Source organism: Deinococcus aestuarii (assembly GCF_018863415.1).
GTDB lineage: Bacteria > Deinococcota > Deinococci > Deinococcales > Deinococcaceae > Deinococcus > Deinococcus aestuarii.
Genome location: NZ_JAHKSN010000001.1, coordinates 54,996 through 168,396, shown reverse-complemented (window position 1 = coordinate 168,396; position 113,401 = coordinate 54,996). Strand labels below are relative to the sequence as shown.

Below are 113,401 nucleotides of genomic sequence, written 5' to 3'. Positions count from 1 at the left end.
GTGGCCCCGTGGTTGCGGCCCAGCAGCCCCAGCCGCTTCTCCACGCTGATCTCGACCGGCAGGCCGTGGGTGTCCCAGCCCCCCTTGCGGGTGACGTGGTACCCCCGCATCACCTTGTAGCGCGGAAAGAGGTCCTTGAACGACCGCGCGAGGACGTGGTGCAGCGCCGGGCGCCCGTTCGCGGTGGGCGGCCCCTCGTAGAAGACGTACTCGGGTTGGCCTTCCCTCCGCTCCTGGGTGCGCTCGAAGATGTGCTGGCTCTGCCAGAAGTCGAGCACGCCCCGCTCCAGCTCGGCAAAACGCGGCTGGGAGTTCACGGGTTCGAATGGGGGAACAGTCGGTCTGGATTCGGTCGTCGTCATGGTCTCTCCTTGAACAAAAACAAACGGCGCGTCCCAGCGTTCCTGCCGCTGCTGGGACGCGCCGCCCATAGGCTGATCGCGTGGTACCACCCAACTTCACCCCCGAAACGGGAGCCTCTTGCCAGGCCCTCTGTCGGGGGGCGTCCGGACGGGTCTAGTCGGCCCAACAGGAGAGCCTTTCTTCCGTCGGCGCGGGAGGGGATCTTCGGCGGGGGCCACGCCGTCCGGCTCGCACCGTCCCGGACTCGCTCCTGGCTGCCGACTCCGCGTACTCGTCTCACGGTCGCCTTGAGGGTTGTCTCCCCGTTCCCGGGGCTGCGCTCATGCTAGGCCCCCGGGGCGGGCGGGGTCAATCGGTCATTCGTCCTGGTCGGGGAGGCGCGAAGGTGCGATCATAAAAGACTTCCAGGGACGCTCAAGGCCGGGTTGACCGTCCGGATATGGCGCTTCACAGCCTGGGCGCCTACCATACCCCGCAGGCCCATAGAATAGACGAAAGGGGGCAAACGCATGGAATTTTTCATCGACACGGCGATCATCGACGAGGTGCGCGAGATCAACTCTTGGGGCGTGCTGTCCGGCGTCACCACCAACCCCAGCCTGGTCGCCTCGTCGGGGCGCGACTTCCGGGAGGTGATCCAGGAGATCGCGGGCCTTGTCGGCGGCGCGATCAGCGCGGAGGTCACGGCCCTCGACGCCGAGGGCATGATCCGCGAGGGCCGCGAGGTCGCGCAGTGGAGCGAGCACGTCGTCGTCAAGCTGCCGCTGACCCCCGCCGGGCTCCAGGCGTGCAAGACGCTCACCGAGGGGGGCATCAAGACCAACGTGACCCTGTGCTTCAGCGTGCCGCAGGCGCTCCTCGCGGCGCGGGCGGGCGCGACCTACATCTCGCCCTTCGCGGGCCGGGTGGACGACATCGGCTGGGACGGCGTGGAGCTGATCCGCCAGATCAAGGAGGCGTACGTCCTCGGAAACGTTTCCACCCGGGTGCTCGCCGCCTCGATCCGGCACCCCACCCATGTCGTGCAGGCCGCGCTCGCGGGGGCCGACGTGGCGACCATCCCCTACAAGGTCTTCACCCAGATGGTCAAGCACCCGCTCACCCAGGCGGGCCTCGACGGCTTCCTCAAGGACTGGGCGAAGCGTGCGGGGGCGAGCCCCGAGACGCCGCCCAGCGAGGCCGGGACGAACCCGCAGCCCGCGCCCGGGGCCCAGGTGCCCGAGCCCGCCGCCAAATAATCCCCAGGAGGACCCCCCCCAGTGACCGATCCCCAGACCCAAGGGCCGCTGCCCTTCCACGAACTCCAGCAGAAAATCTTGCCCGAACTCCACCTGATCGCCGCCAGCCACGGCATCGAGAACTACCGCAAGCTCAAAAAAGACTCGCTCGCCCTCGCCATCATGGAGCGGCAGGCGGGCGCCGAGGGTCAGAACCTCGCGCGGGGCTTCCTCGACATCAGCCCCGACGGCTACGGCTTCCTGCAAGCCGACCTCCTCGACCCCACCTCGCGCTCGACCCTCGTCACGGCGGGGGTGATCAAGCAGTTTCACCTGCGCACCGGCGACGAGGTGATCGGTCGCGCCCGCCGCCCGCGCGAGAACGAGCGCTACGGCACCCTCGTGCAGGTCGAGGCGGTCAACGGGCTCGACCCCGAGAGCGCCCGCCTGCGTCCCCGCTTCGACGACCTCACCCCCACCTTCCCCGACGCGCAGCTCGTCCTGGAAGACCCGGGGATGGACGACGGCCTCTCCCTGCGGGTGGTCGACCTCCTCGTCCCCATCGGGCGGGGGCAGCGGGCATTGATCGTCGCGCCCCCCAAGGCGGGCAAGACGACCCTGCTCAAAAAGATCGCCAACTCCATCGTCAAGAACTACCCCGACGTGACGGTGATGGTCCTGCTGGTCGACGAGCGCCCGGAGGAGGTCACCGACTTCCGCGAGAGCGTGCAGGGCGCTCAGGTCATCGCCTCGACCTTCGACGAGCCCCCGCAGCACCACGTCCGGGTGGCCGAGTTCGTCCACGAGCGCGCCCGGCGCATCGTGGAGGACGGCGGGCACGTCGTGATCCTGCTCGACTCGATCACCCGCCTCGCCCGCGCGAACAACCTCGTCACCCCGCCCACGGGCCGCACCTTATCGGGCGGTCTGGATTCCAACGCGCTGCACTGGCCCAAGCGGTTTCTCGGCGCGGCGCGCAACATCCGGGACGGCGGCAGCCTCACCATCCTGGCGACCGCGCTGGTGGAGACGGGCTCGCGGATGGACGACGTGATCTTCGAGGAGTTCAAGGGCACCGGCAACGCCGAACTCGTGCTCTCGCGCCGATTGGAAGAACGCCGCATCTTCCCCGCGCTCGACATCCTCAAGTCGGGCACCCGCCGCGAGGAGCTGCTGCTCCAGCCGGAAGTCCTCAAGAAGATGTGGCTGCTGCGCAAGGTGATCAGCGACATGGACCCCGCCGACGCGATGGAGATGCTGCTCACCCGCATGGGCAAGACCCGCAACAACGTCGAGTTCCTGCAATCGCTCGCCGGAGGCTGACACGGCCCCCTCGCCCGTGTCCCCGTCCCTGTTCGTCACCTTCCGCACGCCCCCGGGCGCCGCTGCCCCCCACCCGGCAGCGACCCCCTCGCGGCGCCCTTCTCCCGGAGGCCCGGTGCCCGAGTCCCCTCCCACCCTCCTCCGCCGCGGCGCCCCGGAGCGTCGCCCGTGAGGCGCGCACCCCCGGGGGCAGGGGAGACCCCACCCGGACTGCGCCTCCTCGTCGTGGACGACGAGCGGCAGATTCTCGAACTCCTGGGCCTCACGCTCGGCCTCCACGGCTTCCGGGTCGAGACCGCCCGCAGCGGCCCCGAGGCCCTGAGCGCCGCGTGCGCGCAAAGCTTCGACGTCATCATCATGGACGTGCTGATGACCCCCTGGGACGGCTTCGAGACCGTCCGCCGCCTCCACGCCGCCCTCGGCCCGGCTCTGCCCCCCGTCGTGTTCCTCTCCGGCCTCGACCGCCAGGAGCGCGTCCCCGAACTCGGCCCCGACCTCATCTCCGCCTACCTCGTCAAGCCCTTTCGCCCCTCCCAGCTCGTCGAGAGCATCCGCGAGGTCGCCGCCCGCGCCTCCGGCTGAACTGACCCCAGAACGGCCCCCGAACTGGCCCTCCCCGTGGGGCCAGTTTTGCGTCAGAGTGGCGGGCATGACCCTCTCTCCCGAGACCGGAACGCCCGCGATCAAGCGGGGCTTTGCCGAGATGTTCAAGGGCGGCGTGATCATGGACGTGGTGACGGCCGACCAGGCGCGAATTGCTGAGGCCGCCGGGGCGACCGCCGTGATGGCGCTGGAACGCGTGCCCGCCGACATCCGCCGCGACGGGGGCGTCGCCCGCATGAGCGATCCCCGGATGATCAAGGAGATCGTCGCCGCCGTGTCGATTCCCGTGATGGCGAAGGTCCGCATCGGCCACCTCGTCGAGGCGCAGATTCTCCAGGCCCTCGGGGTGGACTTCATCGACGAGTCGGAGGTGCTGACCCCGGCGGACGACCAATTCCACATCGACAAGACCGGCTTCACCGTCCCCTTCGTCTGTGGCGCCCGCAACCTCGGCGAGGCCCTGCGCCGCGTGGGCGAGGGGGCGTCCATGATCCGCACCAAGGGCGAGGCGGGCACCGGCAACATCGTCGAGGCCGTGCGCCACGCCCGAACCGTCCTGGGCGAAATCCGCGCGATCCAGGCCCGCCCGGTGGACGAACTCATGACCGCCGCCCGTGACCTCGGCGCCCCCTACGACCTCGTCCGCCACGTCCACGAGCACGGTGCCCTCCCCGTCGTCAACTTCGCCGCTGGCGGCGTCGCCACCCCCGCCGACGCCGCCCTGATGATGCATCTCGGCCTCGACGGCGTGTTCGTCGGCAGCGGCATCTTCAAGAGTGACCAGCCCGAGCGCCGCGCCCGCGCCATCGTCCAGGCCGTCACCCACTTCCAAAACCCCGACCTCCTCGCCCGGCTCAGCGAGGACCTCGGCCCCCCCATGACCGGCATCGACATCGACACCCTCCTCCCCGAACAGCGCCTCGCGGGCCGGGGCTGGTAGGCGGGAACTCACGCGGCCCCCGCCTGGGTCCATAAATTAATACAAATTAGGCTCTAGCCTCAGCCTGACGCCAGAGCAGCCCCTCTGCGCCGCCCCTGGCAATCGGGCGTCCAGCCCTCCCGGAGAAACCCCCAGGCCGGTCGCCCGCCCCCACCCCCGCCCCGGAGCCCCCGTCATGCCTCAGCCACACCTCGGCGTCCTCGCCCTCCAGGGGGCCTTCCGCGAACACCGCCTGCGCCTCGAAGCCCTCGGGGCACGGGTCCGCGAGGTCCGCCTCCCCGCCGACCTGATGGACCTGGGCGGTCTGGTCCTGCCCGGCGGCGAGAGCACCACCATCGCCCGGCTGATGACGGCGGCGGGGCTGTGGGAGCCCGTCCGCGCCTTTCACGCCTCGGGCGGCGCCCTGTGGGGCAGTTGCGCGGGGCTGATCCTGCTCGCGCGCGAAGTGAAGGGAGCCCCGCCCCAGTTCGGCCACCAGGAGAGCCTGGGGCTGCTCGACGCCGCCGCCCGGCGCAACGCCTTCGGGCGGCAGGCCGACTCCTTCCGGGTGCCGCTGGACGTCCGCGGCCTGGACACCCCCTTTCCCGCCGTCTTCATCCGCGCGCCCGTGATCGAGCGCCCCGGACCGGGGGTGGAGGTCCTCGCCGAGTACGGCGGGCGGGCCGTCCTCGCGCGCCAGGGCCGCGTGCTCGCCTCCGCCTTCCACCCGGAACTCACGCCCGACGACCGGCTGCACCGGCTCTTCCTGCGCTCGGTGAAGGAGACGGCCCCCCACTGACCTCGGCCCGGGCGCTATGCTCGGGCGCGTGCAAGCGCAGGAATACCGGGCCGGACCCTCGCGCCTCTCCTACCACGTGACCGGCGAGGGCGACCCCATCGTCCTCGTCCACGGCCTGAGCGGGTCGGGCCGGTGGTGGCGGCGCAACGTCCCCGCGCTCGCCGCGTCATACCGGGTCTACGTGATCGACCTCGTCGGCTACGGCCGGGCCTACCGCCAGCGGGCCCTGGGCGTGCAGGGCGCCGCCGCATTGATCGCCCGGTGGCTCGACGACCTCGGCCTGGAGCGGGTCACTCTGATCGGCCACTCGATGGGCGGCCACATCTGCACCCACGTCGCCGCCCAGAGAAGTGGCCGGGTCCGCAACCTCGTCCTCGCCTGCGCGAGCGGGCTGCTCACCGGCAACATCTACCGGGTGGCGCTGAAACTTCCCCGCGCCGCGATCACGGGCCGCCTCACCTTCGTGCCGCGCGTCCTCGCCGACGCCGCCCGCGCCGGGCCGGTCAACGTCTGGCGGTCCACCACCGACCTCCTCGGCGACAACGTGTCCGACCTCCTGCCGCGCCTCACCGCCCGCACCCTGGTCGTCTGGGGAGCGCGCGACGCCCTCGTGCCCCCCCGCACCGGCCGGGCGCTCGCCGCCGCCATCCCCGGCGCCCGCTACGAGGAGATTCCCCGCGCCGGGCACGTCGTTATGGTGGACGCCCCGGCGCGGTTCAACGCCCTGGTCCTCGAGTTCCTCGCCGGGGACGAACCGGCGGGCGGGCGGGCAGACAGGGCAGGGGAGGCTTGAAGGCGCGGCGACTGTTCACCCGCGTCCACGGCCTGCGGACCCATGCCCGGGTGCGCGGCGAAGGGCCCCCCCTCGTCATCGTCCCCGGCCTGGGCTGCGCCTCGTGGATGTACGCCCGCGTCTCGCGCCAGCTCGCCCCCGAGCGCACCGTCTACGCCTACGACCCGCCCGGCCACGGCCTGAGCCAGGGCGCCCCGGGCTACCCGGCCCGGATCGAGGACCTCACGGGGCACCTCGCCGCCTGGCTGGACGAAAGCGGCCTGTGGGGCGCGCCCCTCCTGGGCCACTCGGTCGGCGGCGAGGTGATCTTCGACCTCGCCGCCCGCTTCCCCGGTCTCCCGGGTGCCCTGATCGCCTGCGCCCCCACCGGCATCCCCGAGAACCCCAGCGTGCCCCTCCAACTCCTGCGGCTCGCGCGCGACTTGCCCCGCGAGCGCCCCGGGCTGATCCTCCCCGGCCTCGCCGCCTACTTGCGCAGCGGCCCCGCCTTGATGACCCGCCTCGCCGCCGACCAGCGCGAGCACGAAACCGGCCCCCTCCTGCCCCACGTGCGGGTGCCCACCCTGCTCCTCGACGGCACCGCCGATCCCGTCGTCCGCTCCTGGACCGTCCGCGCCATCCGCCGCGCCATTCCCCACGCCGCCGTGCGCGTGGTCCCCGGCGGGACGCACGCCCTCACCGACTCCCACCCCCGCGCCGTCGCCCGCCTCACCCTCGCCTTCCTGCACCGGGTGAACCGCTGACCCCCCGCTGCCGCAATCGCGTTGCGTCCCGTCCCCCTGTCCAGCCCACCTGAGCAACCGCGTTGCTCAACCTCCGCGGCGGGCGGTAGACTCCGTGTCATGTTCGAGGAGAGCCACGACGGCCACATCCTGCTGACGCCCGGTCCCACGCCGATCCACCCCCGGGCGCAGCGGGCGCTGCTGCGCGGGATGCTGGGGCACATGGACCCCGAGGTCTTCGCGCTCAACCGCGAGATTCAGGGGGACCTGCGGGTGATGTACGGCACCGGGCCGCAGACCTTCACCGCCCTGCTCGCGGGCACCGGCAGCCTGGGGATGGAGGCGGGTTTCGCCAACCTCGTCGAGGCCGGGGACGAGGTGCTGGTGTGCGCCAACGGCTCCTTCGGGCACCGGATGGCGGAGATGGCCGCCCGCTACGGGGCGCGGGTGCGGCTCGTGACCGCCCCCCTCGGCGAGGCCATCGACCCCGCCGACGTGGCCGCGCACCTGGACGGGGTGGGGATGGTCGCGGTCGTGCACGGCGAGACGAGCACGGGGGTGCTCAACCCGGTGCCCGAGATCGCCCGGCTGGTGCGGGAGAGCGGGGCGCTCCTGACCGTGGACGCGGTGACCACCGCCGGGATGGAGCCCTTCCACATGGCCCGGTGGGGGGTGGACTACGCCTACACCGGCGCGCAGAAGTGCCTCTCGGCCCCCCCCGGCCTCGCCCCCGTCGCCATCAGCGAACGCGCCTTCGCCCGCTTCCACGCCCGCCGCACCCCCGCGCCGCTGTGGTACTGCGACTTCGAGGGCCTGCGCGACTACTGGGACCGCCACACCTACCACCACACCGTCCCCGTCAACCTCCACTACGCCTTCCACGCCGCCCTCGGGGCCGCCCTGGAGGAGGGCCTCGAAGCCCGCCAGACCCGCGTGCGCCTCCTGGGCCAGGCGGTCGCCCTCGCCCTCGCCCCCCTGGGCTTCACCCACTACGTCGGGGACCCTGCCGCCCGGCTCCCCACCGTCCTCGCCCTGCGGCTGCCGCCCGGCCTCGACGACGCGGACGTGCGCGCGGCCCTGAGGACACGCGAGATCAGCGTCACCGGCGGACTGGGCCCCACGGCGGGCCAGATCTGGAGACTCGGCCTGATGGGCGAGGCCGCCCGCCCCGCCCCCTACCGCGCCCTGATGCTCGCCCTGGAGAGCCTGCTGGGCGAACGGGGCCTCGCGGACCGCTTCGAGGAGGCGCTGGGGGCCGTTCCGGCTTAGGCGCGTGTGGCGTGGAGAGGGTCTGCTCCACACGCCACACGCCCGTCACCCCATCCGCCCCGTCCGGATCACGTCCGCGATCACCGGCGGCAGGTTCCAGGCCATGATGTCGAAGGCGGACGAGGCGAAGTCGTAGGGCACCTTGTGCAAAGTCACGGCGGGGCGGCGGCCCGAGACGTCCACGAGCGCCACGTCGGCCCCGGGCTCGTGGTTGAGGCTCAGGCCCACGCTGCCGGGGTCCACGAAGGTCGTCTCGCCCACCACCCGCACGAAGGGCACGTGTGAGCCCCCCACCACGAGCAGGCGCGCCCGCAGCGAGTCGGCCAGCGCCTCCAGCTCGCGCTCGGGCGCCATCAGGTCGACCCTCCCCGCCGGGTCGTGCGGCCCGCCGTGGAAAAAGCGCACCCGCCCCGCCGGGGTCGTGAGGCGCCCGCCCGGCGGCAACCTTCGCAGGAATTCGAGCTGCCCCGGCGAGAGCACCCGCCGCGTCCACGACAGCACCTGCTCGGCCACCCCGCCGCGCCCGCTGCTCTCGCCGAGTTCGAGCGCCACCCGCATGTCGCTGCCCCCCAGCCCCACCTGCCAGCCCTCCCGCCGCACGAGGTCGATCACCGGCCCCGGGCTCGCCCCGTACCCCACCAGGTCCCCCACCACGATCACCTCGTGGACGGGATGGTCGGCCAGAAAGCGCTTCACCGCCGTCAGCGCGTGGATGTTGCCGTGCAGGTCACTGAGAAAAGCCAGTCGCAAAGTGCCCCCATCCTAGGGCAAAGCCCCGGCCCCGTGCGCGAACTTTTCCGCGTGCCCCGGCCCCTATCATGGCCCGGTGCCGCCCCTCCCCGCCCCCCTGCTCGGCCTCCTCGCGGGCGCCCTCCTCGCCGCCTGTGCCCTGCCCCTCCCGTGGAGCTTTCTCTCGTACCTCCCCCTCGCCCTCCTCCTCGTCTTCGTGACGGGGGAGGACGCCCCCCGCCGCCTCGCGGGGAGGATGTGGTGGGCGGGCGCGGCCTACAGCGCCGTGCACCTGTGGTGGCTCACCGCCTTCCTCGCCAAGCTCTTCGGCACCCCGGTCCTGGGCGTCCTCGCCTTTTTGCTCTTCGCCCTGGAGGGAGCCTTCCTCGCCGTCATGGCGTTCCTCGCCGCCCGGCTGGTCCGCACCCGCGAGGCGCGGGTCTGGGCCCTCGCGGGCGGCTGGGTCCTGCTCGAATGGCTGCGCTTCCTCGGGCCGCTCGCCTTTCCCTGGCCGACCCTCGGGTACAGCCTGCTTCCCACCCCCGCCATCCAGATCGCCGACCTCGGGGGGGTCTTGCTCGGCAGCGTGCTCGTCGCCGCCACCGCCGCCGCCCTCGTCTCCTTCTGGTGGGGGAGACGGCCCCCCCTCGTCCTGATGTCGGCCCTGTGGGTCGCGGCCCTGGCGTACGGGGTCACGCGGGTGCCGGGCCCGGGGCCCACGCAGCCCACGCTGCTGCTGCGGACCGAGTTCGACTCCTTCGGGCGGGCCACCCGGCAGCTCAGCCCGCAGGCGCAGGTCGAGGTGCAGCGGGACCTGAGCACGGCGCGGCGGCCCGGCGAGATCGTCGTCTGGAGCGAGACCGCGCTCACCCGCCCCGGGGTGCCCGAGCGGCTCCCGGAGTTCCCCGGCCCCGGCATCAGCGGCCTGGGCACCTTCCAGCCCCGGCAAAACGCGGTGGTCAGCACCGACGCTGCCGGGCGGGTGCTCAGCCTGGGCCGCAAGGCCCGCCTGGTGCCGTTCGGAGAGTATTTCCCCCTCTACGGGGCCCTCAGACCCGCCTACCGGGTGATCGAGCAGGCGGTCGGCTTCGAGCTGGGCGGGTTCACCCCCGCCCGGACCCTCACCCCCCTGCGGCTGAACGGGGCCCTGTACGGCGCCTACGTGTGCTACGACAGCGTCTTCCCCTGGGTCTCCAGACAGCTCACCGCCCGGGGCGCCGCGCTCCTCGTCAACGTCAGCAACGACGGCTGGTACGACGGCTGGGGCGTCGAGCAGCACTTCCAGATGGGCCGCGTCCGCGCCATCGAGACCCGCCGCTGGCTCGTCCGCAGCGTCAACCAGGGCGTCGCCGCCTCCGTCGACGACCTCGGCCAGCCCGTCCAGCTCCTCACCCGGGGGGAGGGTGTCCTGCACGCCCGCCCCCGCCTGCTGACCGGGGAGACCCCCTACGTCCGCCTCGGCGACCTCCCCGCCCTCCTCCTCGCCGCCCTGATGCTGGTCTTTGCCCGGCGGCTCGACCGGGCCGAGTAGCCACACAAAGAGGGTGCGGCGGCCACCGTGGACCCCGCACCCTCCCGCAACGGCTGGCCTACCCGACCCCCCTCACTCCTTGACGCCGCCCGCCACGGCCCCGCCCACGAAGTAGCGCTGGAAGCCGTAGAACAGGGCGATGATCGGCAGCGCCCCCAGGGTCGCGGCGGCGGCGAAGATGCCCCACTTCGTCGCGAACTGCGCGCTCGTGAAGCTCAGCAGCATCACGCCCACCGTCCACTTCTCCACCCCGGTCAGCAGCACGTTCGCCAGGATGAACTCCGCGTACGTGCCGATGAACTGGTTGAGGAAGATAAACACCAGAATCCCCCCGGAGAGCGGCAGCACCACCCGCAGGAAGGTCTGCCAGCGGGTCGCCCCGTCCACCATCGCCGCCTCCTCCAGCGACTCGGGCAGCGACTCCACGTACCCCTTGAAAATCCAGGTGTTGAAGGCGATGGCGCCCCCCGAGTACGCCAGGATCAGCCCCGTGAAGGTGTTGTTCAGCCCCAGCAGCACCATCAGGGTATACACGGCCACCAGCGCGAGGAAGACCGGGAACATCTGGATGAAGATGAAAAACAACAGCGTCTGGAAGCGCCCGGGAAAGCGCAGCCGCGCCATCGCGTACCCGGCGGAGGTCGAGAGCAAGATCGCCAGCACCCCGGTGATCCCCGACACCAGCAGGGTGTTGCGGACCGACAGCAAGAACTTGCTCTCGTTGCCCGGCCCGGTGAACTGCGCGGGCGTCATGAAGATCACCAGCACGGCCAGCGCCACGATCAGCACCCGCATCATCCAGGTGCGGCCCCGGTCCAGGGCAGGCGAGTCCCCCGCCGTGCGCCCCGCCAGCGTCAGCCCCAGCAGCGCCGCCAGCGCCGCCCCGCCGATCACGAACAGCACCAGTTGCCACCCCGGAATGACCACCCCGTCGAAAAGCCGCCGGAAGTTCTCCAGGCTCAGGACACCCAGGTTGGGCAACAGCCCCGTTCGGTAAAAGAGATTGGGGTTGCTGAAATCCGGAAAGGCGAAGAGGCTGTTGCGCGGGTCGAAGGCCGCCAGCAGCACGTAGAAGATCGGGTAAACCGCGATGAGAACGATCAGCATCAAAAAGAGGTGCGTGAGCTGGTCACCCAGCACCGCCGCGTAGCTGACCTTCCTCCCCGTCCGCGCCATCCCGATCCGCTGCCCGACCAGGCTGGTCAGCGCCAGCAGCCCGCTCGCCGCGAGCAGGAACAGCAGGAAGCTTCGCCAGCCCCCCTCCACGAAGTAGATCGTGAAGCTGCGGGGGCGCCCCTGCATATTTCGCGCCAGGAAATACCCCAGGACCCCCAGGCCGACCACGATGGCGGCGGCGACCAGCCACGGCAGCGCCCGCCTCAGCGGCCCCGGCTCGTGGTGAACGTACCCGCCGGGGGGCAGGGCGGCCTGGGATGAACGGCCCGGCCCGGCGCCGGGTGTCGGAGTGGCGGTCATGGGCACACCTCCTGGGAGAACGGGAACGTGGGGAAGCGGCCCAGACCGACTTGCCCGGGTGCCAGAACATCCACGGCCAGCCGGTCTTTGGCGCCTCCCGTTTCGCCCGGGTTCGTCCTCGGCGCACCGCACGGACGGGTCACTTGCGGGCCTCCTGGAACACGCCTGCGGCGCGGAAGTTCACGACCGAGATCGCCAGCGTCAGGAAAAAGATGATCAGCGCAATCGCGCTGGCCAGCGCGTAATTCTGCCCCCCCGAGGACGCGAACGCCGTGTTGTACCCCCACGACAGCAAGATGTCGGTGCTCTGCGCCGTGCTCTCGCGCCCCTCCTCCGGGGGCCCACCCTGGGTGAGCAGATAGATGATCCCGAAGTTGTTGAAGTTGAAAGCGAAGGCCGACAGCAAGATCGGCGTGAACGACGTCCGCAAGAGCGGCAGCGTGATGTTCGTGACCTGCTGCCAGCGGCTCGCCCCGTCGATGCTCGCCGCCTCGTACAGGTCCTCGTTGATGGTCGACAGCGCGCTGATCGTCGCCGTCATCATGTAGGGAAACCCCAGCCACAGGTTTACCAGCAGCACGCTGATCTTCGCCCACAGCGGATCGCCCAGCCACGGCACCGCCGTCAGCCCCAGCAGCCCCAGCGTCTTGTTCACGATCCCGAACTGCTGATTAAAAAGGGCCACCCACATCTGCACGCTGATCACCGTCGGGATCGCCCACGGCAAGAAGAGCAGCGTCCGGTAGATGTTCCGGCCCTTGAGCCGCTTGTTGTACAGCAGGATGCCCAGGATCAGCCCGGCGACGGCATTGAGCACCACCGTGGAAAACGCGAACACCACCGTCCACACGAAGACTGGAATCAGCGCCGTGCTCGCCTTGGCAAAAATCTCCTGAAAATTCGCCAGCCCCACGTACTCGTAGCGGTTGAGCCGGGTCGCGTTCGCCACGTCCAGGCCCGCGGGTGCCGCGGCAGAGAGCGTCACCGTCTTCCCCTGGACTCCCGCCACCAACGCCCGCACCGGCACCGAGGCCGTCTCGTCAAACAGCACGATGGTGTCGCCCGCGCAGCTCGGCGTGCGGCACCGCAGGTACTCTGCCACCGAATCCGCCTCGGGTGTCTCGGCCAGCGTGACCACCCGGCGGTCCGGGCTCAGCCGCGCCTGGGTCCGCACCGCCGAGTCGGGGTTGCCGCTGTTCTCGCCGCTGTAGTTCGTAAAGGCGTAATTCACCGTCAGCACGACCGGCAGCACCGTGAAGGCCGCCAGAAAGACCAGCGCCGGAAAGAGGTAAAACCAGTTGGTGATCCAGGGCAGCGCGCGGGCCAGGAGCGGCATCCCAATCACGAGCGCCGCCAGGGTGTACACCAGGATCAGGTAGGGGGGTGCGCCGGGCACCACGCGGGCGGTCAGGGTGGACAGCCCCCAGCCGACCAGCGCCGCACCTCCCAGCAGCAGGGCGAGGACCAGCACCGCCAGCAGCACGCCGCCCGTCCCGTCCGGGGGGGTGCTGCTGCGGCGCGCGGGGGCCGACTTCAGGGTCACGGTCATGGTCTTGCTCCTTCAGGACAGGAAGGAAAGCAGCGGACGGGAGACACCCGTTTCCCGTCCGCTCTGCTCAGGCCGCTTCGCCCCTTACTTGTTGATGTTCGACTCGATCTCGGCCACGGCCTTCTGGAGCAGCCCGGCGTAGTTCTGCCCCGGCTTTTGCACCGCCTGCGCCGTCGCCGCCGTCCAGGGACCCCACACCGCGCCCATCTCCGAGATGTTCGGCATGGCGCTGCCCGCGCTGATCGCCCGGCCGAAGCCCGTGACCACCGGGTCGCTCTTCAGGCGGCCTCTCGCCGAGAGACTTGCCGGAATCGCCCCGCCCGCCTTGTTGTAGGCGAGCTGCGCGTCGGGGCTGGTGAGCTGCCGCGCGAGCGCCACCGCCGCCGTCTTGTTCTTGCTGTACGCGTTGACGAGCACCGCCCGCACCCCCACGAAGGGGCTCCACTTGCCGGCCGCACCCGGAGGCGTGGGGAAGTTGGCGATCCCGTAGTCGATCCCCGCCTTCTTGATGTCCCCCATGTCCCACGGCCCGGTGTAGAACATCGCCGAGCGGCCGTCCACAAAGGCGCTCTTCGCCGCGTCCTGGCTCACGCCCTCCGGCACGAGGTTGTACTTGTAGCGCAGGTCGTTGAGGAACCCCAGCGCCTTGGCCGTTCCAGCATTGTCCAGCCCGATATCCTTGAGGTTCAGCGTTCCGCCGTTGTTCTTGAAGACGTACCCGCCGTACGCGCTCACGAAGCCGTAGCTCTTGTACGGCTCGGCGATGTCAAACAGCAGCCCGAACTTGCCGTTCCCGGTATTCGCCTGCGCGGCCTTGAGCAGTTCCGCCCAGGTGGCCGGCGCCTTGGACACCAGCTTCTTGTTGTACACCAGCGCGACCGCCTCTGCATTCAGCGGCAGCCCGAACAGCTTGCCCCGGTAGGTAAAGGCGTTCAGCGCCGTCTTGTCGTAATCGGTCTTCGAGGTGACGTAGCGGTCGAGCGGCTCGATCACGCCCGAGGCCGCGTAGCGCCCCAACCGGTCATGCGGCTCGGTGGCAATCAGGTCCGGGCCCTGCCCCTTGGGCGCGCTCTGGATAAACTTGTCCTGCGTCTGCGCGAAGGGAACGTTCACCACCGTGACCTTGTTCCCGCTCTGCTTCTCGTACGCGGCCGCCTGCGACCGGATCCAGCTCAACTCCCCCGGCGACTCGAAGGAAGTCCACAGCGTCAGGGTCGCGGCGGAAGCGCTCCCACACAAGGCCAACGTCAACACCGGTAACAGCATTTTTTTCATAGGACTCCTTGATACCACGCCGGAGCAGGCCCCGGGCGGCGAACTCGGGACCCCCTCGGTTGGTCCCGGATAGAACGGATCTTCAGCTCATCCTTTCATCTCCGCACCCCGCAAAAGGCGGCACATCCGACCATCGCCTTGAGCAAGTCTTGAATTTTGGCCCAACCGGGTGACCTACCGAGAGGGATGACCGCGTTCAGTGATATATAATTAATACGCTCAGGTTGTCTTCCTGGTGAGTTGTCGAGCACACGACCGCTCCATGTCGTCATCCGGGGCACAGCAGCCTGAGCCCGGCCACGACAGAGCAGCTTTCCAACCCAAGCCAGCACTCACTCAGGCCCAGCTTGCTGTGGCATAAGCCCATCCACTGTCCATTGGCAGGACGCGACCGGAGGCCAAAGCTCCGGCCTCAGCCCTGGTGCTGCTCGGTGTGGCGAGTCGAGAGGTTGAGGCTGCTCCATCGGTGCTACCTGGCGCTAGAGAGTACGCTCCTGATGCCCGTTCCTTGATTGCGGAAGCGCTGCTAGCCGGGGATGAACGATGGACTTCATTTACTGCCGCTTACTGTTCTAAACGGCAATAGGGTAACCTGGGGCACATGAGCACCGACATCGTTTTGAGTTCGCGGTGGAGTGCGCCGGAGAACCGTCGGCGGGAGGCGCTGCGGGCGGCACACGGGCAGGACGCCCAGATGCTGGGCGAGTTGCTCGAGTATTACCTGCGCCTCAAGAGCCGCAAGGCCGGGGTGGTGAGTGCGGCCACGCTGCGGGGGTACCGGCTGGCCGTGCGCGACTTCCTGGGGTTCGTCGGGCCACCCGAGGCGCCGAGGCACGCGCTGAACCAGCTTGACGCCGAGGTGATCGAACGCTACCTGATCGGGTTGCGCGGGCGCGGACTGGAGGTGGGAAGCGTACGCACCTACCTGTACGGGGTGCGGGCCCTGTTCCGGGCCCTGGTGTGGGCGGGGGCGCTGGCGCAGGACCCGGCCCAGGGCGTCAGGGCGCCCCATGAGGCGACGCCCGCCCACGCGAAAAAACGGGCCGTGGGGACCCCGCAACTGAGGCGCCTGTTCGCCCTGCCCGGCGAGCTGCACGGGGATGATGAGGTCGGGCGGCGGGACAGCGTCATTCTGACCCTTGGGGCCACGCTGGGGCTGCGGGCGAGCGAGATCGTGGGGCTCGACGTCTCCGACGTGGACCTCGGGCTGGGCGAGGTGCATGTGCGGCACGGCAAGGGCGGTCGGGCCAGGCGGGTCCCGGTCACCCGTTCGGCCGCGCAGGTGTTCGCCCACTGGTTGCGGGCGCGCGAGGCGCTGCGCGTCCGGGGCGAGCTGCGGGACGACGAACCCAGCCTGCTCGTGTCCTTCCGGCCCTCCCGCTTCGGGCGCCGCCTCAGCGTGCGGGGCCTGCGGGAAATTGTCAACGGCTACCTGGCGGTGGCTGGCCTGCCCCCGGACATGTTCGGCGTGCACACGCTCCGGCGCACGGCGGGCACGCGGCTGTACCGCGCCACCCGCGACCTGCACGTCGTGTCGGACATCCTGGGCCACGCCAATGTCACGACCAGCGCCATCTACGCCAAGATGGACCAGGACATCCGGCGCGAGGCCCTCGAGAAGGTCGAGGAGGACGAGCGGTGAGGAGGCAGGTCCCGGCTCAGGTGTCGAGGTCCTTGCGGCGGGCGGGGGTCAGGAAGCGGACGGCGCCGGGCAGGATGCGGGCGGTGAAGGGGGTGGTCTCGACGTGCAGCTCGCCGTCGTACTGGAGGGGAAAGGGGTCATCGGCCTCGACGGAGACCTGCTTGGCCTCCAGGGTTTCGAGGTTGCCGCTGAACACCGGGTCACCCAGGTTGAGCTTGACCCGGACGGAGTCGAGCAGGTTGGGCAAGAGCCGCAGGATGTTTCCGGCCTTCATCAGGACCACCGTGAATTTGCCGTCCGAGGGGCTGATGTCGCTGGTGATGGGCAGGCGGTAGTTCGCCATGCCAAAGTTGGCGACCATCACGCCGATGCCCTCAAAGGAGCGCTCGGTGCCGTCGATGACGAGCCTGAAGGTGGTCTTCTTGGGATTGATCTGCCGCATGGCGCTCAGGACGTAGGCCATCGCGCCGTACTTCTCCTTGAGTTCTTCCGAGTCGCGGATCATCGCGGCGTCGGCGCCCGCTCCCGCCAGCATGGCAAACCCGCTCTTCTCGCCCTGCACCTCCACCTCGCCGAGGTCCACCCGCACGGCGTTCCCACCCGCGACGACGGCGGCGAGCGCGGCAGGGTCGCGGGGCAGGTCGAGGTTTTGCGCGATCAGGTTCGCCGTGCCCGCCGGGTACGCGAGCACCGGCACGTCCCTGTACCGCGCGGCGTAGGCGAGCGCACTGACCGTGCCGTCACCGCCCGCCGCAACGAGGACATCGAAGTCGGTGAGGTCGGTGATGGCTTCGGCGAGGGGCGTGCCCTGGGTGAGTTCGCGGGCGGTGACCAGGGCGCCCCCCTCCCCCAGCCGGGTGATGAAGTCGGGGAGGGTGCTCTCGCCCTGGCCGCTCCTGGGGTTGAAGACAAGCAGGACCCGCTTGCCGGCCAGGGCAGCGAGAGGGGCCGAACCGGGCTCGGCACTGGGGGGGGTGGTTTGACCCGTCATTTGGGGCTCATTAGACTGCCCCCACGGAGGCCAGGCTATGGTGCGTTTCTTCTTTGCTTCTTTACTGTTCGCGGGTGCGCTGGCATCGTGCGCGCCGCGCTCCTCGGTGGCCGTGGGTGTGACGGTCACACCCGTCCTCATCAAGCTCTCCGAGCCCGCTGCACGGGGGGGCACCCTCACCGTGCAGGGCCGGTACCTCGGGGGCCCCGCCAGCGGCCGGGTCCGCTTGGGCGCCGACGCCTCAGGGCAGGGCGGCTACCTCTTCCCTGCTTCCGCTGTGCGGTCGTGGACCGACGGCGAGATCGTGCTGACCATCCCGGCAGACGCGCCAGTCGGCGGCTCGTGGCTGTTCGTGGAGGTCAGTGGAAAGCAATCGACCGGGTTGCCGTACAGCGTAAGACAGTAGAGCACCGCCAGCACAGGAGCACTGCCCCGGCCTTCGCTGGGGCAGTGCTCCTGTGTTGGCGGCTGGAAGCTGGTCGCCGGCTGCTACACTCCCGGGGTTATGGCGCTCCAACGCCCCAAAGGCACCCAGGACCACCTCCCGGAGGGTTCTCCCAAACTCAGCCTCGACGTCAAGGCCTCGGCCTTTGCATTCGTGCAGGACACGGCCCGGCGCGTGATGGAGCGGGCGGGGGCAGAATTCATCGCGACGCCCCTCTTCGAGGAGGCCGAACTCGTGCGGCGGGGGGTGGGAGGCTCGACCGATATCGTCCGCAAGGAGATGTTCACCGTGTACTACTTTGGGGATCACGGCGGATACGTCCTGCGGCCCGAGGGGACGGCGAGCATCGTGCGGGCGTACCTGCAAAACGGACTGAGGCAGCTTCCGGCGCCCCTCAAGCTCTGGACCCACGGGCCGATGTTCCGCGCCGAGAACGTGCAGAAGGGCAGGCTCCGCCAGTTCCACCAGGTCGATTACGAGGTGCTGGGATCAAAGGACCCGCTCATAGACGCGGAGTCGATCTGGCTGATGTGGGAGGTCGTGCGGGAGCTGGGACTCTCGGGCGTGCGGGTCAAGCTCGGCTCCATCGGCGACCCGGCGGACAGAGAGACGTATAACACCTACCTGCAAGAACTCCTTGCCGCACACGTGGACAGGCTCTCGGACGACAGCAAGGACCGCCTGGGCCGCAATCCGATGCGGATTCTGGATTCCAAGAGCGCGGGGGATCAGGCCCTCATCGCCGAACTCGGGGTGCGGCCGATGCTCGACTTCCTGGGCGAGGAGGCGCGGGCGCACTTCGGGGCGGTGCAGGGGTACCTCTCGGACTGGGGAGTGCCCTTCGACCTCGACCCGTCCATCGTGCGCGGGCTCGACTACTACCGCCGCACCGCCTGGGAGCTGCACCACGAGGGCGTCGGGGCGAAGTCGGCGCTGGGCGGGGGCGGGCGCTACGACGGGCTCGCGGCGCAGCTCGGGGGCGCGGAGGTGCCGGGGATCGGCTGGGCCTTTGGGATCGAGCGGCTGCTCCTCGCGCTGGAGGCGGAGGGGGTCCAGCTTCCCGCACCGGAGGGCCCCGCGCTCTTCCTGGCCGCGCTGGACGAGGAGAACGTGGGGCTGGCGGCGAGGATCGCGCTGGAGGCCCGCTCTGCCGCCCGGGTGGAGTTCGCCTACCGGGCGCTGAAGCCGGGCAATGCCTTCCGGGAGGCCGACCGCCGCCGCGCCCGGTATGCTGCCGTGATCGGCAGCGAGGAGGCCGCGGGGGGCGTGCTGAACGTCAAGAGCCTGGCGACCGGAGCGCAGCGCGCGGTGTCGGTGTCGGAATTACGGACCTTTCTTCTGGAGCAAGCATGAAACGCACCTGTTACGTCGGCGAGCTCAGCGAGGGGAATCTGGGACAGACGGTCACCTTGCAGGGGTGGGTGAGTCGGGTCAGGGATTTCCCGCAGCAGTATTTCGTCATCTTGCGGGACCGCAGCGGGATCGCCCAGCTCACCGTCGAGTCGGACAACCCCACGTATGAAACGGCGGGTGAACTGCGGAGCGAGTACGTCATCGAGGTGACCGGGCTCGTCCGCGCGCGGGGCGAGGGCCAGCGGACGGACGCCTACCCGACCGGCAGGATTGAAGTCGTTCCCTCGGACCTTCGCATCCTGAGCCGGGCGGCCACGCCTCCCTTTCCGGTGGAAGGCTCACAGGTGCCCGTCGCCGAGGACCTGCGCCTGAGGTACCGCTACCTCGACCTCCGCCGCCCGGAGATGCAGCGCCACCTGCGGCTGCGCTCGGACGCGGTGGCGGCGGTGACCCGCTTCCTGCACGCCGAGGGCTTCGTGCAGGTGGAGACGCCGATGCTGACCCGCTCGACGCCGGAGGGGGCCCGCGACTTCCTGGTGCCCTCGCGGCAGAACCCGGGCGAGTTCTACGCGCTGCCTCAATCACCGCAACTGTTCAAGCAACTGCTGATGATTTCGGGAATAGACCGGTACTACCAGCTCGCCCGCTGCTTCCGCGACGAGGACCTGCGCGCCGACCGTCAGCCCGACTTCACCCAGCTCGATATGGAGCTGAGTTTCGTCACCCAGGAGGACGTGCTGGAATTGCAGGAGCGCCTGATGGCCTCGGTCTTCCGCGACGTGCTGGGGGTGGAGCTGCCGCTCCCCTTCCCCCGCCTGTCGTACCGGGAGGCGATGGACCGCTACGGCTCGGACAAGCCGGACCTGCGCTTCGGCCTGGAGTTCGTGGACGTGACCGACCTCTTCCGGGGGGGGGAGTTCGGGGCCTTTGCGGGCGCGGGGAGCGTGAAGGTTCTGGCCGCGCCCGCACTCACCCGCAGGCAGCTCGACGAGCTGGAGCGGGTGGCGCGGCAGAACGGGGCCGGGGGGCTGGCGTGGGTGCGCCGGGAAGGGGACGGCTTCACGGGGGGGATCAGCCGCTTCGTGGGGGAGCGGGCGGGCGAGTTGCTGGCCCGGACCGGGGTGGAGCCCGGCGGCACCCTCCTCTTCGCGGCGGGCGAGTGGAAGCGGGCGGTGACGGCGCTGGGGGCGGTGCGGCTGGCGCTGGGGGAGCTGTTCGATCTGGCGGCTTCGGGGCCGCCGTTCCACGTCTCGTGGGTGCTCGACTTTCCGCAGCTTGAATGGGACGAGGAGCGCGGGAGTTGGACCTACATGCACCACCCCTTCACGGCGCCCCACCCGGAGGACCTGGACCTCTTCGGCACCGGGCGGCAGAGCGAGATCCGGGCGCAGGCGTACGACCTCGTGCTCAACGGGTACGAGGTGGGCGGGGGTTCCATTCGGATCCACGACCCGGCGGTGCAGTCGAGGATGTTCGCGGCCATCGGCCTCTCCCGGGAAGAAGCCCGCGAGAAGTTCGGGTTTTTCCTCGACGCGCTCGGGTACGGCACGCCCCCCCACGGCGGCATCGCCTGGGGTTTCGACCGCCTCGTGATGGTGATGGCCGGGGCCACGAGCATCCGCGAGGTCATCGCCTTTCCCAAGAACAACCGCGGCGCCGACCTGATGGCCCTCGCCCCCTCCCCCGTCGATCCGCGCCAGCTCGCCGAGGTGGGCGTCGAGGTCGTCCCTGGCGCGGAGTGAGCAGGGCCGGGAGGGTGCGCGGGCTCGGCAGGAGTGAAACGGTTCATGAAGGGATCGCTTGTGAAGAGCCTGACCCCTGGATGTGGCCGCGGCGGGGGGCGGGCCCGTACAATCGCGGGATGAGGCGAGGGGGCGCGGTGTCGGGGGGTGGGGGTTGACGCCGCCCGCTTTCCTGATCGACGGGCACCTCGACCTGGCGATGAATGCGGAGGCGGGGCGGGACCTGACGCTGGGCCTGGAGACGCTGCGGGGGCGGGACCCGGTGGCGGGGCAGACGGCGACGGTGACCTTCGGGGAGTTGAGGGCGGCGGGAGTGCGGGTGTGCTTCGGGACGCTCTTCGCGCGGCCGCACGGTTCGGGGAGTCCGGGGGGGTACACGGACCACGCGGGGGCCCGCGCGCAGGCCCTGGCGCAACTGGATCGGTACCGGCGCTGGGAGGACGCGGGGTGCGTGCGGCTGCTGCGGGCGGGGCGCGAGGTGGAGGACCATCTCGCCGGAGGGTCGGAGGCGCTCGGGGTGGTGTTGCTGATGGAGGGGGCCGATCCGGTGCGGGACGCGGACGACCTGGCCTTCTGGGTGGGCGCGGGGGTGCGGGTGGTGGGTCCGGCGTGGGGGCGCACGCGCTACGCGGGGGGAACGGACGCGCCGGGGCCCCTGACGGGGGCGGGGCGCGAGCTGGTGACGGCGATGCGCGAGCTGGGGGTGGCGCTCGACGCCTCGCACCTCGACGACGCGGCGTTCTGGGAGGCGGCCGAGCTGGGGCCCCGCCTGCTCGCCACCCACGCGAACAGCCGCGCTGTCGTGCCCGGCAACCGGCACCTCACGGACGAGATGGCGCGGGCGGTGGCCGCGTCCGGGGGCGTGATCGGGCTGGTGTTCCTGAGCACCTTCCTGCGGGCGGGGTGGGACCTCGGGCAGGCGCGGGTGCCGCTCTCCGAGCTGGCCGGGCACGCGCGGCACTACGCCGAGCTGGTCGGCTGGGAGCAGGTGGGGCTGGGCACCGATCTCGACGGGGGCTTCGGGCAGGAAAAGGCCCCGTTGGAGATCGAACGCTACCGGGACGTGCCGCGCTTCCTCGACCTCCTGCCGCCGGAGCACCGTGCGGGGGTGGCCGGGGAGAACTGGCGGCGCTGGCTGACGCGCTTCCTTGGGGCACGATGAGCACCCCGCCCGTGATCCCCGGCCTCGACCCGCGCCTGCACGCCTTCGACCCGGCAAGGCGGCTCGCCGAGGAGGCGCTGCGCGGGCGGCTGACGGGCGAGGGCTGGCGCTACCTCACGCCGAGGGCCGGCTGGGTGGGGCGGGCCCGGCTGAGCCTGCGGGCCCGCCCGGGGGCGGACGCCCCGCAGGTCACCGAGGCGCTGCCCGGCGAGGTGTTGGAGGTCGTCGAGGTGCGGGAAGGCGGCTGGGCGTGGGTCCGCACCCGGCACGACGGGTACCTGGGCTGGGCGCAGGTGGCGGGGCTGACCTTCACCCCGCCGCCCGGGGAGGCGCTGACCGTCGCGGCGCTGCGGGGACACGCCTTCGCGGGGCCGCGGGTGAGCCGGGCGGTGGTCGCGGAACTCTGCCTCGGGGCACGGCTGGGGCGCAGGCCGGGGGAGGTCGTGACCGAGGGGGGGCGGCGCTGGGTGCCGGTGTGGCTGCCGGACGGGGGGGAGGCCTGGGTGGGGGAGGGGGTGCTCTCCCCTGCCCCTGTGGCGGACGCGGCGGATTTCGCGCTGCGGTTGCTGGAGACGCCCTACGTCTGGGGCGGGCGCAGCGCGTGGGGGCTGGACTGCTCGGGGCTGACGCAACTGACGTACGCGGCGCTGGGCCGGGCCCTGCCGCGTGACGCCGACCAGCAGCAGGCGGCGCTGGAGGCGGTCGGGGTGCCGGAGCGGGGCGACCTCGCCTTTTTCCCGGGGCACGTGGGGGTGATGCTTGACAGTCGCCGGATGGTCCACGCGAACGCGACCCGGATGCGGGTGAGCGTGGAGACGCTTCAGGAGGGCGAGTACGGGGAGCGGCTGGCGCGGGAGGTCACGGGCTTCGGGCGGTGGGGGCCGTGAGCGTCCGCCGGGAGACGCTGGAGCTGCACACGGCGCGGCCTTTCGGGATCGCGCGCTGGACGCACTCTACGTACCCGCGCACCTTCGTGACCTTCGAATCGGGGGGGGTGACGGGCCGGGGGGAGGCGGCGCCGAACGCGTACTACGGCGAGACGGTCGCGACGGTGGCGGCGGTGCTGCCGCTGCTGGCCGGCGCACTGACGGACGGCTGGGACTGGGACGGGCTGCAAGAAAGGCTGGGCGCGCGGATGCCGGGAGGGCACCCCAGCGTGAAGTGTGCGCTGGAGACGGCGGCCGTGGAGTGGGCGGCGTCTTCGGCGGGGGTGCCGGTGTGGCGGCGGCTGGGGCTCTCGCCCGCGCCGATTCTGGAAAGCAGCTTCACGGTGGGCCTCGGCCCGCTGGAGGACATGCGCCGGGAGGCCCGCGAGGCGGTAGCGCGCGGGCACGGTGTCCTGAAGGTGAAGCTGGGGACGAACGAGGACGAGGCGATCTTGGAGGCGCTGCGGGAGGAGGCGCCCGGGGTGGCCCTGCGGGTGGACGCGAACGCGGCGTGGACCCGGCCCCAGGTGCGACGGATGCTGGGGGTGCTGGACGCCGCGCGGGTGGAGCTGCTTGAGCAGCCCCTGGCGGCGGGGGACCTGGAGGGGCACGCGGAGTTGCGGCGCCTGAGCTCCCTTCCCCTCGCGGCGGACGAGAGCTTGCACCGCGTCCCCGACGTGCCCCGGCTGGCGGGGGCCTTTGACGGGGTGAACCTCAAGCTCGCCAAGCTGGGGGGGGCCGCTGCGGGCGCTGGAGGCCGTGCGGCTGGCCCGGGCGCGATGATGGGCTGCATGATCGAGAGCAGCCGCGGGATCGCGGCGGCGCATCTGGCTGGCCTGTGCGACGGGGCGGACCTCGACGGGGCGCTGCTGCTGGGGGACGATCCCTTCACGGGGCTGGAATGGCAGGCGGGGCGACTGGCACGGCCCACGGGCGTCGGCTGGGGGGTGGAGTGGCGGTGAGCGTGACCTTCGCCGTCCTGGGCTGCGGCAACCGCGGCGCGGACGTGTATGCCCGGCACCTGGCGGCGCAGGGGGCGCGGGTGACCCACCTCGTCGACCCCCGGCCGGCCCGGCTCGTGGAGGTCGCCGCGCGGCACGGGCTGGGGCCGGAGGCGTGTTTTCAGAGTGTGGAGGCTTTCTTCGCCCTCGGCCGGGTGGCGGATGCCGTCGTGATCGCCACGCCGGACGACGCGCACGTGGGGCCGTGTCTGCGCGCCCTCGCCCTCGGGTACGACGTGCTGCTCGAAAAGCCGGTGTGCCTGGAGGAGCGTGACCTGGACGTGCTCCTCGCGGCGGAGGCGGCCTCGCGGGGCCGGGTCACCGTCTGCCACGTGTTGCGGGCGACTCCCTTTTTCCGGGGGGTCCGGGCGGTGCTCGACTCGGGACGGCTGGGGCGGCTGGTGGGGATCACGCACGCGGAGAATGTGGCGTACTGGCACTACGCGCACTCGTACGTGCGGGGGAACTGGCGCGCCAGCCCACCCGCCGCGCCCTTCGTGCTCGCCAAGGCGTGCCACGACCTCGACCTGCTGCGGTGGTTCGCGGGGGCCCCGCCCGTGCGGGTGAGCAGCGAGGGGGCCCTCGTCCACTTTCGCCCGGAGGAGGCGCCGCCGGGGGCCCAGGGCCGCTGCGTGACCTGCCCGGTGGTGGACTGCCCCTACGACGCGCGGGTGATCTACGGGACGAGGGATCCGGCCCGCTGGCCCGTCACCGTGCTGACGGCGGGGGGCGTGTCGCTCTCCGAGGCGCTGTCGGCGGGTCCCTACGGGCGCTGCGTGTATCACGCGGACAACGACGTGGTGAGCCACCAGACGGTGACCGCCGTGTTCGGAAACGGGGTGACCGCGGGGCTGACGGTGAGTGCCTTTACCCACAACAACACCCGGACGCTGCGGCTGCTGGGCACCCACGGCGAGCTGCGGGCGCAGATGGAGCGCGGCGAGATCGAGGTCCACAGCTTCCGCACGGGCGAGGTGGAGCGGATCACGGTGGACGTGGGCGGCAACCACGGGGGCGGCGACACGGCGCTGGTCGCGGGGTGGCTGGCGTCCCTGCGCGGGGAGGCGGGGGTGCCCACGCCACTCGCGGAGTCGCTCGACTCGCACCGGCTGGCCTTTGCGGCGGAGCGGGCGCGGCTGGGAGGGACGGTGGAGGGGGTGGGGACGTGACTGGAAACGTCGGTGGGTTGAACGGGCCGGGCGGCTTGCGGTGGGGGCCGGGCGAGAGGGGTCGGCGGAGTCTTGAGATAAGCCTAAAGATGAGCCTAAATTCGTATTAATTTATTTCGGGGAGCGTCTTCTCCATCCCATTCAGGTGGGCCGCGTCGGCCAGGCGCACGGGGTGCCAGTCCTCTCCCCCTCGTTCGAGTTCGGTGAGGGCGGCGTTGGGGTGGGCGAAGCGGGGCTGGGCCCAGGCGTCGGCGATGGGAAGGCCGAGGAGGCTGGCGAGAACGGCGGTCAGCGCCCCGCCGTGGGAGACGACGATGGGGGTCTCGCCTGGGGGTAAGCGGTTCAGGGCGCGGCGGAAGCGCTCACCGACCTCCTCCAGGCTCTCGCCGCCGGGGAAGCCCAGGGTGCCGTCCTCCCTTCGCAGGGTGTGGGCGTGGGTGCGGAGGTCGGCGTAGGGGCGGCCCACCCACTCGCCGGGGTCGATCTCGTGGACGCCTTCGAGGACGGTGACGGGGACGCCGAGGGCGTCGGCGATAGGCTGGGCGGTCTGGCGGGCGCGGCGGTAGGGGCTGGCGTAGACGCGCGGGGTGGGCAGGTGCAGGGCGGCGAGGTGGGCGGCGACGAGGCGGGCCTGGGTCTCCCCCAGCGGGTCGAGGGGGTCATCTGCGCCGGTGGGACCCCGCAGGATGCAGGAGACGTTCGCGGCGGTCCGGGCGTGGCGGACGAGGAAGAGACGGGCGGGGGGCATGGGGGCAGGCTAGCGCGGTGAGCGAACATCCGGTGCCGGAGGGCGTTGCGGCCTATCCTGGGGCGTGCATTTTGACGATCTGCCCGTGTTGCCCACTTCCCCTGGCGTGTACATCTTCCGCAAGGGGGGCACGCCGATCTATATCGGCAAGGCGGTGAACCTCCGGTCACGGGTGGGGCAGCATTTCAAGGCGGGGGGCAAGAGCGGGAAGTTCACGGCGCTCGCCGACGCGCTGGAGTTCATCACCGCGCGCAACGAGGTCGAGGCCCTGGTGCTGGAGGCCAACCTGATCAAGCAGCACCGCCCGCACTACAACGTGCTGCTCAAGGACGACAAGCACTATCCCTTCCTCAAGCTCACGAACGAGGAGTTCCCGATGCTGGTCGTCACCCGGCGGGTTCAAGGTGACGGGGCGAGCTACTACGGCCCCTACCCCGACGCCTCGGCGGTGCGGCGGGTCAAGCACCTGATCGACACGATGTTCCCGCTGCGCAAGAACTCGGGGCTGCCCCTCCAGAAAAAGCCCCGCCCCTGCCTGAACTACCACATGGGCCGCTGCCTGGGGCCGTGCATCGACGCCGCCGACCCCGGGGCGTACCGCCGGGTGGTGGAGGACGTGCGGGGGCTGCTGGAGGGCCGGGCCGCGCACGTCGTCGCCCGGCTGAAGGAGGACATGAGGGTCGCCGCGCGGGGGCAGGACTTCGAGCAGGCGGCCCGGGTGCGCGACCGGGTGGGGGCGGTGGAGAAGCTCTTCGGGACCGAGCAGCACGCCTACGTCAGCGGGGAGACGGACCTCGACTTCCTGGGGGTGGCGCAGGCGGGCGAGTACGCGATGGTGCAGCTCTTCCGGATGCGGGGGGGCCGGGTGGTGGGCCGCGACAAGCGCTTCCTGACGGACGCGGAGGGGGGCGGGGACGCGGGCGAGATCATCGAGGCCTTCGTGGGGGACTACTACACCCAGGCGACCCACGTGCCGCCGCTGATCCTGCTCCCCGCCGAGTTCGAGGACGCCCCGGTGTGGAGTGAGTTCCTCAGCGAGCGGGCCGGGCACCGGGTGGAGATGCGCACGCCCAAGCGCGGGGACAAGGCCGACCTCGTGGAGATGGCGCAGCGCAACGCCTCGGTGGGGCTGGAGTCCGAACTCGCGCTGCTCGAGCGTCGGGGCGACCACCCGGGGCTCGACGCGCTGCGCGAGGTGCTCTCGCTCCCCGAGCGGCCCTGGCGGATCGAGGGGTATGACAACTCGAACCTCTTCGGGACGAACATCGTCTCGGGGATGGTGGTGTTCGAGGGGGGACGGGCGCGGCGCGGGGAGCACCGCCGCTTCAAGGTCAGGGGGCTCGACCACCCCGACGACTACACGGCGATGCGGCAGACGATCTTTCGGCGGTTCACCGGGAGTCTGAGCGACAAGCTGCCGCTGCCCGACCTGATCCTGATCGACGGCGGGCGGGGGCAGGTGAACGCGGCGCTCGACGCGCTGCGGGAGGCGGGGGTGCGGGTGCCGGTGGTGGGGCTCGCCAAGCGCGAGGAGCGGATCATCCTGCCGGGTCGGTTCGGGGCGCAGTGGTGGCTGGAGTCGGGGACCGAGGTGGGGGTGGAGCGGGACCTGCTCCTGCCGCACACCCACCCGGCGCTGCGGGTGCTCATCGGGGTGCGCGACGAGGTGCACCACTATGCGGTGAGCTATCACCGCAAGCTGCGCGGGGAGGGGATGCTGCGCAGCGTGTTCGACGACCTGCCGGGGATCGGGCAAAAGCGCAAGGACGCGCTGCTGGAGCACTTCACGAGTCTGGAAGACCTCGCCTCGGCGCCGGTGGAGCAGATCGCGGGGGTGCCGGGGATGAATCTCCGGGCGGCGCAGAGTGTAAAGGACTTCCTGGCGCGGCGGGCGGAGAATTCCACGCCGGTCTAGGCCACACGTGCGGCGCCCCCTCAGGGTCAGAGGGGGCGCGGCTTCGTGGGGGGGAGGGTCATGCGGGGCGGGCGCGCAGGTGCAGCCGGGTGAGGAGGTCTTGGAGGCGGGGGCGGCTCTGCGGCGCGGGGCGGGCTTCGCGGGCCTGGCGGTCGCGGCGGGCCTGGGCGTGAAGGGCCTGGAGATGGTCGCGGTGGAGGGCGAGTTGCAGGTCGGGATTCATCTGGGGGCTTTCCTTTCGGCCGTGGGGGCTGGCTTCCCGGCTGTGCTCATGGTGCGCCGTCTCCCCTCCTGCGGGCATCGGCGGGGTGGCGCAGGGGGGGATGGGCGAAATGGCGGAGGGGCGCCGGGCGCCTGCCTGAACGTTTTCCATGCGGGGCTTTGGGTCCACGCGACCTAGAGTGGCGGGGTGCGCCAACGTCTTCCGGCCCTGCTCGCCCGGCACTGGCGGCAGCTCGCGCTGCTTTTCGTGGGGGTGCTGCTGCCGCTGTGGCTGTTCGCCGATCTGGTGGACGACCTCTTCCGGGAGGGGGGCTTTGCCTGGGACCGGACGGTGCTGGCGTGGTACGCCGCGCGCCGGACCCCGGCGCTGACGGGGGTGGCGTACGCGCTGGCGTGGCTGGGCGGGGTGTGGGGGCTGCCGGTGCTCGTGGCGGTGGTGTTCGGCTTCCTGCTGCGGGCGGGGGCGCGGGCGCAGGCCTTTTTCCTGATCTACGCGGTGGCGGGGGCGGTGGCCCTCAACGGGCTGGCCAAGGGGCTGTTTCAGCGGCCGCGGCCGACCGGCTTGGGGGCGCTGGTGCAGGAACCGGGCTTTTCGTTTCCCAGCGGGCACGCGATGAGCAACATGGCCTTTGGCTTCGCGCTGGTGCTGATCTTCCGGTACTCGCGGGTCGCGTGGCCGCTGGCGGTGCTCGGCGGGCTGTGGGGGGTGGCGGTGGGGGCCAGCCGCAACTACCTGGGGGTGCATTACCCATCGGACGTCATCGCGGGCTTCGCGGCGTCGGTCGCGTGGGTCACGGGGCTCTACCTGATCCTGGTGCGGCGCTGGCCGGTGCTGCGCCGCGCCCCGGAGGAGAGCGCGCCCGCGCGCGGGGAGTGAGGCAGGAGCCTGCTGCGGCTCTCAGTCGGCGGCGGTCGCCCGCTCCCCGAGGGCAAAGGCGGCGTGGACGGCGCGGGTGGCGCTCTCGACCTGGGGTTCCTCGATGGCGACGCTGATGTTGAGCTCCGAGGAGCCCTGGCTGATCATCAGGATGTTGATGTCGTGTTGCGCCAGCGCCCCGAAGAGCCGCGCGGCGACGCCCTTCTGGCCGCGCATCCCGGCGCCGACGATGGCGAGGACGGCCACGCCGCCTTTGTCCTCGACCTGGAGTTCGCCGGTGACCGAGCCCCGCAGGGCCGCCAGGGTGCGCCTGGCGTCCACCCCCTGCACGGCGAGGGAGACGTTGCTCATCGAACTCGACTGGGAGACCATCAGCAGGGTGATGTTCTCGCGGGCGATGGCGCTAAAGAGGCTGGCGACGACCTCGGGCACGCCGAGGGCCCCCGCGCCCGACACGTTGATCAGGCTGACCCCGCGAATGGCGGTGACCGCCTTGACGGGGTGGCCGGGCTCGTTGTGGGACTCTTCTTGCACCAGGGTGCCGGGGAAGCCGGGGTCGGCGGCGCTCTTGACCCGCAGGGGGATGCCGCTTTCCCGCAGGGGCGTCACGGCGAGGGGATGCAAGACCTTGGCGCCGAAGTAGGCGAGTTCCATCACCTCGCCGTAGCTCAGGACCTCGATGTTGCGGGCCTCCCGCACGACGCGGGGGTCGGCGCTCATCACGCCGTCCACGTCCTTCCAGGCCCACACCTCGTCGGCGCCGAGGGCCTTGCCGATGATGGTGGCGGAGAAGTCGGTGCCGCCCCGGCCCAGGGTGGTGATCGCGCCGCTCTCGGTCTCGCCCATGAAGCCCGCCACAACCGGGGTCACCCCCGCGCCGAGCAGGCCTCCCAGGCGGTCGTGGATGCGCTCGTAGCTGCCGGGCAGGGGCCGGGCGTTGCCGAAGTGGCTGTCGGTGACGATGCCCGCCTGGCCGCCGCTGAGGTGGTGGGCGCGCACGCCCTGGCCCTCCAGCGCGACTTGCATCAGGGGCGCGCTGAGCCGCTCGCCGAAGGCGACGATCAGGTCGCGGGAGCGGGCGGTGAGTTCGCGCAGGAGGTAGACGCCGTAGACGGCCTGCCGCAGGGTCTCGTGCAGCTCGCGGATTTCGCGCACGGTCTCACGGTCGGGGGCGGCGCCGAGGTCCTGGGCGGCCGCGAAGTGGCGGGTGCGCAGGGCGGCGATCTCGTCGTTGGCGGCGGCGATGTCGCCCTTCTCGGCGGCGTCGGCGAGGCGCAGGAGTTGGTTGGTCACGCCCGCCATCGCGGAGACGACGACCACCACCCTCACCCCCTCGCGGATGGACCGGGCCGCCAAGCTGGCGCTGTGGCGGACCGCGCCCGCGTCCTGCATGTTGGTGCCGCCGAACTTCATCACGAGGAGCGAGTGCGCCATGCCGGGCATGATAAGGCCCGCCTCACGCGGGGCGCGGGCGGGCGTCTGGGCAGGCGGAGGAGCTCAGCGGGAGGGTGGCGCGGTCGTGCCCAGGGCCGCCGTCACCGCGAGGACCCCCAGGAGCAGCCCGGCCTCCAGGGCGAGGGCCGCGCGGGGAGGTCCCCGGCCGGCGAAGGCGCCCCGGACGAGCCCGGCGGCGAGGAGAGCAGCGGCGAAGACGGCGAGCTTGAGCAGCAGGGTGCGCCCGTAGCCGCTCTCCGGGAGGCCCGGGGGGGGTCCGGCGTGGGTGAGGGTGAGGGCCGCGCCGCTGAGGGCGAGCAGGCCCACGCAGGCCAGGGCCACGGGCGTGAAGCGCCGGGCCAGGGCGGCGGTGGGGGCCGGGTGGGTGAGGAGGGCGAACACGCCGCCCAGCCACACGCTCATCGCGCCCGCGTGCAGGGCGGTGAGCAGCCGGACGCCGGGGCCGTGGGTGGCGCCGTGCCCGGTCCCCGCCAGCCCCCACAGCAGCGCGGCGGCGGGCAGGAGGAGCGGCGCGGGCCAGGCAAGCCGCTCGGCGGCGAGGAGCAGGGCCCCGCCGACCACCCCGGTCAGGGCGGCGCGACCGGGCGCGGTGCCCGTGAGGTAGGCGAGGGCGTCCCCGGTCAGGAACCCCAGGCCCGCGAGGGTCCAGCCGACCTCCAGCGCGGCCCCCAGGCCGAGCAGGGCGAGGCCGAGGGCGGGCCAGCGGCGGCGCGGGTGCCCCGGGGTGAGCGAGTGGCGGGCGAGGACGCCCCCGAGGAGGAGCAGCGTGCCCAGGAACCCCAGCAGGGCGGCGGCGGCGAGGGGGGGAATCAAGCCCGCCTCACCGGACGTGAAAGACCGAGTGACCGCTGACGGGGTGGCCGTCCTCCGAGAGAAGGCGCCACGCGATCAGGTAGGCGCCGGGTTTCAGGCCGGGGCGCAGTGGGAGGGTCACCCGGGCCGCCATCCCGTTCAGGGCGGGAGCGGTGTCGGCCCGGGAGGGGGCGTCGTCCCGGCGGGTGAGGGCGGCGGCGGCCGTCTGGGTAGGGTCTGCCCCGGTGGGCAGGGGCACGACCTTGAGGGTCGAGAACCTGAGATGGATGGGTTCGCTAAAGGTCAGCGTGACCGTCTTCGGCGCCGCCACCCGGGCGTTCGCGGCGGGCGTGACCGAGGTGACCTCGGTGTGGGCGAGGGCCGAGCCCAGGGTCAGGGCGGCGAACAGGGGGAGCAGGAAACGCATGGGGTCCTTTCGGTGGGGGGAGGGCGTGGTCTTCCCTCCCCCGCGGGTTCATTTGACGGTGGTCTTGCTCGCGGGCGTCTGCTCGGGGTCGGAGTCGTCCCAGAGGACGACCGAGCCGTCGGCGTAGGTCTGGTAGACCTTCCAGCTCAGGGTTGCGGCCTGCTCCGGGTTGCGGGCCTGGAAGAAGAAGCGGGCGTACTCCTGCGGGGCGATGGTGCCGCGCCAGGTCACCTCGGTCACCACACCGTCGGCGTTCGTCTTCACCGTTCGCACAAAGCCGGGCGTGACCTGAAAGCGCGTGATCGCCACCCCCGCTGGAACGACGAGGCGAACCTGGGTCGTGTTCACGGCCTTCTCGGTGGGCACGTTCAGGCGGTAGGTCTCGGAGGCGCCGACCCGGCTCTCGGTCAGGCCCGTCTCGGTGCGGACGGTGGCGTGGGCGGCGGCGACGCAAAGGCCGAGGGCGAGCAGCAGGGCAAGGATCCGGGTGGACACAGGGTCTCCAGGCGGGAGGCCCACCCTCCGGGGCCGGAAGGTGGAGAGGACTTCATGGGGTTCGCGGAGCCCTGGGACCCCCTCACGCGGGGCCCCCCGGGACCGCGGGCTACAGGAGGAAGGAAAGCGGCGGCGCGCGGGCCCGGACCCTGGACGGCGGACCGTGGGGCTCCCGTACGGCCGCCGACCGTCCCGCCGTGGGCGCGGGCCCAGTGGGGTAAAGGCCCACCCCGGGCTCGGGGGCCAGGGCGAAGGCGCCCGTGAGGCAGAACAGACAGTGGGCGGCGTGGTGTGAGGTGGGGAGCGCCGGGTGGTGCGTCTCCCCCGCCCGCGGGTGGTCTGGGCCGTGGCCGGGGGACTCCGCCGCCCGGGTGGGCAGCTCTCCCCCACCCGCGCCCGGACTCAAGCGCAGGGGGTACGCGAACGCGGCGATGAGGACCAGCAGGGCCGCCAGCGTGTGCGCGAGGGGGTGGGGCCTCGGGCGGGGCACGAGACGCAGTGTAGAGGGTGGTGAGGACCGGGCCGGGGACAGGGAACCCTGCTTGTATTAATTAAAGGCGTGGCCGGGGTCAGCCTGGGCGCCCTGTTCATCCTTTCTTGCCGTTCACGCTTTCTTTGGTGTCCAGAGCACACGAAGGCGGGGGCGTGGGGTGTGGGTTACACTCGCCCATGCGAGGTGCGTCCGCGAGGGGCGGGCGGCCCGAAATTCGAGGAGGGACACCATGAAGGTAGGCATCAACGGGTTTGGCCGCATCGGGCGTCTGGTCTTCCGCATCCTGGTCGAGCGGGGGGTGGAGGTCGTGGCGATCAACGACCTGACCGACAACAAGACGCTGGCGACCCTCCTGAAGTACGACTCGACCGCCGGGCGCTTTGGCGGGACGGTGGAGTACGACGAGGACGCGCTCACCGTGAACGGCCAGCGCATCGCCGCCCTCGCCGAGCGTGACCCCGCCGCGATTCCCTGGGGCGAGCTGGGGGCGGACATCGTGATCGAGTCGACCGGCATCTTCACCGACCGCGAGGGGGCGGGCAAGCACCTCCAGGGTGGGGCGAAGAAGGTCATCATCACCGCGCCCGCCAAGAACGAGGACTTCGCGGTCGTGCTGGGCGTGAACGAACAGGATTACGATCCCCAGAACCACAACATCATCTCCAACGCGAGCTGCACGACGAACTCGCTGGGCGCCCCGATGAGGGTGCTGGACGAGGCCTTCGGCATCGAGAAGGCGATCATGACGACCGTCCACTCGTATACGAACGATCAGCGGGTGCTCGACCTGCCGCACAAGGACCTGCGCCGTGCCCGCGCCGCCGCCGTGAACATCATTCCGACCTCGACGGGCGCGGCGAAGGCCGTGTCGCAGGTGTACCCCAAGCTCAAGGGCAAGTTCGACGGGACCTCGCTGCGGGTGCCCACCCCGGTCGGCTCGATCAGCGACGTGACGGTGATCCTGGGCCGCGACGTGACCGCGCAGGAGGTCAACGACGTGTTCCGGCAGGCCGCCGAGGGCCAATACAAGAACATCATCCGCTACACGGAAGACCCCATCGTCTTGCAAGACATCGTGGGCGACCCGCACTCGGCGATCATCGACGGCGGCCTGACGATGGCGATGGGCAACCTGGTGAAGTTCTTCTCCTGGTACGACAACGAGTGGGGCTACTCCAACCGGATCGCCGACCTCGTGGAGCTGGTGCAGGAAAAGGGCGCTTAAGAAGCTGTCAGCGATCAGCCGTCAGCTTTCAGCGCTTTTGGCTGACCGCTGATGGCTGATTGCTGAAGGCTCAAGGAGGAACCATGCAAACCCTCGACCAACTGGATCCCCGGGGCAAGCGCGTCCTCGTGCGGGTGGACTACAACGTGCCCGTCAAAGGCGGGGTGGTGCAGGACGACACGCGCGTCACGGCGAGCCTGCCGACGCTGCAAAGGCTGCTCGCGGGCGGCGCGTCGGTGGTGCTGATGAGTCATTTCGGGCGGCCGAAGGGGGGGCCGGAGGAGAAGTACAGCCTGCGGCCGGTCGCACCCGTGCTGGAGAAGGCTCTCAAACGGGACGTGCGCTTTCTCGGCTCGCTGCCGTCGAGCGAGGAGACCTTGGAGGACGTGCAGGCCCTTGAGCCCGGCGAGGTCGCGCTGCTGGAGAACGTGCGCTTCGAGGCGGGGGAGGAGAAGAACGACCCCGAGCTGAGCCGCAAGCTCGCGCGCCTGGGCGACGCCTTCGTGCTCGACGCCTTCGGGAGCGCGCACCGGGCGCACGCGTCGGTGAGCGGGGTGGCCGAGTATCTGCCGCACGCGGCGGGGCTGCTGCTTCAGCGTGAAGTGGAGGCGCTCTCTCGTCTGCTGGAGAATCCGGCGCGGCCCTACGTCGTCATCATCGGCGGGGCGAAGGTCAGCGACAAGATCAAGGTGATCGAGAACCTGCTGCCGCGGGTGGACCGGATGTTGATCGGCGGCGGGATGGCGTACACCTTCATCAAGGCGCAGGGCGGGAAGATCGGCGAGTCTATCCACGAGGACGACCAGTCGGGGCTCGCCCGGAGATTGCTGGACGAGTACGGCGCGAAGCTGATGCTGCCCGTGGACGTGATCGCCGCCGACAAGTTCGCAGAGGACGCGCAGACGCAAATGGTCCCCAGCAACGCGATTCCCGACGGCTGGCAGGGGCTGGACGCCGGGCCGGAGACGGTGCGGGCGTACACGGAAGCCTTGCAGGGTGCGAAGACCGTCTTCTGGAACGGGCCGCTGGGCGTCTTCGAGTTCCCGGCCTTCGCGGGGGGCACGAACGCGATTGCAAAAGCCGTAGCGGAACTCGGCGAGGGCGCCTACACGGTGATCGGTGGCGGCGACTCGGTGAGTGCGATCAACAAGAGCGGGCAGGCTGAGCGGGTGAGCCACATCAGCACGGGCGGCGGGGCGAGCCTGGAGCTGCTCGAAGGCCGCACGCTGCCGGGCGTGGAAGCGATGAAGTGAGAGCGGTCAGCGATCAGCTTTCAGCCATCAGCAACACGAAGCGAAGGCGTTCGCCTGCTGAAAGCTGACGGCTGAGAGCTGACCGTTTCCCAGGAGGAACCATGACCAGACCCAGAACCCTGCTCGCCCTGAATTGGAAGATGAACAAGACGCCCTCGGAGGCGAAAGACTGGGCGCGCGAGCTGGCGGGGCAGTTCACGCGGGGGAGCGCCGAACTCGCGGTGATGGCCCCGGCGATCAGCCTGCCCGGCCTCAAGGAGACGCTGCCCGGTGGGGTGGATGTGGGCGGCCAGGACGTGTCGCCGCACGAGTCGGGGGCGTACACGGGCGAGATCAGCGCGGCGATGCTGCGGGACGTGAACGCGACCTACGTGGTCGTCGGCCACTCCGAGCGCCGGGAGTACCACGGGGAGACGGACGCGCTGGTCGCCGCCAAGGCGCGGCAGGCGCAATCGAACGGGCTGACCCCCATCGTGTGCGTCGGCGAGGGGCTGGAGGTGCGTGAGCGCGGGGAGCATGTGAGCTATACCCTCGCCCAGCTTCGCGCCAGCCTGGAGGGCGTGGGCGAGAACGTGGTGGTCGCCTACGAGCCCGTCTGGGCCATCGGCACGGGCAAGACGGCGACAGCCCAGGATGCCGAGGAACTCGCCGCCGCGATCCGGGACGCGCTGCGGGAGCTGTACGGCGAGACGGCGGACAGCCTGCGGGTGCTGTACGGCGGGAGCGTGAAGCCCGACAACATCGCCTCCATCTGCGCGCAGCCCAATGTGAACGGGGCGCTCGTGGGCGGCGCGAGCTTGAAGGTCGCGGACGTGCTCGGGATGAACGACGCGCTGAGATAAGCGCGGGCGGCCTCTCCCCCACCTCACTCCGGGTGGGGGATGCAATGACCACAGGTCGTGAAATTCTTCTTGGGTTCCTCTATTCGTGAGAAATAAAACTTGCTCGGCGTTAGTCCTTTCCCTTACATGTAGAGGCGGGGTTTGGGCCTGCAAGGTGATCTGCCGACGGGCACCCTCCCCGTATACTTCCGCTCATGTCATCCCACAGCACCATCCGCGACCTCCGGGCCCACGTGGGCGAGACGGTGACCGTCCACGCGTGGCTCACCGACAAGAGCGGCAAGGGCAAGATTCAATTTCTGAAGCTGCGCGACGGTACGGGCTTCGTGCAGGCGACCGTGTTCAAAAACGACGTTTCGGAGGACGTGTTCGCGGCGGCCAGACGGCTCTCGCAGGAGCAGGCGGTCACGGTGACGGGTGAGGTGCGGGCGGACGAGCGGGCGCCGGGCGGGGTCGAGCTGGGCGTGCGGGACCTCAGCGTGATCAGCGAGAACCCGGCGGAGTACCCCATCACGCCGAAGGAGCACGGGATCGAGTTCCTGCTCGACCACCGGCACCTGTGGCTGCGGCACCGCCGTCCCTGGGCCGTGCTGCGGGTGCGCGACTGCGTGCAGCGGGCGATTGTGGACTTTTTCCACGGCGAGGGCTTCGTGCGCTTCGACGCGCCCTTTTTCACGCCGAACGCGGCGGAGGGGACGACCGAACTCTTCGAGATCGACCTCTTCGGGGAGGACAAGGCGTACCTCTCGCAGACGGGGCAACTGCACGCCGAGGCGGGGGCCCTCGCCTTCGGGAAGGTGTACACCTTCGGGCCGACCTTCCGGGCGGAGAAGAGCAAGACGCGGCGGCACCTGCTGGAATTCTGGATGGTGGAGCCGGAGGTGGCGCCGAGCAGCCACGTGGAGAACATGGCCTTGCAGGAGCGCTTCGTCTCGTTCCTGGTGCGCCGCGCGCTGGAGGAGTGCGCGGATGAACTGGAGACGCTGGGGCGTGACCTGGAGAAGCTGCGCCCCGCCGCTTCAGGGAACTACCCGCGCGTCACGTACACGGGGGCGCTGGAGATCATCCGGCAGCACATCGAGGCGGGGGACCTGCCGCCGAACGTGCAGGCCGACGTGCAGCCCGTGGAGTGGGGGGACGACCTGGGCGCCCCGCACGAGACGATCCTGGGCTCTCACTTCGACCGCCCCGTGATCGTCGAGCGGTACCCGGCGGCGATCAAGGCCTTTTACATGCAGCCCGACCCCCAGGACCCGCGGCTGGCGCTGTGCGACGACATGATCGCCCCGGAAGGGTACGGCGAGATCATCGGCGGGTCCGAGCGCATCCACGACTACGAGCTGCTCAGATCCCGCATCGAGCACGAGGGGCTGCCGCTGGAGGCGTTCGGGTGGTATCTGGACCTGCGGCGGTTCGGGAGCGTACCGCACGCGGGCTTCGGGATGGGGCTGGAGCGGGCGGTCGCGTGGATCACCGGGATCGACCACATCCGCGAGGCGATTCCCTTTCCCCGGATGCTGACGCGGATGGTGCCGTGAGGGGCCGCCACGGCTGCGCTAGATTGACCGCATGATCGCCTACAGCGAGGTGAGTGCCTTCACCGACACGCCGGGGCAGGGCAACCGGGCGGGGGTCGTCCTGGGGGCGGAGGCGCTGAGCGAGGCCGAGATGCAGGCGCTGGCCGCCTTCCTGGAGGCGCCCGAGACGGTGTTCGTGACGCGGATGGGGGGCGGGCGGGTGCGGGTGCGCTACTTCACGCCGACCCAGGAGATCGAGTTTTGCGGGCACGCGACGGTGGCGCTGGGGCTGACGCTTGCCCAGCGGGGGCACTGGCAGGAGGGCGAGCTGGTGCTGGAGACGCTGGTGGGCCGGATTCCGCTGACCCTCGACACCGAGGCGGGCGTGCCGTTGCGGGTGTGGATGGCGCAGCGGGGCCTGGAGACGCGGCCCGCCGCGCGCGAAGTCCGGGGCGAGCTGGCCGAGGCCCTGGGGGTGGACGAGCGGATGATCCACCGGGGGCTGCCCCTGGCGGCGGCGAGCACGGGGCTGTGGAGCGTGTTCGTGCCGCTGCTCGACCCCCTGATCCTCGACGGGCTGGAGCCGGACCTGCGGCGCATTCACCTGCTGTCGGACGCGCTGGGGGTGTGCAGCGTGTACGCCTACGCGCCGATGGGGGTCAACCGCTTCGCCGCCCGGGACTTCGCGCCCGCCGTGGGCATTCCCGAAGACCCGGTGACGGGCAGCGCGGCGGGGGCGCTGCTGGCGCTGCTCGCCCGCGAGGGGCGGCTGCCGGTGCGGGGCGACCGGGCCTGCGGCGTGGTGTACCAGGGCCACGCCGTCGGCACCCCCGGCGAGGTGGAGGTCGAGGTGACGCTCGCCGGGGCGAACACGGTGGGAGGCGTCCGCGTCGGGGGCCGCGCCACCCTCGACCGCGAGGGGCACTGGACGCCGGGGCGGTAACCGCACCTGTCCAGGCCCCGGAGCGGGCAGGCGGGGGGAGCGGCGTACACTGCCCCGAATGCTGGGTCTTATCTGTGTGGACGTGGACGGCACCCTGATCGGGACGGGCAACACCGTGCGGGAGGACGTGTGGGCCGCGCTGGCGGACGCACGCTTGCGGGGGGTGCGCGTCGCGCTGTGCAGCGGGCGGCCCGCCTTCGGCAACGCGCTGGGCTACGCGCGGCGGCTCGACCCGGACGGGTGGCACGTCTTCCAGAACGGGGCGTCGATTGTCAACGTGGGCAGCGGCGAGAGCCTCAGCGAGCCGCTGCCGGAGGGCCCGTTGGCCGCGCTGCTGACCCGCGCCCACGAGACGGGGAGGCTGCTGGAGGTCTACACCGACGACGACTTCGGGATCACCCGGCCCGGCGACCTCGCCCGGCGGCACGCGGAGTTGCTGGGGCTGCCGTACACGCCGCAGGCCCCGGAGAGGCTGGTTGGTACCCGCGTCCGGGCCCAGTGGGTCGTGCCGCTGGGGGAGGCCGCCGGGGTGCTGGCCGAGCAGGCCCCGGGGCTGGACGTGCACCCGGCGGGGAGCCCGGCCATGCCCGACACCCTCTTTATCAGCCTGACGCGCGCCGGGATCGGCAAGGGGAGCGCCGTCGCCCTGATCGCCGCCCAGTACGGCCTGCCGCTCAGCCGCGTGATGATGGTGGGCGACGGCCACAACGACGTGACGGCCATGCGCATCGTCGGCCACCCGGTGGCGATGGGCAACGCGGACGCGCAGGCGCGGGCGGCCGCGAGCCACCACGTGTCACACGTGGACGAGGGGGGACTGGCCCAGGCGGTGCGGCTGGCGTTGACGCTGTAGCCGCGGGGGCTCCCAGGGCGCGCGGAGGGCTCAGGACCGCGGAAGAAAGGCGAGGTGACCCTCGAAGAGCCTCAGGCTGAACTTCCTGGGCTTTTTCTCGACGAGCGTGCCCCGCATCGGCCCGTGCTGGGTGTTCACCTGCACGTCACACTGCCCGCCGTTGCGGGCACAGGCCTCACCCAGCGCCTCGATGTCGGTCTCCAGGGTGCCCTTGGGCAGGCTGCTGAACTCGGCGAGGATGGTCAGGCGCTTGTTGGGCGCGACGTGGTAGTGGCCCTGGAGAGTCAGCATCCTTTTACCCTAGGCGGTCTGCCCGCCCGCGAATGGGGCCCGTGACCTTTCCGCCTCGTTGGGGAGGCGGCCCTCCCGGGTTCACCCCTGCCCTACGCGGGCGGGAGAGACGTGACCCGCCCGCCCACACCCGCCGGTCACCGGGGAGCGTCCGGCTTCGCCCCGGCGCGCACGCCGCGCGCCAGGCCGCCACGCCAGAACAGGTCGATGCGAAAGGGCCGCGCCGTCACCCCGCCGAACCCGGCGGCTTCGAGCAGCCTGCCCATCTCCGGCACCGTGGACACCCGCACGAGTTCGCGGTCATTGAGCGCGACGAGCCGGGTGAAGCCGGGCAGGCCATTGGGCACGTAGTCCTGCAAGGCGAGGGTGCCCCCGGGCCGCAGCACCCGCCCCCACTCGCGCAGGGCGAGCGCCGGGTCCGCGAGGTAGTGCAAGACGTTCAGGCAGGTCAGGGCGTCCACCGAGGCGTCCGGCAGCGCGAGGGTCTCGGCGGGGGAAGCGAGGAGCGTCACGCCCTGCCCGGCAAGGGTGCGGGCGGCCACCCCCCGCATCCCCGCGCTGGGCTCGGCGCCGATCAGCCGCGCCCCCGGAAAGCGGACGCGGGCGAGCGAGAGCAGGGTGCCCGTGCCGCAGCCCACGTCGAGCAGGGTGCCGGTCCCCAGGGGCGGCAGCGCGTCCAGCACCTCGCGGGCGGTCCGCCGGGCGTAGCGGCCCCACAGGCGGTCGTAGCTCGCGGCGAGGTGGTCGTAGGCTCCCATAGCCCGAGCGTACCCCGGGGACCATGCCCTGGCCTTGAAAACAGGTCCGGCCTCCCCCGCCACGCGCCGCCGGGAGGCCGAGGCCGGTCACACGCTCACGCCACCGGGTAGAAGAACACCGCGAAGCCCAGGATCAGGTACACGCTCAGCAGCAAGAGGCCCTCCAGCCAGTTCGTCTCCGCGTCCCGCACCACGCTGTTGGCGATGATCACGGCCCCGAAGATGGCGACGAGTTCGAGCGGCGTGACGACGAGGTTCATGGGCTGCCCGACGATCAACCCGGCGAGGACCAGCAGCGGCGCGACGAGCAGGGCGACCTGCACGGTGGAGCCCAGGCTGATCGTCATGGAGAGGTCCATCTTGTTGCGCAGGGCGAACATGACGGCGGCGGCGTGCTCGGCGGCGTTGCCGATAATCGGGATCAGGATCAGGCCGACGAAGAACTCGGTGAGGCCGAGCGACTCGGTGGCGGCCTCCAGCGTGCCCACCAGGAACTCGGACATGAAGGCGACGGCGACGGTCGCCCCGGCGAGGGTGATCACGGCGCGCGGGACGCTCCAGAGGGGACCGCTCTGGTCGTCGTGGACGCCCTCGTCGTCGGCGGTGGAGAGGATGTCGCGGTGGCTGACGAGGGTGAAGTAGATGTAGCCGAGGTAGACGAGGATCAGGACGACGGCGGTGGCGTCGCTGAGGTTCACGTCGAGGGCGGCGACCCGCTCGGGGGCGACGGCGCGGGCGGCGAGGTCGAAGACGGTGGGAATCATCAGGGCGAGCACGCTGATGACGAGCAGGCTGGAGATCGTGCCCGCCGACTTGAGGTTGAAGCGCTGTTCTTTGTACTTCAGCCCGCCCAGGAAGACGGCGGCTCCCATGACGAGCAGGAGGTTCCCGAGGATCGAGCCCACGATGCTGGCCTTGACGACCTCCAGCTTGCCCGCCGACAACGCGAAAAAGGCGATGATCAGCTCGGTCGCGTTGCCGAAGGTGGCGTTCAGGAGCCCGCCCACCGTGCTGCCCGTCCTCACCGCGAGCTGCTCGGTCGCCTGCCCCATGATGCCCGCGAGCGGCACGATGGCGAGGGCCGCGCTGACGAAGATCAGGGTGGGGCTGCCGCCCGTGACCTCCAGAAAGACCGCGATGGGGAGGAAGATCAGCAAGGCGTTCAGCCAGTTCATGGGGGGCAGTGTACCGGCGGGGTGAGGACCCCCACCTTCACCCGGCCTGGGGAGAGGGCCACGAAGCGCGGCGGCCTGCTCTGCTAGCCTGCGCGGGGTATGGCGACGGTCGCGGAGATGCGGGAGAGGCTGAGGCGTCCGCTCGCGGCGGAACTCGCCTCGGGCTGCGCGGACCGGGTGGTCTCGGGCGGGGTGGAGCGGCTCCTCGCCTCCCCGCTGGCGAGCCCCTTTCCCGTCGTGCGCGAGGCGCTGCGCGGGTACGCGGGGCTGGACGCGGCGCGGCGCGAGCAGGCGCTCAAGACGGCGTTGGCGTCGCTCGGCGGGCAGGAGAGGGAAAAGGCGGCGCCGCGTCCCCCCGCGAGGCAGGCCGTCCCCACGGCGGCCCCCGGCGAACGGCTGCCCATCGACGCCGAGATCGCGCGGCTGGACACCGGACCCGGCGGAGCCCGCAAGCTGCAAACGCTCGGCCTGCACGCCCTGCGCGACGTGCTGCACGCCTATCCGCACCGGCACGAGGACCGCCGCGCCCTGCCCGACCTGTCTACGGTCGAGGAGGGGCAGAAGGTGACGGTCGAGGGGCGGGTGGTGTCGAAGGCACGGAGAACACCGAGGCCGAATCTGCTCGTCTTCGACGTGACGCTGGAGACGCCCTCGGGGGGCAAGGTGCGGGCGAGCTGGTTCAACCAGCCGTGGGTGGAGCGGCATCTGAAAGAGGGCTCACGGCTGGTGCTGACGGGGCGGGTCAAGAAGTTCGGTCGCTCCGTGCAGCTCGGCGTCGAGCACCTGGAGACGGTGGAGGACGCGCAGGGCAGCCTCAGCACCGGGCGGATCGTCGGGGTGTACGACTCCAAGGACGGCATTTCACAGGAGTTCCTGCGGCGGGCGGCCCACCGCGCCCTGCAAGCGGCGCCGCTGGACGACTACCTCCCCGCCCACTGGCGGCAGAAATACGGGCTCACCGACCTCGCGGACGCGCTGTGGGGCATCCACTTCCCGACGGACGAGGGGCATCTGGAGCGGGCGACGAACCGGCTGCGGTTCGACGAGTACCTCTTTCTGGAACTGCGCGTGTTGTTGCAGGGGGAAGACGCCGTGCTCCTCGGCAAGCGGTTCCAGGCGACGGGCGAGGACATCGCGCGGTTCGAGACGGCCCTCCCCTTCTCGTTCACGAACGCCCAGCGGCGGGTGCTGCTGGAGATCACGGACGACATGAGGAGCGAGCGGCAGATGGCCCGGCTGGTGCAGGGAGACGTGGGCAGCGGGAAGACGGCGGTGGCGGCGTGTGCCCTCTACCTCGCCGTGCGGGACGGGTATCAGGGGGCGCTGATGGCCCCGACCGAGATTCTGGCGCGGCAGCACTACGCGAATCTGGTCGGGTACCTGAGCAAGCTCGACGTGCGGGTGGGCCTGCTGATCGGCGCGATGACGCCGAAACAGAAGCTGGAGATGCAGACGCGCATCGCCGAGGGGGACGTGGACGTGGTGGTGGGCACCCAGGCGCTCATCCAGGAGAACGTGCGCTTCGACAACCTGGGGCTGGCCGTCGTGGACGAGGAGCACCGCTTCGGGGTGATGCAGCGGCGCAGGTTGCTGGCGGGGCGCCCGGACGTGCTGGTGATGTCGGCGACGCCGATTCCGCGCAGCCTGGCCCTCACCGCGTACGGGGACCTCGAACTCTCCATCATCGACGAGTTGCCGCCGGGCCGCACGCCGGTCGAGACGAAGCTGATTCAGGACACGCACCGGCAGCAGGCGTACGGCTTCGTGATGCGGCAGATTCGGGAGGGGCGGCAGGCGTTCGTGGTCACCGCCCTGATCGAGGAGAACGAGAACCTGGAGGCGCTGGCGGCGACGCAACTCGCCGACGACCTCAAGGTGATCTTGCCGGAGGCGCGCATCGACCTCCTGCACGGCAAGATGAGCGCCGCCGAGAAGGAGGACGTGATGGACCGTTTCCGGGCGGGCGAGTTCGACGTGCTGGTCTCCACCACCGTGATCGAGGTGGGGGTGGACGTGCCCAACGCGACGGTGATGGTGATCGAGAACGCCGAGCGGTTCGGGCTCTCGCAGCTTCACCAGCTCCGGGGGCGGGTGGGTCGAGGCAGCGCGCAGAGTTACTGCGTGTTGATCGCGGGCGAGCACAGCAAGAAGACCCGGCAGCGGCTCAAGATCATCGAGGGTTCGACGGACGGCTTTGTCATCGCGGAGGCCGACCTCAAACTGCGCGGCCCGGGCGAGATTCGCGGCACCCGGCAGAGCGGGATTCCCGACCTGCGGCTGGGCGACCTCGCCAGCGACGTGGAGGTCATAGAAAAGGCGCGCGAACTCGCCAAGCACATCCTCGCGCACGACCCGAGGCTGGAGCACCCGAGGTTGCAGTATCTGCGGGGCGAGCTGCAGAACAGGAGCCAGAGCGTGGCCTTCCGCGAGGTGATCTGAGGCGGGGCCTTCTCTCCGGGGAGGACTGGGCGCGGCTGGGGCGGCTGGAGCGTCCCTCTGAACCTCTGACAGAGGAACAGACGGAGACCTTCGCGGCGGAACCGTCTGGGGAGGTCAGCGAGGGGCACGTCCCGCACGGCGTCCACGTCCAATTCCTTGCCCGGCGCGTGGGCTACGACGACTTTCTTGCCTATGCACCCGACCTTGAACCCCCGTGGGTGGGCGTCCATCTGACGTGGATGTATGCGCGGCAGCGCAAGGCAGAACGCCCGCCCTGGCCCTCCACCCACCTCTACCCCAGCCTCGAAGCCTTCTGTGCGGAGCGATGACACGTGCTCCCAACCTGTCTTGCCATGTGACAACTTTGTGACACCCGCCCTCATACACTGGGGTCATCAGCGCAACCAAATAAGCGGGCCGGGTGAAGCTCGCGCGCCGGGAGGCTGGCTCCACGTGAGTCAGCCTTACCTTTTTGGTTGGGTATTGTCTTCACCCTTGCCGCGCCTCTCGACACCCGCTCCTATGCTGGCGAGATGACGCAGGGCATGGACGGCAAGACGGTGCTCGTCACGGGCGCGACGAACGGCATCGGGCTGGTGACGGCGCGGGAGCTGGCGCGGATGGGCGCGCGGGTGACGCTCGTGGGCCGCAACCCGGGGAAGACGGCGCGGGTGGCGGCGGAGGTGGGCGCGGCGGGGGTGCTGATCGCCGACCTCTCGGAACTCGCGCAGGTGCGCCGGGCCGCCGCCGAGTTCCGGGAGCGGGTGGGGAAGCTCGACGTGCTCGTGAACAACGCGGGGGCCTACTACGCGCAGAGGCAGGAGACCCGCGAGGGGATCGAGACGACCTGGGCGCTCAACCACCTCGCGGCCTTCTTGCTCACGCGGGAGCTGCTGCCCCTCTTGCGGCAGCATCCGGGGGCGCGGGTGGTGACGGTTTCTTCAGAAGCACACCGCTTCGGGCGGATTCGCTTCGACGATCCGGAGTTCCGGCGCGGCTACAGCGGGTGGGGGGCATACGGGCAGAGCAAGCTGGCGAACGCCCTCTTCGCGCGGGAACTCGCCCGGCGCGAGCCCGGTCTCCAGAGCAACGCCGTGCATCCCGGCATGGTGAGAAGCGGCTTCGGGCAGAACAACACGGGCCAGAGCCAACTGCTGTGGCGGGTGTTCAACCTCTTCGCCATCAGCCCCGAGCAGGGCGCGCGGACGAGCCTTCGCCTCGCCAGCGATCCGGCGGTCACCGTCAGCGGGCGCTATTTCGCCAAGGAGCGCGAGGCCCGCCCCGCCCCGCAGGCCCTCGACGACGGGGCGGCGCTGCGGCTGTGGCAGCTCAGCGAGGAATACGTGGGCGACGCAGGCTAGAACATCCCCCCACCACACCGCGGCGTGTCCGTCACTTCGGCTCCCGGTGCCGCCCCCGGGCACGTCCAGGGAGAGGGCCCGGGGAGCGCGGCCCGGCCGTTGCTCCCCGGCTCCGCGACCGTCAGGGCGACGGCGGTACCCCCTCGTGCAGGACAGAGCGGGCGGGCGGGGAGTCGGGGTGGACGGTCACGCGCGCTCCCCCAGGAAGAGGCTTCCCACCTGGCGGATGAAGGCGTCGCGGCGCTCCAACTCCTCGGGCGCGTAGCGCTCGCGCAGCACGCGGGCCTTGAAGTCGGCCACGCTCTCCCCCGCCGGGACGGGCCAGGCTTCGAGGGGCGTGCAGGCGACGACCTGATCCCGGCCCCACACCCACTCCGGGTTGACGGGGAGACCGGCCTGCGCGGCCGCCAGCGGCCAGGTCGCGTCCACCATGTCCCCTTCCGGCGCGTGGACGATCAGGGAGTTGTGCACGTCCACGACGGGCCGATTGCCGCCCAAGGCGAGGAGTCCGGGGGGACGGGGTGATCTCCTGGGTGCAGGCGACGACGGTGCTGGGAATCCCCCGCTCGGCGAGGAGGGCGGCGAGCAGCTCGTGTTTGGTGGCGCAGGTGCCGCGCCACTCGCGGACGAGGGCGAACGCCTCGGGAACGCTGGGGAGGGGCCCTGGGGGTCACGCAGGCCCCGGGCGGCGGCTTCCTCGTGGAGCAGGCGGGTGAGGAGGAGGTCGGCGGTCATGGGGGGCAGGGGAAACGTCAGGCGCGCCCCGCCGGGTGGGGCCGGGGCGCGGCTCGGGGCGAACCGCTCAGCGGCTCAGCGGCCCAGCGCCCGTTCGAGGTCGGCGGGGGTGATGGGCCGGGCCTGGGCGCCGAAGCGGGTGGCGGCGAGGGCCCCGGCGGCGTTGGCGGCGCGGGCGGCCTTGGCGAGGGGGAGCCCCGTCAGGGCGGCGTGCGCGAAGGTGGCGGTGAAGGTATCGCCCGCGCCGGTCGAATCGACGACCTGCCCTTCCGGCGGCACGGCGTCCACGAGTTCGGTCTCCTCGGGGGACCAGACGATGGAGCCCATGCGGCCCACCTTGACGACCACCCGGCGGGCGCCCGCCTCCCCCAGCCGGGCGAGCGCCGCGCTGATGCTCGTGGTGCCGGTCAGGGCGAGGAGTTCGTGCTGGTTGAGGGTGAGGTAGTCCGCGCCGATCACGTCGGCCATCAGGCGGGTGCCCGCGCGGTTCACGGCGCCCGTGCCCAGGTCGATAAAGACGGGCAGGGGCTTTTTCGCGCCGCGGGCGATCTCGATGGCCCTCAGGGAATAGTCGCGCTGCGGCCCCTCCGTGAGGCTGTAGGCGCTGATGACCAGCGCGTCGGCGCCCTCGACGTCTTTTTTCTTGAGTTTGGCGGGGTCGAGCTGGCGGTTGGCGGCGCCGTGGCTGATCATGGCGCGCTGGCCGTCGGGCGTCTGCATCACGGTGATCGTGCTCGTGAGGTGTTCGGGGTCGTGCTGGACGGCGCTCTCGGAGACGCCGCTCTCGCGCACGCGCCCCAGGGCGTACTCGGCGAAGGGGTCCTGGCCCACCCGGGCGGCGAGGGTGACCGTGTGGCCCAGGCGGGCCAGGGTCACGGAGATCGTGCCGCCCGCGCCGCCGGGTTCCATCGTGGCGCGGGTGGGCGAGACCTCCTGGCCGGGGGCCGGGATGCGGTCGAGGTGATAGAGGTGGTCGACGGTCACGTCACCGATGACGAAGAACTTCACGGGAAAAACCTCCGGGCCGCGTCTCGGGGCCCTCTGAATGCGTCCCCCCCGGACGGCAGGACACGTCTGGGAAGCGGGAGGGCCAGCGTCTGGAACAGCGGTCCTACCGTACCACGCCCAGCCGCGCGGCGAGGGCGTGCAGCCCTGGCAGCGGCACGTCCTCCGCGCGCACGTCCGGGCGCAGGCCCACCTCGGCCAGGGCGGCGTCGATGGCCGGTCCCTCCAGGCCCGTCAGGCGCAGGTTGTTCCGCAGCGTCTTGCGGCGGTGGTGCAGGGCCGCCTCCACGAAGCGCAGGAGGGCGGGGTCCGGCAGCGGGCGGGTGCGGTCGAAGTCGAGCCGCAAGACGCTGCTCGTCACGTCGGGTGCGGGGAGGAAGGCCCCCTTCGGCACGTCGCGCACGTGCCTCACCGTGCCGTGCAGGGCCGCGAGCGCACTCAGGAACCCGTAGGCGTCGTCGCCGGGGCGGGCGGCGAGGCGCTGGCCCACCTCCTTTTGCACCAGGACGGTCGCGGAGACGACGCCCGGCGCGTGCATGAAGCGCGCGAGCAGCACCCCGGTGATGTAGTAGGGCAGGTTGGCGATCACCCGCGTGCCGGGGGGCAGCGTGGCGTAGTCGAAGTCGAGGGCGTCGCCCCAGACGACGTTCACGTCCATGCCGCCCAGGGTCTCGGCGAGGACGGGCCTCAGGCGCTCGTCTTTTTCCAGGGCGGTGACGTGCGCGCCGCGCGAGGCGACCTCGCGGGTCAGGACACCCAGGCCGGGGCCGACCTCCAGCACGGGGACGCCGGGCGCGGCGCCGCCCGCGTCGGCGATGAGGCGCAGGATGTTGCCGTCGATCAGGAAGTTCTGGCCGAGGCTCTTGGTGGGCCTGAGTCCGTGGCGGGTGAGGAGGTCGCGCACCCGGGCGGGCGAGTACAGCGGGGCGGGCGGCGTCGGGGAAGGGGCGTCGGGCTGGGTCACAGGGGCTACTCTCCGCGCCGGGCACCCGCACCGCGGGGAAGGAGCGGGGACGGCGGGCGCTGGGGCGGGTCAGTATACTCCGCGCATGACGGACTCCGCCCCCTCTTCCACGCCGTCCGCGGCCGCCCCGCCGGACTGGGCCGCGTTCGCGCGCGCGGGCGAGTGGCGCCGTTCGCTCGCCGCCGCGCGGGTCACCGGCGCCCCCCCCGAGCTGACCGGGGTGCTGGACAGCGTGCTGCACGTGCAGGAGGCGGTGCGTGGCCGGCGCCTGCCGCAGGCCCGCCGCGCCTGGGCGGGGCTGGAGGAGGCGCTGGGTGACCTGCCCGCGCGGGGGCTAGCGGGCGAGGGCGCGCTGCTGAAGACGCTGGTGTCGCCCCGGGCCCTCGGGGACGCGCTGGCGAGTCTGGACGGGCTGGGGCGCGGCACGGGCGGCGAGACCGAGCCGGAGGCGCTGCGGGAACGGCTGGCCCCGGCGCTCGCGCATCCCTTGACCCGGGCGGAGGCGCTGAACGCGCTGGGGGTGCTGCACGCCCTGAGGGAAGAACCGGGGGAGGCGCGCGCCCGCTTCGGGGAGGCGCAGGCCGCCGACGCGGGGCACTACCGGGCGCTGACCAACCTGGCGAACCTCGACCTGGAGGCGGGGCGGCCCGCCGAGGCGGAGGCGCGCTACCGCGAGGTGCTGCGGCTCAACCCCGACTTCGACGGGGCGCACCACAACCTGGGGGTGGCGCTGCGCAGGCAGGGGCGGGTCCACGAGTCGGTGGGGGCGATCCGGCGCGCCCAGCGCCTGAGCGTGCGGCGCTCGCAGGAGGACACCCGCGACGAGATGCGCGAGGGCTTTCGCAGGGACGCGCGGCTGCGGGCCGTCCGGCTGGTGCTGCTCGCGCTGGCGGTGCTCGTCCTTTTCCTGGCCGTGCGCGGGGCGGTGGGCTAGCGTGGCCGGCTTCGTGCTGTCCCCCGCGGGCGTGCGCGTGGTGGACGCGCGGCTCGGCGCGGCGGGCCTCCTCAACCTCGCCATGGAGGAGGCGGGGCGGGCGGTGGCGGACGCGGTGCACGCGCGATACCCGGGGGCCCGGGTGCTGCTCCTCGCGGGGGGCGGGGCGAACGGCGGGGACGCCCTCGTCGCGGCGCGGCATCTGGCGGCGCTGGAACACCCGGTGCGGGTGCTCGCCGCGCCCGCCTCGCACCCGCTGACGAGGCTGAACCGGGAAAGGCTCGGGGCGTTCGGCGTCGAACCCGGGCCGCTCACGCCGGAGGAGGTGAGGCGGGCTGCGCGGGGGGCGGCCGTGCTCGTGGACGGCCTGCTCGGGACCGGATTCGTGCCGCCCCTGCGCCCGGCGCTGGCGGAGGTCGTGGGGGCGGTGAACGCGGCGCGGGAGGGGGGCGCGTGCGTGGTCGCCATCGACCTGCCGAGCGGGCTGGACGCGGCGCGGGCGGACGCCCCCTCCCCCTCCGTCCGGGCCGACCTGACCGTCACCCTCACCGGGTACAAGACGGCGCTGCTGTTCGGGGCCGCCGCGCACCGGGCAGGTGAGGTCGTCCTCGCGCCGCTGCGGGTGCCGCCCGGCTGGGTGCGGGCGGAGGCGCTCGCCGCCCGGCCGACCGACGCCGAGGTCGCCGCCCTGCTGCCCGGGCGGCACGCGGACGCGCACAAGGGCACGGCGGGGCGGGTGTGGGTGGTCGGAGGTCATCCGGGCACGGTGGGGGCGGCGGCGCTGGCGGGGCTGGGGGCGCTGCGGGCGGGGGCGGGGCTGGTGACCGTCCACTCGGCGGCGCAGGTGCCCCTGGTGACGCCGGAGCTGATGGTGCGGCGGCACGCGGGCCTGGGGAAGTGGCTGGGCGGGGTGACGGAGCGGCCCGACGCCGTGTGTGTCGGCATGGGGCTGGGACCGGACGCGGCGGCGCTCGCCCGGCAGGTGCTGGGGTGGGGGCTTCCCACCGTCCTCGACGCGGACGCCCTGCAACTGGAGCTGGCGGGGGCCGGGCACGACGGCTGCGTATGGACGCCCCACCCCGGCGAGGCGGCCCGGCTGCTGGGCACGGGCACCCGGGAGGTGGGGGCCGATCCCCTCGCCGCCGCCCGCGCCCTGCGGGAGCGGTACGGGGGCGTGGTCGTCCTCAAGGGCGGGCCGAGCGTGGTCGCGCACCCGGGCGGGCTGAGCGTGAGCCGGGGCGGGCATCCGGGCATGGCGAGCGCGGGGATGGGCGACACGCTCTCCGGGATCATCGGGGCGCTGCTCGGGCAGGGGCTGGGGGCCCGGGACGCGGCGGTGGCCGGGGTGCGGCTGCACGCGCGGGCGGGGGAACGGGCGGGGGAGCGGCACGGCTACGGCCTGAGCGCGACGGACGTGAGCTTTGAAGTGGGGGGCGCGTGGCTCGACCTGACGCGGGCGGGGAAGCGTGCGAGGTTCCGCACGTCGGCGCCGGGCGGGGAGTGGTAGGGTCGGGAGGACACATGCAGGGCCTCCTCTCCGACCTGCCCCTGCTGGGGGTGCTGGAACTCATCAACGCGACCCGGCAGACGGGTGTCCTCGACGTTCAAACGGGGGTGCCCTACACGGTGGCCTTCGTGGGGGGCGAGATCGTGGGGGGCGGCATCCTCGACTGGCTGGGGGTGGACGCGATCCAGGCGAGTCCGCTGCTGCCGGTGGAGGGGACCTTCGAATTCACCCCGCGCGGGGTCACGGGCTCGCCCTTGAGCCCCTACGGCCACTTCGCCGCCGACTGGGCCCGCGCTTCGGACGAGTGGGAGCAGGTCTGCGCGGTGATCGGCAGCCCCAGCCGGGTGTTCCGGGGCGCGCTGCCCCCCTTGATCGGCCCCGCCGGGCGCAGCGTGCGCGACGCCGCCGAGGGCACGGGCCGCCCGCTGTTCGAGGTGGCGCAGCGGGTCGCCGCCGGGGTGCGGGGGGGGCGGGTGGAGCCCACCGGGGAGTTCGCGTGGTCGGCCCTGCGCCTGCAAGGGGGGCGGCCGGAGGGCCACTCCCCGGTCGCGGCGGCCCTCGACGGTCGGCGCAACCTGGGCGAACTCGTCGCCGGGGGCTTTGACGTGCGCGAGGTGCGCGGGTACCTCCTCACCCAGATTCGCGCCGGGCTGAGGTTCCCGGGCAGCGGCTGGGTGCTGCGCGACCTGATCTGGGAACAGCAGCACCTGGCCTGACTGGTGGCGGACCGGCCCGCCTGTGCCGTTCAATAGGGGCGTGTTCGCCCTTCGCCCCGCCTCCCCCGCCGACCGCGCGGCCCTCTACCGCATCTGCCTGGAGACCGCCGACAGCGGCGCGGACGCGACCCACCTGTACCGCGACCCCCGGCTCGTCGGCCACATCTACGCCGGGCCCTACCTGGCGTTCGAGCCGGCATTCGCCCTCGTGCTGGAAGACGGGGACGGGGTGGGCGGGTACGTCCTCGGGGCCCTCGACACGGCGGCCTTCGAGGCGCGGTTGGAGCGGGAGTGGTGGCCCGCCCTGCGGGAGCGCTACCCGGACCCGGCGGACGTCCCCCTCGGGGCCCGCACGCCGGACGAGCGGCTGGCATACCTCCTGCACCGTCCCCAGCGGGCGGACCCCGCCGTGCTCGCCGAGTACCCCTCGCACCTGCACATCGACCTGCTGCCGCGCGCGCAGGGGGGCGGGCACGGGCGCCGGATGCTCGAACGCCTCTTCGCGGCCCTGCGGGGAGCCGGGTCGCCGGGCGTCCACCTGGGGGTGGGCGGGAGCAACACGCGCGCCCAGGGCTTTTACCGGCACGTGGGCTTTCAGGAGTTGGCGCGCGCCCCGGGAGGGAGCCTCACGCTCGGGCTCCGGCTGTAGGGGCGGTCCGTCGCCCCGGCTCAGAGCGAGGGCACGTGGGGGCGGGGCGTCAGGCCCGTTTGCCGCACCAGCCGCCGGACCTCCTGGCAGCGGCAGCCGGGGGCGGTGCACAGCAGGAGTTCGGGGTCGCGGGTCAGGGCGCCCACGGTGGCGTCCACGAGGTCGCGCACCCGGTACAGCCGCAGCGTGGAGCCCCCCACCCGGGCGGAGCGGGCGCGGACGGAGGGGGCCATGCGCTCGAAGTCCGCCGAGCAGTTGGGAAAGGCGGTCGGCCGCACCTGCCCGTCCACGGATACGTAGCGGGTCAGCAGCGGCATGCCCGCCACGTGCTCCCCGTAGTGGACCGTCGTGTTGCTGCCGAAGTCCACGCCCATCAAGAGGGCGTACCCGCCCAGGTCGTACAGGGCGCCGATGGGCCCGTAGGGGCTGTCCAGCGTCTGCACGCCCGTGATGGCCCGCGCCGCCTCGCCCAGCGCGACGAAGCTGAGGGTGGGGTGGAAGCTGCGCACCGCCGCCGCGCGCTCCACGAGTTCCTGCGGCACCCGCCCGATGTCGCGGCTCACCCGCGAGTCGCGGTGGAAGCGGGCGTGGACGGGCGACGTGGGGTGGCGCAGCAGCGTGCCATACGTGAAGGCGGGGGCCACCACCGTCGCCGTGCGGGTGGCGAGCGTGTCCACCACCGCCCGCGCCCCGCCCTCCATCTGCCCGAAGGACTTCAGGCTCGCGTGGACGATGACGTGCTGCGACCCGTCGAGCCCCAGCTCTCCCAGGCCCTCGTCGAGTTCGGCGGCCGTCACGGGCGGCTTGCGCAGCAGGTTCAGCACTTCATCAGCTTATCAGCCGTCAGCTTTCAGCGATCAGCCAGGAACACACAGAGGGAGCCGTCCGGGCGTGGGCGGTTCCCCTGTTGTTGGCTGAAAGCTGACGGCTGAGAGCTGACCGCCTACTTCACGAACAGCATCTGCCGGTACGTCGGCAGCGGCCAGTGCTTGTCGGCGACGACCTTTTCGAGCCGGTCGGCGGCCCGGCGCACCTGCACCATCGCGGGCAGCACGTGGTCGCGGACGTGATGGGCCTTGTCGTGAATCTGCTCGCCGCCGAGCGCCCTGTTCTGCTCGCGCAGGGTCTGGAGGGCGTCGTACAGCTCGTCGGTGAGCCCGGCGACCTCGGTGGCGGTGGCGTCGAGCGCCCGGCTGGGCGTCCTGACCGCGCCCAGGTCCCCCAGGTACCCGGCGGCGGCGGGCAGGATCATCGTCTGGGCGATGTACTCGGTCGTTTCGCCCTCGATGTTCACCGTCTTGAAATACTGGTCGTACATGATCTCCTGGCGGGCCGAGAGCTCACGCCCCGACAGCACGCCGAACTTCTCGAAAAGCTGAGCGTTCTTCTCGTCGGTGAGGTGCTCGATGGCGTCGAGGCTGGTGCGGAGGTTGAGCAGGCCGCGCCCGTGCTCGGCCTCGTGATGCCACTCCTCGGCGTAACCGTCGCCGTTGAAGACGATGCGCTTGTGCCGGGTATACGTGTCCCGCACGATCTCGCCGACCGCCGCGTCCAGGTCCTCGCCCCGGGTGAGCCGCGCCTCCAGCTCCGCCGTGAGGCCCTGCACCGCGTCCGCCACGATGGTATTCAGCACCGTGATCGGCATGGAGATGCTCTGGGACGAGCCCGCCGCGCGGAACTCGAACTTGTTGCCGGTAAAGGCGAAGGGGCTGGTGCGGTTGCGGTCCCCGGCGTGGCGCGGCAGGGGCGGCAGCACGCTCGACCCCAGGCCGAGGAGCCCGGCCTCCGCGCCGCGCCCGCCCTGGCCGCTCGCCAACCGGTCGAAGATGTCGGTGAGTTCGCTGCCCAGGAAGATCGAGAGGATCGCGGGCGGCGCCTCGTTCGCGCCGAGGCGGTGGTCGTTGCTCGCCGAGGCCACCGAGATGCGCAAGAGGTCCTGGTGCTCGTCCACGGCCTTGATGACCGCCGAGCAGAAGAACAGGAACTGGAGGTTCTCGTGCGGGGTGTCGCCGGGTTCGAGCAGGTTCTCGCCCGCGTTCGTGCCCATGCTCCAGTTGCAGTGCTTGCCCGAGCCGTTCACGCCCGCGAAGGGCTTCTCGTGCAGGAGGGCGACGAGGCCGTACTTGCGCGCCGTGTTGCGCAGAACCTGCATGATGAGCTGCTGGTGGTCGGCGGCCACGTTGCTGCTCTCGAAAATCGGGGCGATCTCGAACTGGCCGGGGGCGACCTCGTTGTGGCGGGTCTTGACCGGGATGCCCAGGGTGTAGAGCTGCATCTCGGCGTCGGTCATGAAGCTCAGCACCCGGTCGGGGATCGCGCCGAAGTAGTGGTCTTCGAGCTCCTGCCCGCGCGGGGGCTGCGCGCCGAAGAGGGTCCGGCCCGTCATCACGAGGTCGGGGCGGCGGAAGTAGTACTCCTCGGCGATCAGGAAATATTCCTGCTCGGCGCCGAGCGTGCTGCCCACCCGGGTCCCCTCCGACGCCCCGAACAGGCGCAGGGCGGGGGTCACGGCCTTGTTCAGCGCCTCGGTCGAGCGCAGCAGGGGCGTCTTGTTGTCGAGGGCCTCGCCGGTCCACGAGGCGAAGGCGGTCGGGATGCACAGGGTCGCGCCGTTCGCGTGCCGCATGATGAAGGCGGGGCTGGAGGGGTCCCAGGCGGTGTAGCCGCGCGCCTCGAAGGTGGCTCTCAGCCCGCCCGAGGGGAATGAGGAGGCGTCGGGCTCGGCCTGGATGAGTTCCTTGCCGCTGAAGACCGCGATGGCCTGGCCGTCCCCGTTGGGCGAGACGAAGGAGTCGTGCTTCTCGGCGGTGGCGCCCGTGAGGGGCTGGAACCAGTGGGTGTAGTGGGTGGCGCCCTTTTCCATCGCCCAGTTCTTCATGGCGAGCGCCACGGTGTCGGCGATGCCGGGGTCGAGGGTCTCGCCGCGCTCCAGGGTGGCCTGGAGGCTCTTGTACACGGGCTTGCTCAACCGGGCCCTGAGCTGGTCCAGGGTCAGCACGTCCCGGGAGAACAGCTCGTCCACGACGTGGTTGGGCAAGAAGGCCGGGGAGGCCTCGACGCGCCAGTTGCGGGCGGCGGAAATCACATCGAAGTCGTGGTTCATCGTTTCCTCTCCCTGTGGCCTCGGCTTCCCCGCGGGGCACGGCACGGCAGCATCCCTTTCCCGCACCCCGTTTTCAGCTCGGCCGGACTCTGCCCCGGAGTATAGGAGCGTGCCAAATGCACGGTCAACGTGGAGTTGGACAAGTTGCAGGAACGGCGCGAGGAACAGCGTCAATCTCCGGCCCAACCTGCACTTTGCTCCGGCCGGAGGGTTCACCGGGGCAGTGAACGGCGAACATCCTGCGGTGCGGGCGGGCGGCGGGGTGGGGCCACCCGACCCTTGCGCTCTCCCCCGCCCGCCCGCTACGGTCAGGGGCACACGGAGGCCCGCCACGAGATGACGCCCACGCCCGACGCCCAGAGCACGCCCCCCCGCACCCCACAGGACATCCTCGCCACCTTGAGCGCGGAGAACGTGAAGTTCTTGCGCCTGCAATTCACCGACATCTTGGGCACGACGAAGAACGTGGAGGTGCCCGGCTCGCAGTTCGAAAAAGCGCTCGCCGGGGACGTGACCTTCGACGGCAGCGCGGTGGAGGGGTTCACCCGGGTCGAGGAGAGCGACATGCTCCTCACGCCCGACCTCTCCACCTTCCTGATCTACCCGCAGTTCTCGCGCGAGGAGGGCGAGCGCGGCCGGGTCGCGCGGCTGATCTGCGACGTGACGCTGCCGGGCGGCACGCCCTTCGAGGGGGACCCCCGGCGGGTGCTGGGGCGGCAGGTTGCCCGCGCGGCCGACCTCGGCTTCGAGATGTTCGTGGGGACCGAACCCGAGTTCTTCCTGTTCGAGCGGGGCGCGGACGGGCGCGGCAGCACCGTCACCCACGACAAGGCGGGGTACTTCGACCTCGCGCCCGTGGACAAGGGCGAGCGCATCCGGCGGGAGATCGCGAACAAGCTCGTGCAGATGGGCTTCGAGATCGAGGCCTCGCACCACGAGGTCGCGCCGGGGCAGCACGAGATCGACTTCCGCTACGCCCCCGCCCTGGAGACCGCCGACCGGATCGCCACCTTCAAGTTCGTGGTCAAGCGGGTGGCGCTGGAGTACGGGCTGCTCGCCAGCTTCTTGCCCAAGCCGCTGCCCGGCGTGAACGGCTCGGGGATGCACTGCCACCTCAGCCTCTTCAAGGACGGGGCGAACGCCTTCGCCGACCCCGCGGGGGAGCACGGCCTGTCGGCCACGGCGCGGCACTTCATCGCGGGGCTCTTGGAGCATGCGGGGGGCATGGCGGCGGTCACCAATCCGCTCGTAAACAGTTACAAGCGGCTGGTGCCGGGGTACGAGGCGCCCGTCAACGTCGCCTGGAGCACGAGCAACCGCTCGGCGCTGATCCGCATTCCGGCCAAGCGGGGTCACTCCACCCGCGCCGAGGTGCGGATGCCCGACCCCTCGTGCAATCCGTACCTGGCCCTCGCGGCGATGCTCGCGGCGGGGCTCGACGGCATCGAGCACGGGATGGAGCCGCCGCCCGCCATCGGGCGCAACATCTTCCGCATGACGGTGCGGGAAAAGCGGCACCACCGCATCCGCGAGCTGCCCACCGACCTGCGCGAGGCGGTGGACGAACTCGAAAAGGACCCGGTGATCGCCGGGGCGCTCGGCGAGCACGTCCTCGACCATTTCGTCGCGGCCAAGCGGGCGGAGTGGCGCGAATACTCGGCGGCCGTCCATGCCTGGGAGCTGGAGCGCTATCTCGACCTGATCTGAGGCACCCCCCCCGGCGGGGCACCGGGGCCTCCCGGTTGCCCACAACCCCTTTTTGCCGCAATATCCTTTCGCTGGGCCGCGCTGGAATCAGTTCCGGGAGGCTCCTCTCATGAGCCTCGCGTTGACTTCGCTTAAAGGCGTCCCTAGAATTGTGGCAATCTCAACAACGGCGCACAAGCGCACCTTTTTCGGAGGATCCATGAAGAAAACCGCCCTGAGCCTTTCCGTTCTCGCCGCGCTGGCCCTGGGGGGCGCGAGCGCCCAGACCACGATCAAGCTCGCCACCCTCTCGCCCCTCTCGGGCGGGCAGAGCGACCTCGGCACCCAGATTCGCAACGGCGCGCAGATCGCCGTGAACGAGTACAAGGCGCAGTTCCAGCAGCTCGGGCTGACCCTCCAGCTCGCCCCCTACGACGACCAGGCGGACCCGGCCACAGGCACCGCGCAGGCGCGCAAGATCGCCTCGGACCGCTCGATCCTGGCGGTGGTGGGGACCCTGAACTCGGGCGTGGCGATTCCGTCGAGCGCGGCGCTTCAGCCCAGCCGCGTGGCGCTGGTGAGCCCGGCGAACACCGCCAACCAGGTCACCGACCGCGGCCTGAGCAACATGAACCGCATCGTGGCGCGCGACGACGCGCAGGGTCCGGCGGGCGCGAACTTCATCACCGGGACGCTCAAGGCGAGCAAGGTCTACATCATCAACGACAAGACCGCCTACGGCGAGGGGCTGGCGCGCGAGGTGGAAAAGGCCCTCAAGGCCAAGAACATCCAGGTCGTGGGCAACGAGGGCACCGAGGAGAAGAGCGACTTCTCGAGCATCGTCGCCAAGATCCGGCTCCAGCGGCCCGACGCGATCTACTTCGGCGGGATTTATAACCAGGTGGGCGTCTTTATCAAGCAGCTCCGCGAGGCCGGGATCACCACGCCGGTGGTGGGCGGCGACGGCCTGGACAGCTCTGAACTGGCGACCATCGCCGGGGCGGGGGCAAACAACATCTACTTCACGACGGTGGCCGCTCCCATCGAGGCGCTGCCCGCCGCGCGGACCTTCGCCGCGAACTACCAGAAGACCTTCAACGACACCGCGCAGGGCTTCGGCGCCTTCGGGTACGACGCCGCCAAGGTGGCCCTCCAGGGCATCCTGGCCGCCGCCAAGGCCAACGGCAACAAGGCCCCGACCCGCCAGCAGGTGGAGGCCGCGATCCGCAAGGGCAGCTTCACGGGCCTGCTCTCGGGCAACGTGAGCTTCAACAGCGTCGGCGACCGCCGCTCGGCGACCCTGTACGTGATGAACGTGGAGGGCGGCAAGTACAAGCTCGCCACCAGCGTACCCGTCCGTCCCACCCGGCAGTAAGCGGGCAGGGCCGCCGGGACATCTCCCCAGGGCCGGGCATCACGCTCGGCCCCTTCGCTATGGTGGGGGGCGCAGGCCCGGGCGAGGCCTCTCGCCCCTGCGTTTCAGGTCCCGGCCCCGAAGATCGCCATCTCCACCCCCGACGCTCACGGGGACCGACACCGAGAGGAGAGACCCACCTTGGACCTCGCCACCCTGCTGCCCTTTATCGTCAACGTGATCGTGGGCGGTCTCGTGCTGGGCTTCGTGTACGCCATCATCGCGCTGGGCTACACGATGGTCTACGGCGTGCTGCAACTCATCAACTTCGCCCACTCGGAAGTCTTTGTCACCGGCGCGGTCGTCGGCTTCGAGGTCTTCCGGGTCCTCGCCCCCAATCCCATGAACGGCTACCTCAAGCTGCTCATCGCGCTTGTGGCCGCGATGATCGTGTCGGGGCTGCTCAACGTGCTGATCGAGCGGCTGGCCTACCGCCCGCTCCGGAACGCGCCCAAGCTGGTGCCGCTGATCACCGCCCTGGGCGTCTCGCTGATCTTGCAGGACGTGCTGCGGATCATCGAGGGCTTCCAGGGCCGGTTTGACCTGACCTACACGCTGCCGCCGGGCTTCGCGGGCCGCTTCTGCGCGGCAGAGAGTTCGTGCGCGGGGCTGGGCAACTTCCTGCGGACCATCGGCGTCGACCTCCAGCTCAAGGACGTGATCCTGATCGTGGTCTCGCTGCTGAGTCTGGCGGTGCTCAATTACCTCGTGAACCGCACCCGGCTGGGCAAGGCGATCCGGGCGGTGGCGCAGGACCGGGTGACCGCCGGGCTGATGGGCATCGACGCCAACCGCATGATCAGCGCGACCTTCCTGATCGGCGGGGCGCTCGGCGGCATCTCCGGGGTCCTGTTCGGCATGAAGTTCGGCACGGTGAACGCCTACTCGGGCTTCGACCCCGGGATCATCTCCTTTACCGCCGCCGTGCTGGGCGGCATCGGCTCGATTCCGGGGGCGGTGCTCGGCGGGCTGGTGCTCGGGGTGATCCAGAATCTGATCGGCGTGACGAACGTGTTCGGCGGGCTGCTGGGGATCGCCAACCTGGAGGCCATCGACGCCTCCTACCAGCGGATCGGGGCCTTTATCGTGCTCGTGCTCATCCTGATCTTCAAGCCGACCGGCCTGCTCGGCAAGAGCAACGTGGAGAAGGTATGACGGCGGCCAACCCCGCGGCGCCCCGGCGTGCCCGGCCCCTGCCGGACCGGACCATACTGCTCATCCTCACGTTCCTGGTCACGAGCGGCCTGCTGCTGCTCTCGCACAACGGCCCGCTGCTCGAGCGGCTCGGCGCCCTGGGGACCGTGCTGCGCAACCCCATCGTCGAGGCGGTCGTCGTCTCGCTGTTCCTCGCCAACGTGCTCTTCGCATACCTGTGGCGGGCAGCCCCGTGGGCGAAGGCGCTCGTGGGCCTGGGGAGCCTGCTGCTCGTGCTGCCGTGGGCGGGGCGGGAGGACACCAGCCTCCTCGACCTGAGCATCCAGATCATGATCTTCGCCGCGCTCGCGCTGGGCCTGAACATCGTGGTGGGACTGGCGGGGCTGCTCGACCTGGGGTACGTGGCCTTTTTCGCGGTGGGGGCGTACACCTGGGGCATCTTCGCCAGCCCGAGGTTTGCGGAGATCTTGCGGTACTACGGCGAGAATCCGGGGGGGACGAACGCGCTCACCCTTGCGCTCGGGCTGTTCCTGACCGCCGTCACGGCGGCGAGCATGGTCTATATCCGGCGCCAGACCGTGCGGCCCACCCGGGCGTCCTCGTGGAGCTTCGGGCTGGCGAGCTTCGGGCTGATCGCGGGGCTGCTTCTGACCGGGCGGGCGCTGCTCGTGCTCAACGCGGGGGCCGCCGCGGGACTCGCGACGGGCATCGACCCCAACTTCTTCTGGCTCTTCCTGGCGCTGAGCGTCTTTGCCGCCGCCGTCGTGGGCGTCTTGATCGGCCTGCCGGTGCTGCGGCTCAAGGGCGATTACCTCGCCATCATCACGCTGGGCCTGGGCGAGGTGATCCGGGTGCTGGCGAACAACCTCGACCTGTACTCGGCGGGGTCGCAGGGCATCACGCCGATCCGGAGCGCGTCGGTGCCGTGGTTCGACGGGCTGGCGGGGGCGCTGGGCTTCCAGCCCGACCAGTATTACCTGCTCTTCTTGTACGTGCTCGTGCTGGTGTTGATCGCGGTGATCTTGCTCGTGAACATCCGGCTCGACCGCTCGCGGATCGGGCGGGCGTGGATCGCCATCCGCGACGACGAGGTGGCGGCGCAGGCGATGGGCGTGCCCCTCGTGCAGACCAAGCTGATCGCCTTCGCCACGGGCGCGTCGTTCGCGGGGGCGATGGGGATGATCTTCGCGGCGAAGCAGACCTTCGTGAGCCCGGAGAGCTTCAACATCTTCCAGAGCATCGGCGTGCTGAGCATGGTGATTCTGGGCGGCATGGGCTCCTTTCCCGGCGTGATCCTGGGGGCGGCGGTGGTCACGCTGCTCAACCTGCGCATCCTGCCGGGGCTGGGCGAGGCGACCGCGAACGTGCCGTGGATTCCGCAGCAGGTGAACCCGGGGCAGCTTCAGCGGCTGGTCTTCGGGGCGATTCTGGTGGCGATCATGCTGCTGAGGCCCGAGGGGCTCCTCCCCAACCGCCGCCGGGTGCTCGAACTCCACCACGACGAGAATCAGGAGGACGACAGCGCCCAGGGCGCGGGTCCGGCCCTAACGGGGGGCGGCGGGGACGTGTACAGCCCGGGGTACGCCACCCGCGAGGAAGACGAGTCGGCGGGCACCACGGGGAGAGGGACGAGAGGCACGCGATGAACATTCTCGAAGTGCAGGGGGTCACGAAGACCTTCGGCGGCCTGACCGCCGTGAACGACGTGACCCTGGAGGTGCCCCGCGAGGGCATCGTGAGCATCATCGGGCCGAACGGGGCCGGGAAGACGACCTTTTTCAACCTCGTGACGAGCATCTACAGCCCGGATCAGGGCACCATCCGCCTGGGCGGGCAAGAACTCGTGGGGCTGCGCCCGGATCAGGTTGTCAGCGCCGGGATCGCGCGCACCTTCCAGAACATCCGGCTCTTTTCGACCATGAGCGCCGAGGAGAACATCATGGTGGGGCGGCACACCCGGCTGAAGGCGGGGTACCTCGACGCCCTGCTGCGCACCCGCCGCTTCCACAGCAGCGAGGAGGAGGCGCGCGAGGTGGCGCGGGTGATGCTCGACTTCGTGGGGCTGGGCCGCTGGCGCCGGGAGCTGGCGACCAACCTGCCCTACGGCGACCAGCGCAAGCTGGAGATCGCCCGCGCGCTCGCCACCACACCCAAGCTCGTGCTGCTCGACGAACCGGCGGCGGGCATGAACCCGCGCGAGACGGAAGACCTCAAGGCCTTGATCCGCCGCATCCGCGACGAGCTGGGGGTGACGGTGGTATTGATCGAACACGACATGCGGCTGGTGATGACCCTGTCCGAGCACATCACCGTGCTCGACTACGGCACCAAGATCAGCGAGGGGCTGCCCCATCAGGTCCGCAACGACCCGCGCGTGATGGAGGCGTACCTGGGGCGCGGCGCGGCGGCGGGCGAGTACGGGAAGGAGGCGGGGCCGCGTGCCTGAGACGCAGATGCTGGGTGAGAGAACGCAGGGGGCGGGAACGGCTCTGCTCGAACTGCAAGGCATTCACACGTACTACGGCCACATCCACGCCCTCAAGGGGCTGGACCTCACCGTGCAGGGGGGCGAGATCGTGGCCCTGATCGGCGGCAACGGGGCGGGCAAGACGACCACCCTGCGCACGGTCAGCGGCATGATGAAGCCCCGGGTGGGCAGCGTGATGTACCAGGGGCAGAACGTCGGCGGCCTGCCCGCCCACACGATCATGGGCCGGGGCATGAGCCACGTGCCCGAGGGCCGCCGCATCTTCCCGCAGCTCACCGTGCGCGAGAACCTGGAGGTCGGGGCGTACACAGTGACCGACCGCCGGGTGACGGAGGAACGCATTCAGGAAGGCTTCGCGCTCTTCCCCCGTCTCAAGGAGCGCGAGAACCAGCTCGGCGGCACGATGTCGGGCGGCGAGCAGCAGATGCTGGCGATTGCGCGGGCGCTGATGGTCAACCCCAGGTTGCTGCTGCTCGACGAGCCCAGCATGGGCCTCTCTCCCCTGTTCGTGGAGGCGATCTTCGACATCGTGGAGCGGCTGAACAAGGAGCGCGGCACGACGATCCTGCTCGTGGAGCAGAACGCGAGCATGGCGCTGGGCGTGGCCCACCGGGCCTACGTGCTCCAGACAGGCGAGATCCGGCTGAGCGGCCCCGCCGCCGAGATCGCGCGCGACGAGAGCGTCCGCAAGGCGTACCTCGGGGACGAGTAGGGGCTGTGGGGGGAGGGGGCCGCTTCCGGCGTGGGGGCGGCCCCCCGCCCTTTCGGGGTCCGTACGCCCTCCTACCGAGCCGATCCGGGGAATCGGCTACCTTCAGCCATGCGACTTCTGAGCGGCGGTGTGGTAGCCCTCGTCTCCGTTTCCCTCTTCACCTCGTGTCTGCCCAGACCGCAGGCGTTCGACCCGGCCCGGCTGCCCGACCCCGCCGACCTGAGTTCGCGCAACGCGGCGACCGAGTGGTACTACGTCTCGGGCTACCTGCCGGAATCGGGGCTGGCCTTCCACTGGGCGCAGTTCAAGGTGAACTACCGGGGCATTCCCTACCACGCGGGGCATCTGGCGGTCGCCGACCTGCGCGCCGGGAAGCTGAACCTCTACGAGAACACCTCCCAGAGCGTGCGCTTCGGTTTTCCGCCGCTGCGGGTGGAGCAGGGGGCGTGGCGGCTGGTGCAGGGGGCGGGGGCGCGGGACTACCAGCTTCAGGCCGGGCCGCTCAACCTCACCCTGACGCCGCAAAAGGGGCCGGTCGTCCACCCGCCGGGCTACTCGGGGACCCCCGAGGTGGGGCGGCTGTACTACCAGAGCCTCACCCGGCTGGACGCGAGGGGCACGGTGGCCCTGCCGGGGGGCGAGACACGGGAGGCGCGCGGGCTGGTGTGGCTCGATCACCAGTGGGGCGACCAGCAGCCGGGCGCGCAGGCCAGATGGGACTGGTTCGGGCTGCACCTCTCCGACGGCTCGGACCTGATGCTCTACCGGGTGCGCGACGCCCAGAACAGGGTCGTGCAGGTCGCCGCCTCGCGGGTGGACGCGCAGGGGGTGGCGCGCGAGGTCCGGGACGTGACGATGACCCCGGGCCGGGTCTACCGCAGCCCCAGCGGGCGCGAGTACGTGCTCGGCTGGCAGGTGCAGGCCGGTGACCTCACCCTCGCCCTCGACGCCGTGCGGGATGAGCAGGAACTCCTGACGAAAAACACCTCCGTCGCCTACTGGGAGGGGCCGGTGCGCGGCACGGGGACGCTGGCCGGACAGCCCGTCACCGCCGAGGGCATGGGCGAGTTCGTCGGCGGCATCCTCACCCGCGAGGAGGGCGGCCGCTTCTTCCCGTCCGGGCGCTGAACGGGGGCGGGACATGCCTTACCCTTATCAAGACTCTACAAACTTGACATGACCGCACTCAAGTTGCAGAATGGAGGCACTTGAGGAGGTCCCCTTGAATCCCGAACGTTTCACCGAGGCCGCGACGCAGGCCATCGCCGCCGCGCAGGGGCTCGCACAGTCCAACCACCAGCAGAACCTGACCGCCCTGCACGTGCTTCGCACGCTGACCGACAACGACACCGCCGCCCGGGCGATCACCGCCGCCGGGGGCGACCTGACCACACTCCGAACCGCGCTGGACAGCGAACTCGCCAAACTGCCGCGCGTGCAGGGGGGCGGGGGCAACCTGTATCTCGATCCGGCGCTAGGCCGCGCGTTCCAGAAGGCCGAGGGGGTCGCGGGGGAGTTCGGCGACTCGTTCGTCGCCGCCGACACGCTGCTGCTCGCGCTGCGGGGGGAGTACCGGGGCCAGGGCCTGCCCGCCGAGAACGTCCTTCGCCAGGTCATCACCGAGGCCCGGAAAGGAAAGACCGTGACCACGAAATCCGCTGAATCGCAATTCGACGCCCTGAACAAGTACGGCACCGACCTGACCCAGCGAGCGCGTGACGGCAAGCTCGACCCCGTGATCGGCCGCGACGAGGAGATTCGCCGCGCCATGCAGATTCTGCTGCGGCGGACCAAGAACAACCCCGTGCTGATCGGCGAGCCGGGCGTGGGCAAGACCGCCATCGCGGAGGGTCTCGCCAGCCGCATCGTGAAGGGCGACGTGCCGGAGGGCCTTAGAAATAAGCGCATCGTCTCGCTGGAGATGGGCAGCCTGCTCGCGGGCGCCAAGTTCCGCGGCGAGTTCGAGGAACGCCTCAAGGGCGTGATCGACGAGGTGGTCGGGTCCCAGGGCGAGGTCATCCTCTTCGTGGACGAGATTCACACCATCGTCGGCGCGGGCAAGACGGAGGGCAGCCCCGACGCGGGCAACATGCTCAAGCCCGCCCTCGCCCGCGGTGAGCTGCACCTGATCGGCGCGACCACCCTCGACGAGTACCGCGAAATTGAAAAGGACCCCGCCCTGGAGCGGCGCTTCCAGCCCGTCTTCGTGGACGAGCCCAGCGTGGAGGACACCATCTCCATCCTGCGCGGGATCAAGGAGCGGTATCAGGTCCACCACAACGTGGAGATCACCGACCCGGCGCTCGTCGCCGCCGCGGGGCTCTCGCACCGCTACATCTCCGACCGCCAGCTTCCCGACAAGGCCATCGACCTGATCGACGAGTCGGCGGCGCGGCTGCGGATGGCGCTCGAATCGAGCCCCGAGCGGATCGACCAGCTCGAACGCCGCAAGCTGCAACTGGAGATCGAGCGCGAGGCGTTGAGGCGCGAGAAGGACCAGGACTCGCAAAACCGCCTCCTCGACCTGGAGGAGACGCTGAAGGCCGTCACCGACGACCTCGCCGAAGTGCGGGGGCGCTGGGAGGCCGAGCGGCAGGAGGTCCAGGTGCTGCGCGAGAAGCGCGAGGCGCTCGATCAGGTCCGCACCGACATCGAGAAGGCGCGCCGCGAGTACGACCTGGCGCGGGCCGCCGAGCTGGAGTACGGCAAGCTGCCGCAGCTTGAGCGGGAAGTGCAGGAGCTGGAGCGCAAGCTGCGCGGCGCCGAGTTCGCCCACCTCGAAGTGACGGAGGAGGACGTGGCCGCCGTCGTGAGCCGCTGGACGGGCATCCCGGTCAGCAAGCTCGTCGAGGGCGAGCGCGAGAAGCTGCTGCACCTCGAAGAGCAGCTCCACGGGCGCGTGATCGGGCAAGACCGCGCCATCGTGAGCGTGGCCGACGCCATCCGCCGCGCCCGCGCGGGGTTGAGCGACCCGAACCGTCCGCTGGGCTCCTTCATGTTCCTGGGGCCGACGGGCGTGGGCAAGACCGAGCTGGCGAAGGCGCTGGCCGAGTTCCTGTTCGACTCCCCGGACGCGATGGTCCGTCTCGACATGAGCGAGTATATGGAGAAGCACACCGTCGCCCGACTCATCGGGGCTCCTCCCGGGTACGTGGGCTACGAGGAGGGCGGCCAGCTCACCGAGGCCGTGCGGCGCCGCCCCTACGCGGTGATCCTGCTCGATGAGATCGAGAAGGCGCACCCGGACGTGTTCAACGTGCTGCTCCAGGTGCTCGACGACGGGCGGCTGACCGACGGGCAGGGCCGCACGGTGGACTTCCGCAACACGCTGATCATCCTGACGAGCAACATCGGCTCGCCGCTGATCCTGGAGGCGCAGGCACGCGGCGAGAGCGCGGAGAGCATCCGGGACCAGGTGCTCGGCGTCTTGCAATCGAGCTTCCGGCCCGAGTTCCTCAACCGCATCGACGACATCATCGTCTTCGACGCGCTGACGCCCGCCGACCTGCACAAGATCGTGGACATCCAGATGGGGGGCCTGCGCAAGCGACTCGCCGAGCGCCGCGTGACGCTGCACCTCACCGACGCCGCCAAGGACCACCTCGCCCGCATCGGCTACGACCCCGCCTTCGGCGTCCGGCCCCTCAAGCGCGCCATTGCCCGCGAGATCGAGACGCCGCTCGCCCGCGAGATCCTGCAAGGCAACGTCCACGACAACAGCGCGCTGGTGGTGGACCACGACGGGTCGCGGTTCCGGTTCGACACGGGGGTGCTGAACTAGGAACGGTCAGCTCTCAGCCGTCAGCGATCAGCAGGAGAAAGGAAGCCGCTGCCCGAGCATGGGCGGCGGCTTCTTGTGTCGAAGTCTCCCGAGGCTCGGCGGCGTGTTACCGTGCCCCATGCCCGTCCTCCTCGACCTTCCGCCCACCGACCCGCGTGTCGTGAACCTGATGAACGCCCAGCAGCGCGAGTTGCGGGCGATGTACAACGACACCGACGAGCGAACGGAGCCGTTTGACCCGGCCACCCTCTCCGGGGAGGGCAGCGTGCTGCTGGCGGTCGAGGAGAACGGGACGCTGCTCGCCTGCGGGGCCTTGAAGCGCATCGAGCCGGACGCGGCGGAGGTCAAGCGTATGTACACCGTACCGGAGGCGCGCGGCCGTGGGCTGGGTCGCCAGATTCTCGCGGCGTTGATCGAGCGGGGTCGGGCGCTGGGGTACGCGCGGCTGGTGCTGGAGACGGGAGACTTGCAGGCGGAGGCGATCCACCTGTACGAGTCGGCGGGCTTCACCCGTATTCCGAACTACGGGTACTACGTGGGGATCGGGAACAGCCTGTGCTATGAGCTGCCGCTCGCGGTCCAGGCCGCCCGACCTGCCTTTTGAATTCACCCCGGTCAAGGAACGAGCCGCCGCCCGTGCACGGGCGGCGGCTCGCGGCTCGTCGGCTCAGCGGCGGTCGTTGGCGTTCCGGCCTGCCAGACCCGCGAGGCCGATCAGACCGGCGAGCCCCAGCCAGCCCCAGTCAGTCCCCCGGTTGGTGGTGGTCGTCGTGTCGGTGGTGCCGGTCGTGGTGGTGTCGGTGGTCGTCGTGTCCGTCTGGGCCAGGGCCGTGACGGGCAGGGCGAGGACGGCGGCGAGGGTCACGGTCTTCAGCGCGAGGTTCTTCATGAGAGCCAGTGTGACCCAAGACACGCCCGCAAGGATTTCATTGGCGGCACGTTTCCTTGACCAAACCTTATCAACACGTCAGGAAGACGCCTCACCCCGCCGTCCTCCACACCAGCCCGACCGCCTCCTCCACGCTGCGGACGCCCTCGCGGCCCTCCAGCCCGGGCGGCACGATCAGGTCGCGGTATCCGGCACGCCTGGCCTCCTCGGCGCGGCGCAGGCTGCCCTGGGTCGAGCGAACCTCCCCCGCCAGCCCCACTTCCCCGAAGACGGCGACGTGGCCGGGAAGGGCTCGGCCCACGACCGCCGAGTACACCGCCAGCGCCACCGCAAGGTCGAGGCCAGGGTCAGCCACCTTCAGACCGCCCGCGAGGTTCACGTACACGTCGAGCCCACCGAGGGTGAGGTCGAGGCGGCGTTCGAGGACGGCGAGCACCACGTCCACCCGGCGCGGGTCGAGGCCGACGACCACCCGGCGCGGGTTGGGGTAGGGCGTCTTGGCGGCGAGCGCCTGCACTTCGAGGAGCATGGGCCGCTGCCCGTCGATGGTGGCGGCGACGACCGAGCCCGGCACCCCCACGGGCCGCTCGGCGAGGAAGGCCGCCGACGGGTTCTCGACGGCGACGAGGCCCTCTCCGCGCATCTCGAACACGCCGAGTTCTCCAGCCTGACCGAAGCGGTTTTTCACGGAGCGCAGGAGGCGGAAAGCCCCGACCGTCTCCAAGAAGACCGTCGTGTCCACGATATGCTCCATCACCTTCGGCCCGGCGACCGTCCCCTCCTTGGTGACGTGGCCGACGAGGACGGTCGCGGTGCCCGTCTCCTTCGCGGCGCGGGTGAGGAGGGAGGTTCCCTCGCGCACCTGGGCGACACCGCCGGGGGTGCCGTCTCCCTCCACCGTCACCGTCTGGATGGAGTCCACGATGCACAGGGCGGGTTTGTGCTCGGCCATCAGGGCGGCGACGTGCTCGGCCCGGGTGTCCCGGGTGAGGTGGATGTCGCCCGTCACGTTCAGGCGGTCGGCGCGCAGGCGAATCTGCTCCAGCGACTCCTCGCCCGCAACGTAGAGGACGGTCTGGCCCCCCACGGCGAGCTTGTCGGCCACCTGGAGGAGCAGCGTGCTCTTGCCGATGCCGGGCTCGCCGCCGATCAAGGTGACGCCGCCCGCGACCAGCCCGCCGCCGAGCACCCGGTCGAGTTCGGGAATCCCGCTGGGAAGGCGGGGTTCCTCGCGCCGCCCGACGGTGGAGAGGGGGGTGAGCTTGCCGCCCGTGACGCCGCCGTAGCCGCCCAGGCCGCCCGTTCTGGCCTTGCCGACGGCGGCGAGCGGAACCTCTTCCTCGAAGGAGTTCCACGCCTGACAGTTCGGGCAGCGTCCGAGCGGCTTGGCGGACTGGTAGCCGCAGCTCGTGCAGACGTAGCGGGTGGTGACCTTAGCCACAGCGCCCCCTAACCATTGGCCTCCACTCCACCCACGGGCCGGGCGTCCGCGCGCCAGTAGGTGCCCCCGCTCGTCGCCAGATAGTCGCCTTCCACGAGTTCGGTGAGGAGGATGCCCACGTCCTCCATCGTGCTGTGATCCCGCAACAGGGCCAGGACCTCGGCCTCCGGGTAGCGCCGACCCGGCTCGAACAGGCCCGTCAGGTGGTCGAGAATCGCCAGTTGGTGCGCGCGGCGGCGGTCGGAAGGCCAGCCGGTGATCCGGCCGTAGTCGTCCTGAAAGGCGGCGATGCTCTTGGTCATGGTGGGCATGGTAGCGGCTGGGCGCCGGGGGCAACGTGCCGGGATGCGGAAGGCATAAGGCGGAGGCCCTGGCACGGACCTCCGCCTTCTCCTCAGCCTTCGGCCCTACGGCTCACGCCAGAATCTGCGGCGGTGCCGTTGTCCCACGCTCGAACTGAACGCCCTCCTGGCCGAGCACCACGCGCAGCTCCTCGCCCGCGTTGCCGATCAGTTCCAGGGCCAACGGGTCCTCGATCTCCTCGCGGACCAGGGTGCGGAGTTGACGGCTCGACCCGACCGCGTGCTTGGGGCTGCGGGACTTGAGCTTGCTCACCAGCCACGCGGCGATGGCGGGGTCAAAGGTCACCGTCAGCTCGCGGCTGGCGAGTTCCTCCCGCATCTCGCCGAGGAGCTGCTGGGCCACCCGCACGAGTTCGTCCTCGCCGAGCGGGCGGAAGCGGATCACGTCGTCGAGGCGGTCGAGGAATTCGGGCGTGAAGATGTGCCGCAGCGGCGCGTTGTTGTCGGGCGTCACGGGCGAGAAGCCGACCGTGGGGTTCACGTTGAAGCCCGTGTTGCTCGTCATGATGATGATCGTGCGGCGGAAGTCCACCGTGCGGCCCAGCCCGTCGGTCAGCCGCCCGTCGTCGAGCACCTGGAGGAAGGTGTTGTAGATGTCGGGGTGCGCCTTCTCGATCTCGTCGAGCAGGATCACCGAGAAGGGCTGGCGGCGCACGGCCTCCGTCAGGCGCCCGCCCTGCTCGTAGCCCACGTACCCGGGAGGCGACCCGATCAGCTTGGAGATCGAGTGCGACTCCTGGAACTCGCTCATGTCCACCCGGATCAGCGACCGCTCCGAGCCGAAGAGGGTGCGCGAGAGCGCCCGGGCGAGGTGCGTCTTGCCCACGCCGCTGGGACCCACGAAGAGGAAGCTCGCCGAGACGCGGGTGCGCCCGCCCAGACCCACCCGGGCCCGCCGCAGGGCGCTGGAGAGCGCCTTGATCGCTTCCGGCTGCCCGTACACCTGGTCGGTGAGCTGGTCTTCGAGGTCGCTGAGCTGCGCCGCCGACTCCTCCGAGTACACGCCGCCCATCGAGTTGATCACGCTCTCGATGTCCTCGCGGGCCACCATTGGCTCGCCGTCCTCGGTCTCGGTGATGGGCAGGCCCACGCTCATGTTCAGGCGGACGCGGCTCGCCGCCTCGTCGATCAGGTCGATGGCCTTGTCGGGGAAGTTGCGGCCCGGCAGGCTGCGCTCGCCGATGCGCACCGCGAGTTCGAGCGCCTGGTCGGGAATCTGCACGCCGTGGTGCTCCTCGTAGCGGTGCCGGAGCCCCCGCAGGATTTGCAACGTCTCGGCGGGGCTGGGCTCCAGCACGATCACCGGCTGGAAGCGGCGCTCCAGGGCGGCGTCCTTCTCGATGTAGCGGTGGTACTCGCCGGTCGTCGTCGCGCCGATGACCTGAATCTCCCCGCGCGAGAGGGCGGGCTTGAGGATGTTCGCCGCGTCGAGGGTCCCCTCCGCCCCACCCGCCCCGACGAGGGTGTGCAGCTCGTCGATGAAGGCCATGACCTTGGCGTTGCGGAGTTCCTCGATGATCTGGCGCAGCCGCTCCTCGAACTCGCCCCGGTACTTCGTGCCCGCAACGACGCCCGAGAGGTCGAGGCTGACCAGCCGCACGTCGTGCAGGTTGGGCGGCGTGCGCTTTTCAAAGATGGCGAGCGCGAGCCCCTCCACGATGGCGGTCTTGCCGACGCCGGGGTCACCGATCAGCACGGGGTTGTTCTTCGTGCGGCGGGTGAGGATCTGGGTGACGCGGCGGATTTCCTCGCTGCGACCGATCACCGGGTCGAGCTTGCCCTCGCGGGCCTGCTTGGTGAGATCGCGCCCGTACTCGTCGAGGAAGGGGGTGGCGACGGGCTTGGCGGGCTTGCCGCTGGAGGACCCCTCGCCCTGGGCGAGCACCCGCCAGCGGATCGTGTCCACGTCCTTGGTGAGTTCCTGGAGGATGCGGAAGGCCACCCCGTCGCCTTCGCGGATGATCCCGAGGAGGATGTGCTCGGTGGAGGTGACCTGGGCGCCCAGGGAGCGGGCCTCGGCGCTCGCCAGTTCCATCACCCGGCGGGCGCGGGGAGTGATGCTGGGCGCGTCATTGAGGCGGCTGCCCTCGCCGCGACCGATGATCTCCTCGACGCGGCGGCGCAGGCCGTCGAGAGAAGCGCCGAATTCGCTGAGGATGGTAGCGGCGGTGCCGCCCTCCCGCATCAGGCCGAGGAGGAGGTGTTCGGGGCCGACCATCGCGTGCCCGAGGCGGTTGCCTTCCTCACGGGCGTAGTGGAACACGAGGCGGGCGCGGTCATCGTATCGGTTCATAGGCTCCCCCTCTGTCGGGCGGGCCGCACGGCCCAGAACGGCGCGGCGCGGGGCGAAAGCGGGTCATGGTCTGGCACTGATTCTAGTCTAAGGGCGCTTCCCCACTGTGCAGGCGTCGAATCTCACCTTCTCCCCCACTGGGACACCCGACCTCAGGCTAGCGCGCCCGGGCTGACGGGGACCTCGCGCAGGCTTGACCGGGCTCAACGTCCCCCTCATGCCGCGTCAGCCTCGCGTCCGCGCCCGCGTCGCCAGGGCGCTCAGGGCGGTCAGCGCCGCCTCCAGGGTGGTGTCGCGGCCCTCGTTGCTGAGGACCCCGATGTCGGTGGGGGCAGAGACGTCGGGCGTGATGAAGGCGGGCAGCGGCTCGTCGCCGTCGCTGTAGGCCCGCAGCACCGTCACGGCGAGCACCCCGCCGTCGGGCATGGGCTGGAAGACCACGCCGCTGTTGCCCACCCCGCGCGTCTTCTCGCCGACCACGATGGCCCCGGCCTGCCGGGCGTAGTGGGTAAAGACCTCCGCGCACGACGCCGTGTTCGGGCCGACGAGGACGGCGAGCGGCCCCGGCCACAGGTTCCAGGTGGGTTTGGCCGCGCGGGCGAGGAAGGGCAGCACCTCCTCGCCGCGCAGGCCGCCGTAGGTGTAGGAGCCGCCCTGCCAGCGGGTCTTGTACAGCACGGGCCCGAAGGTGCTCGCGGCGGCCACGCACTCGCCGAGCGACCCGCCGCCGTTGTACCGCACGTCCACGACGACGGCCTTGGCGCCGCGGGCCTGCGCCTCGGCGAGGCGGGCGAGGAAGAGTTCGGAGGCGTCCGAGGAGAGGAAGGTCGGGTACTGGATCACGGCGGTCTTGCCGTCCGGCCCGGCCCAGGCGAGGGTGGGGGCGTCGCGGGCGAGCAATTTCTCGGTGGAGAGCGTGAGGTCACGGTCAGCCCCCCCCGCGCGGTGCACGGTCACCCGCAGGGGCGAGCCCGCGCGCTCCAGCCGCACGAACTCGGTGGGGCCGACCGGGAGGTTCTGGTCCTCCGCGTCCTTCCCGGCGGCCTCGCCGTTCACGGTGGTCAGGAGGTCGAACCGCCGCACGTCCGCCCGCGCGGCGGGGCTGTCCGGCATGACGGAGGTGACGAGCAGGCCCCCCCTGACCCGCGCCACACGCACGCCCGTGCGGTTCACGGCCCGGTTGAAGGTCACTTCCGCGATGCGCTCGGCGCCCTCCGCGTCGCGGATGTTGGTGTGGTCGTCGCCGAGTTCCTTGAAGAGGTCGCCGAGGACCGCCCGGCCCGTGGCATAGTCGCAGGCGTCGCCCTGGGGCGCGCACTTCTCGGCGAGGAGGGCGCCGTACTTCGCCCCGAGTTGCTGGCGGTCCACGGTGGACCAGCCGAAGTAGCGGGTCTGCACGGTGCGGGTGGCGGCGTCGAAGAGCTGGGTGGCGGGACTCGCCCCCGCCGTGAGGGCGGTCAGGAGCGCGAGGGCACAGGCACGGCGGCGTGTGGACACGTCCCCAGGCTAGCGCGGGGTCAGCGTGAGTAACCGTGGCGCAGGGCGGGGGGTGACGCCCCTCCCCCTCACCCCCCGGTGTGGACGGGTGCGGAGCCGGACACGTCGCGCCCCTCGCCCCCGATGTGCGTGACCAGCGTGCCGACCCCCTCCACCTCGACCTCCACCGTGTCGCCCCGCTCCAGGGGACCGACGCCCTCGGGCGTGCCGGTGAGCACCACGTCGCCGGGTTCCAGGGTCACGAAGCGGGTCACGTAAGTCAGGATCTGCACCACGTCGAAGATCATGTGGCTCGTGCGACCGTCCTGGCGGGTCTCGCCGTTCACGCGGGTCCGCACCCGCAGGTCGGTGGGATCGAGGTCCGTCTCGATCCAGGGGCCGAGGGGGCAGAAGCGGTCGGCGGCCTTGGCGCGGAACCATTGCAGGTCGGTCTTCTGGAGGTCGCGGGCGGTGAGGTCGAGCCCGCAGGTATAGCCCAGCACGGCGGACAGGGCCCCGTCCGGCTTGAGGGTGCGGGCCCGCTGGCCGATCACCAGGGCGAGTTCGCCCTCGAAGTGGAAGTTCTGCGACCACCCGGGGTAGGGCACCGTGCCGCCCGGCTCGGCGAGCGTGTTCGGCCCCTTGAGGAAGATGCCCGGCTCGGTCGGCAGGGCGTTGTCGGGGAGCAGGTTGCCCAGCTCGCGGATGTGGTCGAGGTAGTTGCGGCCCACGCAGACGATCTTGCTGGGCTCGGCGGGGGCGAGGAGCTTGGTCTCCTCCAGCGGCACCGTCTCCCCTGTCGGCTCGCCGCCCATGCCGCGCGTGAGGTGGATGGTGTCTCCCTCGACCTGGCCCCAGCGGGGGGCCCCTCCATGCTCGACTCTGACCAGACGCATGGGGGGAGGATATACGCTCGGGCGGTGCCGACCCTCCCTCAACTCCGAGAACTCCAATCCATCGCCCAGGCGGGCCTGACGTACACCCGCGATCCCTACGACCGGGAGCGCTTCGAGCGGCTGCTCGCCCTGACCGCCGAGCTGCTCGCGGAAGGGACGGCGCAGGCGCCGGAAGAAGTCCACGGACTGCTGCGCGCCGAGAAGGGCTACCTCACCCCCAAGGTGGAGGTGCGGGCCGTGGTGCTGAGCCCCTCGGGCGAGGTGCTGCTGGCCCGCGAGCGCGAGGACGGGCGCTGGAGCCTGCCGGGCGGGTGGGCCGACCCCGGCGAGAGCCCGCGCCAGATGGCCGTGCGCGAGGTCCGGGAGGAGACGGGGTACGCGGTGCGGGCGGTGCGGCTGCTGAGCGTGGTGGACAAGAGCCAGCACGGGCACCCGCCGGAGCTGTGGGCGGTGTACCAGCTCAACGTGCTGTGCGAACTCGCCGGGGACGCGGCCACCACCGAGCACACCCACGCCGAGAACATCGAGACGCTGGAGAGCGGCTGGTTCGACCCCGAGGACCTTCCGCCCCTGAGCCTGAACCGCAACCTCCCGGAGCAGGTGCGCCGGGCCGTCCACCTCGCGCGGCACCCCGAACTCGGCGTGGACGTGGATTGAGACTCGGGCAAACCCTCGCCCGGGGGCCGGGGGCTAGACTGCCGCGATGACGAGCAGCCCAGGAACGAGTCGCCCGGTGACCGGGAGGCCAGCGCCGCACAACGGAGAAGCGAGCCGCCCGGCGACGATCAGCCTCCCCCCAGGCTTCATCCGCGCGCAGGACGTGCTGGACGAGCGGTTCAGCCCCGAGCAGGCCCGGACGCTCGACACCCGCTACGGCAACGAGGAACTGCTCTTCGGTCTGAACCTCCTCGGGCTCGCCGGGCCCTACTACCGGGTCAACCCCTGGGAGCTGGAGGACGGGGACGGCGTGCGGCGGATCAACGCTTCCGGCTACGCGGCGGTCCCGTTCGGGGACATGCCCCCGGTGCTCACCGCCTTCATCCGTGAGTTCACGGAGAAGAACCGGGCGCAGACGCTGCCCCAGCAGGCGAGCAGCCCTTGGCGCGCGGCCCTCCAGACGAACCTCGTGCGGCTGCTCGCCCGCGAGCTGCCCTCTCATACGGACTCGCAGGTCTTCTTCTGCTCCAGCGGCACGGAGGCCATCGAGGGGGCGCTGAAGTTCGCCAAGGCGTGGCGGCCCAGGGGGAAGTTCTACATCTCCTTTTCGAGCGCCTACCACGGCAAGACGCTGGGGAGCCTCAGCCTCACCCCCAACCCCGAGTACCAGGACGTGTTCCGGCCCCTGATTCCCGGCGCCCTGACGAGCCCGTACGGGGACGTGAGCGCGCTCGCCACCCTGATCCGGCGGCTGGGACCGCAGAACGTGATCGCCGTGCTCGTCGAGCCCATCCAGGGCGAGGGCGGGGTGAACATCCCGCCGCCGGGCTTTCTGGCGGGGGTGGGTGAGGTCTGCCGCCGTCACGGCATCGTGGTGATCGCGGACGAGATTCAGACCGGGCTGGGGCGCACCGGGCACTGGTTCGAGTCGGCGGCGCAGGGGCTCGACCCCGACATCGTGACGCTCGCCAAGCCGCTCGGGGGCGGGATGACGGCGGTGGGGGCGACCATCGTGCGCCACCCCATCTACAAGAAGATGCTCGGCGGCCTGAGCTCCAAGCGGCACTCGAACACCTTCGGCGGCAACGCGCTGGCGATGGCGGTGGGGCTCAGGTCGCTCGAATACCTCATTGAGCAGGACCTCCCCGCCCGCAGCCTGCGGCTGGGCGCCGTGGGGCTGGAGCGGCTGAGAACCCTTCAGCAGCGGTTTCCGCGTCTCTTCGAGGGCGTGCGCGGCCAGGGGATGCTCCTCGCCATGCAGTTCAGGCCGATGGTGGGGGTGCCGCTGCCCGGCGTCCTCAAAGAGCTCGTGTTCGAGGCGACCGCCATCCTCGCCCTGCGCGAGCTTCACCACGCCGGGGTGATGGCGAACCTCAGCCTCTCCTCCAAGCGCACCGTGCGCCTGACCCCGGCCCTCGACCTCCCGGAGGACCTCTTCGGAGCGATGTTCGACCGGGTAGAGCGCTTCGCCGAACGGAACCCGGCCTCCCGCCACATCCTGACGAACACGCCCCCCGCGACGGTCGCCCGGCTGGCGAAGTTCGCCGCGAGCAAGCCGAAGAAACGCACCGAGAGCGACGGGTAGGGGCAACGGCGACGACCTGGGGCAGAACGTGTCGGAGTTCGGGCGCCCCGGTCCGGCCACCAGGCCACCACGTTCGGCCCGCCCCGCCCGCGCCGTGAGAACAGCGCCCGCAGGAGCAAGGCCCAGGCGGCGGCGTCCACCAGCGTCCGGACCACTCCCACCGCCCCCAGAATGAGCCCGTAGCACCCCGCGCCGACGTCGCCGCGCAGGATCAGCCAGGGGAGCGCCGCGTTGACGACCACGCCGACCACACCCGTCAGCAGCAGGAGCGTCAGCGCGGTGATCACGAGCCGGGAGGGGGCGGGCGCCTCCTGACGACGAGTGACGGCCAGAACGATCCCCACACTCCAGATGAGGAGCAGGGGGGCCGCGGAGGCGAGTTGGAAGAGGATGCCGGTGATCAGGTCCACGGCCATCCGCTCATCTTTCAACAGCGGTGGCGCCGGCACCGTCCTGCCCCCTACGCCAGCCCGCACCCCCGCTGCACGAGCAGATGCACCTCGTCGCGGCCCAGGCGCCGGGCCTGAAGCGGCAACCCCGCGGGCAGCGTCCCCAGACCGGGCACGATGGGGGCGAAGCGGAAGTCGGGCTTGGCGATCAGGTCGCGCCCGGCGGTGAAGGCGAGGACGAAGTTCACCCGCAGTTCGTAGTGGGCGTTCAGCTCCGCGCGCAGGGGCCCCGGGTCGCCGCTCAGGAGGGCGAGCAGGGCCGGGTGGGTCTCGAAGCCGTCCTCCAGATGCTCGGTGACGCGGGGCGTGTCGAGGAAGAGGGCGGCGCCGGGCAGGGTGTAGCCGGTGACGCGGCGGCGGCACAGCTCGGGCGGGTCGCCGCGCGGGGAAGTGACCTCGCGCCCGGCGCGCTCGGCGGCCCCCAGGTAGGACCAGAAGCGGCCCAGGCTGCTGTAGCGCGCGAGTTCCACGTACCCGGCGGGGCGCGCGGGAAGGGGGCGGGTGGGCCGGGGAGTCACGGCCCCATGCTAAGGGAGGGGGCCAGAGGAGGCGCCGCCAACGCTGAAGGGTGGGTGAACGGCCCTTGGGTGAGCCCTCGCAGTCCCGCCAAGCTGCACCGGGTACAAAGAGACATGACGACCCAGCAGAACAACCCGATGGCCCTGCTCGGCCAGATCGACCCGGACGCGCTCGGGCGCCTCAGCGAGCGGGTGGACCTCCCGGCCCTGATCAATGCCGCCTCGCGCCTGAGCGACGGACAGCTCAAGCAGCTCTCGCGGACGCTGGCGGGCGGCGACCGCAAGGCGCCCGTTCTCCCTGAGCCGAACGCCGACTTCTACGGCCAGCTCGACGAGTTGACGGACGAGCAGAAGGAAGTCCAGATGGCGGTGCGTGCGTTCATGCACGGGACGGTCGCGCCCATCATGAACGAGTACTGGAGCCGCGACGAGTTCCCGCACCAGATCCTCCCCGAGCTGCGGCGCCTGAACCTGCCGCGCCGGGTGTGGAACGAGGACGGCACCCGCAAGCCCGACGCGACGATCATGGAGGGGCTGATCACCCTGGAGGCCTGCAAGGTGGACGTGTCCACCGCCGTGTTCTTCGGGGTCCACACGGGGCTCGCCTTCGCCTCCATCGCGCTTGGCGGCAGTGCCGAGCAGAAGGCGGAGTGGCTGCCGAAGATGCTCGACCTGGAGGCCATCGGCGCCTTCGGCCTGACCGAGCCGGAGGGCGGCTCGCAGGTCAGCCAGGGGATGCGGACGACCTGCCGCCGCGACGGGGACGGCTGGGTCCTCAGCGGCGAGAAGAAGTGGATCGGCAACTCGACCTTCAGCGACTTCACCGTGATCTGGGCGCGTGACGTGGACACCGGGGAGGTCCGGGGCTTCATCGTGCGGGCGGGGACGCCGGGCTACGAGGTCAGGAAGATCGAGGGCAAGATCGCCCTGCGGATCGTGGAGAACGGGCACATCACCCTGACGGATTGCCGGGTGCCCGACGCCGACCGCCTTCAGGAGGTGCGCGGCTGGCGGACGACGGCGGAGGTGCTGCGGCTGACCCGCGCGGGCGTGGCGTGGCAGGCGGTGGGCTGCGCGGCGGGCGCGTACGAGCTGGCGCTGGGGTACGCCCAGACCCGCGAGCAGTTCGGCAAGCCCATCGGAAACTTCCAGCTCATCCAAAACCACCTCGTCCACATGCTCGGCAACGTGACGACCTCGCTTGCCCTGTGCCTGCGGCTCTCGGAGATGGCCGACGCGGGGACCATGCGCGACGAGCACGCGGCGTTGGCGAAGGTGATCACGGCGGCCCGCTGCCGCGAGACGGTCGCCCTGGCGCGCGAGACCTTCGGCGGCAACGGCATCCTGCTCGAAAACGGGGTCGCCAAGCACTTCACCGACACCGAGGCGATCTATTCCTACGAGGGCACGAACGAGATCAATACCCTCGTGGTGGGCCGGGCGATCACGGGCTTCAGCGCCTTCGTCTGAGAACGGCGCTCACCGCGGGGCAGCAGAGGGAATCAACCCTCTCCGGCCTGCACCTCCCCGGCCGACTCCCGCGGTCAGAGAGTGGGCTGGGGACGGCGTGAACCGCGTGTGCCGTCCCCAGGTCGGTGAGACGGGGCCGCCCGCCCCGAAAACAGCCTGTCGGCGGCGTGAGCTGTGAATTAAGCAACAGTCTTGCCCGGGAGGGGTGAGGAGCGTTTAGGGTAGGTCCCGAAGCCTGTCAGCCCCCCGGGGCGGGGCGTGCCGCCGTGCAAGCTACCTTCAGCGGCACCCGAAGGAGAAGTCCATGACCCTGAACACCGACCGACTCTCGCACCGCCTGTCCTGGCCCGGCATCTTCGCCGGGCTGGTGCTCGGCTTCGTCACCACCCTGACGATTCTGGCCCTGGGGCTGGTCATCACCGCCCTCACCGGCATCACCCTCACCGGCACCGGCATCCAGGCCGCGATCTGGACCGCCCTCGCCGCCCTGATCGGCGCCTGGGCGGCAGGCCGCACCGCCGTTCGCGCCAGCGCCCCCGCCACCCGCAACACCGACGGCATCGCCGCCATGAGTCACGACGACGCTTCCCTCACCGGCCTCGTCACCGGCGGCCTGCTGGTGCTGCTCACGACGCTGCTGACCTACAACGTGCTGAGCAGCCTGCTGGGCACCGCGACCAACGTGCTCGGCAACGTGGCGGGCACCGTCACCAACGCGGCGGGCAACGCCGCCCAGAGCGGCAACGTCCAGAACGGCCTGCAAAACTTCATCAGCGGGGTCGACCAGCAGGACGTGGCGGCCCTCATCGCCGAGAACAGCCCCAGCCTGAACCAGGAGCAGGTGAACGCCGCCGCCAACGTGGTGAGCAATATCTTCCGGCGCTCGGCCTACGACCTGGGGCAGCAAAACCTCTCGACCATCACCGACTTCATTCCGGCCCGCGTCCAGGCGATCCAGAACGCCCTGACCGGGCAGAACTTCCAGGCCCGGCTCCAGAACCAGGGGCTGAGCGCGGCCCAGGCGCAGGAAGTGCGGACGGTGGTATCGAACGAGATCAACCGTCTCCAGCAGCAGGGCCAGCAGCTCGCCCAGACTGCCGAGAGCGTCGCCCGCACGACGGCCCGCAACACCGGGCTGGGCTGGCTGCTCGCCTCGGGCCTGACCCTGCTGTTCTCGCTGCTCGGTGCGCGCGGCGCCGCCACCCACCGCGCCATCGCCGCGCTTCCGGTCGACAACAACCTCCGCTAAGCCGCCCCCATCCCAGGCGCCGCTCCCCCACGGGGGCGGCGTTTCTCCTGTCCTCTACGCTGGTGTCATGACCCGACCGCGCCGACCCCTTCGCCGGGGACGCCCCCTCCTCACCGCGCCGCTCCTGGTGTGGGTCGATGACCTGACGGCCACAGCCGGGCAGTTCGTCGTTCGTCCGCTCCTCGTCGTCGGGCAGGACGCCGCGTAGCCGGGGGCGCGGGCAGACGCCCGGCAGGAACGAGGGCTCACACCGTTCATCGACATTCGGCCCGTGGGGCGGGGGGTGCGGACGGTGATTCCCGGCTTCCCGCTCGACCTCACCGTGCTGGGCGCGGATCGACCGCTTCGGGGCGGGCCAGCGCGTCTTTCTCACCGGTCATCCCCTCGGCGGCGCGGTGGCGGCTGGGGACGCGGCGCGGCACGGCGACCGTCTGTCCGGCCTGATCCTGATGGGGGCGGACCTGGCTGGGAACGTCAACCTGCGGGAGGCACGTCTGCGGGTTCTCTCCCTTCTCGCCGAGCGGGATGGCGTGGCGAGCGCGGGGGAGGTGCGGGGCGGCCTGAGAGGGACCCGGCTCACCCTCCTGCCCGGCGCCGTCCACGCCTTTTTCGGGCGGTACGGTCCGCAACGGGGCGACGGGCAGCCCACCATGAACCGCGCGACGACGGAGGCGCAGGTCGTTCGGGCCGCCAAGGAGTTGATGGCGACACCCTAATCCGCTCTCACCACTCGAAGAAGAGGGCGTCTCCACGGGAGAGTTGACGCCAGCGTCTCCATTCGGGTCCTTCCCTGAGACTTAATTCTTGCAGGTTCTCGGGTGTGGGTCTGGCATTGAGCCAGGCAGCATCCGGGGTAATCCATCCGTTCGCCTGCCACCACCCCGCTAACGGCTGTGGATTGATGTACCCGTGCCCCCATGCAACCCAACTGGAGGCCCACTCATCCATACTCTCCCGCAAGGCGTCTGCATCTACAAATCCCAGTACGGGAACAACACGATGCACGCGCATCTCCACGCTCGGGCCCTGATGGGGCGCCTGGAATGTCAAAGCTTGCATCAAGCCGTCCGACGGTGAGGCGGTGAAAGGATATAGACCCCAGCCAGTCTGGCGCGTGAAACGGTAGAGGTCGGCCTGCAAACGCGGCAGCGGGAGATCATCCATCTCTGCCAGGTCGTCCACCAACCACAGCTCGGCGACGGAAGCCACGCCCCCCTCCCTACCCCAGCGCCGCGAGCAGCCGTTCCACGTCGGCCCGCCAGGCCGCCGCGTCCTCCTCTTCCCAGAGGTCGGGGAGGTCGCTGTCCTCGCCAATCACGCGCTCCACGGCGGCGCGGCCCAGGTCGCGCAGGGGTTCGAGGTCGGCGGGGTGGGCGCCCGAGAGCCACGCGCGCAGCCCGGCGTCCGTGACCCGCCCGGTGTCGCCCGTCAGCGCGGCGGCCAGCACCTCGGCGGCGGCGAGGGTGCGGTGGCCCTCCTCGGCGGCGAGGAAGTCGGTATCGGGGTCGAGGGCCACGTCGAAGGCCTCGGCGAGGGCGAAGGCGCCGTCCTGCACCACTTCCTGCGCGAAGGCCGCGCCCACCTCGTTCTCGAAACTGCCGGTGCCCCAGACGTTCATGCGGTCATTGTGCCAGCCCGGCGCGTCCCCGGCGGCTCGAAACCGGATCAGGGGCAGACCAGCGACACCTTTGCCGCCACCGAGCGGGGATCGTTCGTCGGGGCGGCACGAAGGTTGGCCCGGTACTGGACTTCCATGCCCACGAAAAAGGCCTCCCGCGGGGGCGTTTGAACCTCACAGCTCTTCTGGCCGTCGAGCACACCCACACGCCCGTTCGTGAAACTCCCGCCCCAGATCATGCCCCCCCTCCCGGGAAGGGTCTGGTTCAGGGGGGAGCGCCGCCCGGATGAGTCAACGGAAACGTAACGGTCCGTCGCCCATCCGGTATCGGGGCCCGGCGAGGAGGTGACCAGATGCCCGCCTTGCGGAATGGGGAACAGTTTGAAGCCTGCCTCCGACCTCAGCGGCGGTGCACCCTTCACCCCGTACTCGACGAGCACCCAGCCGACATACCCCTGGGGAATGAGGTAAAGCGCGGGGGTCCGCCGCTTCTCCCGCACGCAGCCGGTGAGCAGCAGCGCGAACAGGAGCAGGACGGTCCCAACCATAAACACCCGCCCTCGTCCGCCCATACCGCTCCTCCACCGCGAAGGCCGCACCCATCTCGTTCTCGAAACTTTCTGCTTCCGGGACGTTCATGTGGTCCTGACAGCAGAATCAATCCTCTGTTCTGGGAGGCTCCGAGTTCTCGTAGTGGTGATGCGGCTGGTAGGCCGAGGAAAACCCAGCCAGAAACTCCGGCGTTGGCTGCTCAGGCTTGGACCTGAATCTGCCCTGAGCAACCACCCAGTCGTAGGCGCCCATGTCGAGCGGATACCACGTCAACATGCCCTCCAACCGATGCTCGCGGACCCACGCCTCGCCCCGTTCCAGCGTCGTGAAAACGGCGGCGGGCTGCTTCGCCCAAACACCCATAAAGACCCAAACGCCGGGCAACTCAGGAGTGTCGGACACTCAGACACCCGCCCGTTCCCGCCCGTACCGCTCCTCCACATACCGCTCCAGCAACTCCTGAAAGTCCTCGGCGATGCGAGGGCCTCTGAGCGTCGTCAGCAGCTTGCCGTCCTGATACACCGGGGCGCGCGGGTCCTCACCCGTGCCGGGCAGGGAGATGCCGATGTTGGCGTGCTTGCTCTCGCCGGGGCCGTTCACGATGCAGCCCATGACGGCGACCTGCATGTCCTCGACGCCGGGGTACTTCGCCTTCCAGACGGGCATGGCGTCCCGGATGTAGTCCTGAATCTTCTGGGCGAGTTCCTGAAAGAAGGTGGAGGTCGTGCGTCCGCAGCCCGGACAGGAGGTCACCTGCGGGAGGAACTGGCGCAGGCCGAGGCTCTGGAGAATCTGCTGGGCGACCTCGACCTCCAGCTTGCGGGGGGCGCCGGGCTCGGGGGTGAGCGAGACGCGGATGGTGTCGCCGATGCCGTCCACAAGGAGGGGGGCGAGGGCCACGCTGGACGCCACGATGCCCTTCATACCCATGCCCGCCTCCGTCAGCCCGAGGTGCAGGGGGTAGTCGCACAGGGGCGCGAGCTGGCGGTAGACCTGCCACAGCTCGGGGGCGGAGCTGACCTTGACGGAGATGATGATGCGGTCGTGCGGGAGGCCGAGCTTTTCGGCGTAGGCGGCACTCTCCAGCGCCGAGACGACCATCGCGTCGATCATCACGTCGGTGCCGCTTTTCGGGCTGCCCCGGCGCGCGTTCTCGTCCATCAATCGGGCGAGGACCTGCCCATCGAGCGAGCCCCAGTTCACGCCGATGCGGACGGGTTTGCCGAACGCCCTGGCGACCTCGATCATCGTGGCGAAGTTGGCGTCGTGGTGCTGCCCGGCGCCGACGTTCCCCGGGTTGATGCGGTACTTGGCGAGGAGGCGGGCCGTCTCGGGGAACTCGGCGAGAAGGATGTGGCCGTTGTAGTGGAAGTCACCGACGATGGGCACGTCGATACCGAGGTCGTGCAAACGAGCGACGATCTCGGGGAGGGCGGCGGCGGCCTCGCGGGTGTTCACGGTCACGCGGACGATCTCGGACCCGGCGCGGGCGAGCTGGGCGACCTGGATGGCGGTGGCCTCGGCGTTGGCGGTGTCGGTGTTCGTCATGGACTGCACGACGACGGGGTGGGCACCCCCGACGGGCACGTTCCCCACCCAGGTGGTGACGGTCTGGCGGCGGGCGGTCATGCCCCCAGTCTACGTGCGCGGGGCCGGGACGTTTCAGGCGGGGCCTACTGAACGGGCACCTGCACGACGCCGTTCACGATCATCTGCCGGACCTTGGTGAGCTTGGCCTTCAGGGCGGGCGAAATCAGCGCGGCATTGAAGTCGTTCAGGCTGAGTTCGACGCCGCCGTTCTCGACGCCGAAGGTGCGGTCGCCCGCCCGCCAGGCCTTGCCCTTGGCGGCTTCATCCACGAGGGTGAAAACGGCGTTGTCCGCGCGCTTGAGAACGCTCGTCAGGGTGTGGTTGAGCGTCTTGCGGTTCACGTCCGTGTCGCCGGGAGCGTCCAGGCTGCTCTCGGTGGCGATGGCGAAGACGGGACGGGTGTTGCCCCTGCACTCCGCCCTGTAGGGGTCGCTGCGGGGCACCGCGCGGTAGGGATCGGCGCGAAAGCGCACCCCGGCGGGGAGGCGGGCGGCGCTGAGGCACTGGACGGTGGTTGCGGCGGTGACCACACCCCGGTTGCTCGCCCCCACCGCGGCGAGGATGATGTCGGCCCCGCGCGCGTACTGCCGCCGGGTGAGGTCGGAGGCGCCCACCACGTTGCCCCCCCGCGGCAGGCTGGCACGCAGGACCCGGCAATCGGGGCAGGCGAAGGCCACGCCCGCCTCGAAGCCCGCGCGGTACCGGCTGGCCGTGGCGTCCCCCTCCCCGGTGATCACGCCCAGCACCCGCGTGCTCGTGGCGTTGGCGGCGAGGAATCCGGCCAGGAAGCCGCCCTCCTGCTCGCGGAAGCGCAGGCCCACCGTGTTCGCGCCCCCCGGAAGGGCGTCCACCCCCACGAAGCGGACGGACGGGAATTCGCGGGCGGCGGTGCTCAGCGGCCCGGCGCTCGCGCGCCCCACCCCGATCACCAGCGTGCTGCCCGAGCGGGCGGCGGCGCGGGCCTGCCTGAGCATGTCGCCCGGGTCGGCGGAGGTCACGGTGTCATAGGGCATCCCGTGTTCGCGCACGGCGCGCTCCAGCCCGCTGCTCGCCGCCTCGTTGACGGCCTTGTCCCAGGGACCCGCCGGGTCGAGAATCAGCGTGACGCCCGTGGAGGGCGCGGCGGCGGGGGCGGCGCCGGTGAGGGCCGCGAGCGTCAGCAGGGACGCCCGAAGGAATCGGGGGCGGGTCGTCATGGTGCCCCCAGTGTGGCGGTCGGCCCCTGTCGGGAACCTTGCAGGCGCGGCGGACAAGGGATGAAGGTTCGCATCCGGCCCGGCCCCTTGACCGGACGCCCCCTCCTCTTCAGACTTGCGGGACAGTTCGGGGCTCACCCCGAGCGACAACCCGAAGGCAACGCTTGCCCGCCCGGCACGACCTCCTGTGGATGAAGCAGGAAGGACCGTGCCGGGCGGCTTTTTGGAGGAACGAGGGATGAACACGAACGGGGCGGGAGAGGCGCAGCACGACCACACGCCGGGCTACACCGAGCGGCTGGGAGCGACTCTGGGCGAGACGGTCAGGGTCCGCGTTCGCGTCACGCTGCCCGTGACGGAGGTTAAACTCAAGCTCGTGCGGGTGGGCGAGATCGAGTTGCTTCCGGCGCGGGAGGTGACGGGGCCGGGCGGGGAAGGCCGCTGGTTCGAGGCCGAGCTGCCGGTCCACGACGCCAGGGTGCGCTACGCCTGGCTGCTCCTCTTCCCGGACGACCACCTCAACCTCACCGGGCTGGGGCTGCACCACTCGCGGCGGGGCTTTCGCAACTGGTTCCAGTACCTCGCGGGGCACGTCTCGCCCGAGTGGGCGTGGCGCAGCGTCTTCTACCAGATCTTCCCCGACCGCTTCCGCAACGGCGACCCAGATGGCGACGTGCGGACGGGCGAGTACGAGTACATGGGCCGCCCGGTCGAGCACGCCGGGTGGGGCTCACCGATCACGAAGAGGGGCGACGTTCATGCCCATTACGGAGGCGACCTCCAGGGGGTCACCCAGGCCCTTCCGTACCTGCACGACCTCGGCGTGAACGCCCTGTGGCTCACCCCGATCTTCGTGAGCCCGTCGAACCACCGCTACGACATCAGCGACTACCGGCACGTCGATCCGCACCTGGGAGGGGACGCGGCGTGGGGGGAGCTGGCGCGGGAGGCCGAGCGGGCGGGCATCCGCCTCGTGCTCGACGGCGTGTTCAACCACATGGGGGATGAGAACGTGCTGTTCAGGGCCGCGCTGGAGCGGGAGGACGCCCCCGAGCGGCGGCTGTTCACCTGGCGCGACGAGCCGGGCAAGCCGCCCTACCACGCCTTTTTCGACGTGCCGACGCTGCCCAAGATCGACTACCGCAACGACTTCGCGGTGCAGGAATTCTTCAGCGGCGAGGAGAGCGTGGTCCGCCACTGGCTGCGGCGCGGGGCGGCGGGCTGGCGGCTGGACGTGGCGCACATGATCGGGACGGGGGGCACCGACGAGGACAACCTCCCGCTGCACCGGGCCCTGAAGGCGGCGGCGCGCGAGGAGCGGCCGGACGCCTACGTCTTCGGCGAACGCTTCTACGACCCCGAACACGCGCTCGACGGGCGGGGCGAGGACGGGGCGATGAACTACCACGGCTTCGGCCTGCCCGTCATGCAGTGGATGAGCGGTGAGACACACCTCGGCGAGCCCAGCCGCCTGGACGGGGTGGAACTCGCCGACATCCTCTGGGACGCCTACCACGCCCTGCCACCCCAGGTCGCGCTGAGCATGTTCAACCTCCTGGAGTCGCACGACATCTCGCGGGCCCTGTTCCGGGTCGGGGACGACCGGACCCGCTTCCTGGCCGCCTTCACCCTCCTGATGGGGTACGCGGGCGTGCCCTGCACGTACTACGGTTCGGAGATCGGCCTCTCGCAGCACACGCGCGGCCAGATGCCGTGGTGCCGCGAGAGTATGCCCTGGGACGAGGCGAGGTGGGATCAGGAGTTGCGGGCGAGGGTGCGCGCGCTGATCCACCTGCGCCGCGAGACGCACGTCCTGCATGAGGGGAACCTCCGCTTCCTGCACGCGGAGGCGGACGCGATGGCCTTCCTGCGCGAGTTCACGCACGCGGACGGGCGCACCGAGCGGGCGGTCGTGGTCGCCAGCCGCCGCGGGGAGGGGCACGAGGTCACCCTCACCCTCCCGGCGGGCGAGTGGCGGGACGGGCTGAGCGGTGAGGTGCTCGGGGGCGGCGAGGTCAGGCTGGACGCGGCGGGAGGGCGGGTGCTGCTTCAGGGGTAAGGGAGGCGAGCCAGCGGTCGGCCTCGCGGGGCGAGCGCAGCCGCACGACCCGCAGGTGCGGATACCCCGCGACGAGGCCGGGCATCTCCCGGCGCCGCTTCCAGTGGGTGCGGAAAAACCAGGCGAGGATGCCGTCCCGCGTCAGGAGGTTGACCCCCAGATGCTCGCGGTTGCCGTTCCACAGCTCCTCCCGGGTGAAGCCGCGCCGCACAGTTCGGCGCAACAGTCGCCAGAACACGAGCGGAGCCGGGTAGTCCAACCAGACCAGCGTGTCGGCCCGCGTCCAGCCGAGGTCACGGGCTTTGGTGTAGTTGCCGTCCATAACCCAGGCGGGCTGCCCGGTGAAGACGTCCACCCGGCCCCGGAACTCTCCGAGCGGCGCCTCCTTCCAACCGGGGAGGTGATTCCAGGCGTCCTGCTCGCCGTGGGGCAGACCCAGCCGGGCGGACAGGGTGCGCGCCAGGGTCGTTTTCCCGCTGCCCGTCGTTCCGATCACGAGGATGCGCCGCATGGGGGGAGGAAAGCACGCCGGACCGGGGAGCGCCATCGGCGAAATGACCGACCCCTCCCCCGCCGCGCTTGTTACACTCGTTGCCACATGGCACACGCATCCGACGGGCACCTGTACGCGCAGTGGGTCGAGCTTCTGGGCTGGCTGGAGGCGGAGGCCGCCGCGCGCGGGCTGGCCTTCCAGAAGGTCGCCGACTTCCCCGACTACATCTACCGGATGGAGCGCCCCTACGACCTGCCCACCACGGTGATGAGCGTGGCGCTCCTCACGGGCGGACAGCCCCTCCTCGTCGCGGCGGTCAGCCCCCGGCACGTGGACCTGAAGGGCGTGTCCTTGCGGCTGATGGGCGGGAGCAAGCACTGGCACCTGCACGCGGGCGAGCGCGGCCTGCTGGAGGGCAAGCGGCCCTTCACCCGCGACCGGCTGGGGGTGATTCTCGACGGGGCGATGAAGGGCGTGGCGTAGGCGTTAGCGGGCCTCCAGCGGCTTCCTCGCGTCGAGAATGAGGGAGACGAAGCCCAGACGCCCCTCCCGGTTGCGGTGGTCGAGGCGCAGCGAGCGGTAAATCGGGCCGGTGGAGACGTCCCACTCGTGGTAATGGAAGCGCCCCTCGTCGTCGCAGTATTCGAGGAGTTCGACCCCGAAGCCCGCGCTCCTGAACACGTCCGCGAGGAGGCGGTGGTCGTACACGACCCTGTGGTCGGCGGCGGGGTGGTCCGCCGGGCCGGGGCCGCCGACCTGCACGGTGCGCTGGTACTCGGGATCGGGGAAGTTCGCGTCCGGGACGGCGCAGCGCAGGAAACCGCCCGGCTTCAGGAACTCGAAGCACAACCGGGCGGCGGCGCGGCCCTCGTCCTCGGTCAGGTGTTCCCAGACGTGCTCGCACAGCAGGGCGTCGGCCCGGCGTCCACCGAACCACGCCTCCCAGGTCGAGCGGTCGAGGAGGTCGAGGTCCCCTCGCTGGGTCGGAATCCAGCCCTCCCACCTCTGCTCCCCCGCACCGATGATGACGCGGAGCGGCTCGGCATCCGTGGGCACAGGTCGCCTCACCACACCCGGAAGGCCAGGAAGCCCGCGCCGATCCCGATCAGGGTGCCCACCAGAACTTCCAGGTAGGTGTGGCCGAGCAGCACCTTCAGCGGCAGCGGCGCGAAGCCCTCGCGGACGACGGCGCGCAACTCCTCGACAAGTTCGTTGAGCAAGCGGGCCTGCACGCCGCTGGAGTGGCGCACGCCGGTCGCGTCGTACATGACGATCAGGGCGAAGACGGCGCTCGCGGCGAAGAGGGGGCTGCCGAGCCCCTGGGTGAGGGCCACGCCGGTGGATAAGGCGGCGACCATCGCGGAGTGGCTGCTGGGCATCCCGCCCGTCTCCATCGCGGCGGCGGGGCGCCAGCGGCGCTCGACGAGCAGGATCAGGAAGACCTTGACGACCTGCGCGCCCGTCGAGGAGAGGACGGCGGTCCAGAGCCAGCGGTTCCCGAGGAGGTCGTCAAAAGAGGTGTTCACACGCGGGAAGGAGTCTAGCGTGCCGCCTGCCGCGCCGCCGCCGTCACCGTGTTCGCCAGAAGCTGCGCAATCGTCATCGGGCCCACACCCCCCGGCACGGGCGTCAGGGCTCCGGCCACCCCCGCCACGTCCGGGTGGACGTCGCCCGTCAGGTGCGCCCTGCCGTCTGGCCCCAGAACGCGGTTGATCCCCACGTCGACCACGGTCGCCCCCGGCCCCACCATGTCGGGCGTGATCAGGTGCGGGCGGCCCACGGCGGCGATCAGGAGGTCGGCCTCCCGCGTCACCGCCGCGAGGTCGCGGGTACGGCTGTGGGCGACGGTCACGGTCGCGTCGGCGTTCAGCAGCAGCGCCGCCATCGGTCGCCCGACGATGTGGCTGCGGCCCACGATCACCGCGCGCTGCCCGGCGACGGGAACGCCGTAGTGCGAGAGCAGGAACATGATCCCGGCGGGGGTGCAGGGGGTCAGCGTGGGACGGCCCGCCCACAATTCGCCCACGTTGACCGGGTGAAAGCCGTCCACGTCCTTGCGCGGGTCGATGGCGTGGAGGACCGCCTCTTCGTTGACATGCCCCGGCAACGGAAGTTGGACGAGGATGCCGCTGACCGACTCGTCGGCGTTGAGTTCGGCGATCAGGGCGAGGAGGTCGGCCTGGGAAGTCGTCTCCGGCAGGGCGTGGACGGTGCTCCTGAGCCCCACCTCGCGCGCCTTGCGGTCCTTGCCGCGCACGTAGCTCACGCTGGCGGGGTCGTCGCCCAGCCGCACCATCACGAGGGTCGGCGGGGAGGTCAGCCGGGCGGCGCGGGCGCGGACGGAGGCGAGCAGCGCCTCGGCGGCGGGGGGACCGGCGAGGATGCGGGCGGTCGTCGCCGTCACCCCTGCTCCTCCCCCTCGCCCTCCTGGGCGGCCTTCGGGGCGGTGTTCAGGCTGCGGCTCAGCCCTGCGAGCACCCCGTTCACGAAACGGCCTGAATCCTCGCCGCCGAACTTGCGGGCGATGCGCACGGCGCTCTCGATGACGGGCGGGTGCGGCTCGGGGGTGTCCATCAGCTCGTAGGTCGCCAGCCGCAGGATGTTGAGGTCGGTCTGGGCCATCTGCTCGAAGCTCCAACCCCGGATGGTGCGGTGCAGCGTCTCGTCGATGGCCGCGCGGCGCGACATCAGCCCGTCCACGAGCTGCCGCGCGAAGGCCAGCGCCTCCTCGTTGAGCCTCGGGAAGGTGTCGTCGCCCCCCCGCATGGCGCCCTCGGCGCGGGTGAACACGGCGTCCAGCGGCACGTTGCCCTGCTCGGCCTCGAAGAGCACCCGGAAGGCGAACTCGCGGGCGGCGCGGCGGGTCCCGACGGGCTGGGCGGCTTTTTCGCGGCGGCGGGTCAAGCGGTCCCCTTCGGCAGGGTCACGCCCAGCACCGTCACGTTCACGGCCCGCACCTTCAGGCCGGTCATCAGCTCCACGTTCTCGGCCACCGCCTGCTGCGCCTGCCGCGCCACCCCGACGAGGTTGCGCCCGTATTCCACGTTCAACCCCACCTCCACGGTCACGTTCTGGCCGTCGCGCGTCACCTTGAGGGACCGGGGACGGCGCGGCCCGCCCTGCTGGCGCAGCACCTCCCCGACCTCGCTGGGCCTCAGGCTCGCGGGCGCGACCTCGATGCCCTCGATCCCGTCGAGGGTCGTCTGGGCGATGTCCGTCAGGACACTCCTGCTGATCTCCACTTCCATGCTTCTCGCCTCCGGTGGGCCGCTGGCGTTGGGGCGGCCCGGCAACGGGAGACAGTGTAGCGGGTCGGGACTGGTGGCCTGTGGCGCGTGGCCCGCCGAAAAGGCCTTCCCACAAGCCACGCGCGACGGGCTACAAGCCCTTTTCCTCCAGCAACGCCGAGAGTCCCGCCTCGTCCAGCACCTCCGTCTCCAGCTCGCGTGCCCGGTCGAGCTTGCTGCCCGCGTCCTCCCCGGCGATCAGGTAGTCGGTCTTCTTCGTCACGCTGCCCGTCACCCGGGCCCCCTCACGCTCCAGCAGGGCCCTGATCTCCTCGCGGGGACGGGAGAGGGAACCGGTGATCACGAAGTTCAGGCCCGCCAGGGCGGCGCCGCGCTCCACGCTCTCCTCGACCGGGTTGACCCCATACTCACGCAACCGGCGCAGGAGCCCCCGCATGTTCTCGTCGGCCAGCGCGGCGGTCACGCTCCCCGCGAGGGTGGCGCCCATCCCCGAGATCGCCTCGATCCGCCCGGGCGTGGCCGAGAGCAGCGCGTCGAGCGTGCCGAACTCGCGGGCCAGGGTCTGGGCGCCGCGCTCCCCGACGTGGCTGATCCCCAGGGCGTTGATCAGCCGCCAGAGGGGCCGGGTCTTGCTCGCCTCCAGTTGGGCGAGGACGTTCGCCGCCTTCTTCTCGCCGCTGCGCTCCAGTTCGGCGAGTTGCTCGGCGGTCAGGGTGTAGAGGTCGGCGGCGTCCTTGACGAGCCCCACGCTCAGGAGTTGTTCGATCATCCGGTCGCCCAGCCCGCGCACGTCCATCGCCCCCTTGCTCACGAAGTAGCGCAGCCGCTCGTACTGCTGGGCCGGGCAGGCGGGGTTGGGGCAGTAGGTGTTGGCGTCGCCCTCCGCCCGCACGGCCTCGTGCCCGCACTCGGGGCAGTGGGTGGGGAACGCGTAGGGGACTGCGCCCTCAGGCCGCTTTTCCACCACCACCCGCATGATCTGGGGAATCACGCCGCCCGACTTGCGGACGACGACCGTATCACCCATCCGCAGGTCCATGCCTGCGATGTAGTCCTCGTTGTGCAGCGTCGCGCGGCTGACGGTGCTGCCCTCGATCAGCCGGGGCGAGAGGTGCGCCAGCGGCGCGAGCTTCCCGGTGCGGCCCACGTTGATGACGATGTGTTCGAGGACCGTCTCGACCTCCTCCACCGGGAACTTGTAGGCGATGGCCCACCTCGGCGCCCGGCTGGTGAAGCCCGCCTCGTCCTGAAGGCGCAGGGAGTCGAGCTTGAGGACCGTGCCGTCCGCGTCGAACTCGAAGCCCGCCCGCCCCTCCGTCATCCGGCGGTGGTAGTCGGCGGCAGCCTGAATTCCCGTGAACGTCTCCGAGTAGCGGCTGGTGGGGAAGCCGTGCCCGGCGAGCCAGTCCAGCAACTCCGACTGCGAGCGCACCGGCACCCCGTCCCGCTTGCCCAGGCTGTAGAAGAGGGCCTTGAGGTTGCGGCTTCGGGTGACCTCCGGGTCCTTCTGGCGCAGCGCCCCGGCGGCCCCGTTGCGGGGGTTCTTGAGGAGGGGGGTGCCCAGCTCCTCCGCCCGCGCGTTGTAGGCGGCGAAGTCGGCCCGCGAGAGGTAGACCTCGCCGCGCACCTCCAGTTCACCCTTCAGGCCCGGCAGGGTGCGCGGGATGCCGGGCACGGTGAGGACCTGCTCGGTCACCATCTCGCCCGTGACGCCGTTGCCTCGCGTGGCCGCCCACTGGAGCACGCCGTCCACGTAGAAGAGGTTCACGCTCAGGCCGTCGATCTTGAGTTCGCCGGTGTAGGTGAACCCGTCGTAGTCGGGGGGGAGGTTCAGCGCCCGCGCCAGCTTCTCCTGCCACTCGCTCAATTCCTCGTCGTCGAACACGTTGTCGAGGCTGGTCATGGGCGTGGGGTGGTCGACGTGCTGGAAGGCCCCGCTGGGCGCCCCGCCGACCTGCTGGGTGGGGGTCTCCCCGACCGCCCACTCGGGGTGCAGCTCCTCGATTGAGCGCAGTTCCCGCACCATCCGGTCGTACACGTCGTCGGGAATCTCGGGGGCGTCCTGCTCGTGGTACGCGCGGGCGTGGCGCTCGACCTCGGCGCGCAGGTCGCGGTACTGGGCCTCCGTGACATCGGCGTGGACGGCGGCGGACGTGTCCGGGACGGCTTGATCCATGACGGGAAGCGTAGCACCGGGGTTCGGCGCGGGCGGGTGCGCTTTCCTTCAGTCTGCGGGCGGCTTCCTCACGGGGCGCGTGCCGAGCGACTGGAAGGGCCGCAGGACATACCCGTCGGGGTCCAGCACCACGAACTGCCGCCCTCCCGGCCTCCCGGTCACCCTGCCGATACCAGCGGTCTTCGAGGGGCAGGAGGACCCGGCCGCCTCAAGCACACGCCCGTAGACCGCTTCCGCATCCTCCACCTCGATCTGGAGGTGCATCCCTCGGCCGAAGGGATACTCCAGTTTTCCGGCGATGAACGTCCGGGCCGGGTCGGTCGTCTGCTCCAGCATCAACTCGGCACCGCCCAGGTCGAGGAAGGCGAAGCGGTCCTCGGGGCGGGTGTAGACGACGCGAAAGCCCAGAACCCGCGTGGAGAAGTCCAGCGAGGCGGCGAAGTCGGAGGGGTACAGTTCGGGGACGATGCGGGGGGAGGGCACGCCCCATCCTGACGCGGGGACGGCGGAGCAGGCGAAGGCTGAAAGAAGCGCACGGAATCGTGCGGCCTCCTCTCACCCATCTCAGCTCTCACTGAGGCTGCTGCAATGCAGGGGCGGCTTTATCCCGTATACTCTGGACTGGGTTCAAGCGCAACCAAGAACACCCGATCCCTTCCTCGGAGGACACCGAATGAAGAATTTTCTGATGCTGGCCCTGGCCCTGACCACCACCCTCGCCGCCTCGCCGCTCACCCAGGCGCAGGGCGCCCTGCGCGTCGGCATGGCGTACGACGCGGGCGGCAAGTTCGACCGCTCCTTCAACCAGAGCGCCTACGAGGGCGGCGCCCGCGCCGTCAAGACGCTGGGTGTGCAGCTCAAGGACTTCGAGCCGGGCGACCCCAGCCAGGTGATCCAGGGCATCCGCTCCTTCGCCAACGAGGGCTTTGACCTCACCGTCGGCGTGGGCTTTGCCAACAACGCCTCCATTACCCAGGTCGCCAAGGAGAATCCTGACCTGTACTTCGGGCTGGTGGACGACGTGAGCCCGCAGAAGAACGTGGCGAGCCTCGTCTTTGCCGAGCAGGAGGGCAGCTACCTGGTGGGCTACCTCGCCGGGCTGAACTCCTCCACGGGCGTGGTGGGCTTCGTCGGCGGCATGGACATCCCCCTGATCCACAAGTTCGAGGCCGGGTACACGGCGGGCGTGAAGGCCGCCAACCCGCGCGCCCGCGTGATCGCCCAGTACGTCGGCACGACGCCTGAGGCCTGGAACAACCCCGGCAAGGCCAAGGAGATCGCGGCCTCGATGCGCGCCAAGGGGGCGGACATCCTCTTCGCGGCGGCGGGCGCGAGCGGCAACGGCGTCATCGACTACATCAAGCAGACCCAGTGCCTCAAGGCCACCCAGCTCCCCAGTGGGGTGAAGTTCAACTCCAACAACTTTGCGGGCGTGACGAAGAGTGCCTCGTACCGGACGGCCTGCGCGGGCAACGCCCGGCCCCTCTTCTTCATCGGCGTGGATTCCAACCAGAATTATCTCGGCGATTTCGACAAGAACCCCGCCACCATGAACCACGGCCTGACCTCGATGCTCAAGCGGGTGGACAACGCCGTGTACTCGCTGATCAACGACGTCAAGAACAACCGCTTCAAGGGCGGCGAGCGCCGTTTCGGCCTCAAGGAAGGCGGCGTCGGCTACGCGGTCGACCAGTACAACCGCGCCCTGATCCCCAGCGCCCAAGTCGCCCGCGTCGAGGCCGCCAAGGCCCAGATCGTCGCCGGCCGGATCAAGGTGCCCAGCAAGTAAATCCCACACGACTTTTTGCAGGGAGGCGGCCCACGCGGCTCGCCTCCCTTCCCTTTGCGGGGGGTAGACTGCCCCCCATGAACCGCCAGCCCGAGGTCGCGCTCGCCCTGGTGCGGGTGGTCGTCGGCGTCGTCTTCGCGGCCCACGGGACGGACAAGATCTTCGGGTCGGGGTTGGAGGCGGTCACGGCGAACTTCGGGGCGTGGCGGGTGCCTCTCCCCCTCCTGACCGCCCCGCTCGTCGCCGTACTGGAGCTGGCGGGCGGGGTGCTCATCGTGCTCGGGCTGGGCGCACGGCCCATCGCGGCGGCGCTGGCCGCCGAGATGCTCGCGGCGATCTGGTTCGTTCACCGGGGGGGCGGGTTCTTCGCGCCGCGCGGGGTGGAGCTGCCCCTGCTGCTGCTCGTCGGCTGCGTGGCGGTGGCGCTGGGCGGGCCGGGGTGGCCCTCGTTCGAGGGCCGGGGAAAGAGCGCTCCGCCCAGGGCCCAGGCGAAACACGCCGCCCGGAAGGGCAAGGCTTAGGGGTCTCGGGTCCCCATCCGGCGTCGCGTCAGACTTCACCCCCTTAGACTCCTTCGAGCGAGTCCGGGGATACCCGGTCCCCTTTGCACGGAGGACAACCATGAAGAGAGTTCGGACCCCCGCCCTGGCCGTCACCGCCGCCCTCGCCGCCACGCCCCTCACGCTGGCGCAGGATGACATCGTGCGGGTGGGCATGGCCTTCCACGCGGGGGGCAAGTTCGACGGGAGCTTCAACCAGGGCGCCTACGAGGGCGGCCAGCGCGCGGCGCGGCAGCTCGGCGTGCAGATCAAGGACTTCGAGGCCGCGGACCCCAGCCAGGTCGTCGAGGGCATCCGCGCCTTCGCACGCGGGGGCTTCGACCTCACCGTCGGCCTGGGCACGGTCAGCAACGCGTCGATCACCCAGGTCGCCCGCGAGAACCCCGGCCTGCACTTCGGCCTCGTGGACGCCGTGAGCCCCGCCCCGAACGTCGCCAGCCTGACCTTCGCCGACGAGCAGGGCAGCTACCTCGTCGGGTACCTCGCCGGGCTGAACACGAGCACGGGCATCGTGGGCTTCGTGGGCGGCATGGACATCCCCCTGATCCACAAGTTCGAGGCCGGGTACACGGCGGGCGTGAAGGCCGCCAACCCGGGAGCGCGCGTGATCGCCCAGTACCTGGGCACCACCCCCGACGCCTGGACCAATCCCGGCAGGGCCAAGGAGGTCGCGGCCTCCCTGCGGGCCCGGGGGGCGGACATCCTCTTCGCGGCGGCGGGCGCGAGCGGGAACGGCGTGATCGACTACGTGGGGCAGACCCAGTGCCTCCGGGCGGCGGACCTCCCGGCGGGGGTGAGATTTACCTCGAACAACTTCGCCCGGGTGCCCAAGAGCGCCGCCTACCGACAAGCTTGCGCGGGCGACACCCGCCCGATGTTCTTCATCGGCGTGGACCGCAACCAGAACCCGCGGGGCGACTTCGACAAGAACCCCGCCACCCTCAACCACGGCCTGACCTCGATGATGAAGCGGGCGGACAACGCCGTCTACGCGCTGATCAAGGAGGTCAGGGACGGCGAGTTCAGGGGAGGTGTGCGCCGTCTCGGGCTCAGGGAGGGCGGCGTCGGCTACGCGGTGGACCGGTACAACCGCGCCCTGATCCCCTCCGCCCAGGTCCTGCGGGTCGAGGCCGTCAAGGCCGGGATCATCGCGGGCAGGATCAAGGTGCCCACCCGGTAGGACCCACCCGACGAGAGGTTCGGCAGGGGCGGCCCGATCAGACCGCCTCACCTTTATTCGCTCTGGTGGGAGAGGGCTCCCGTCCTGCCCGGCGCCCGACGGGGCCAGGCGCTTCTCCCGCCACAAGACGACGCTCTCCCCCTCCGAGGTGTTAGAATGGCCTGTTTCAGAGCGAAGGGACCCCCGGTCCTTACGCGATCAGCAGAATCCCTCGCGGCGAGCGGAGAGTGGTTTGACACCCACCCAGACGGCGCCGCCCTCAAAGGAGCCTGAGTTTGCAGAACCAGAACCTAGTGGTGCGCGGGGCGCGGGAGCACAACCTCAAGGACGTGACGGTCGAGCTGCCGCGCGACAAGTTCGTGGTGATCACGGGCGTGTCGGGCAGCGGCAAGAGCACGCTGGCCTTCGACACGATCTACGCCGAGGGCCAGCGCCGGTACGTCGAGAGCCTCAGCGCCTACGCCCGCCAGTTCCTCGGCCTGATGGAAAAGCCCGACGTGGAGGCCATCGAGGGCCTCTCGCCCGCCATCTCCATCGACCAGAAGACGACCAGCCACAATCCCAGGAGCACGGTCGGCACCGTCACCGAGATTCACGATTACCTGCGCCTGCTCTACGCGCGGGTGGGCATCCCCTACTGCCCGATCTGCGGGCGCAAGATCGAGAAGCAGTCGCCGAGCGAGATCACCGACCGGCTGCTGAGTCAGTTCAAGGACGCCCGGGCGATCCTGCTTGCCCCCGTCGTGCGCGGGCGCAAGGGTGAGTACCGCAAGCTGCTCGCCGATCTGCGGCGCGAGGGCTTCGCGCGCGTGCGGGTGGACGGCGTGCTCTACGAGCTGGAGGAGGCCGAGAAGCTCAAGCTGGAGAAGTTCGAGAAGCACGACCTCGACGTGGTGGTGGACCGGGTGACCCTGCGCGAGAGTGACCGCAGCCGTATCGCAGAGAGCGTGGAACTCGGGCTGCGGCGGGGCGAGGGCTTGCTGCGCGTCCTGATGCCCGAGGCGGGGGAGGGCGGCGCGCCGCTGGAAGAACTCTTCTCCGAGAAGTTTGCCTGCCCGGAGCACGGCAGCGTGCTGGAGGAACTCGAACCGCGCTCCTTTTCCTTCAACAATCCCTACGGCGCGTGCGGGGACTGCGCGGGGCTGGGCAGCAAGCAGGAGTTCTCGCCGGAGCTGGTGGTGGACGAGAACCTGAGCGTCGCCGAGGGCGCCATCCTCCCCTGGAGCAAGAAGGGCACCGGGGGCGGCGTGTACTACTGGGACAAGCTCAAGGCGCTCGCCGAGCACCTGGAGTTCGACCTCAAGACGCCGTGGCGCGACCTGCCCGAGGGGGCGAAGCGGGCGATCCTGCACGGGCCGGGCGAGCCCTTCGAGGTGATCTACCGCCGGGGCGGCAAGGAGACGATGCGCTTCACGACCGAGTTCGAGGGCGTGATCCCCAACCTGGAGCGGCGGTTCGCCGACACCGAGTCGGAGTTCATGCGCGAGAAGCTCGAGGAGATGATGGAGCTGCGCCCCTGCCCGACCTGCGACGGCACCCGGTACAAGCCCGAGATCCTGGCGGTGCGGGTGGGCGGCCTGAACATCTCGCAGGCGAGCGGCATGAGTGTGCTGGAGTCGGACGCCTTCTTCCAGGGCTTGCAGGAGGGCGCGCTCGACCACGCGGCCATCGAGCCCCACCTCCACGGGCACCTCGGCGGCACGGCGAGGGCGCACCCGCCCCGGCGCTACGAGTACGGCCTGAACGAGTTCGGCGCGGCGGTCGGGGCCCCGATCCTGCGGGCGATCCGCACCCGGCTGAGGTTCCTGGTGGACGTAGGGCTCGACTACCTCAGCCTCGACCGCACCGCGAACACCCTCTCGGGCGGGGAGGCGCAGCGCATCCGGCTCGCCACACAGGTCGGCTCGGGACTGACGGGCGTGCTGTACGTGCTCGACGAGCCGAGCATCGGTCTGCACCCCAAGGACAACGGGCGGCTCATCGGCACGCTGAAGAACCTGCGCGACCTCGGCAACACCTTGATCGTCGTCGAGCACGACGCCGACACCATGCTGGAGGCGGACTACCTCGTGGACATGGGGCCGGGCGCGGGGGTCCACGGCGGCGAGGTGGTCGCGGTGGGCACGCCGGACGAGGTGCGGGACAACCCGGCCAGCCTGACCGGGCAGTACCTGCGCGGCGAGATCGAGATCGCGGTGCCGCAGACCCGCAGGCGCGGCAACGGCAAGCGGCTCAAGGTGATCGGCGCCCGCGAGCACAACCTGAGGAACGTCAACATCGACATCCCGCTGGGAACGATGACGGTGGTGACGGGGCCCTCGGGGTCGGGCAAGTCCACGCTGATCCACGACATCCTGCACGCGACCCTGGCCCGCGAGCTCAACCGCGCGAAGACGACGCCGGGCCGCTACGAGCGCATCGAGGGGATGGAGCACCTCGACAAGGTGATCGAGATCGACCAGAGCCCCATCGGGCGCACGCCGAGGAGCAACCCGGCGACGTACACGGGGGTCTTCACCGAGATTCGGGACCTCTTCACCCGGACGCCGGAGGCGCGGCGGCGCGGCTACCAGTCGGGGAGATTTTCCTTCAACGTCAAGGGCGGACGCTGCGAGCACTGCAAGGGCGACGGCGTGATGAAGATCGAGATGAACTTCCTCCCCGACATTTACGTGCCGTGCGAGGTCTGCAAGGGGGCCCGTTACAACCGCGAGACGCTGGAGGTCAAGTACAACGGCAAGACCATCTCCGAGGTGCTCGACTTGACGGTGGAAGACGCCCGCGCCTTTTTCGAGAACATTCCCGGCATCGAGCGCAAGATGACGCTGCTGTGCGACGTGGGGCTGGGCTACATGCGGATCGGGCAGCCCTCGACCACCCTCTCGGGGGGTGAGGCGCAGCGGATCAAGCTCGCCACGGAACTCAGCAAGCGGGCGACCGGAAAGACGATCTACATCCTCGACGAGCCGACGACGGGCCTGCACTTCGAGGACGTGCGCAAGCTGATGGAGGTGCTGCAACGGCTGGTGGAGGGCGGGAACACCCTGCTCGTGATCGAGCACAACCTCGACGTGATGAAGTGCGCCGACCACATCGTCGACCTGGGGCCGGAGGGCGGGATCCGGGGAGGCACGGTGGTGGCGACGGGAACGCCCGAGCAACTGGCCGCGCACCCCACGAGCCACACGGGCGAGTACCTGCGCCGGGTGCCGGGCATCGTGCCCGCCGAGGCGCCCGAGAACGCGGAACTCGCCCTCGCCGCGCCCGACAAGAAGTCCCGCGCGAAGAAGGCGGTGGGTGCGTGACGGGAGCGGCCTCCCCCACCCGGCCGAGGCGGCGGGCCCGCCTCGATCCGGACCCCGCGCGGGTGTCCCCGGTCTGGACCGTCCTGCGGCTGCTCGGCGGCTGCGGGGCGGTGGCGGCGCTGGCGTACCTGTTGTGGACGTGGCCGCCGACCGACTGGCCCATGCGGCTCCTCTTCTGGGTGGGGCTGACGATCCTGGCGGACGAGTTCGGCGGGTGGTTCGGGTATCTCGGGGCCGCGCTGGGGGGGCTGCCGTTCTTCGTCCCCGCGCTGCTCACCTCCCAGTGGGCGGTGATCGTGCCCCTGGTGGGGGGGGCGCTGCTCGCGCTGCTGCTCGTCAAGCACTCGGGGGGCGCCTTTGTGCTGCCCTTCGCCGCCGCCGTCTTCGCGCTCCCGCTGCTGGCGGTGGGGAGATACGGCACGAAGCTCGACCCGGAGCTGACCCTGCCCGCCAACGCGACCTTTCAGCGCACGGCGCTGACCGCCATGCTCGCCGGGCTGGCCTTCAGCTTCGTGCGGCAACTCGTCGGGGTGGCGTGGCGCTACGGCAGGCGCAGGCGGGCGAGGCGCGCGGCGCTGGCGACCGCCGAGGCCGCCGCTTCCACTCCGGTCGCTCCCGCTCCGGCTTCCCCCGCACCAGCCGCGACCGTTCAGGTCATCACGGCGACCGCCGCGCCCGAGGAGGGGACGGTCGGCCTGCCGGGGAGCCACCGGGAGTCGGGCCGCCACGGCTGAGCCCCACAGCGACCCGAGAGAGGCCGGAGCATCTGCACTCCGGCCCCGCTCCTCTTTTTCACCCGGTTACGGGGCGGGAGGACCCTCGCGCCAGCCCTCGCTCTCCAGCAGGTCGAGGATGGGGAAGCCGGTGCGGGGGGCGTCACGCACCTCCAGCAGGGGAAAGCGGCTGGGGGGCGGCAGGGGGCGGCGCTCGCGGGGCTCGGCGGTCTGCCCCAGGGGAACCTGACTCGGCGCGCCCACCGTACTCGTCACGGGCAGCGGGGACGCGGCGCGCAGGACCTCGGCCTCCCCGTCCCCCCCGGCAGCCCGCGCCCCGACCGCCAGCACGTCGTCGAGGGCGGCGTCCCGCTGGTAGCCCATCCGGGCCGTGGCCGCCCGGACGTTCAGCACGTGCATCAGGACGGAGGTCATCGTCGGGGCGTCGTCGTCGAAGCCGCCGTGGGTGGTGGCGTCCGAGCGCGCGTCGTCCGGCTCGGCCGACGGGGAGGTGACGTACGCCCCGCCGCGCGCCTCGATTTCTTCCAGCAGGGTCGGGCCGCCCCCGTCAGGCTCCATCTGCGCAAACCGCTGCATTCCCAGCAGCGGGACCTCGCCCCGGTCGCCCCGCCCGGGCCGCTCCAGCGCGCGCGAGACGAGGTAGAGCAGCGACTTGTGATAGCCGGTCAGGCCGCCGTACGAGCAGGTGTCGTCGAGTTCTCGCTCGTCGCTCATGGCGAAGGTGGCGAAGCGCCCGACCCGCGCCGGGTCGCCGAGGTGGGGCAGCACCCGGCGGCGGAACTCGTCCACCCGCAGGGCCGGGGCGAGGAGGGTCAGTGACTCGGCGGGAATCCCGGCCGCGAGCAGCCGCTCCAGCAGCGCCGCGTGGAAGATCGAGCCCGCGCTGTGCCCCACCAGATGCACGGCGACGTTCTCCGGGCCGTGTTCCTCGCGGTAGCGCCCCAGCCGGTCCACGACGAGGCTCGCGCCGGGCAGGGCGGCCAGGGCGTCCTGCGCCGCCGAGGACGTGAGCGGCCAGGTCACGGCGCGGCGCAGGGGCAGGCTCGCCGCCCGGGCGTTCTCCTTCATCTCGTCCCACATCCAGGCCAGGGTGGTCCGCGCCACCCCCTCCACCAGGCGGTCGAACTGCTCGACGAGATCGAAGCCCAGGCCCCCCGCCGGGAGGCGTTCCTGTAACCTATCGGTGAGGTGGTTGACGAGCGTCTCGACCGGGCCGCTCTGCCACGCGAAGTAGACCGGGTACACGCCGTTGTTCAGCCACCAGTTCAGGTGCTTCTGGGCGAGGTCCAGCCCGTCCGCCTCGCTCACCAGCCCGCCGTGGGCGTAGAGCAGGACGTGGCGGCAGTCGGCCCGGCCGTGCTCCAGCCAGTGGGCGTGGCGCTCGCCCATATGCTCGAAGAGGCGCTCCACCTGTGCGGGCGAACTCACGAAGCGCCCCTGGGCGGAGAGCCGCCCCTCGTTGCCGAGGTTGACGACGTGGGCGGCGAGCCGCCGGAGGTCGGGGCCCGGCGCGCTCACCAGCCGCCCCCGCGTGCCCAGCGCGCCCTGCCGCCGACCCGACGAAAAGGGCGTGCTGGGCACCCCCGGCCGCGCCACCCAGGCGTCGTAGGCGGTCTCCAGCCAGTCCTCGTACGGGAGGGTGGCGAAGCCCCGAGCACCCCAGCGCTCTCCCCACGAGTTCTGCACGAGGAACCCCACCTCGTTGTAGCCCACCAGGGCGTAGGCGTGGCCCCCGAGCGCCCGGGCGTTCACCGGGCGGGCGATGAGGTGGAGGTCGCGCTCCCCCTGCCGCAGCACGCGCGGGCTCAGCCAGCCCTCGTGGAGCACGCCCGAGACGGCGACGGCGTTCAGCTCGCTGATCGCCGACTGCATGTCGTCGAGGCGGTAGGGGTTGACCCGGTAGAACGCACCCAGGGGCCGCTCGCGGCACGCGCGGGCGAACTCGCGCTCCCCGGGGTCGGGCTCGGGCCGCATCCTCAGCAGGGGCCACGTCTCCTCCAGCGCGACCCCGTGGTGGAACCAGCCCTTGAAGCAGCCGCGCAGCGAGGAGCCCGCGTCCTCCTCCCCGGGGAACTCGTCGTAGCGGCGGGCGAGGCGGTAGAGCATGTAGGGGCTCACGCGCGGCGCCGTGTCCCCGGAGGTGCGGGCGAGCACGGTGTTCACCACGGCGGCGACCGCGTGCCCGGTGCAGGCGTTGCCCTCCTGGCGCATCACGTAGCGCTCTCCCTTCGCGTCCCGCCAGTCGAGCCTCACCGGGAGGGGCTGTAGCCTCGGGCGGTACTCCAGGTCGCGCCCGTCGAAGGCGTCGGGCACGGCGCTCAGGTGGACGGCCCCCACCTGCGGAACGGTGACGGTACGCGGCGCGGCGGTCTTGGGCATCTCGGACGACCTCCCCTCTCTGGGTCAACGGCCCGGACGGTCAGGGCGGCGGCGGACGGGATGGTCCCGCACCGCCGCCCTCTGGACCTCCCATTGTTCTCCTCCCCGGCGGCGAAGTCCATCCCGCCCCCCGCCCCGGCAGGCACGGCGGGCGGGGCATCCGCCCGGGTTTCCAGGAGGGGCGGGCGGTACACTGCCGGGGTGACCAGACTTCAGGGCAACAACCAGGGCCGCACGGTGCTCGTGATCGGGACCCTGATCGCCGCCGTCCTCGTCGCGCTCGCGCTGTTCGCGGTGCGCGGCAGGCCCGCCGCCGGGGAGGGGCCGGTGAGCTTCGACCTGACGGGCCAGCCCGTGCTCGGGCGGGAGGACGCGCCCGTCACCCTGGTGGTGTTCGAGGACTTCAAGTGCCCCAACTGCAAGCGGTTCGAGGAGGAGTTCTTGCCCCAGCTTCGCTCGCAGTACATCGACACCGGGAAGGCGAGGCTCGTCTCCCTGAATTTCCCGTTTCTCGCCGAGAACGCGCGCCTGCCCGTGGACGACAGCAAATTTGCCGCGCAGGCCGCCGAGTGCGCGTATCAGCAGGGCGGCGGCCAGGCCTACGAGCGGATGAAGCAGCTCATCTTCCGCGCCCAGGGCCCCGAGGATCAGGTCTGGGCCACCAAGGCCCGACTCAAGGAACTCGCGGGCAGCGTGGACGGCCTCGACACGGCCCGCTTCAACACCTGCCTGGACGGCGATGAGACCGCCGCCGCCGTGGACGCCGACGAGCGGCAGGCGCGGGAGGCCGGGGTTGGCGGCACGCCCAGCATCTACGTGAACGGCAAGCTCCTCCCGAGCTACGACGCGGCGACCGTCGGGGCCGCCATCGATGCCGCCCTCCAGTAGAGGTCAGGCGTGACCCCCTTTGGCCGTCTCTACCTCGCCTGGGTCGTGGCCCTCGCCGCCACCCTGGGCAGCCTGTACTTCAGCGAGGTGCGGGGCTTCGCGCCGTGCGCGCTGTGCTGGTTTCAGCGCGTCGCCATGTACCCCCTCGCCCTGCTCCTCGGCATCGCGGCCCTGCGCGGCGACCTGGGGATCAGAGCCTATGCGCTCCCCCTCGCCGTGCTCGGCTGGCTCGTCGCCCTCGTGCACAACCTGGAGGACTGGGGCGTGATCGAGACCCTGCGCGTGTGCAGCGCCGCTTCCTCCGTGCCCTGCAACGTCCACTGGCCCGTGTGGAGCGGCCCCCTCGCCAACCTCAACTCGGTGCTCACCATCCCCGCCCTCGCCCTGATCGCCTTCACGCTGATCATCGGGCTGCTGAGTTGGGGGCGGGCGCGGAGGCTGTAGGGGTCGGTTCTCGATCCTGAGCGGGACCAGAGGGGCTGTCGTGGCAGACGGCCCCTCTGGCTCACTCGCTCCGTACCTGGAAGCGTTCACCGGCTCCTTCATGGGCTGGGGGAGGGAGCCGCACATGCCGGTTTCGACCGACACCTCCTGCCCGCACCCCCTAGTCTCCCAAGTCATGATCGCCAAGGAGCACGAACCTTTCCCCACCACCGACCGCCTGCAAAAGGCCGGGGACGAGGCCGAGAAACAAATGGCCCACTACCTCAGGCGCGCGTTCGGTGACGACCCGGACGTGCACATCTTCAACGGGCTTCGCTTTGAACATGGGGGCGAGGTGGCACAGATCGACCATCTGGTCTTCCACCGTGCGGGCATGATCATTGTCGAGAGCAAGAGTGTGACCAGCGCGGTGCGAATCAACGAACGTGAAGAGTGGGCGAGGAGATGGGACGGACGGTGGCGGGGCATGGCCTCCCCAGTCTTGCAGGCGAGACGCCAGGCTGATCTGCTCAGGTCGCTTCTCCAAGCGCACCGGGAGCAACTGAGGAATAAGGTCCTGTTCGGTTTGAAGCAGGGCGGATTTCGAGCTTTCATGATCAACGTGGTTGTGGCGATCAGCGACAGAGGAGTCGTGGAGCATCAAGGAAAACTCCCGGACGTGAAAAAGGCCGATCAGGTACCTGATCGGGTCAGGGAACTCATCGCGGACCACACCCAGCTCGCCCACCCCTTCAGCCGCGACAAGCGGGCGGAGCAGTGGGGCTTCAACCTCTCGCCCGAGGAGGTCGTGCGGGTGGGTGCCTTCCTGCGGACGCAGCACCAAGGTCGCCCGCCCAACCCTGACCCGTCGTGCCCGCCTGTCGCGTCGGCACCGAGCCAGGGCGTTGGGTGGGCGTCTCCGGTTTCCCCCCCATCAGCACGGTTCGCGGCTCAAAACTCCCGTTGCGGGAAGTGCGAGGCCACCGATCTAGAGATCAGGTTCGGTCACAGTTACTATTTCAAGTGCAGAAGCTGCGGCGCGAACACGGTGCTCAAATTGACCTGCACGACCTGTGGAGGGCCGCAGCGGACCCGCAAGAGCGGCACCGAGTTCTACGCCGAGTGTTCGACCTGCCGAACGTCGGAGCTGTACTTCACCAACCCGTAGGTCAAGGTGTTGTCGTTCAGACCGGCCTCCCCGCCATCATGAAACTGGCCGTCATGCCGCCGTCGACCGGCAAGATCGCGCCGGTCAGGAAGCTCGCCTCGGGGCTGCCCAGGAAGTAGATGACCTGGGCGACCTCGCGCGGCTCGCCGAGGCGGCGCAGGGCGTGGAGGTCCTCGTAGTCGCGTCGAGTCTGGCCGGGGTCCTCGCTCCCGGCGATGGCCTGCAAGACGCCCTCGGTGGCGATGGCGCCGGGGGCGACGGCGTTGACGCGCACGCCGCGCCCAGCGAGGTCGAGGGCCATCGCGCGGGTGAGGTTGACCAGCCCGCCCTTGCTGGCGTTGTAGGCGGCATTATTCTGCTCGGCGAAGAGGCCCTGCACCGAGGCGATGTTGACCACGGCGCTGCCCCGGCCCATCAGGTCGATCAGGGTGCGGGTGAGCAGGAGGGGCGCGGTGAGGTTCACGCCCAGGCTGCGCATCCAGCCGCGCTCGCTGACCTCCAGCACGCCGCCGTGCGCGCCCTGGTAGGCGGCGTTGTTCACGAGAACCCCCACGGCGCCCAAGGGCCGCGCCGCCCGCAGGATGCGCTCGCGCCCGGCGGCGGTGCTCACGTCCGCCCGCACGCGCGGCTGCCCGCGCAACACCGGCGGCATGGTCAGGTCCACGCTCAGGACCCGGTGCCCCCGCTCGGCGTACAGCTCCGCGACCGCCCTCCCGATCCCCCGCGCCGCCCCCGTCACGATCACCGTGCCGGATTCTCCCGGCGTCGGCGGCGCGTCCTCCCCCCCGGTGCCCCTGCCCTTGCCCGTCATGCCCGTAGTGTGCGGGATCGTGAGGCTGAGCGGAGAACAGGTTAAGGTGAGCTTAAGGTTAGGCACATGGGCCGGTCAGCCTATGCCAAAGGACGGCTTTTGCAAAGGCGTAGCGCAGGCCACAGAACCTGCGTTCAGACCGCACAATCTCATGTCTCCGGGGGGCAACTCATGGCCGTTCATGCTTTCCTGTCGCCATGCGTCAATTGGGAATGCGCGCGGTGCTGGGCGCGTTGTTGCTGGGTTCCACGGCTGTGGCCTCCATCGAAAACGACTTTTCCGCCGTCTTGAAATTCGGCCCCCGGGTGACGGGCACTCCGGCGAACGAGGGGGCCCGCACGTACCTGGAGGGGCAGTTCCGTGCCCTGGGGTACACCACCCGCCGCGAGACGTTCTCGTACCCGCGCTTCGACGACCTCGGCTCGGACGTGCGGGTGGGCGAGCGGACCCTGCGCGGCTTCGCCCTCCAGGGGAGCGCGGGCGGGGAGGTCAGCGCGCCCGTGGCCCTCGTGCCCGGCGTCGGCACGCCGGAGGACTTCCGGGGAGCGAACGTGCGGGGCAAGGTCGCCGTGGTGCGGCGCGGTCAGCTTCCCTTCGCGCAAAAGGCCCGGAACGCCCTCGCGGCGGGGGCGAGGGGGCTGGTCGTCGTGAACAACACGGACGGGGAGCTGCGCAGCGGCACCCTCGGCGAGCGGGTGGAGCTGCCGGTGCTGGGCGTGTCGACCACCACCGGGGCGGGCCTGCAGGAGGGGCAGCCGGTCACGCTCGCGGTGCGGGTGCGCCAGGGCGACGTGCGCGGCGTGAACGTGGTCGCCTACAAGGCGGGGGTCACGCGGCCGGAGCTGCTCTTCGGCGCCCACATGGACTCGGTGGCCGGGGCGCCGGGCGCGAACGACAACCTCTCGGGCACGCTGGCCGTACTCGACCTCGCGCGGCGGTCGGTGAACACCTCGCTGGCGAACCGGAGCTACTTCGTCCTCTTCGACGGCGAGGAGGACGGGTTGCGGGGCTCGCGGGCCTTCGTGAAGGACAACGCGGCCCTGGTGGGGAGCCTCCGGGCCATGTTCAACTTCGACATGGTGGGCGTGAACGCCGACCCCCTCGGCGTGAGCGGCGACGGCGCCCTCGTGAACGCCGCGCGCGAGGCGGTGCCGACGCTGCAGGCGTTCTCGGGCGGGGGCGGCGGGAGCGACCACGCCTCCTTCGCGCAGGCGGGGGTGGCGACCCTCTTTTTCCACACGGGGATCGACCGCAACTACCACCAGCCGACCGACACCGTGCTCGACCCCGCGCTCATCCGCACGACGGTGGACGCGGCCCAGAAGACCGTGGACGCCGTGCTGAGCGCCGCACCCGCCAGCCGGTAACCGGGAGAGCGAAACAGCAAGGGGGAAAGGTGCGACCACCTCTCCCCCTCTCTCCTTTGCCCGCGTCTCAGTTCAGGCGGGTGATGCGGCCCAGCGTCGGTGAGGTCACTTCCTTGCCGCGCAGGTAGTTCTGGAAGGCGTCGAGGTCCACGTCGCCGCCCAGACGGTTGGTGCCCTGGGTGAAGACGGTGAAGTTGTCGCCGCCGTCCGCGAGGAAGTTGTTGATGGTGACGCGGTAGCTCGCGGCGGGGTCGAGGGGCTGGCCGTTCAGGGTGATGGCGCTGACCTTTTCCCCTTTCGCCTTGCTGTTGTCCCAGGTGTAGGCGAAGCCCTCGCTGACCTGGAGGATGCGGTTTTGCCCGGCGGAGGGGTTGTCGAACTGCTGCTCCAGCGCGGCCTTGATCTGGGCCCCCGTCAGCGTGACCACGGTCAGGATGTTGCCGAAGGGCTGCACCGCGAAGGTGTCGCCGTAGGTCACCCGGCGGGTCGAGTTGGGCACGGTGGCGGGCAGGTCGGCGCGGATGCCGCCGGGGTTCATGAAGGCCAGGACGGCGCCGCCCTTCTCGGGGGCGCGGGTGGCGGCGAGCTGCGAGTCGGCGATCACGTCACCGAGGGCGCTCTCACCCGCCGGGTTCTGGGCGCGGGTGATCTGCTCGACGCCGAGCGTGGCGATGGGCTGTTGGGCCACCGGATCGGTGATCGCCTTGGCCTTCTGCACGACGGTCGTCATCGCGGCGTCCTTGGGTCCGTTCGCCGCGTCCACGAGGACGTTTCTCGCCTCGACGGAGACCACCCGGTTCGCGCGGGTGTCGACCTTGAGGTCGAGGCGCTGGAGGAGGTGGCCGAAGGCGTCACCCTGGATCACCACGCGCTCCTGGCCGCCCGGGCCGGGCACCCGGCAGTTGTAGCCGCGGTGGGTGTGTCCCGTCATGATCGCGCTGACCGCGGGATCGAGGCCCCGGGCGATGTCCACGATGGGGCCGGTGAGCGTCTTGCAGTTCACCACGTCGTAGGCGTCCGTGCTCGCGCCGCCCTGGTGCACGAGGGCGACGATGGCGTCCACGTTGCCGCGCTTGATCTGGGGGATCACGCGGTTGATCGCGGCGACCTCATCCTCGAAGCGCAGGCCCGCCACGCCCGAGGGGGTCACGACGGTGGGGGTGTCCTTCAGCACGGCGCCCACAAAGGCCACCCGTGCCGGGCCGACCTGCACGATCTTGTAGGCGGGGAAGGCGAGCGCGCCCGTCTTCTCGTCCACGACGTTCGCCCCGAGGTAGGTGTAGGCGGCGCCGGGGAAGGGGTTGACGTACTTGCAGGCGCGGGCCGCGTCGTTCGAGGCGCAGCCGCCCTTCTGGAAGCGTTGCAGCTCGGCGTAGCCTGCAGCTCGGCGTAGCCGTAGTCGAACTCGTGGTTGCCCACCACGTTGACCGCCATGCCGAGCCCACTCAGCGCGAGGATGGTGGGCTCGTCGCGCAGCAGGCCGCTGATCAGGGGCGAGGCCCCCGTCATGTCGCCCACGCCCACGAAGACGGTGTTGGGGTTTTCCTGACGCGTCTGGGCCAGGACGCCCCCGATGGCCTCGATGCCGCCCGCCTGCACGGTCACGGTCTTCGTGCGGTCGGCGGGGTCGGGGATACGGAAGCTCGTCGGCAGCAGGTTGCCGTGGAAGTCGTTCACGCCGAGGACGGTGACCGTCACCTCGGGCTGGGCCGGGCCGAGAAGAGAGGAGCAACTGCTCAGGGTGAGCGCCGTCCCCACCAGCATCAGGTTTCTTTTCATGCGTGAAGTTTCTGGCACGGCGAGGGTCGGGGACGGGTGAGCGCCTCAGGTCTCCTGATCCGGCCGCCGGGGCGCGAGGAGCGCCGCCCGCACGGCCTCCAGAAACGCCCCGGGCTCCAGGGTCGTCCCCTGGGCGAGCGCGGGCCGACCGCCACCCCGGCCGCCCGTGGCCTCCAGCGCGCGCCCCAGCAGCGCCCCGGCGGGCACGTCCTCCCGCGCGCTGCCGACGCCGCAGCGTCCACCGGGGGCGAGGGCGGCCACCACCTCACCCGCAGGGGTGGCGGCGAGCACGTCGGCGAGCAGGGCGGGGTCGTCGAGGGTCAGGGCGCGGAGGGACACGCCCCCAAGCTCCTCCGCGGGCGCGGCCCCCACCAGAAGCCGGGCGAGCCGGGCCCGCAGGCCAGCCGCCTCCGTCCTCTGGGCGTCGCGCTCGGCGGAGAGGGCCGCCACCCGCTCCGGCAGCCGCCCTACGGGGACGCTGAACTCCTGCGCCAGCGCCCGGCTCCCCGCGTACACCCCGCCCAGGTACTCCGCGGCCTCCTCCCCCGCCATGAAGACCACGCGGGTCAGCCCGCCCCGGACGCGCTCGGTCCGCAGCACGACCACGGGCGCCGCCATCGAGGCGTGGGGGACGTGGGTGCCCCCGCACGCGCTCACGTCGAAGGGCACCCCGTCCGGGCCGCGGAAGATCACCAGCCGCACGTCGCCCCCCACCTTCGCCTCGCGCCGCAGCGGGTAGCGGTGGAGGTCCGCGCTCGGCACCGTCGGCGTGTCCAGCGTCAGGGGCGTGCGGGCGAGTGTCTCGCGCAGCAGTTCCTCGGCGGACCGCACGTCGGCCTCGCCCGGGTCACCGTGCAGGTCGAGGGTGGACTCGGCATTCCGCATACTCACTGCCGCCACCGCAAAGGCCGGGCTCACCCGGTGGAACGCCTGCGCCAGGAGGTGCTCGCCGCTGTGCCGCTGGGAGTTGCGCCAGCGCCGCGCCGCGTCCACCTCGCCCGTGACGACCGCGCCGACCCCTGGCCCCGACCCCTCCAGCTCGTGCCAGACTACGCCGCCCTCGCCCTTGCGGGTGCCCTCGACGCGGACCTCCCCCCCGTTCCAGCGCAGCACCCCCACGTCCCCGTTCTGCCCGCCGCCCTCGGGATAAAAGGCGGTGGCGTCCAGGGCGGCGGCCCCCTCCCGCGCGGCGGTGACGGTCGCGCCGAAGGTGAGAAGGGCCGGTTCTTCGCGAAACAGCAGGCGGGTCATGGGAGCCAGGGTAGAGCGGATGCCGAGCCTTCAGCCGTCAGCCGTCAGCCCTCAGCTTGTTGGGCTGACGGCTGAAAGCTCTCGCTACACCTCGACGTGCGCCGCCGGGACCCGTTCCCCGCGCCTGCGGGTGGGCATGGAGAGGTTGGGCATCATCAACGTGGCGAGGAAGGCGAGCAGGGCGACGCCGATGCTCCAGCGGTAGATGTTGGCGATGGCCCCCGCGAAGGAGACCTTGACGACGCGCTCGATGCGCTGCCCGGCGGCCTCGAAGGCGGCGTACTGCTCGTTGAGCTGGCTCAGCACCCCGGCGCGGCCCTGCTCGGTGGCGAGCGCCTGCGCGGGAATGCGGCCCAGGCCTTCCCGCAGACCCTGGGGGAGCGCCGGGTTCTGCGCGATCTGGCCGAGGGCGGCGGCGTTGCCGCTCTGGACGGCGGCCTCCACCTGACGGCGCACGGCCGCGAGCCCGCTGGCCTGGTCGGTGCCGCCCGCCTGGGGACCCGCGCCGAAGGCCCCGCCCGAATTTTGCGCGGCGGCCTGCTGGCTCTGGGTCAGGATCGCCTGCACGGCGGGGGGCTGGCCCACCTTGGCCTGCTCGAAGTTGCGGGTGAGCTGGGTCGAGAGCCCGGCGGTCAGGAGCGCCCCGAAGACCGCCGTGCCGATGGTGCTGCCCATCTGCTGGAAAAACTGCCCGGCGCTCGTCGCCACGCCGATCTCCCAGGGCTTGACGGAAAGTTGCAGGGCGGTGGTGAACAGGGGCAGCGCGGGCCCCAGCCCCAGGCCCAGCAGCACCATCCGCAGCACCACGCCGTTGTAGGGCGTGTCGGCGGTCAGGGTGCTCAGGCTGAAAAAGCCCAGCGCGGCGAGCCCCAGCCCGATCAGGATGAGCGGCTTGTAGCGCCCGATGCGGCTGGCGATCTGCCCCGAGCCGATGGAGCCGATGATCAGCCCGACCGTGAGCGGAATGGTGGCGGTCCCGGCGGCGGTGGCGCTGACCCCCTGCACGTTCACGAGGTACAGGCTCAAGAAGAGGATCGCCCCCAGGAACCCCGCCCCGATCAGGAAGCGGGCCACCGCCCCCCACGCGAAGGTGGGGTTGCGAAAGAGCGCGAGCGGCAGGATCGGGCTCTCGTGGCGGCCCTCCACGAACAAAAAGGCGACGAGCGAGACGGCGGAGAGGCCGAAGAGCCCCAGGATCGTCGGGCTCGTCCAGGCGTAGTTCCCGTCCGCCCCCCAGGTCAGCGCGAGGAGGAGGGGCACGGTGAAGACCAGGATCAGGAACGCGCCCAGCCAGTCCACCTTCGCCTCTAACCCGCTGGCGAGCCGGGGCATCCGGGAGGCGATGAAGGAGAGCGCGATCAGTCCCAGCGGCAGGTTCACGTAAAACACCCAGCGCCACGAAATCTGGTCGGTCAGGAAGCCGCCGAGCAGCGGCCCGATCACGCTGCTCAGGCCGAAGACAGCGCCGAAGAGGCCCTGGTAGCGGGGGCGGTCCACCGGCTCGAACAGGTCGGCGATGATGGCAAAGGCCACCGAGCCCAGCGCCGCCGCCCCGACGCCCTGAAGGCCCCGGAACACCACGAGCTGCATCATGCCGCCGCCGAAGAGGTTGCCCAGGAAGGGCTCGCCGGACAGGCCGCACAGCGCCGAGCCCAGCAGAAAGATCGTGATGCCGGTCATCAGGATGGGCTTGCGCCCGTACAGGTCCGAGAGCTTGCCGTAGATGGGCACGAGCGCCGTGTTCGTCAGGAGGTAGGCGGTCGTGACCCACGAGTACAGGTTCAGCCCGTCGAGGTCCTGGGCGATGCGCGGCATGGCGGTCGCCACGATGGTCTGGTCGAGCGCGCTCAGAAAGAGGCCGAGCAGCACGCCGAAGAGGATCACGCGCTTGGTGCGCATGTCGAGCGTCTGCGCGTAGTTGATGCGCTGGGCGGCGGCGCGGGCGCCGGGTGGGGGGGGATTGGTCATGGGTTCTCCTGGGAGGGGGGGGTGCAGTCGGGGCCGGGGCCGACCTCGGCCACCAGCGCGCGCACGGCGTCGGCGGCGGCGCGGATCGTCCCCGGTCTCACCCCGCTGAAGGCGGTCTCGTACGCGCCGATAAACTGCGCGTCCATCCGGTTCACGATGTCCTGGCCCTGCGCGGTCAGGGCGACGAGCTTCTCGCGGCGGTTGCCCGGGTTCTCCCGCCGCTCGGCGAGGCCCCGGCGCACCAGCCGCTCGACGAGGTGACTCATCGCGGGCAGGCTCAGCCGGGCGCGCTCGGCGAGCGCCGTGACGGTCAGGGGAGCCTGGGCGCGGAGCTGGTGCATCACCGTCATCTGGGTAAAGCTCAGCTCGTGGCCCTGCAACTCGTCTTGCATGTTCAGCAGCACCCGGCTGCTGATGAGCCGGTGCAGCCGCCGCATCTCCGCCGCCAGCCGGGCGGCGTCGGCGCTGGCCCGCTGGGCGTCGTTCGGGGCGTTGGCCTGCGCGTGCGGGTCGGTCATGGTTGCAAGCTTGAAAGGGTTCTAAACATAAGACGGTATGATGCTCCACATTGCGCGGAAAATCAACCAAGAGGAAAGGCTGAGGTCATCCGGCCAGAACGGCGTGAGCGGTCGAAGCCGACGAAGGCGACCGTCTGCAACAGTTCCTCCCGGGTCCGGTCGTCGAGCGCGAGGGCGTAGGCGAGGGAGCTGTGGCTGGCGCGGCAGGGGGTGGTGCCCCGGCAGGCGGCGAGATCGCGGGCGGCCAGTCCGAGCACGCGGGCCGTCAGGTGCTCCCGATGTTCGAGGACGAACGGAACGGGGAATTGCGCCAGCATCGGCGCGGATTCGGGCGCGTCGTGCCTTTTGCGGGCGAAAGTCAGCGCGTGCCGCATGGCGTCCGCCTCCACCTCCGTCACCGCATGGGGGCCAGGGTGGATGAGCCACCACGTCGGCACGCCCTCCACGTCCCGGCCTTTCACGACCATGGAACGGTTGTTGGTGAGCGGCAGGAGGTAGTTGCTTCCTGTCGTCGGGTTGAAGTGAAAGCGCGGGTCGTCTCCGGTCAGGGCCAGACTGGCGATGAGGTCACCGATCAACCCAAGGTAGGCGGCGGCCTCCTTTTTGTTGGAAAACCGCCGCAGGTTTCGGATGAGCTTGGGGGCGAACAGACCCCAGCTTGACGTCTACCCGAGCAAACTGAGGGCGTACTCGCCCATCAGGCGCGGAATGTCCACGCCCGTGGTCGTGACCGAGTTCTTGAATTCCATCGTGTGGTTGATCTCGATGACGAGCAGGCCCCGTCCCGGGTCCTCCACGAGGTCGATGGCGACGATCTCGCCGTGGACGGCGGCGGCGGCCCGGAGGGCGAGCCCCTCGATCTCGGGCGTGACCGGGCAGTGGCTCGCCGTGGCCCCCCGCGCCGTGTTCGTGATCCAGTGCTCGGAGGTGCGGTAGATCGCGCCGATGCACTCGCCGCCCACGACAAAGGCGCGGATGTCGCGGCCCGGCTTGGCGATCAGCTCCTGCACGTAGAAGATGCCGTGCTGGGGCCCGCCCAGCACCTCCTTGTGCTCGATGATCGCCTCGGCGGCGTCGCGGTCGTTGATGCGGCTGACCATCCGCCCCCACGAGCCCACGGTGGGCTTGAGGACGA

Annotated in this window: 106 protein-coding genes and 1 pseudogene (2 of these 107 only partly in view); 57 read left to right on the top strand and 50 right to left on the bottom strand. The window is 70.9% G+C overall.

The window, feature by feature from the left end; translation table 11 throughout:
- Positions 1–362 carry the 5' portion of an isoleucine--tRNA ligase gene (gene ileS / locus IC605_RS00830; protein WP_216317718.1) on the bottom strand. It extends 2,917 nt beyond the left edge of the window, so only the first 362 of its 3,279 coding nucleotides appear in the window; it begins with the start codon at positions 360–362; its stop codon lies off the left edge, out of view.
- 510 nt (positions 363–872) lie between these two features.
- On the opposite strand from ileS, the gene fsa reads away from it, so the two are divergent.
- The 8 genes from fsa (at position 873) to IC605_RS00790 (ending at position 8,008) form a co-directional block, all read left to right on the top strand.
- Positions 873–1,601 (top strand): fructose-6-phosphate aldolase, encoded by a 729-nt coding sequence (fsa, locus tag IC605_RS00825; protein WP_216317716.1) that lies wholly within the window; start codon positions 873–875, stop codon positions 1,599–1,601.
- Between the two features lie 21 nt (positions 1,602–1,622).
- Positions 1,623–2,903: a transcription termination factor Rho gene (gene rho / locus IC605_RS00820; protein WP_216317714.1), complete on the top strand. Its 1,281-nt coding sequence runs from the start codon at positions 1,623–1,625 to the stop codon at positions 2,901–2,903.
- Between the two features lie 168 nt (positions 2,904–3,071).
- Positions 3,072–3,485 (top strand): response regulator, encoded by a 414-nt coding sequence (locus IC605_RS00815; RefSeq protein ID WP_216317712.1) that lies wholly within the window; start codon positions 3,072–3,074, stop codon positions 3,483–3,485.
- A gap of 67 nt (positions 3,486–3,552) precedes the next feature.
- On the top strand, positions 3,553–4,446 hold the full coding sequence (pdxS, locus tag IC605_RS00810) for a pyridoxal 5'-phosphate synthase lyase subunit PdxS (protein ID WP_216317710.1): 894 nt from the start codon (positions 3,553–3,555) through the stop codon (positions 4,444–4,446).
- 175 nt (positions 4,447–4,621) lie between these two features.
- Positions 4,622–5,224 carry a pyridoxal 5'-phosphate synthase glutaminase subunit PdxT gene (pdxT, locus tag IC605_RS00805; RefSeq protein WP_216317708.1) on the top strand — a complete coding sequence of 201 codons (603 nt, stop codon included), beginning with the start codon at positions 4,622–4,624 and terminating at the stop codon, positions 5,222–5,224.
- 16 nt (positions 5,225–5,240) lie between these two features.
- Positions 5,241–6,017, top strand: coding sequence for an alpha/beta fold hydrolase (locus IC605_RS00800; RefSeq protein ID WP_216317706.1), 777 nt, complete (start codon positions 5,241–5,243; stop codon positions 6,015–6,017).
- Positions 6,014–6,760, top strand: a complete 747-nt coding sequence (locus IC605_RS00795; RefSeq protein ID WP_216317704.1) for an alpha/beta fold hydrolase — start codon at positions 6,014–6,016, stop codon at positions 6,758–6,760. The genes IC605_RS00800 and IC605_RS00795 overlap by 4 nt, the downstream gene beginning before the upstream one ends.
- A 99-nt stretch (positions 6,761–6,859) precedes the next feature.
- Complete coding sequence (locus tag IC605_RS00790) at positions 6,860–8,008, top strand: alanine--glyoxylate aminotransferase family protein (RefSeq protein ID WP_216317702.1); 1,149 nt, start codon at positions 6,860–6,862, stop codon at positions 8,006–8,008.
- A gap of 45 nt (positions 8,009–8,053) precedes the next feature.
- Here IC605_RS00790 and IC605_RS00785 read toward each other — a convergent pair whose 3' ends face one another.
- A complete protein-coding gene (locus IC605_RS00785) occupies positions 8,054–8,758 on the bottom strand; it encodes a metallophosphoesterase family protein (RefSeq protein ID WP_216317700.1) in 705 nt (234 codons plus the stop codon).
- A 76-nt stretch (positions 8,759–8,834) separates the two neighbouring features.
- On the opposite strand from IC605_RS00785, the gene lnt reads away from it, so the two are divergent.
- Entirely contained in the window at positions 8,835–10,268 is a 1,434-nt protein-coding gene (gene lnt / locus IC605_RS00780) for an apolipoprotein N-acyltransferase (RefSeq protein ID WP_216317698.1), read from the top strand.
- 72 nt (positions 10,269–10,340) lie between these two features.
- Here the strand turns inward: lnt and IC605_RS00775 are convergent, their stop codons facing one another.
- From IC605_RS00775 to IC605_RS00765, 3 genes are all read right to left on the bottom strand, one after another.
- A complete protein-coding gene (locus tag IC605_RS00775) occupies positions 10,341–11,744 on the bottom strand; it encodes a sugar ABC transporter permease (protein ID WP_216317696.1) in 1,404 nt (467 codons plus the stop codon).
- A gap of 139 nt (positions 11,745–11,883) precedes the next feature.
- Positions 11,884–13,293 (bottom strand): ABC transporter permease subunit, encoded by a 1,410-nt coding sequence (locus IC605_RS00770; RefSeq protein ID WP_216317694.1) that lies wholly within the window; start codon positions 13,291–13,293, stop codon positions 11,884–11,886.
- Between the two features lie 84 nt (positions 13,294–13,377).
- Positions 13,378–14,568: a sugar ABC transporter substrate-binding protein gene (locus tag IC605_RS00765; protein WP_216317692.1), complete on the bottom strand. Its 1,191-nt coding sequence runs from the start codon at positions 14,566–14,568 to the stop codon at positions 13,378–13,380.
- Between the two features lie 601 nt (positions 14,569–15,169).
- Here IC605_RS00765 and IC605_RS00760 point away from each other — a divergent pair.
- On the top strand, positions 15,170–16,210 hold the full coding sequence (locus IC605_RS00760) for a tyrosine-type recombinase/integrase (protein WP_216317691.1): 1,041 nt from the start codon (positions 15,170–15,172) through the stop codon (positions 16,208–16,210).
- Positions 16,211–16,226: 16 nt separating this feature from the next.
- On the opposite strand, the gene IC605_RS00755 is transcribed toward IC605_RS00760, so the two are convergent.
- Entirely contained in the window at positions 16,227–17,201 is a 975-nt protein-coding gene (locus IC605_RS00755) for a diacylglycerol/lipid kinase family protein (RefSeq protein WP_216317689.1), read from the bottom strand.
- Between the two features lie 37 nt (positions 17,202–17,238).
- Here IC605_RS00755 and IC605_RS00750 point away from each other — a divergent pair, with 37 nt between their 5' ends.
- The 7 genes from IC605_RS00750 (at position 17,239) to IC605_RS00720 (ending at position 24,999) form a co-directional block, all read left to right on the top strand.
- The gene (locus IC605_RS00750) at positions 17,239–17,607 is read left to right on the top strand and encodes an IPT/TIG domain-containing protein (RefSeq protein WP_216317688.1); all 369 of its coding nucleotides are present in this window, start codon (positions 17,239–17,241) and stop codon (positions 17,605–17,607) included.
- 99 nt (positions 17,608–17,706) lie between these two features.
- Positions 17,707–18,999, top strand: a complete 1,293-nt coding sequence (gene hisS / locus IC605_RS00745; RefSeq protein WP_216317687.1) for a histidine--tRNA ligase — start codon at positions 17,707–17,709, stop codon at positions 18,997–18,999.
- On the top strand, positions 18,996–20,741 hold the full coding sequence (gene aspS, locus IC605_RS00740; protein WP_216317686.1) for an aspartate--tRNA ligase: 1,746 nt from the start codon (positions 18,996–18,998) through the stop codon (positions 20,739–20,741). Before hisS ends, aspS begins: the two co-directional genes overlap by 4 nt.
- A gap of 199 nt (positions 20,742–20,940) precedes the next feature.
- Entirely contained in the window at positions 20,941–21,903 is a 963-nt protein-coding gene (locus IC605_RS00735; RefSeq protein WP_425514208.1) for a dipeptidase, read from the top strand.
- The gene (locus IC605_RS00730) at positions 21,900–22,790 is read left to right on the top strand and encodes a C40 family peptidase (protein ID WP_216317684.1); all 891 of its coding nucleotides are present in this window, start codon (positions 21,900–21,902) and stop codon (positions 22,788–22,790) included. The genes IC605_RS00735 and IC605_RS00730 overlap by 4 nt, the downstream gene beginning before the upstream one ends.
- A complete protein-coding gene (locus IC605_RS00725; RefSeq protein WP_343216455.1) occupies positions 22,787–23,791 on the top strand; it encodes a dipeptide epimerase in 1,005 nt (334 codons plus the stop codon). The genes IC605_RS00730 and IC605_RS00725 overlap by 4 nt, the downstream gene beginning before the upstream one ends.
- Positions 23,788–24,999 (top strand): Gfo/Idh/MocA family protein, encoded by a 1,212-nt coding sequence (locus IC605_RS00720; protein ID WP_343216454.1) that lies wholly within the window; start codon positions 23,788–23,790, stop codon positions 24,997–24,999. The genes IC605_RS00725 and IC605_RS00720 overlap by 4 nt, the downstream gene beginning before the upstream one ends.
- A 106-nt stretch (positions 25,000–25,105) precedes the next feature.
- On the opposite strand, the gene IC605_RS00715 is transcribed toward IC605_RS00720, so the two are convergent.
- On the bottom strand, positions 25,106–25,747 hold the full coding sequence (locus IC605_RS00715) for a histidine phosphatase family protein (RefSeq protein ID WP_216317680.1): 642 nt from the start codon (positions 25,745–25,747) through the stop codon (positions 25,106–25,108).
- Positions 25,748–25,811: 64 nt separating this feature from the next.
- Between IC605_RS00715 and uvrC the strand changes: the two genes are divergently transcribed.
- Positions 25,812–27,662, top strand: a complete 1,851-nt coding sequence (gene uvrC, locus IC605_RS00710; RefSeq protein ID WP_216317678.1) for an excinuclease ABC subunit UvrC — start codon at positions 25,812–25,814, stop codon at positions 27,660–27,662.
- A 58-nt stretch (positions 27,663–27,720) separates the two neighbouring features.
- On the opposite strand, the gene IC605_RS00705 is transcribed toward uvrC, so the two are convergent.
- Positions 27,721–27,885, bottom strand: a complete 165-nt coding sequence (locus tag IC605_RS00705) for a hypothetical protein (protein WP_216317676.1) — start codon at positions 27,883–27,885, stop codon at positions 27,721–27,723.
- Between the two features lie 186 nt (positions 27,886–28,071).
- On the opposite strand from IC605_RS00705, the gene IC605_RS00700 reads away from it, so the two are divergent.
- A complete protein-coding gene (locus IC605_RS00700; RefSeq protein ID WP_216317674.1) occupies positions 28,072–28,761 on the top strand; it encodes a phosphatase PAP2 family protein in 690 nt (229 codons plus the stop codon).
- A gap of 21 nt (positions 28,762–28,782) precedes the next feature.
- Here the strand turns inward: IC605_RS00700 and IC605_RS00695 are convergent, their stop codons facing one another.
- The 5 genes from IC605_RS00695 to IC605_RS00675 all read right to left on the bottom strand — a co-directional run bounded on the left by IC605_RS00695 (position 28,783) and on the right by IC605_RS00675 (position 32,420).
- Positions 28,783–30,195, bottom strand: coding sequence for an aspartate kinase (locus IC605_RS00695; RefSeq protein ID WP_216317672.1), 1,413 nt, complete (start codon positions 30,193–30,195; stop codon positions 28,783–28,785).
- A gap of 63 nt (positions 30,196–30,258) precedes the next feature.
- Complete coding sequence (locus IC605_RS24975) at positions 30,259–31,029, bottom strand: CopD family protein (protein WP_281416179.1); 771 nt, start codon at positions 31,027–31,029, stop codon at positions 30,259–30,261.
- Between the two features lie 7 nt (positions 31,030–31,036).
- On the bottom strand, positions 31,037–31,435 hold the full coding sequence (locus IC605_RS00685) for a copper resistance CopC family protein (protein ID WP_216317670.1): 399 nt from the start codon (positions 31,433–31,435) through the stop codon (positions 31,037–31,039).
- A 48-nt stretch (positions 31,436–31,483) separates the two neighbouring features.
- Positions 31,484–31,930 carry a DUF1775 domain-containing protein gene (locus IC605_RS00680; RefSeq protein ID WP_216317667.1) on the bottom strand — a complete coding sequence of 149 codons (447 nt, stop codon included), beginning with the start codon at positions 31,928–31,930 and terminating at the stop codon, positions 31,484–31,486.
- Between the two features lie 109 nt (positions 31,931–32,039).
- Positions 32,040–32,420: a DUF2946 family protein gene (locus tag IC605_RS00675; RefSeq protein WP_216317666.1), complete on the bottom strand. Its 381-nt coding sequence runs from the start codon at positions 32,418–32,420 to the stop codon at positions 32,040–32,042.
- A gap of 232 nt (positions 32,421–32,652) precedes the next feature.
- Between IC605_RS00675 and gap the strand changes: the two genes are divergently transcribed.
- The 6 genes from gap to IC605_RS00645 all read left to right on the top strand — a co-directional run bounded on the left by gap (position 32,653) and on the right by IC605_RS00645 (position 39,056).
- Positions 32,653–33,648: a type I glyceraldehyde-3-phosphate dehydrogenase gene (gap, locus tag IC605_RS00670; RefSeq protein ID WP_216317664.1), complete on the top strand. Its 996-nt coding sequence runs from the start codon at positions 32,653–32,655 to the stop codon at positions 33,646–33,648.
- A gap of 83 nt (positions 33,649–33,731) precedes the next feature.
- Entirely contained in the window at positions 33,732–34,901 is a 1,170-nt protein-coding gene (locus tag IC605_RS00665; RefSeq protein WP_216317662.1) for a phosphoglycerate kinase, read from the top strand.
- Positions 34,902–35,002: 101 nt separating this feature from the next.
- The gene (gene tpiA, locus IC605_RS00660; protein ID WP_216317660.1) at positions 35,003–35,743 is read left to right on the top strand and encodes a triose-phosphate isomerase; all 741 of its coding nucleotides are present in this window, start codon (positions 35,003–35,005) and stop codon (positions 35,741–35,743) included.
- Positions 35,744–35,937: 194 nt separating this feature from the next.
- Positions 35,938–37,281 carry an asparagine--tRNA ligase gene (asnS, locus tag IC605_RS00655; RefSeq protein ID WP_216317658.1) on the top strand — a complete coding sequence of 448 codons (1,344 nt, stop codon included), beginning with the start codon at positions 35,938–35,940 and terminating at the stop codon, positions 37,279–37,281.
- A gap of 31 nt (positions 37,282–37,312) precedes the next feature.
- Positions 37,313–38,203, top strand: coding sequence for a PhzF family phenazine biosynthesis isomerase (locus IC605_RS00650; RefSeq protein WP_216317656.1), 891 nt, complete (start codon positions 37,313–37,315; stop codon positions 38,201–38,203).
- Between the two features lie 58 nt (positions 38,204–38,261).
- Positions 38,262–39,056 carry a Cof-type HAD-IIB family hydrolase gene (locus IC605_RS00645; RefSeq protein ID WP_216317654.1) on the top strand — a complete coding sequence of 265 codons (795 nt, stop codon included), beginning with the start codon at positions 38,262–38,264 and terminating at the stop codon, positions 39,054–39,056.
- Positions 39,057–39,086: 30 nt separating this feature from the next.
- On the opposite strand, the gene IC605_RS00640 is transcribed toward IC605_RS00645, so the two are convergent.
- The 3 genes from IC605_RS00640 to cax all read right to left on the bottom strand — a co-directional run bounded on the left by IC605_RS00640 (position 39,087) and on the right by cax (position 41,280).
- A complete protein-coding gene (locus IC605_RS00640; protein ID WP_216317652.1) occupies positions 39,087–39,347 on the bottom strand; it encodes a hypothetical protein in 261 nt (86 codons plus the stop codon).
- A 137-nt stretch (positions 39,348–39,484) separates the two neighbouring features.
- Positions 39,485–40,105 (bottom strand): class I SAM-dependent methyltransferase, encoded by a 621-nt coding sequence (locus tag IC605_RS00635; RefSeq protein WP_216317650.1) that lies wholly within the window; start codon positions 40,103–40,105, stop codon positions 39,485–39,487.
- A gap of 95 nt (positions 40,106–40,200) precedes the next feature.
- Positions 40,201–41,280 (bottom strand): calcium/proton exchanger, encoded by a 1,080-nt coding sequence (gene cax / locus IC605_RS00630; RefSeq protein ID WP_216317648.1) that lies wholly within the window; start codon positions 41,278–41,280, stop codon positions 40,201–40,203.
- A 99-nt stretch (positions 41,281–41,379) separates the two neighbouring features.
- Between cax and recG the strand changes: the two genes are divergently transcribed.
- Both recG and IC605_RS00620 read left to right on the top strand, forming a co-directional pair.
- Entirely contained in the window at positions 41,380–43,719 is a 2,340-nt protein-coding gene (gene recG, locus IC605_RS00625) for an ATP-dependent DNA helicase RecG (protein ID WP_216317646.1), read from the top strand.
- 533 nt (positions 43,720–44,252) lie between these two features.
- Positions 44,253–45,080 (top strand): SDR family oxidoreductase, encoded by an 828-nt coding sequence (locus tag IC605_RS00620; protein ID WP_216317644.1) that lies wholly within the window; start codon positions 44,253–44,255, stop codon positions 45,078–45,080.
- A 186-nt stretch (positions 45,081–45,266) separates the two neighbouring features.
- On the opposite strand, the gene IC605_RS00615 is transcribed toward IC605_RS00620, so the two are convergent.
- From IC605_RS00615 to rsmA, 3 genes are all read right to left on the bottom strand, one after another.
- Entirely contained in the window at positions 45,267–45,578 is a 312-nt protein-coding gene (locus tag IC605_RS00615; RefSeq protein ID WP_216317642.1) for a hypothetical protein, read from the bottom strand.
- 312 nt (positions 45,579–45,890) lie between these two features.
- Positions 45,891–46,823 (bottom strand): carbohydrate kinase family protein, encoded by a 933-nt coding sequence (locus IC605_RS00610; protein WP_216317640.1) that lies wholly within the window; start codon positions 46,821–46,823, stop codon positions 45,891–45,893.
- Between the two features lie 103 nt (positions 46,824–46,926).
- The gene (rsmA, locus tag IC605_RS00605; protein WP_216317639.1) at positions 46,927–47,784 is read right to left on the bottom strand and encodes a 16S rRNA (adenine(1518)-N(6)/adenine(1519)-N(6))-dimethyltransferase RsmA; all 858 of its coding nucleotides are present in this window, start codon (positions 47,782–47,784) and stop codon (positions 46,927–46,929) included.
- A gap of 85 nt (positions 47,785–47,869) precedes the next feature.
- Between rsmA and IC605_RS00600 the strand changes: the two genes are divergently transcribed.
- From IC605_RS00600 to IC605_RS00585, 4 genes are all read left to right on the top strand, one after another.
- Positions 47,870–48,718, top strand: coding sequence for a tetratricopeptide repeat protein (locus IC605_RS00600; RefSeq protein ID WP_216317638.1), 849 nt, complete (start codon positions 47,870–47,872; stop codon positions 48,716–48,718).
- An 82-nt stretch (positions 48,719–48,800) separates the two neighbouring features.
- Positions 48,801–50,225, top strand: a complete 1,425-nt coding sequence (locus IC605_RS00595) for an NAD(P)H-hydrate dehydratase (RefSeq protein WP_246580280.1) — start codon at positions 48,801–48,803, stop codon at positions 50,223–50,225.
- Positions 50,226–50,239: 14 nt separating this feature from the next.
- A complete protein-coding gene (locus IC605_RS00590) occupies positions 50,240–50,941 on the top strand; it encodes a DUF4388 domain-containing protein (protein WP_216317637.1) in 702 nt (233 codons plus the stop codon).
- A gap of 40 nt (positions 50,942–50,981) precedes the next feature.
- On the top strand, positions 50,982–51,590 hold the full coding sequence (locus IC605_RS00585) for a GNAT family N-acetyltransferase (protein ID WP_216317636.1): 609 nt from the start codon (positions 50,982–50,984) through the stop codon (positions 51,588–51,590).
- A gap of 20 nt (positions 51,591–51,610) precedes the next feature.
- Here IC605_RS00585 and IC605_RS00580 read toward each other — a convergent pair whose 3' ends face one another.
- Entirely contained in the window at positions 51,611–52,414 is an 804-nt protein-coding gene (locus tag IC605_RS00580) for an AAC(3) family N-acetyltransferase (RefSeq protein WP_216317635.1), read from the bottom strand.
- A 119-nt stretch (positions 52,415–52,533) separates the two neighbouring features.
- A complete protein-coding gene (locus IC605_RS00575; RefSeq protein ID WP_216317634.1) occupies positions 52,534–54,693 on the bottom strand; it encodes a glutamine synthetase III family protein in 2,160 nt (719 codons plus the stop codon).
- Between the two features lie 336 nt (positions 54,694–55,029).
- Between IC605_RS00575 and glnA the strand changes: the two genes are divergently transcribed.
- From glnA to IC605_RS00530, 9 genes are all read left to right on the top strand, one after another.
- Positions 55,030–56,400, top strand: a complete 1,371-nt coding sequence (glnA, locus tag IC605_RS00570; protein WP_216317632.1) for a type I glutamate--ammonia ligase — start codon at positions 55,030–55,032, stop codon at positions 56,398–56,400.
- A 199-nt stretch (positions 56,401–56,599) separates the two neighbouring features.
- A complete protein-coding gene (locus tag IC605_RS00565; protein WP_216317630.1) occupies positions 56,600–57,754 on the top strand; it encodes a branched-chain amino acid ABC transporter substrate-binding protein in 1,155 nt (384 codons plus the stop codon).
- Between the two features lie 180 nt (positions 57,755–57,934).
- Positions 57,935–58,948, top strand: coding sequence for a branched-chain amino acid ABC transporter permease (locus IC605_RS00560; protein WP_216317628.1), 1,014 nt, complete (start codon positions 57,935–57,937; stop codon positions 58,946–58,948).
- Complete coding sequence (locus IC605_RS00555; RefSeq protein ID WP_216317626.1) at positions 58,945–60,594, top strand: branched-chain amino acid ABC transporter permease; 1,650 nt, start codon at positions 58,945–58,947, stop codon at positions 60,592–60,594. Before IC605_RS00560 ends, IC605_RS00555 begins: the two co-directional genes overlap by 4 nt.
- Complete coding sequence (locus tag IC605_RS00550; RefSeq protein WP_216317625.1) at positions 60,591–61,394, top strand: ABC transporter ATP-binding protein; 804 nt, start codon at positions 60,591–60,593, stop codon at positions 61,392–61,394. The genes IC605_RS00555 and IC605_RS00550 overlap by 4 nt, the downstream gene beginning before the upstream one ends.
- Before the next feature lie 7 nt (positions 61,395–61,401).
- The gene (locus tag IC605_RS00545; RefSeq protein WP_216318726.1) at positions 61,402–62,148 is read left to right on the top strand and encodes an ABC transporter ATP-binding protein; all 747 of its coding nucleotides are present in this window, start codon (positions 61,402–61,404) and stop codon (positions 62,146–62,148) included.
- A gap of 108 nt (positions 62,149–62,256) precedes the next feature.
- On the top strand, positions 62,257–63,276 hold the full coding sequence (locus tag IC605_RS00540; RefSeq protein ID WP_216317624.1) for a lipocalin family protein: 1,020 nt from the start codon (positions 62,257–62,259) through the stop codon (positions 63,274–63,276).
- Positions 63,277–63,370: 94 nt separating this feature from the next.
- Complete coding sequence (clpB, locus tag IC605_RS00535; RefSeq protein ID WP_216317623.1) at positions 63,371–65,929, top strand: ATP-dependent chaperone ClpB; 2,559 nt, start codon at positions 63,371–63,373, stop codon at positions 65,927–65,929.
- A gap of 118 nt (positions 65,930–66,047) precedes the next feature.
- Positions 66,048–66,533, top strand: a complete 486-nt coding sequence (locus IC605_RS00530; protein ID WP_216317622.1) for a GNAT family N-acetyltransferase — start codon at positions 66,048–66,050, stop codon at positions 66,531–66,533.
- A 63-nt stretch (positions 66,534–66,596) separates the two neighbouring features.
- Here the strand turns inward: IC605_RS00530 and IC605_RS00525 are convergent, their stop codons facing one another.
- From IC605_RS00525 to IC605_RS00500, 6 genes are all read right to left on the bottom strand, one after another.
- Positions 66,597–66,818: a WGxxGxxG family protein gene (locus IC605_RS00525; RefSeq protein ID WP_216317621.1), complete on the bottom strand. Its 222-nt coding sequence runs from the start codon at positions 66,816–66,818 to the stop codon at positions 66,597–66,599.
- Positions 66,819–66,909: 91 nt separating this feature from the next.
- On the bottom strand, positions 66,910–68,259 hold the full coding sequence (radA, locus tag IC605_RS00520) for a DNA repair protein RadA (protein WP_216317620.1): 1,350 nt from the start codon (positions 68,257–68,259) through the stop codon (positions 66,910–66,912).
- An 8-nt stretch (positions 68,260–68,267) separates the two neighbouring features.
- On the bottom strand, positions 68,268–68,561 hold the full coding sequence (locus IC605_RS00515; RefSeq protein ID WP_216317619.1) for a DUF2087 domain-containing protein: 294 nt from the start codon (positions 68,559–68,561) through the stop codon (positions 68,268–68,270).
- A gap of 112 nt (positions 68,562–68,673) precedes the next feature.
- Positions 68,674–70,914, bottom strand: a complete 2,241-nt coding sequence (locus IC605_RS00510; protein WP_216317618.1) for an ATP-dependent Clp protease ATP-binding subunit — start codon at positions 70,912–70,914, stop codon at positions 68,674–68,676.
- 225 nt (positions 70,915–71,139) lie between these two features.
- Positions 71,140–72,411, bottom strand: coding sequence for a S41 family peptidase (locus tag IC605_RS00505; protein ID WP_216317617.1), 1,272 nt, complete (start codon positions 72,409–72,411; stop codon positions 71,140–71,142).
- Between the two features lie 68 nt (positions 72,412–72,479).
- Positions 72,480–73,286 carry a fumarylacetoacetate hydrolase family protein gene (locus IC605_RS00500; RefSeq protein WP_216317616.1) on the bottom strand — a complete coding sequence of 269 codons (807 nt, stop codon included), beginning with the start codon at positions 73,284–73,286 and terminating at the stop codon, positions 72,480–72,482.
- 24 nt (positions 73,287–73,310) lie between these two features.
- On the opposite strand from IC605_RS00500, the gene IC605_RS00495 reads away from it, so the two are divergent.
- Both IC605_RS00495 and IC605_RS00490 read left to right on the top strand, forming a co-directional pair.
- Positions 73,311–73,943 (top strand): NUDIX hydrolase, encoded by a 633-nt coding sequence (locus IC605_RS00495; RefSeq protein ID WP_343216452.1) that lies wholly within the window; start codon positions 73,311–73,313, stop codon positions 73,941–73,943.
- A 46-nt stretch (positions 73,944–73,989) separates the two neighbouring features.
- On the top strand, positions 73,990–75,528 hold the full coding sequence (locus IC605_RS00490) for a class-III pyridoxal-phosphate-dependent aminotransferase (RefSeq protein WP_246580241.1): 1,539 nt from the start codon (positions 73,990–73,992) through the stop codon (positions 75,526–75,528).
- A 460-nt stretch (positions 75,529–75,988) separates the two neighbouring features.
- On the opposite strand, the gene IC605_RS00485 is transcribed toward IC605_RS00490, so the two are convergent.
- The gene (locus IC605_RS00485; RefSeq protein ID WP_216317614.1) at positions 75,989–76,495 is read right to left on the bottom strand and encodes a hypothetical protein; all 507 of its coding nucleotides are present in this window, start codon (positions 76,493–76,495) and stop codon (positions 75,989–75,991) included.
- 114 nt (positions 76,496–76,609) lie between these two features.
- Between IC605_RS00485 and IC605_RS00480 the strand changes: the two genes are divergently transcribed.
- The 4 genes from IC605_RS00480 (at position 76,610) to IC605_RS24340 (ending at position 79,930) form a co-directional block, all read left to right on the top strand.
- On the top strand, positions 76,610–77,965 hold the full coding sequence (locus tag IC605_RS00480) for an acyl-CoA dehydrogenase family protein (protein ID WP_216317613.1): 1,356 nt from the start codon (positions 76,610–76,612) through the stop codon (positions 77,963–77,965).
- Positions 77,966–78,269: 304 nt separating this feature from the next.
- Entirely contained in the window at positions 78,270–79,214 is a 945-nt protein-coding gene (locus tag IC605_RS00475) for a hypothetical protein (protein ID WP_216317612.1), read from the top strand.
- Between the two features lie 67 nt (positions 79,215–79,281).
- Positions 79,282–79,422 carry a hypothetical protein gene (locus IC605_RS24345; RefSeq protein WP_246580240.1) on the top strand — a complete coding sequence of 47 codons (141 nt, stop codon included), beginning with the start codon at positions 79,282–79,284 and terminating at the stop codon, positions 79,420–79,422.
- 187 nt (positions 79,423–79,609) lie between these two features.
- Positions 79,610–79,930, top strand: coding sequence for an alpha/beta hydrolase (locus tag IC605_RS24340; protein WP_343216451.1), 321 nt, complete (start codon positions 79,610–79,612; stop codon positions 79,928–79,930).
- A 7-nt stretch (positions 79,931–79,937) separates the two neighbouring features.
- Here the strand turns inward: IC605_RS24340 and IC605_RS00465 are convergent, their stop codons facing one another.
- The 6 genes from IC605_RS00465 to IC605_RS00440 all read right to left on the bottom strand — a co-directional run bounded on the left by IC605_RS00465 (position 79,938) and on the right by IC605_RS00440 (position 84,170).
- Positions 79,938–80,423, bottom strand: coding sequence for a hypothetical protein (locus tag IC605_RS00465; RefSeq protein WP_216317611.1), 486 nt, complete (start codon positions 80,421–80,423; stop codon positions 79,938–79,940).
- 10 nt (positions 80,424–80,433) lie between these two features.
- Complete coding sequence (locus IC605_RS00460) at positions 80,434–80,832, bottom strand: DUF4259 domain-containing protein (protein WP_216317610.1); 399 nt, start codon at positions 80,830–80,832, stop codon at positions 80,434–80,436.
- A 47-nt stretch (positions 80,833–80,879) separates the two neighbouring features.
- Entirely contained in the window at positions 80,880–81,380 is a 501-nt protein-coding gene (locus IC605_RS00455; RefSeq protein ID WP_216317609.1) for a DUF6843 domain-containing protein, read from the bottom strand.
- Positions 81,381–81,489: 109 nt separating this feature from the next.
- Complete coding sequence (locus tag IC605_RS00450) at positions 81,490–81,786, bottom strand: DUF7710 domain-containing protein (protein ID WP_216317608.1); 297 nt, start codon at positions 81,784–81,786, stop codon at positions 81,490–81,492.
- A complete protein-coding gene (gene ispG, locus IC605_RS00445; protein WP_216317607.1) occupies positions 81,787–83,013 on the bottom strand; it encodes a flavodoxin-dependent (E)-4-hydroxy-3-methylbut-2-enyl-diphosphate synthase in 1,227 nt (408 codons plus the stop codon). It abuts the gene before it with no gap.
- A gap of 44 nt (positions 83,014–83,057) precedes the next feature.
- Positions 83,058–84,170 (bottom strand): BMP family lipoprotein, encoded by a 1,113-nt coding sequence (locus IC605_RS00440; protein WP_216317606.1) that lies wholly within the window; start codon positions 84,168–84,170, stop codon positions 83,058–83,060.
- Positions 84,171–84,408: 238 nt separating this feature from the next.
- Between IC605_RS00440 and IC605_RS00435 the strand changes: the two genes are divergently transcribed.
- Positions 84,409–86,229, top strand: a complete 1,821-nt coding sequence (locus IC605_RS00435; RefSeq protein ID WP_216317605.1) for an alpha-amylase family glycosyl hydrolase — start codon at positions 84,409–84,411, stop codon at positions 86,227–86,229.
- Here the strand turns inward: IC605_RS00435 and IC605_RS00430 are convergent.
- Positions 86,186–86,740 carry a P-loop NTPase family protein gene (locus IC605_RS00430; protein WP_216317604.1) on the bottom strand — a complete coding sequence of 185 codons (555 nt, stop codon included), beginning with the start codon at positions 86,738–86,740 and terminating at the stop codon, positions 86,186–86,188. The genes IC605_RS00435 and IC605_RS00430 overlap by 44 nt on opposite strands.
- Before the next feature lie 87 nt (positions 86,741–86,827).
- Here IC605_RS00430 and IC605_RS00425 point away from each other — a divergent pair, with 87 nt between their 5' ends.
- Entirely contained in the window at positions 86,828–87,205 is a 378-nt protein-coding gene (locus IC605_RS00425; RefSeq protein WP_216317603.1) for an NADH-quinone oxidoreductase subunit 15, read from the top strand.
- Positions 87,206–87,208: 3 nt separating this feature from the next.
- Here the strand turns inward: IC605_RS00425 and IC605_RS00420 are convergent, their stop codons facing one another.
- The 7 genes from IC605_RS00420 to IC605_RS00390 all read right to left on the bottom strand — a co-directional run bounded on the left by IC605_RS00420 (position 87,209) and on the right by IC605_RS00390 (position 92,629).
- Positions 87,209–87,778, bottom strand: a complete 570-nt coding sequence (locus IC605_RS00420) for a class I SAM-dependent methyltransferase (protein WP_216317602.1) — start codon at positions 87,776–87,778, stop codon at positions 87,209–87,211.
- 8 nt (positions 87,779–87,786) lie between these two features.
- Positions 87,787–88,248 (bottom strand): divergent PAP2 family protein, encoded by a 462-nt coding sequence (locus IC605_RS00415; RefSeq protein WP_216317601.1) that lies wholly within the window; start codon positions 88,246–88,248, stop codon positions 87,787–87,789.
- A gap of 14 nt (positions 88,249–88,262) precedes the next feature.
- On the bottom strand, positions 88,263–89,126 hold the full coding sequence (folD, locus tag IC605_RS00410) for a bifunctional methylenetetrahydrofolate dehydrogenase/methenyltetrahydrofolate cyclohydrolase FolD (RefSeq protein ID WP_216317600.1): 864 nt from the start codon (positions 89,124–89,126) through the stop codon (positions 88,263–88,265).
- Positions 89,123–89,626, bottom strand: a complete 504-nt coding sequence (nusB, locus tag IC605_RS00405; RefSeq protein ID WP_216317599.1) for a transcription antitermination factor NusB — start codon at positions 89,624–89,626, stop codon at positions 89,123–89,125. Before nusB ends, folD begins: the two co-directional genes overlap by 4 nt.
- Positions 89,623–89,970, bottom strand: coding sequence for an Asp23/Gls24 family envelope stress response protein (locus IC605_RS00400; protein WP_216317598.1), 348 nt, complete (start codon positions 89,968–89,970; stop codon positions 89,623–89,625). The genes nusB and IC605_RS00400 overlap by 4 nt, the downstream gene beginning before the upstream one ends.
- A 130-nt stretch (positions 89,971–90,100) precedes the next feature.
- Entirely contained in the window at positions 90,101–92,146 is a 2,046-nt protein-coding gene (gene ligA / locus IC605_RS00395) for an NAD-dependent DNA ligase LigA (protein ID WP_216317597.1), read from the bottom strand.
- Between the two features lie 48 nt (positions 92,147–92,194).
- Positions 92,195–92,629, bottom strand: coding sequence for a VOC family protein (locus IC605_RS00390; RefSeq protein ID WP_216317596.1), 435 nt, complete (start codon positions 92,627–92,629; stop codon positions 92,195–92,197).
- Positions 92,630–92,819: 190 nt separating this feature from the next.
- On the opposite strand from IC605_RS00390, the gene IC605_RS00385 reads away from it, so the two are divergent.
- The 5 genes from IC605_RS00385 to IC605_RS00365 all read left to right on the top strand — a co-directional run bounded on the left by IC605_RS00385 (position 92,820) and on the right by IC605_RS00365 (position 99,714).
- Positions 92,820–93,935, top strand: a complete 1,116-nt coding sequence (locus IC605_RS00385; protein ID WP_216317595.1) for a BMP family lipoprotein — start codon at positions 92,820–92,822, stop codon at positions 93,933–93,935.
- A 77-nt stretch (positions 93,936–94,012) separates the two neighbouring features.
- On the top strand, positions 94,013–94,456 hold the full coding sequence (locus IC605_RS00380) for a DoxX family protein (RefSeq protein ID WP_216317594.1): 444 nt from the start codon (positions 94,013–94,015) through the stop codon (positions 94,454–94,456).
- 100 nt (positions 94,457–94,556) lie between these two features.
- Entirely contained in the window at positions 94,557–95,675 is a 1,119-nt protein-coding gene (locus IC605_RS00375; RefSeq protein ID WP_216317593.1) for a BMP family lipoprotein, read from the top strand.
- Positions 95,676–95,950: 275 nt separating this feature from the next.
- Positions 95,951–98,980, top strand: a complete 3,030-nt coding sequence (gene uvrA / locus IC605_RS00370) for an excinuclease ABC subunit UvrA (RefSeq protein ID WP_216317592.1) — start codon at positions 95,951–95,953, stop codon at positions 98,978–98,980.
- Positions 98,977–99,714: a hypothetical protein gene (locus IC605_RS00365; protein ID WP_343216450.1), complete on the top strand. Its 738-nt coding sequence runs from the start codon at positions 98,977–98,979 to the stop codon at positions 99,712–99,714. Before uvrA ends, IC605_RS00365 begins: the two co-directional genes overlap by 4 nt.
- Before the next feature lie 66 nt (positions 99,715–99,780).
- On the opposite strand, the gene IC605_RS00360 is transcribed toward IC605_RS00365, so the two are convergent.
- Complete coding sequence (locus IC605_RS00360) at positions 99,781–102,093, bottom strand: C1 family peptidase (protein WP_216317591.1); 2,313 nt, start codon at positions 102,091–102,093, stop codon at positions 99,781–99,783.
- Between the two features lie 201 nt (positions 102,094–102,294).
- On the opposite strand from IC605_RS00360, the gene IC605_RS00355 reads away from it, so the two are divergent.
- The 3 genes from IC605_RS00355 to IC605_RS00345 all read left to right on the top strand — a co-directional run bounded on the left by IC605_RS00355 (position 102,295) and on the right by IC605_RS00345 (position 104,572).
- Positions 102,295–102,981 carry a DsbA family protein gene (locus IC605_RS00355; RefSeq protein WP_216317590.1) on the top strand — a complete coding sequence of 229 codons (687 nt, stop codon included), beginning with the start codon at positions 102,295–102,297 and terminating at the stop codon, positions 102,979–102,981.
- Between the two features lie 9 nt (positions 102,982–102,990).
- Positions 102,991–103,425, top strand: coding sequence for a disulfide bond formation protein B (locus IC605_RS00350; RefSeq protein ID WP_216317589.1), 435 nt, complete (start codon positions 102,991–102,993; stop codon positions 103,423–103,425).
- Positions 103,426–103,600: 175 nt separating this feature from the next.
- Positions 103,601–104,572, top strand: a complete 972-nt coding sequence (locus IC605_RS00345; RefSeq protein ID WP_216317588.1) for a nuclease-related domain-containing protein — start codon at positions 103,601–103,603, stop codon at positions 104,570–104,572.
- 16 nt (positions 104,573–104,588) lie between these two features.
- On the opposite strand, the gene IC605_RS00340 is transcribed toward IC605_RS00345, so the two are convergent.
- Positions 104,589–105,383, bottom strand: a complete 795-nt coding sequence (locus IC605_RS00340; protein ID WP_216317587.1) for an SDR family NAD(P)-dependent oxidoreductase — start codon at positions 105,381–105,383, stop codon at positions 104,589–104,591.
- A gap of 197 nt (positions 105,384–105,580) precedes the next feature.
- Here IC605_RS00340 and IC605_RS00335 point away from each other — a divergent pair, with 197 nt between their 5' ends.
- On the top strand, positions 105,581–106,750 hold the full coding sequence (locus IC605_RS00335) for a M28 family peptidase (protein ID WP_216317586.1): 1,170 nt from the start codon (positions 105,581–105,583) through the stop codon (positions 106,748–106,750).
- Positions 106,751–106,817: 67 nt separating this feature from the next.
- On the opposite strand, the pseudogene IC605_RS00330 reads toward IC605_RS00335, so the two are convergent.
- The 6 genes and pseudogenes from IC605_RS00330 to lysX all read right to left on the bottom strand — a co-directional run.
- Positions 106,818–108,529 (bottom strand): annotated as a pseudogene (locus IC605_RS00330) (bifunctional metallophosphatase/5'-nucleotidase).
- Positions 108,530–108,574: 45 nt separating this feature from the next.
- Positions 108,575–109,780 carry an alanyl-tRNA editing protein gene (locus IC605_RS00325; protein WP_216317585.1) on the bottom strand — a complete coding sequence of 402 codons (1,206 nt, stop codon included), beginning with the start codon at positions 109,778–109,780 and terminating at the stop codon, positions 108,575–108,577.
- 84 nt (positions 109,781–109,864) lie between these two features.
- Positions 109,865–111,748 (bottom strand): MDR family MFS transporter, encoded by a 1,884-nt coding sequence (locus IC605_RS00320; protein ID WP_216317584.1) that lies wholly within the window; start codon positions 111,746–111,748, stop codon positions 109,865–109,867.
- Positions 111,745–112,266, bottom strand: a complete 522-nt coding sequence (locus IC605_RS00315) for a MarR family winged helix-turn-helix transcriptional regulator (RefSeq protein ID WP_216317583.1) — start codon at positions 112,264–112,266, stop codon at positions 111,745–111,747. Before IC605_RS00315 ends, IC605_RS00320 begins: the two co-directional genes overlap by 4 nt.
- A gap of 62 nt (positions 112,267–112,328) precedes the next feature.
- Complete coding sequence (locus IC605_RS00310) at positions 112,329–112,844, bottom strand: hypothetical protein (RefSeq protein ID WP_216317582.1); 516 nt, start codon at positions 112,842–112,844, stop codon at positions 112,329–112,331.
- Positions 112,845–112,931: 87 nt separating this feature from the next.
- On the bottom strand, positions 112,932–113,401 hold the 3' portion of the coding sequence (gene lysX, locus IC605_RS00305; RefSeq protein ID WP_216317581.1) for a lysine biosynthesis protein LysX. 382 nt of this gene lie beyond the right edge of the window; 470 of the gene's 852 nt are visible here — the last part of the coding sequence; its start codon lies beyond the right edge, outside the window — the gene reads right to left on this strand; its stop codon occupies positions 112,932–112,934.

Bases quoted from the DNA above. Each gene is read 5' to 3' on its own strand.
- fsa (WP_216317716.1), top strand. From the start codon at position 873: ATGGAATTTTTCATCGACACGGCGATCATCGACGAGGTGCGCGAGATC.
- pdxS (WP_216317710.1), top strand. From the start codon at position 3,553: ATGACCCTCTCTCCCGAGACCGGAACGCCCGCGATCAAGCGGGGCTTT.
- pdxT (WP_216317708.1), top strand. From the start codon at position 4,622: ATGCCTCAGCCACACCTCGGCGTCCTCGCCCTCCAGGGGGCCTTCCGC.
- IC605_RS00800 (WP_216317706.1), top strand. From the start codon at position 5,241: ATGCTCGGGCGCGTGCAAGCGCAGGAATACCGGGCCGGACCCTCGCGC.
- IC605_RS00790 (WP_216317702.1), top strand. From the start codon at position 6,860: ATGTTCGAGGAGAGCCACGACGGCCACATCCTGCTGACGCCCGGTCCC.
- IC605_RS00775 (WP_216317696.1), bottom strand. From the start codon at position 11,744: ATGACCGCCACTCCGACACCCGGCGCCGGGCCGGGCCGTTCATCCCAG.
- IC605_RS00770 (WP_216317694.1), bottom strand. From the start codon at position 13,293: ATGACCGTGACCCTGAAGTCGGCCCCCGCGCGCCGCAGCAGCACCCCC.
- IC605_RS00765 (WP_216317692.1), bottom strand. From the start codon at position 14,568: ATGAAAAAAATGCTGTTACCGGTGTTGACGTTGGCCTTGTGTGGGAGC.
- IC605_RS00760 (WP_216317691.1), top strand. From the start codon at position 15,170: ATGAGCACCGACATCGTTTTGAGTTCGCGGTGGAGTGCGCCGGAGAAC.
- IC605_RS00755 (WP_216317689.1), bottom strand. From the start codon at position 17,201: ATGACGGGTCAAACCACCCCCCCCAGTGCCGAGCCCGGTTCGGCCCCT.
- IC605_RS00750 (WP_216317688.1), top strand. From the start codon at position 17,239: ATGGTGCGTTTCTTCTTTGCTTCTTTACTGTTCGCGGGTGCGCTGGCA.
- hisS (WP_216317687.1), top strand. From the start codon at position 17,707: ATGGCGCTCCAACGCCCCAAAGGCACCCAGGACCACCTCCCGGAGGGT.
- aspS (WP_216317686.1), top strand. From the start codon at position 18,996: ATGAAACGCACCTGTTACGTCGGCGAGCTCAGCGAGGGGAATCTGGGA.
- IC605_RS00735 (WP_425514208.1), top strand. From the start codon at position 20,941: ATGAATGCGGAGGCGGGGCGGGACCTGACGCTGGGCCTGGAGACGCTG.
- IC605_RS00730 (WP_216317684.1), top strand. From the start codon at position 21,900: ATGAGCACCCCGCCCGTGATCCCCGGCCTCGACCCGCGCCTGCACGCC.
- IC605_RS00715 (WP_216317680.1), bottom strand. From the start codon at position 25,747: ATGCCCCCCGCCCGTCTCTTCCTCGTCCGCCACGCCCGGACCGCCGCG.
- IC605_RS00705 (WP_216317676.1), bottom strand. From the start codon at position 27,885: ATGAATCCCGACCTGCAACTCGCCCTCCACCGCGACCATCTCCAGGCC.
- IC605_RS00695 (WP_216317672.1), bottom strand. From the start codon at position 30,195: ATGGCGCACTCGCTCCTCGTGATGAAGTTCGGCGGCACCAACATGCAG.
- IC605_RS00685 (WP_216317670.1), bottom strand. From the start codon at position 31,435: ATGCGTTTCCTGCTCCCCCTGTTCGCCGCCCTGACCCTGGGCTCGGCC.
- gap (WP_216317664.1), top strand. From the start codon at position 32,653: ATGAAGGTAGGCATCAACGGGTTTGGCCGCATCGGGCGTCTGGTCTTC.
- IC605_RS00665 (WP_216317662.1), top strand. From the start codon at position 33,732: ATGCAAACCCTCGACCAACTGGATCCCCGGGGCAAGCGCGTCCTCGTG.
- tpiA (WP_216317660.1), top strand. From the start codon at position 35,003: ATGACCAGACCCAGAACCCTGCTCGCCCTGAATTGGAAGATGAACAAG.
- asnS (WP_216317658.1), top strand. From the start codon at position 35,938: ATGTCATCCCACAGCACCATCCGCGACCTCCGGGCCCACGTGGGCGAG.
- IC605_RS00650 (WP_216317656.1), top strand. From the start codon at position 37,313: ATGATCGCCTACAGCGAGGTGAGTGCCTTCACCGACACGCCGGGGCAG.
- IC605_RS00645 (WP_216317654.1), top strand. From the start codon at position 38,262: ATGCTGGGTCTTATCTGTGTGGACGTGGACGGCACCCTGATCGGGACG.
- IC605_RS00640 (WP_216317652.1), bottom strand. From the start codon at position 39,347: ATGCTGACTCTCCAGGGCCACTACCACGTCGCGCCCAACAAGCGCCTG.
- IC605_RS00635 (WP_216317650.1), bottom strand. From the start codon at position 40,105: ATGGGAGCCTACGACCACCTCGCCGCGAGCTACGACCGCCTGTGGGGC.
- cax (WP_216317648.1), bottom strand. From the start codon at position 41,280: ATGAACTGGCTGAACGCCTTGCTGATCTTCCTCCCCATCGCGGTCTTT.
- recG (WP_216317646.1), top strand. From the start codon at position 41,380: ATGGCGACGGTCGCGGAGATGCGGGAGAGGCTGAGGCGTCCGCTCGCG.
- IC605_RS00620 (WP_216317644.1), top strand. From the start codon at position 44,253: ATGACGCAGGGCATGGACGGCAAGACGGTGCTCGTCACGGGCGCGACG.
- IC605_RS00600 (WP_216317638.1), top strand. From the start codon at position 47,870: ATGACGGACTCCGCCCCCTCTTCCACGCCGTCCGCGGCCGCCCCGCCG.
- IC605_RS00595 (WP_246580280.1), top strand. From the start codon at position 48,801: ATGGAGGAGGCGGGGCGGGCGGTGGCGGACGCGGTGCACGCGCGATAC.
- IC605_RS00590 (WP_216317637.1), top strand. From the start codon at position 50,240: ATGCAGGGCCTCCTCTCCGACCTGCCCCTGCTGGGGGTGCTGGAACTC.
- IC605_RS00575 (WP_216317634.1), bottom strand. From the start codon at position 54,693: ATGAACCACGACTTCGATGTGATTTCCGCCGCCCGCAACTGGCGCGTC.
- glnA (WP_216317632.1), top strand. From the start codon at position 55,030: ATGACGCCCACGCCCGACGCCCAGAGCACGCCCCCCCGCACCCCACAG.
- IC605_RS00565 (WP_216317630.1), top strand. From the start codon at position 56,600: ATGAAGAAAACCGCCCTGAGCCTTTCCGTTCTCGCCGCGCTGGCCCTG.
- IC605_RS00555 (WP_216317626.1), top strand. From the start codon at position 58,945: ATGACGGCGGCCAACCCCGCGGCGCCCCGGCGTGCCCGGCCCCTGCCG.
- IC605_RS00550 (WP_216317625.1), top strand. From the start codon at position 60,591: ATGAACATTCTCGAAGTGCAGGGGGTCACGAAGACCTTCGGCGGCCTG.
- IC605_RS00545 (WP_216318726.1), top strand. From the start codon at position 61,402: ATGCTGGGTGAGAGAACGCAGGGGGCGGGAACGGCTCTGCTCGAACTG.
- IC605_RS00540 (WP_216317624.1), top strand. From the start codon at position 62,257: ATGCGACTTCTGAGCGGCGGTGTGGTAGCCCTCGTCTCCGTTTCCCTC.
- IC605_RS00530 (WP_216317622.1), top strand. From the start codon at position 66,048: ATGCCCGTCCTCCTCGACCTTCCGCCCACCGACCCGCGTGTCGTGAAC.
- IC605_RS00525 (WP_216317621.1), bottom strand. From the start codon at position 66,818: ATGAAGAACCTCGCGCTGAAGACCGTGACCCTCGCCGCCGTCCTCGCC.
- IC605_RS00515 (WP_216317619.1), bottom strand. From the start codon at position 68,561: ATGACCAAGAGCATCGCCGCCTTTCAGGACGACTACGGCCGGATCACC.
- IC605_RS00510 (WP_216317618.1), bottom strand. From the start codon at position 70,914: ATGAACCGATACGATGACCGCGCCCGCCTCGTGTTCCACTACGCCCGT.
- IC605_RS00500 (WP_216317616.1), bottom strand. From the start codon at position 73,286: ATGCGTCTGGTCAGAGTCGAGCATGGAGGGGCCCCCCGCTGGGGCCAG.
- IC605_RS00490 (WP_246580241.1), top strand. From the start codon at position 73,990: ATGACGAGCAGCCCAGGAACGAGTCGCCCGGTGACCGGGAGGCCAGCG.
- IC605_RS00480 (WP_216317613.1), top strand. From the start codon at position 76,610: ATGACGACCCAGCAGAACAACCCGATGGCCCTGCTCGGCCAGATCGAC.
- IC605_RS00475 (WP_216317612.1), top strand. From the start codon at position 78,270: ATGACCCTGAACACCGACCGACTCTCGCACCGCCTGTCCTGGCCCGGC.
- IC605_RS24345 (WP_246580240.1), top strand. From the start codon at position 79,282: ATGACCCGACCGCGCCGACCCCTTCGCCGGGGACGCCCCCTCCTCACC.
- IC605_RS00460 (WP_216317610.1), bottom strand. From the start codon at position 80,832: ATGAACGTCTGGGGCACCGGCAGTTTCGAGAACGAGGTGGGCGCGGCC.
- IC605_RS00455 (WP_216317609.1), bottom strand. From the start codon at position 81,380: ATGGTTGGGACCGTCCTGCTCCTGTTCGCGCTGCTGCTCACCGGCTGC.
- ispG (WP_216317607.1), bottom strand. From the start codon at position 83,013: ATGACCGCCCGCCGCCAGACCGTCACCACCTGGGTGGGGAACGTGCCC.
- IC605_RS00440 (WP_216317606.1), bottom strand. From the start codon at position 84,170: ATGACGACCCGCCCCCGATTCCTTCGGGCGTCCCTGCTGACGCTCGCG.
- IC605_RS00435 (WP_216317605.1), top strand. From the start codon at position 84,409: ATGAACACGAACGGGGCGGGAGAGGCGCAGCACGACCACACGCCGGGC.
- IC605_RS00430 (WP_216317604.1), bottom strand. From the start codon at position 86,740: ATGCGGCGCATCCTCGTGATCGGAACGACGGGCAGCGGGAAAACGACC.
- IC605_RS00425 (WP_216317603.1), top strand. From the start codon at position 86,828: ATGGCACACGCATCCGACGGGCACCTGTACGCGCAGTGGGTCGAGCTT.
- IC605_RS00400 (WP_216317598.1), bottom strand. From the start codon at position 89,970: ATGGAAGTGGAGATCAGCAGGAGTGTCCTGACGGACATCGCCCAGACG.
- ligA (WP_216317597.1), bottom strand. From the start codon at position 92,146: ATGGATCAAGCCGTCCCGGACACGTCCGCCGCCGTCCACGCCGATGTC.
- IC605_RS00385 (WP_216317595.1), top strand. From the start codon at position 92,820: ATGAAGAATTTTCTGATGCTGGCCCTGGCCCTGACCACCACCCTCGCC.
- IC605_RS00380 (WP_216317594.1), top strand. From the start codon at position 94,013: ATGAACCGCCAGCCCGAGGTCGCGCTCGCCCTGGTGCGGGTGGTCGTC.
- IC605_RS00375 (WP_216317593.1), top strand. From the start codon at position 94,557: ATGAAGAGAGTTCGGACCCCCGCCCTGGCCGTCACCGCCGCCCTCGCC.
- IC605_RS00360 (WP_216317591.1), bottom strand. From the start codon at position 102,093: ATGCCCAAGACCGCCGCGCCGCGTACCGTCACCGTTCCGCAGGTGGGG.
- IC605_RS00345 (WP_216317588.1), top strand. From the start codon at position 103,601: ATGATCGCCAAGGAGCACGAACCTTTCCCCACCACCGACCGCCTGCAA.
- IC605_RS00340 (WP_216317587.1), bottom strand. From the start codon at position 105,383: ATGACGGGCAAGGGCAGGGGCACCGGGGGGGAGGACGCGCCGCCGACG.
- IC605_RS00335 (WP_216317586.1), top strand. From the start codon at position 105,581: ATGCGTCAATTGGGAATGCGCGCGGTGCTGGGCGCGTTGTTGCTGGGT.
- IC605_RS00325 (WP_216317585.1), bottom strand. From the start codon at position 109,780: ATGACCCGCCTGCTGTTTCGCGAAGAACCGGCCCTTCTCACCTTCGGC.
- IC605_RS00320 (WP_216317584.1), bottom strand. From the start codon at position 111,748: ATGACCAATCCCCCCCCACCCGGCGCCCGCGCCGCCGCCCAGCGCATC.
- IC605_RS00315 (WP_216317583.1), bottom strand. From the start codon at position 112,266: ATGACCGACCCGCACGCGCAGGCCAACGCCCCGAACGACGCCCAGCGG.